Origin of the sequence: Pseudomonas fluorescens (assembly GCF_002837185.1) — a bacterium.
Lineage (GTDB): Bacteria > Pseudomonadota > Gammaproteobacteria > Pseudomonadales > Pseudomonadaceae > Aquipseudomonas > Aquipseudomonas fluorescens_AM.
Genome location: NZ_KZ477998.1, coordinates 1 through 112,264 on the forward strand (window position 1 = coordinate 1; position 112,264 = coordinate 112,264).

Annotated in this window: 103 protein-coding genes and 2 pseudogenes (1 of these 105 cut by a window edge); 57 read left to right on the forward strand and 48 right to left on the reverse strand. The window is 60.6% G+C overall.

The features are described 5' to 3' along the window. Window positions 1-302 precede the first annotated feature (302 nt). From CIB54_RS14700 to gcvH, 4 genes are all read left to right on the forward strand, one after another. Window positions 303-1,307: an extracellular solute-binding protein gene (locus CIB54_RS14700; RefSeq protein WP_101220155.1), complete on the forward strand. Its 1,005-nt coding sequence runs from the start codon at window positions 303-305 to the stop codon at window positions 1,305-1,307. A 224-nt stretch (window positions 1,308-1,531) separates the two neighbouring features. Then, window positions 1,532-3,148, forward strand: coding sequence for an ABC transporter permease (locus tag CIB54_RS14705; RefSeq protein WP_065950434.1), 1,617 nt, complete (start codon window positions 1,532-1,534; stop codon window positions 3,146-3,148). A gap of 156 nt (window positions 3,149-3,304) precedes the next feature. Further along, window positions 3,305-4,387 carry a glycine cleavage system aminomethyltransferase GcvT gene (gene gcvT, locus CIB54_RS14710; RefSeq protein WP_101220156.1) on the forward strand — a complete coding sequence of 361 codons (1,083 nt, stop codon included), beginning with the start codon at window positions 3,305-3,307 and terminating at the stop codon, window positions 4,385-4,387. 53 nt (window positions 4,388-4,440) lie between these two features. Further along, window positions 4,441-4,824 (forward strand): glycine cleavage system protein GcvH, encoded by a 384-nt coding sequence (gene gcvH, locus CIB54_RS14715; protein ID WP_065950432.1) that lies wholly within the window; start codon window positions 4,441-4,443, stop codon window positions 4,822-4,824. 144 nt (window positions 4,825-4,968) lie between these two features. On the opposite strand, the gene CIB54_RS14720 is transcribed toward gcvH, so the two are convergent. The 7 genes from CIB54_RS14720 to CIB54_RS14750 form a co-directional block, all read right to left on the reverse strand. Then, window positions 4,969-6,111: a DegT/DnrJ/EryC1/StrS family aminotransferase gene (locus tag CIB54_RS14720; protein WP_065950431.1), complete on the reverse strand. Its 1,143-nt coding sequence runs from the start codon at window positions 6,109-6,111 to the stop codon at window positions 4,969-4,971. A gap of 152 nt (window positions 6,112-6,263) precedes the next feature. Then, complete coding sequence (locus CIB54_RS14725) at window positions 6,264-6,929, reverse strand: outer membrane protein (protein ID WP_065950430.1); 666 nt, start codon at window positions 6,927-6,929, stop codon at window positions 6,264-6,266. A 182-nt stretch (window positions 6,930-7,111) separates the two neighbouring features. Then, window positions 7,112-7,426: a DUF2388 domain-containing protein gene (locus CIB54_RS14730; protein ID WP_057723397.1), complete on the reverse strand. Its 315-nt coding sequence runs from the start codon at window positions 7,424-7,426 to the stop codon at window positions 7,112-7,114. Between the two features lie 68 nt (window positions 7,427-7,494). Continuing rightward, on the reverse strand, window positions 7,495-7,941 hold the full coding sequence (locus tag CIB54_RS14735) for an NfeD family protein (protein WP_065950429.1): 447 nt from the start codon (window positions 7,939-7,941) through the stop codon (window positions 7,495-7,497). Window positions 7,942-7,951: 10 nt separating this feature from the next. Further along, a complete protein-coding gene (locus CIB54_RS14740) occupies window positions 7,952-8,872 on the reverse strand; it encodes an SPFH domain-containing protein (RefSeq protein WP_003176797.1) in 921 nt (306 codons plus the stop codon). A gap of 77 nt (window positions 8,873-8,949) precedes the next feature. Further along, window positions 8,950-10,632 (reverse strand): GspE/PulE family protein, encoded by a 1,683-nt coding sequence (locus CIB54_RS14745; protein ID WP_101220157.1) that lies wholly within the window; start codon window positions 10,630-10,632, stop codon window positions 8,950-8,952. Window positions 10,633-10,713: 81 nt separating this feature from the next. Further along, a complete protein-coding gene (locus tag CIB54_RS14750) occupies window positions 10,714-11,052 on the reverse strand; it encodes a hypothetical protein (protein ID WP_065950427.1) in 339 nt (112 codons plus the stop codon). 127 nt (window positions 11,053-11,179) lie between these two features. Here CIB54_RS14750 and CIB54_RS14755 point away from each other — a divergent pair, with 127 nt between their 5' ends. Then, window positions 11,180-11,650, forward strand: a complete 471-nt coding sequence (locus CIB54_RS14755; RefSeq protein ID WP_043046970.1) for an Lrp/AsnC family transcriptional regulator — start codon at window positions 11,180-11,182, stop codon at window positions 11,648-11,650. A 76-nt stretch (window positions 11,651-11,726) separates the two neighbouring features. Here the strand turns inward: CIB54_RS14755 and CIB54_RS14760 are convergent, their stop codons facing one another. Then, entirely contained in the window at window positions 11,727-13,094 is a 1,368-nt protein-coding gene (locus tag CIB54_RS14760; protein ID WP_065950426.1) for a CYTH domain-containing protein, read from the reverse strand. Window positions 13,095-13,251: 157 nt separating this feature from the next. Between CIB54_RS14760 and argE the strand changes: the two genes are divergently transcribed. The 10 genes from argE (at window position 13,252) to CIB54_RS14810 (ending at window position 23,834) form a co-directional block, all read left to right on the forward strand. Continuing rightward, window positions 13,252-14,400 (forward strand): acetylornithine deacetylase, encoded by a 1,149-nt coding sequence (argE, locus tag CIB54_RS14765; RefSeq protein WP_065950425.1) that lies wholly within the window; start codon window positions 13,252-13,254, stop codon window positions 14,398-14,400. A 136-nt stretch (window positions 14,401-14,536) separates the two neighbouring features. Continuing rightward, entirely contained in the window at window positions 14,537-15,835 is a 1,299-nt protein-coding gene (gene argA, locus CIB54_RS14770) for an amino-acid N-acetyltransferase (RefSeq protein WP_049711030.1), read from the forward strand. A 666-nt stretch (window positions 15,836-16,501) separates the two neighbouring features. Next, window positions 16,502-17,845, forward strand: coding sequence for an OprD family porin (locus tag CIB54_RS14775; protein WP_065950424.1), 1,344 nt, complete (start codon window positions 16,502-16,504; stop codon window positions 17,843-17,845). Between the two features lie 272 nt (window positions 17,846-18,117). After that, window positions 18,118-18,756, forward strand: coding sequence for a peroxiredoxin (locus CIB54_RS14780; protein ID WP_065950423.1), 639 nt, complete (start codon window positions 18,118-18,120; stop codon window positions 18,754-18,756). Between the two features lie 324 nt (window positions 18,757-19,080). Next, entirely contained in the window at window positions 19,081-19,674 is a 594-nt protein-coding gene (gene ssuE, locus CIB54_RS14785) for an NADPH-dependent FMN reductase (protein ID WP_057723407.1), read from the forward strand. Between the two features lie 96 nt (window positions 19,675-19,770). After that, window positions 19,771-20,739, forward strand: a complete 969-nt coding sequence (locus CIB54_RS14790) for a sulfonate ABC transporter substrate-binding protein (RefSeq protein ID WP_065950421.1) — start codon at window positions 19,771-19,773, stop codon at window positions 20,737-20,739. A gap of 25 nt (window positions 20,740-20,764) precedes the next feature. Beyond that, on the forward strand, window positions 20,765-21,913 hold the full coding sequence (ssuD, locus tag CIB54_RS14795) for an FMNH2-dependent alkanesulfonate monooxygenase (protein ID WP_057723409.1): 1,149 nt from the start codon (window positions 20,765-20,767) through the stop codon (window positions 21,911-21,913). A 9-nt stretch (window positions 21,914-21,922) separates the two neighbouring features. Further along, entirely contained in the window at window positions 21,923-22,708 is a 786-nt protein-coding gene (gene ssuC / locus CIB54_RS14800; protein ID WP_065950419.1) for an aliphatic sulfonate ABC transporter permease SsuC, read from the forward strand. Further along, window positions 22,705-23,511, forward strand: coding sequence for an aliphatic sulfonates ABC transporter ATP-binding protein (gene ssuB / locus CIB54_RS14805; protein ID WP_065950418.1), 807 nt, complete (start codon window positions 22,705-22,707; stop codon window positions 23,509-23,511). Before ssuC ends, ssuB begins: the two co-directional genes overlap by 4 nt. A 107-nt stretch (window positions 23,512-23,618) precedes the next feature. Continuing rightward, window positions 23,619-23,834: a TOBE domain-containing protein gene (locus CIB54_RS14810; protein WP_003176783.1), complete on the forward strand. Its 216-nt coding sequence runs from the start codon at window positions 23,619-23,621 to the stop codon at window positions 23,832-23,834. Between the two features lie 151 nt (window positions 23,835-23,985). On the opposite strand, the gene CIB54_RS14815 is transcribed toward CIB54_RS14810, so the two are convergent. Next, window positions 23,986-24,615 (reverse strand): TetR/AcrR family transcriptional regulator, encoded by a 630-nt coding sequence (locus tag CIB54_RS14815; RefSeq protein ID WP_101220158.1) that lies wholly within the window; start codon window positions 24,613-24,615, stop codon window positions 23,986-23,988. Between the two features lie 236 nt (window positions 24,616-24,851). After that, complete coding sequence (locus CIB54_RS14820; protein WP_003176781.1) at window positions 24,852-26,228, reverse strand: glutamine synthetase family protein; 1,377 nt, start codon at window positions 26,226-26,228, stop codon at window positions 24,852-24,854. Window positions 26,229-26,825: 597 nt separating this feature from the next. Here CIB54_RS14820 and CIB54_RS14830 point away from each other — a divergent pair. The 7 genes from CIB54_RS14830 to CIB54_RS14860 all read left to right on the forward strand — a co-directional run bounded on the left by CIB54_RS14830 (window position 26,826) and on the right by CIB54_RS14860 (window position 35,157). Beyond that, entirely contained in the window at window positions 26,826-28,184 is a 1,359-nt protein-coding gene (locus CIB54_RS14830) for a glutamine synthetase family protein (RefSeq protein WP_057723413.1), read from the forward strand. A 58-nt stretch (window positions 28,185-28,242) separates the two neighbouring features. Next, window positions 28,243-29,607 (forward strand): aspartate aminotransferase family protein, encoded by a 1,365-nt coding sequence (locus tag CIB54_RS14835; RefSeq protein ID WP_065950416.1) that lies wholly within the window; start codon window positions 28,243-28,245, stop codon window positions 29,605-29,607. 150 nt (window positions 29,608-29,757) lie between these two features. Beyond that, window positions 29,758-30,852 (forward strand): polyamine ABC transporter substrate-binding protein, encoded by a 1,095-nt coding sequence (locus CIB54_RS14840; RefSeq protein ID WP_065950468.1) that lies wholly within the window; start codon window positions 29,758-29,760, stop codon window positions 30,850-30,852. A 207-nt stretch (window positions 30,853-31,059) separates the two neighbouring features. Further along, a complete protein-coding gene (locus CIB54_RS14845) occupies window positions 31,060-32,154 on the forward strand; it encodes a polyamine ABC transporter substrate-binding protein (RefSeq protein WP_065950415.1) in 1,095 nt (364 codons plus the stop codon). Between the two features lie 62 nt (window positions 32,155-32,216). After that, window positions 32,217-33,359 (forward strand): ABC transporter ATP-binding protein, encoded by a 1,143-nt coding sequence (locus tag CIB54_RS14850; RefSeq protein WP_065950414.1) that lies wholly within the window; start codon window positions 32,217-32,219, stop codon window positions 33,357-33,359. Then, entirely contained in the window at window positions 33,356-34,276 is a 921-nt protein-coding gene (locus CIB54_RS14855; RefSeq protein ID WP_065887049.1) for an ABC transporter permease subunit, read from the forward strand. The genes CIB54_RS14850 and CIB54_RS14855 overlap by 4 nt, the downstream gene beginning before the upstream one ends. Then, window positions 34,273-35,157, forward strand: a complete 885-nt coding sequence (locus CIB54_RS14860; RefSeq protein ID WP_101220159.1) for an ABC transporter permease subunit — start codon at window positions 34,273-34,275, stop codon at window positions 35,155-35,157. Before CIB54_RS14855 ends, CIB54_RS14860 begins: the two co-directional genes overlap by 4 nt. Before the next feature lie 126 nt (window positions 35,158-35,283). On the opposite strand, the gene CIB54_RS14865 is transcribed toward CIB54_RS14860, so the two are convergent. Next, entirely contained in the window at window positions 35,284-35,925 is a 642-nt protein-coding gene (locus CIB54_RS14865; protein ID WP_101220160.1) for an HD domain-containing protein, read from the reverse strand. Between the two features lie 209 nt (window positions 35,926-36,134). Between CIB54_RS14865 and CIB54_RS14870 the strand changes: the two genes are divergently transcribed. Further along, complete coding sequence (locus CIB54_RS14870; RefSeq protein WP_101220202.1) at window positions 36,135-37,109, forward strand: GlxA family transcriptional regulator; 975 nt, start codon at window positions 36,135-36,137, stop codon at window positions 37,107-37,109. Between the two features lie 110 nt (window positions 37,110-37,219). Here CIB54_RS14870 and CIB54_RS14875 read toward each other — a convergent pair whose 3' ends face one another. Together CIB54_RS14875 and CIB54_RS14880 are read right to left on the reverse strand one after the other, a co-directional pair. Continuing rightward, entirely contained in the window at window positions 37,220-39,574 is a 2,355-nt protein-coding gene (locus CIB54_RS14875) for a penicillin acylase family protein (protein ID WP_101220161.1), read from the reverse strand. Window positions 39,575-39,601: 27 nt separating this feature from the next. Then, a complete protein-coding gene (locus tag CIB54_RS14880) occupies window positions 39,602-40,177 on the reverse strand; it encodes a DUF6436 domain-containing protein (protein ID WP_101220162.1) in 576 nt (191 codons plus the stop codon). A gap of 99 nt (window positions 40,178-40,276) precedes the next feature. On the opposite strand from CIB54_RS14880, the gene CIB54_RS14885 reads away from it, so the two are divergent. Continuing rightward, the gene (locus CIB54_RS14885) at window positions 40,277-41,212 is read left to right on the forward strand and encodes a phospholipase BipL (RefSeq protein WP_065950410.1); all 936 of its coding nucleotides are present in this window, start codon (window positions 40,277-40,279) and stop codon (window positions 41,210-41,212) included. 106 nt (window positions 41,213-41,318) lie between these two features. On the opposite strand, the gene CIB54_RS14890 is transcribed toward CIB54_RS14885, so the two are convergent. Next, window positions 41,319-42,071: a DUF2059 domain-containing protein gene (locus CIB54_RS14890; protein WP_101220163.1), complete on the reverse strand. Its 753-nt coding sequence runs from the start codon at window positions 42,069-42,071 to the stop codon at window positions 41,319-41,321. 131 nt (window positions 42,072-42,202) lie between these two features. On the opposite strand from CIB54_RS14890, the gene CIB54_RS14895 reads away from it, so the two are divergent. Further along, window positions 42,203-42,835, forward strand: coding sequence for a 2OG-Fe(II) oxygenase (locus tag CIB54_RS14895; protein ID WP_065949633.1), 633 nt, complete (start codon window positions 42,203-42,205; stop codon window positions 42,833-42,835). A 140-nt stretch (window positions 42,836-42,975) separates the two neighbouring features. Here CIB54_RS14895 and CIB54_RS14900 read toward each other — a convergent pair whose 3' ends face one another. After that, complete coding sequence (locus CIB54_RS14900; RefSeq protein WP_101220164.1) at window positions 42,976-43,455, reverse strand: transporter substrate-binding domain-containing protein; 480 nt, start codon at window positions 43,453-43,455, stop codon at window positions 42,976-42,978. Window positions 43,456-43,589: 134 nt separating this feature from the next. Here CIB54_RS14900 and CIB54_RS14905 point away from each other — a divergent pair, with 134 nt between their 5' ends. Beyond that, on the forward strand, window positions 43,590-44,030 hold the full coding sequence (locus tag CIB54_RS14905; protein WP_065949631.1) for a DUF4399 domain-containing protein: 441 nt from the start codon (window positions 43,590-43,592) through the stop codon (window positions 44,028-44,030). A 147-nt stretch (window positions 44,031-44,177) separates the two neighbouring features. Here CIB54_RS14905 and serA read toward each other — a convergent pair whose 3' ends face one another. After that, the gene (gene serA / locus CIB54_RS14910) at window positions 44,178-45,407 is read right to left on the reverse strand and encodes a phosphoglycerate dehydrogenase (protein ID WP_049711054.1); all 1,230 of its coding nucleotides are present in this window, start codon (window positions 45,405-45,407) and stop codon (window positions 44,178-44,180) included. Window positions 45,408-45,611: 204 nt separating this feature from the next. On the opposite strand from serA, the gene CIB54_RS14920 reads away from it, so the two are divergent. The 4 genes from CIB54_RS14920 (at window position 45,612) to CIB54_RS14935 (ending at window position 49,897) form a co-directional block, all read left to right on the forward strand. After that, complete coding sequence (locus CIB54_RS14920; protein ID WP_065949630.1) at window positions 45,612-47,006, forward strand: FAD-binding oxidoreductase; 1,395 nt, start codon at window positions 45,612-45,614, stop codon at window positions 47,004-47,006. 22 nt (window positions 47,007-47,028) lie between these two features. Continuing rightward, window positions 47,029-47,694 carry a fumarylacetoacetate hydrolase family protein gene (locus CIB54_RS14925; protein ID WP_057723429.1) on the forward strand — a complete coding sequence of 222 codons (666 nt, stop codon included), beginning with the start codon at window positions 47,029-47,031 and terminating at the stop codon, window positions 47,692-47,694. 247 nt (window positions 47,695-47,941) lie between these two features. Then, complete coding sequence (locus CIB54_RS14930; RefSeq protein WP_065949629.1) at window positions 47,942-48,868, forward strand: SdiA-regulated domain-containing protein; 927 nt, start codon at window positions 47,942-47,944, stop codon at window positions 48,866-48,868. Between the two features lie 120 nt (window positions 48,869-48,988). Continuing rightward, the gene (locus tag CIB54_RS14935) at window positions 48,989-49,897 is read left to right on the forward strand and encodes an SdiA-regulated domain-containing protein (protein WP_065949628.1); all 909 of its coding nucleotides are present in this window, start codon (window positions 48,989-48,991) and stop codon (window positions 49,895-49,897) included. Here the strand turns inward: CIB54_RS14935 and CIB54_RS14940 are convergent, their stop codons facing one another. After that, complete coding sequence (locus CIB54_RS14940) at window positions 49,898-51,844, reverse strand: autotransporter domain-containing protein (protein ID WP_101220165.1); 1,947 nt, start codon at window positions 51,842-51,844, stop codon at window positions 49,898-49,900. 351 nt (window positions 51,845-52,195) lie between these two features. Next, window positions 52,196-52,867, reverse strand: a complete 672-nt coding sequence (gene rpiA / locus CIB54_RS14945) for a ribose-5-phosphate isomerase RpiA (protein WP_065949626.1) — start codon at window positions 52,865-52,867, stop codon at window positions 52,196-52,198. Window positions 52,868-53,004: 137 nt separating this feature from the next. On the opposite strand from rpiA, the gene ilvA reads away from it, so the two are divergent. Together ilvA and CIB54_RS14955 are read left to right on the forward strand one after the other, a co-directional pair. Beyond that, window positions 53,005-54,519: a threonine ammonia-lyase, biosynthetic gene (gene ilvA, locus CIB54_RS14950; protein ID WP_065949625.1), complete on the forward strand. Its 1,515-nt coding sequence runs from the start codon at window positions 53,005-53,007 to the stop codon at window positions 54,517-54,519. A 40-nt stretch (window positions 54,520-54,559) separates the two neighbouring features. Next, window positions 54,560-54,973 (forward strand): DUF2269 family protein, encoded by a 414-nt coding sequence (locus CIB54_RS14955; protein ID WP_101220166.1) that lies wholly within the window; start codon window positions 54,560-54,562, stop codon window positions 54,971-54,973. Window positions 54,974-55,068: 95 nt separating this feature from the next. Here CIB54_RS14955 and CIB54_RS14960 read toward each other — a convergent pair whose 3' ends face one another. Further along, window positions 55,069-55,725: a histidinol-phosphatase gene (locus CIB54_RS14960; RefSeq protein ID WP_101220167.1), complete on the reverse strand. Its 657-nt coding sequence runs from the start codon at window positions 55,723-55,725 to the stop codon at window positions 55,069-55,071. A 143-nt stretch (window positions 55,726-55,868) separates the two neighbouring features. Between CIB54_RS14960 and CIB54_RS14965 the strand changes: the two genes are divergently transcribed. After that, complete coding sequence (locus CIB54_RS14965) at window positions 55,869-56,348, forward strand: RNA pyrophosphohydrolase (RefSeq protein WP_053128161.1); 480 nt, start codon at window positions 55,869-55,871, stop codon at window positions 56,346-56,348. A gap of 22 nt (window positions 56,349-56,370) precedes the next feature. Further along, the gene (ptsP, locus tag CIB54_RS14970) at window positions 56,371-58,650 is read left to right on the forward strand and encodes a phosphoenolpyruvate--protein phosphotransferase (RefSeq protein ID WP_065887067.1); all 2,280 of its coding nucleotides are present in this window, start codon (window positions 56,371-56,373) and stop codon (window positions 58,648-58,650) included. Window positions 58,651-58,775: 125 nt separating this feature from the next. On the opposite strand, the gene CIB54_RS14975 is transcribed toward ptsP, so the two are convergent. Then, the gene (locus CIB54_RS14975; RefSeq protein ID WP_101220168.1) at window positions 58,776-59,522 is read right to left on the reverse strand and encodes an NRDE family protein; all 747 of its coding nucleotides are present in this window, start codon (window positions 59,520-59,522) and stop codon (window positions 58,776-58,778) included. 216 nt (window positions 59,523-59,738) lie between these two features. Here CIB54_RS14975 and lgt point away from each other — a divergent pair, with 216 nt between their 5' ends. Together lgt and CIB54_RS14985 are read left to right on the forward strand one after the other, a co-directional pair. Next, a complete protein-coding gene (lgt, locus tag CIB54_RS14980) occupies window positions 59,739-60,551 on the forward strand; it encodes a prolipoprotein diacylglyceryl transferase (RefSeq protein WP_057723439.1) in 813 nt (270 codons plus the stop codon). 51 nt (window positions 60,552-60,602) lie between these two features. Continuing rightward, window positions 60,603-61,436 (forward strand): thymidylate synthase, encoded by an 834-nt coding sequence (locus CIB54_RS14985; protein WP_065949621.1) that lies wholly within the window; start codon window positions 60,603-60,605, stop codon window positions 61,434-61,436. A 125-nt stretch (window positions 61,437-61,561) separates the two neighbouring features. Here CIB54_RS14985 and cadR read toward each other — a convergent pair whose 3' ends face one another. Then, the gene (gene cadR, locus CIB54_RS14990; protein WP_065949620.1) at window positions 61,562-62,002 is read right to left on the reverse strand and encodes a Cd(II)/Pb(II)-responsive transcriptional regulator; all 441 of its coding nucleotides are present in this window, start codon (window positions 62,000-62,002) and stop codon (window positions 61,562-61,564) included. 85 nt (window positions 62,003-62,087) lie between these two features. Here cadR and CIB54_RS14995 point away from each other — a divergent pair, with 85 nt between their 5' ends. The 7 genes from CIB54_RS14995 (at window position 62,088) to CIB54_RS15025 (ending at window position 71,218) form a co-directional block, all read left to right on the forward strand. Then, complete coding sequence (locus tag CIB54_RS14995; protein ID WP_101220169.1) at window positions 62,088-64,334, forward strand: heavy metal translocating P-type ATPase; 2,247 nt, start codon at window positions 62,088-62,090, stop codon at window positions 64,332-64,334. Window positions 64,335-64,350: 16 nt separating this feature from the next. Then, the gene (locus tag CIB54_RS15000) at window positions 64,351-65,223 is read left to right on the forward strand and encodes a LysR family transcriptional regulator (protein WP_101220170.1); all 873 of its coding nucleotides are present in this window, start codon (window positions 64,351-64,353) and stop codon (window positions 65,221-65,223) included. Between the two features lie 220 nt (window positions 65,224-65,443). Then, window positions 65,444-66,508, forward strand: coding sequence for a putative 2-aminoethylphosphonate ABC transporter ATP-binding protein (locus tag CIB54_RS15005; RefSeq protein WP_101220171.1), 1,065 nt, complete (start codon window positions 65,444-65,446; stop codon window positions 66,506-66,508). A gap of 1 nt (window position 66,509) precedes the next feature. Beyond that, window positions 66,510-68,222, forward strand: a complete 1,713-nt coding sequence (locus CIB54_RS15010; protein ID WP_101220172.1) for a putative 2-aminoethylphosphonate ABC transporter permease subunit — start codon at window positions 66,510-66,512, stop codon at window positions 68,220-68,222. A 20-nt stretch (window positions 68,223-68,242) separates the two neighbouring features. After that, complete coding sequence (locus CIB54_RS15015; protein WP_101220173.1) at window positions 68,243-69,265, forward strand: putative 2-aminoethylphosphonate ABC transporter substrate-binding protein; 1,023 nt, start codon at window positions 68,243-68,245, stop codon at window positions 69,263-69,265. 125 nt (window positions 69,266-69,390) lie between these two features. Then, window positions 69,391-70,530, forward strand: coding sequence for a TIGR03364 family FAD-dependent oxidoreductase (locus CIB54_RS15020; RefSeq protein ID WP_101220174.1), 1,140 nt, complete (start codon window positions 69,391-69,393; stop codon window positions 70,528-70,530). Window positions 70,531-70,585: 55 nt separating this feature from the next. Then, entirely contained in the window at window positions 70,586-71,218 is a 633-nt protein-coding gene (locus CIB54_RS15025; protein WP_232790552.1) for a hypothetical protein, read from the forward strand. 30 nt (window positions 71,219-71,248) lie between these two features. On the opposite strand, the gene CIB54_RS15030 is transcribed toward CIB54_RS15025, so the two are convergent. Then, a complete protein-coding gene (locus CIB54_RS15030; protein WP_101220176.1) occupies window positions 71,249-72,628 on the reverse strand; it encodes a DUF3482 domain-containing protein in 1,380 nt (459 codons plus the stop codon). Then, on the reverse strand, window positions 72,621-74,000 hold the full coding sequence (locus CIB54_RS15035) for a DUF2868 domain-containing protein (RefSeq protein ID WP_101220177.1): 1,380 nt from the start codon (window positions 73,998-74,000) through the stop codon (window positions 72,621-72,623). The genes CIB54_RS15030 and CIB54_RS15035 overlap by 8 nt, the downstream gene beginning before the upstream one ends. A 90-nt stretch (window positions 74,001-74,090) precedes the next feature. Between CIB54_RS15035 and CIB54_RS15040 the strand changes: the two genes are divergently transcribed. Then, the gene (locus tag CIB54_RS15040; RefSeq protein WP_065949636.1) at window positions 74,091-74,603 is read left to right on the forward strand and encodes a dihydrofolate reductase; all 513 of its coding nucleotides are present in this window, start codon (window positions 74,091-74,093) and stop codon (window positions 74,601-74,603) included. An 85-nt stretch (window positions 74,604-74,688) separates the two neighbouring features. On the opposite strand, the gene CIB54_RS15045 is transcribed toward CIB54_RS15040, so the two are convergent. Continuing rightward, a complete protein-coding gene (locus CIB54_RS15045) occupies window positions 74,689-76,080 on the reverse strand; it encodes an L-cystine transporter (RefSeq protein WP_101220178.1) in 1,392 nt (463 codons plus the stop codon). Window positions 76,081-76,321: 241 nt separating this feature from the next. Between CIB54_RS15045 and CIB54_RS15050 the strand changes: the two genes are divergently transcribed. Then, on the forward strand, window positions 76,322-77,380 hold the full coding sequence (locus tag CIB54_RS15050; protein ID WP_101220179.1) for a phosphorylcholine phosphatase: 1,059 nt from the start codon (window positions 76,322-76,324) through the stop codon (window positions 77,378-77,380). Window positions 77,381-77,600: 220 nt separating this feature from the next. Here CIB54_RS15050 and CIB54_RS15055 read toward each other — a convergent pair whose 3' ends face one another. The 6 genes and pseudogenes from CIB54_RS15055 to CIB54_RS15080 form a co-directional block, all read right to left on the reverse strand. Further along, window positions 77,601-79,058, reverse strand: coding sequence for a hypothetical protein (locus CIB54_RS15055; RefSeq protein WP_101220180.1), 1,458 nt, complete (start codon window positions 79,056-79,058; stop codon window positions 77,601-77,603). A gap of 166 nt (window positions 79,059-79,224) precedes the next feature. Further along, window positions 79,225-81,066: a dihydroxy-acid dehydratase gene (gene ilvD, locus CIB54_RS15060; RefSeq protein ID WP_101220181.1), complete on the reverse strand. Its 1,842-nt coding sequence runs from the start codon at window positions 81,064-81,066 to the stop codon at window positions 79,225-79,227. Between the two features lie 226 nt (window positions 81,067-81,292). Beyond that, window positions 81,293-82,501 (reverse strand): multidrug effflux MFS transporter, encoded by a 1,209-nt coding sequence (locus tag CIB54_RS15065; RefSeq protein WP_101220182.1) that lies wholly within the window; start codon window positions 82,499-82,501, stop codon window positions 81,293-81,295. Then, on the reverse strand, window positions 82,494-83,459 hold the full coding sequence (locus tag CIB54_RS15070) for a diiron oxygenase (protein WP_065949635.1): 966 nt from the start codon (window positions 83,457-83,459) through the stop codon (window positions 82,494-82,496). The genes CIB54_RS15065 and CIB54_RS15070 overlap by 8 nt, the downstream gene beginning before the upstream one ends. 11 nt (window positions 83,460-83,470) lie before the next feature. Beyond that, a pseudogene (locus tag CIB54_RS15075) lies at window positions 83,471-84,541 on the reverse strand (SagB family peptide dehydrogenase). Between the two features lie 401 nt (window positions 84,542-84,942). Continuing rightward, window positions 84,943-86,139 (reverse strand): class I SAM-dependent rRNA methyltransferase, encoded by a 1,197-nt coding sequence (locus CIB54_RS15080; RefSeq protein ID WP_015886370.1) that lies wholly within the window; start codon window positions 86,137-86,139, stop codon window positions 84,943-84,945. A gap of 295 nt (window positions 86,140-86,434) precedes the next feature. On the opposite strand from CIB54_RS15080, the gene CIB54_RS15085 reads away from it, so the two are divergent. Beyond that, window positions 86,435-87,247: an HDOD domain-containing protein gene (locus CIB54_RS15085; protein ID WP_175413240.1), complete on the forward strand. Its 813-nt coding sequence runs from the start codon at window positions 86,435-86,437 to the stop codon at window positions 87,245-87,247. A gap of 21 nt (window positions 87,248-87,268) precedes the next feature. Next, entirely contained in the window at window positions 87,269-88,081 is an 813-nt protein-coding gene (mutM, locus tag CIB54_RS15090) for a bifunctional DNA-formamidopyrimidine glycosylase/DNA-(apurinic or apyrimidinic site) lyase (protein ID WP_065949605.1), read from the forward strand. A 138-nt stretch (window positions 88,082-88,219) separates the two neighbouring features. Here mutM and CIB54_RS15095 read toward each other — a convergent pair whose 3' ends face one another. From CIB54_RS15095 to CIB54_RS15115, 5 genes and pseudogenes are all read right to left on the reverse strand, one after another. After that, the gene (locus CIB54_RS15095; RefSeq protein ID WP_065949604.1) at window positions 88,220-88,471 is read right to left on the reverse strand and encodes a YfhL family 4Fe-4S dicluster ferredoxin; all 252 of its coding nucleotides are present in this window, start codon (window positions 88,469-88,471) and stop codon (window positions 88,220-88,222) included. A gap of 102 nt (window positions 88,472-88,573) precedes the next feature. After that, window positions 88,574-89,053 carry a pantetheine-phosphate adenylyltransferase gene (gene coaD / locus CIB54_RS15100; protein WP_003234650.1) on the reverse strand — a complete coding sequence of 160 codons (480 nt, stop codon included), beginning with the start codon at window positions 89,051-89,053 and terminating at the stop codon, window positions 88,574-88,576. Window positions 89,054-89,156: 103 nt separating this feature from the next. Next, entirely contained in the window at window positions 89,157-90,752 is a 1,596-nt protein-coding gene (locus tag CIB54_RS15105; protein ID WP_101220183.1) for a GMC family oxidoreductase, read from the reverse strand. Window positions 90,753-90,786: 34 nt separating this feature from the next. Continuing rightward, window positions 90,787-91,332: a twin-arginine translocation pathway signal protein gene (locus tag CIB54_RS15110; protein ID WP_101220184.1), complete on the reverse strand. Its 546-nt coding sequence runs from the start codon at window positions 91,330-91,332 to the stop codon at window positions 90,787-90,789. Window positions 91,333-91,361: 29 nt separating this feature from the next. Beyond that, window positions 91,362-92,801: pseudogene (locus CIB54_RS15115) on the reverse strand (coniferyl aldehyde dehydrogenase); the annotation flags it as partial. Between the two features lie 132 nt (window positions 92,802-92,933). Here CIB54_RS15115 and CIB54_RS15120 point away from each other — a divergent pair. Then, window positions 92,934-93,605 (forward strand): TetR/AcrR family transcriptional regulator, encoded by a 672-nt coding sequence (locus CIB54_RS15120; protein WP_065949600.1) that lies wholly within the window; start codon window positions 92,934-92,936, stop codon window positions 93,603-93,605. Window positions 93,606-93,638: 33 nt separating this feature from the next. Beyond that, entirely contained in the window at window positions 93,639-94,493 is an 855-nt protein-coding gene (locus tag CIB54_RS15125) for a sulfurtransferase (RefSeq protein WP_101220186.1), read from the forward strand. A 120-nt stretch (window positions 94,494-94,613) separates the two neighbouring features. On the opposite strand, the gene CIB54_RS15130 is transcribed toward CIB54_RS15125, so the two are convergent. The 4 genes from CIB54_RS15130 to CIB54_RS15145 all read right to left on the reverse strand — a co-directional run bounded on the left by CIB54_RS15130 (window position 94,614) and on the right by CIB54_RS15145 (window position 99,185). Continuing rightward, window positions 94,614-95,609 carry a hydrolase gene (locus CIB54_RS15130; RefSeq protein ID WP_101220187.1) on the reverse strand — a complete coding sequence of 332 codons (996 nt, stop codon included), beginning with the start codon at window positions 95,607-95,609 and terminating at the stop codon, window positions 94,614-94,616. 132 nt (window positions 95,610-95,741) lie between these two features. Then, window positions 95,742-96,347, reverse strand: coding sequence for a 16S rRNA (guanine(966)-N(2))-methyltransferase RsmD (gene rsmD / locus CIB54_RS15135; RefSeq protein ID WP_065949597.1), 606 nt, complete (start codon window positions 96,345-96,347; stop codon window positions 95,742-95,744). Continuing rightward, complete coding sequence (locus tag CIB54_RS15140) at window positions 96,347-97,837, reverse strand: M16 family metallopeptidase (RefSeq protein ID WP_101220188.1); 1,491 nt, start codon at window positions 97,835-97,837, stop codon at window positions 96,347-96,349. Before CIB54_RS15140 ends, rsmD begins: the two co-directional genes overlap by 1 nt. Continuing rightward, window positions 97,830-99,185, reverse strand: a complete 1,356-nt coding sequence (locus CIB54_RS15145; RefSeq protein WP_101220189.1) for a M16 family metallopeptidase — start codon at window positions 99,183-99,185, stop codon at window positions 97,830-97,832. The genes CIB54_RS15140 and CIB54_RS15145 overlap by 8 nt, the downstream gene beginning before the upstream one ends. Window positions 99,186-99,416: 231 nt before the next feature. On the opposite strand from CIB54_RS15145, the gene ftsY reads away from it, so the two are divergent. From ftsY to rpoH, 4 genes are all read left to right on the forward strand, one after another. After that, a complete protein-coding gene (ftsY, locus tag CIB54_RS15150; RefSeq protein ID WP_101220190.1) occupies window positions 99,417-100,823 on the forward strand; it encodes a signal recognition particle-docking protein FtsY in 1,407 nt (468 codons plus the stop codon). Then, window positions 100,820-101,491 (forward strand): cell division ATP-binding protein FtsE, encoded by a 672-nt coding sequence (ftsE, locus tag CIB54_RS15155; RefSeq protein ID WP_003213784.1) that lies wholly within the window; start codon window positions 100,820-100,822, stop codon window positions 101,489-101,491. The genes ftsY and ftsE overlap by 4 nt, the downstream gene beginning before the upstream one ends. Continuing rightward, window positions 101,488-102,510 carry a permease-like cell division protein FtsX gene (gene ftsX, locus CIB54_RS15160; protein ID WP_065949593.1) on the forward strand — a complete coding sequence of 341 codons (1,023 nt, stop codon included), beginning with the start codon at window positions 101,488-101,490 and terminating at the stop codon, window positions 102,508-102,510. The genes ftsE and ftsX overlap by 4 nt, the downstream gene beginning before the upstream one ends. 130 nt (window positions 102,511-102,640) lie before the next feature. After that, window positions 102,641-103,495, forward strand: a complete 855-nt coding sequence (gene rpoH / locus CIB54_RS15165) for an RNA polymerase sigma factor RpoH (RefSeq protein ID WP_003176698.1) — start codon at window positions 102,641-102,643, stop codon at window positions 103,493-103,495. A 130-nt stretch (window positions 103,496-103,625) separates the two neighbouring features. Here rpoH and mtgA read toward each other — a convergent pair whose 3' ends face one another. Next, on the reverse strand, window positions 103,626-104,348 hold the full coding sequence (gene mtgA, locus CIB54_RS15170) for a monofunctional biosynthetic peptidoglycan transglycosylase (RefSeq protein ID WP_065949592.1): 723 nt from the start codon (window positions 104,346-104,348) through the stop codon (window positions 103,626-103,628). A gap of 74 nt (window positions 104,349-104,422) precedes the next feature. Between mtgA and CIB54_RS15175 the strand changes: the two genes are divergently transcribed. From CIB54_RS15175 to trmB, 4 genes are all read left to right on the forward strand, one after another. Beyond that, the gene (locus CIB54_RS15175; protein ID WP_065949591.1) at window positions 104,423-104,797 is read left to right on the forward strand and encodes a DUF423 domain-containing protein; all 375 of its coding nucleotides are present in this window, start codon (window positions 104,423-104,425) and stop codon (window positions 104,795-104,797) included. 79 nt (window positions 104,798-104,876) lie between these two features. Beyond that, window positions 104,877-105,077, forward strand: coding sequence for a sulfur carrier protein ThiS (gene thiS / locus CIB54_RS15180; protein ID WP_162515414.1), 201 nt, complete (start codon window positions 104,877-104,879; stop codon window positions 105,075-105,077). Window positions 105,078-105,131: 54 nt separating this feature from the next. Beyond that, window positions 105,132-105,926, forward strand: a complete 795-nt coding sequence (locus tag CIB54_RS15185) for a thiazole synthase (protein ID WP_065949589.1) — start codon at window positions 105,132-105,134, stop codon at window positions 105,924-105,926. Between the two features lie 9 nt (window positions 105,927-105,935). Continuing rightward, on the forward strand, window positions 105,936-106,661 hold the full coding sequence (gene trmB / locus CIB54_RS15190; RefSeq protein ID WP_065949588.1) for a tRNA (guanosine(46)-N7)-methyltransferase TrmB: 726 nt from the start codon (window positions 105,936-105,938) through the stop codon (window positions 106,659-106,661). Window positions 106,662-106,806: 145 nt separating this feature from the next. On the opposite strand, the gene CIB54_RS15195 is transcribed toward trmB, so the two are convergent. From CIB54_RS15195 to proC, 8 genes are all read right to left on the reverse strand, one after another. After that, window positions 106,807-107,130, reverse strand: coding sequence for a DUF3392 domain-containing protein (locus CIB54_RS15195; protein ID WP_003176691.1), 324 nt, complete (start codon window positions 107,128-107,130; stop codon window positions 106,807-106,809). 19 nt (window positions 107,131-107,149) lie between these two features. Further along, entirely contained in the window at window positions 107,150-108,352 is a 1,203-nt protein-coding gene (hemW, locus tag CIB54_RS15200; protein WP_101220192.1) for a radical SAM family heme chaperone HemW, read from the reverse strand. Beyond that, on the reverse strand, window positions 108,349-108,945 hold the full coding sequence (gene rdgB / locus CIB54_RS15205) for an RdgB/HAM1 family non-canonical purine NTP pyrophosphatase (protein WP_101220193.1): 597 nt from the start codon (window positions 108,943-108,945) through the stop codon (window positions 108,349-108,351). The genes hemW and rdgB overlap by 4 nt, the downstream gene beginning before the upstream one ends. Further along, window positions 108,942-109,376, reverse strand: coding sequence for a DUF4426 domain-containing protein (locus CIB54_RS15210; RefSeq protein ID WP_065949585.1), 435 nt, complete (start codon window positions 109,374-109,376; stop codon window positions 108,942-108,944). Before CIB54_RS15210 ends, rdgB begins: the two co-directional genes overlap by 4 nt. A gap of 21 nt (window positions 109,377-109,397) precedes the next feature. Further along, window positions 109,398-110,018 (reverse strand): methionine biosynthesis protein MetW, encoded by a 621-nt coding sequence (gene metW / locus CIB54_RS15215; RefSeq protein ID WP_016972957.1) that lies wholly within the window; start codon window positions 110,016-110,018, stop codon window positions 109,398-109,400. A gap of 25 nt (window positions 110,019-110,043) precedes the next feature. Then, a complete protein-coding gene (gene metX, locus CIB54_RS15220; protein WP_065949584.1) occupies window positions 110,044-111,186 on the reverse strand; it encodes a homoserine O-succinyltransferase MetX in 1,143 nt (380 codons plus the stop codon). Between the two features lie 193 nt (window positions 111,187-111,379). Beyond that, on the reverse strand, window positions 111,380-111,967 hold the full coding sequence (locus CIB54_RS15225) for a YggT family protein (RefSeq protein WP_057723513.1): 588 nt from the start codon (window positions 111,965-111,967) through the stop codon (window positions 111,380-111,382). Window positions 111,968-111,992: 25 nt separating this feature from the next. After that, window positions 111,993-112,264: the final stretch of a pyrroline-5-carboxylate reductase gene (gene proC, locus CIB54_RS15230; protein WP_101220194.1), read on the reverse strand. 547 nt of this gene lie beyond the right edge of the window; 272 of the gene's 819 nt are visible here — the last part of the coding sequence; its start codon lies beyond the right edge, outside the window — the gene reads right to left on this strand; the stop codon is at window positions 111,993-111,995.

Here is a 112,264-nt window from a genome sequence, read left to right on the forward strand (position 1 = left end):
TGGCCCAGTGCGGCTAACCCGGCGTCCTGCCGGGTTACCCACGGATTCAAGCCTGCGTTCGGCCAGCGTGGTTTAACGGGGCGCCTGAGATCAAAAGCAGATCAAGATCAAGATCAAGAGCTACTCGCTGCGCATCGTGGTTAGCGTTGGGTGCTACAGCGTTGTGTAGAGATCTATGCCGCGAGGCCATCAGTCCTCACGCCTCTCTCCGACCGTGCAACATCTGGTAACGCCTCCACCGAGCGTTACCAAATGTGAGTCCTTATCATTTGCGCTCTTTTTGCAAATGAGAGACCGCACCCATGTTGGCATCCAAGCGCCTCCTGACTGCCCTGGCACTCACCCTGATCGGCAGCGCCACTGCGCAGGCCGCCGACGAAGTGGTGGTCTACTCCTCGCGCATCGACGAACTGATCAAACCGGTGTTCGACGCCTACACTCGCAAGACCGGCGTACAGGTGAAGTTCATCACCGACAAGGAAGCCCCGCTGATGCAGCGCATCAAGGCCGAGGGCGAAAATGCCACCGCCGACCTGCTGCTCACCGTCGACGCCGGCAACCTCTGGCAGGCCGAGCAGATGGGCATCCTGCAGCCGTTCACCTCCGAGGTGATCGACAAGAACATCCCGCTGCAATACCGCTCCTCGGCCCATGCCTGGACCGGTTTGAGCCTGCGCGCGCGCACCATCGCCTATTCCACCGATCGGGTAAAACCGGGCGACCTGACCACCTACGAGGCCCTGGCCGACAAGCAGTGGGAAGGCCGCCTGTGCCTGCGCACGGCGAAAAAGGTTTATAACCAGTCCCTGACCGCCACGCTGATCGAGACCCACGGCGCGGCCGAAACCGAAGAAATCGTCAAAGGCTGGGTGAATAACCTGTCCACCGATGTGTTCTCCGACGATATCGCAGTGCTGGAAGCGATCAACGCCGGGCAATGCGACGTTGGTATCGTCAACACGTACTACTACGGTCGCCTGCACAAGCAGAAGCCGGACCTGGCGGTGAAGCTGTTCTGGCCGAACCAGGGCGACCGTGGCGTGCATGTGAACCTGTCGGGTATTGGCTTGACCAAACATGCGCCACACCCGGCAGCGGCCAAGGCCCTGGTGGAATGGATGACCACGCCCGAGGCGCAGCAGATCTTCGCCGACGTGAACCAGGAGTTCCCAGCCAACCCTGCGGTACCGCCGTCCGCCGAAGTGGCGACCTGGGGCAAGTTCGTGGCCGATACCTTGCCGGTGGAAGTGGCGGGCAAGCGTCAGGCCGAGGCGATCCGCTTGATGGATCGCGCCGGTTGGAACTGAGTTTCTAAATCGCTGCCAATCAAAAGGTGGGAGGGGGCAAGTCCTAATTGTAGGAGCGAGCTTGCTCGCGAAAAACGTCAACGATAATGCGTGCTTTCTGAATGAACGCGGTGCCTGTGAGTTTTTCGCGAGCAAGCTCGCTCCTGCAGACGGCATTAGGGCTTGCCCCCTCCCACACAGTTTTGTGTCTGCCTTCAGATAGTCCATTCCCAGGGAATTTGCTTTTGGCCCACCCCGCCCAACGCCGCTGGTACCTGCCGGTCTTCGCCGTCGCTGCCCTGGTGCTGCTGCCGCTGAGCGTGCTGTTGCTGTCCTGGCAGAGCATCGATCAACAAATCTGGTCCCACCTGTGGGACACCCAGATGCCTCGTCTGCTCGCCAACACCTTGACCCTGGTGCTCGGCGTCGGTCTTGGCGTGACGTTGCTGGGGGTGAGCCTGGCCTGGCTCACCAGCCTCTGCGAGTTCCCGGGGCGGCGCTGGCTGGATTGGGCGTTGATGCTGCCCTTTGCGATTCCGGCCTATGTGCTGGCCTTCGTGTTTGTAGGGCTGCTGGACTTTGCAGGCCCGGTGCAGACCCTGCTGCGCGAAGGGTTCGGCGCGGGGCTGCGCCTGCCACGTGTGCGCTCCACCAGCGGCGTGATCATCGTATTGGTGCTGGTGTTCTACCCCTATGTCTATCTGCTGGCGCGTTCTGCATTCCTGGCCCAGGGCAAGGGCTTGATGGAAGCGGCACGGGTGCTGGGCCAGTCGCCGTGGCAAGCGTTCTGGCGCGTGGCGCTGCCCATGGCGCGGCCGGCGATTGGAGCCGGTGTCGCCTTGGCCCTGATGGAAACCCTGGCGGATTTTGGTGCGGTCTCGGTGTTCAATTTCGACACGTTCACCACCGCCATCTATAAAACCTGGTACGGCTTTTTCAGCCTGTCCAGTGCCGCGCAACTGGCCAGCCTGTTGTTGCTGGTGGTGATGCTGGTGCTGTATGGCGAGCGGCGCGCGCGTGGAGCGAGCCGGCCCGGCAACGAGCGCCCGCGCGGCAAGGCGCTGTATCACCTGCGCGGGCTCAAGGCGGCAGCGGCCAGCGGTTGGTGTGGCTTGGTGTTCGCTTGCGCGTTTGTTATCCCGATGCTGCAACTGGTGGCCTGGTTCTGGCAGCGCGGCCGCTTCGATCTGGATGAGCGCTACACCGGCCTGATCGTGCACACGCTGTACCTGGGCGCGATCGCGGCGCTGATGACGGTCAGCGTGGCGCTGATATTGGCGTTCGCCAACCGCCTGGCGCCGACGCGGGCGATCCGTTCCGGCATCAGCCTGGCGAATGTCGGTTATGCCTTGCCCGGGTCGGTGTTGGCGGTGTCGATCATGTTGGCCTTCAGCTATCTGGACCGCGAACTGGTGGTGCCGCTGTCGGGCTGGCTGGGCGGCGCGGGCAAGCCGTTACTGCTGGGCAGCCTGTCGGCGCTGGTGCTGGCGTATCTGGTGCGATTCCTGGCGGTCGCCTACGGGCCTCTTGAAAACAGCCTGGCGCGTATACGCCCGTCGTTGCCCGAGGCCGCACGAAGCCTGGGCGTGAGTGGGCCACAACTGTTTTGCAAGGTGTATCTGCCGCTGTTGCTGCCCGGCACCCTGAGCGCGGCGCTGCTGGTGTTTGTCGATGTGCTCAAGGAAATGCCCGCCACCTTGCTGATGCGCCCGTTTGGCTGGGACACCCTGGCGGTGCGCATCTTTGAAATGACCAGTGAAGGGGAATGGGCGCGGGCCTCGCTGCCGGCGTTGACCCTGGTACTGGTTGGGTTGCTGCCGGTCATCGGGTTGATCCGACGCTCCGCACGACAAATCGGCTAGGTGCCAGTCCTACAGCTTGCGGCTACAATGCGCCGCATTCGGTGTGCTCCGTTTTTCGGATCGACCTGCTGTATGTGGCTGCGGGCCTTGTCGTTCAAGGTGTTCGGCGCAAGTGGCAGCTCTGCGCACCTTCGCCAAGCCCGGAAGGAGAAACCCATGGGACAGCGTACGCCTCTGTATGACCTGCATCTCGCCCTCGGCGCGAAAATGGTCGATTTTGGCGGTTGGGATATGCCTTTGCATTACGGCTCGCAAGTCGAGGAGCACCATCAGGTGCGGCGCGACTGCGGGGTGTTCGATGTATCTCATATGACCGTGATCGATGTCACCGGCCCTCAGGCCAAGGAATGGCTCCAGTACCTGCTGGCCAATGATGTCGATCGATTGCACGGCTGCGGCCGCGCGTTGTACAGCGCCATGCTCAACGAGCAGGGCGGGGTGGTGGACGACATGATCGTCTACCGTACCGAAACCGGTTACCGACTGGTGGTCAACGCTGCCACCCGTGACCAGGATATGGCCTGGATGCAGGCGCAACTGGGCCGCTATCAGGTGCAACTGCAGGAGCGCTCCGAGCTGGCCATGCTCGCCATTCAAGGTCCCCACGCGCGGCAGAAGATCGCCGAACTGGTGACCCAGTCCCGTGGCACCCTGATCCATCAGCTCAAACCTTTCGAAGGCCAGGCCGACGGCGACTGGTTTATCGCTCGCACCGGTTATACCGGCGAAGACGGCCTGGAAATTGTCCTGCCTGCCGACCAGGCGCCGGGTTTTTTCAACGACCTGGTGGGCGCCGGTATTTCCCCCATCGGCCTCGGTGCGCGCGATACCTTGCGCCTGGAGGCCGGCATGAACCTGTATGGCCAGGATATCCACCAGCAGGTGTCGCCCCTGGCCGCCAACATGGCCTCGAGCATCGCCTGGGAACCGGCAGGGCGCAATTTCATTGGCCGCGCCGCGCTGGAAGCGGAAAAAGCAGCCGGTGTGCAGTTCAAATTGGTCGGGCTGGTCCTGGAAGAACGTGGAGTTCTACGTGCTCACCAGGTGGTTCGTATCGCCAATGTTGGCGAAGGGGAGATCACCAGTGGTAGTTTCTCACCTACGCTTAGCAAATCCATTGCCCTGGCGCGTGTACCGACGGCGACTGCCGACCGGGCCGAAGTGGAAATTCGCGGCAAGTGGTACCCGGTTCGAGTGGTCAAGCCGACCTTCGTCCGCCATGGCAAAACCTTGATCTAACTATTTTCCGGCAGGCCACTGGCCGCTGACATTTCTTCTTGAGGACACAGACTATGAGCAATATCCCTGCCGACCTGCGTTTTGCCGAAAGTCATGAGTGGGCCCGTCTGGAAGCCGACGGCACCGTGACCGTCGGAATCTCCGACCATGCACAGGAAGCGTTGGGTGATGTGGTGTTTGTTGAGTTGGCTGAGATTGGCGCCACATTTGAAGCCGAGGGCCAGGCGGGTGTGGTTGAGTCGGTGAAGGCTGCCTCGGACATCTACGCCCCGGTTGCAGGCGAAGTGATTGCGGTCAACGACGAGTTGAGTGGGAGTCCTGAGCTGTTGAACTCCGACCCTTATGGCGCCTGGATCTTCAAGCTCAAGCCAAGCAACCCGGCTGATCTGGAGAAACTGCTGGACGCTGCCGGCTACAAAGCCGCTATCGGCGAGTAAACACAGAACCCGATGTGGGAGGGGGCTTGCCCTAATGCTGGTCAGTTTGTGGGAGGGGGCTTGTCCCCGATGGCGGAGTGTCAGTCTGCTCATCAGTGGCTGACCCACCGTAATCGGGGGCAAGCGCCCTCCCACACTGGATAATCAGCCTGCTTTCAATACGGCTTTGACCGCCGCCACAGCCCGCTCCACATCCGCCTCTGTCATCGCCGTGAACATCGGCAACGACACGATCAATCGCCCAACACGCTCCGCCACGGGGAACATCCCTTCCTTGAAGCCCTGTGCCCGATACAGGCTCAGCAGGTGGATGGGCGGGTAGTGATAGCCAATGCCGACGCCGCGGGCCTGCATCTGCTCCATAAAAGTGGCGCGGGCGGGCAACCCATCCTGACGCTCCGGCAATACCAGTTGGAACAAGTGCCAGTTGCTGTTTTCGAAGTCCGCCGGCGGCAGTTGTGCGCCGTACTGTTCTTCGAAATCACTGCCGAAGCATTCGAAGTAGTGCCGTGCCAGGTTCTGACGATGGGCGGTGATCTTCTCGATGTGGGCAAATTGTCCCAGGCCGATGGCGGCGGCGATATCGGTCATGTTGAACTTGCCGCCCAGCACGTCCACATCCAGACCGTCGAAACCGTTGCGGGTGACGCCCTGCAGGCGGTACTTCTCGGCCAGACGGGCTTCTTCGGCGTTGTTCAGCACCAGGCAGCCACCTTCGGATGAGGTGATGTTCTTGTTCGCCTGAAAGCTGAACGAGACGAAGTCGCCGGTAGCGCCGATGCGTTCTGCGTCCCAGCTGGATCCCAGGGCCTGGGCAGCATCCTCGACGATGCGCAGGTTGTACTTGTTGGCCAGCGCGTAAAGCATCGGCATGTCCAAGGGCAAACCGGCCAGGTAAACCGGGATGATCGCCTTGGTGCGCGGGGTGATCGCCGCTTCAACCTGAGCCAGATCGATGTTGCGGGTCACCGGGTCGATATCGGCAAAGACCGGGGTGGCGCCCACTTCGAGGATGACATTGGCTGTGGCGACCCAAGAGATTGGTGTGGTGATGACCTCATCCCCAGGCCCGATACCAGCGATGCGCAGGGCAATTTCCATGGTGCAGGTGCCTGAGTTGAAGGTGCGCACCGGGCGGCCGCCAAAGAACTCCGACAACTGCGCTTCGAACGCCAGCACCTTCGGCCCGCTGGTGATCCAGCCGGAACGAAGGACATCGCCGACCGCCGAGATCGTGGCTTCGTCAATGGTAGGTTTGGAGAACGGCAGGAAAGGCTGTTGGCTCATGACGAAGAAGGCATCCGATAGGCGATGGGTGATGGACGTGCGAGTCCTGCATGGTTGCACGGTGCGACTGAATATAGCCTGTCGCCCGTGAACGATTCGTCATGTTGCGAGCAAAACAATGCCGCCTGGACGGCGGCATTTTTTTCAGGGAATCAAAAGCCGAAGCGGGCTTCAAGAAACAAATTCTGCTCCTTGAGTTTGCCTTTGAGCTGTTCATCACGGGCATTCACCCTGTTGGCAAACGTGTTGTAGCCAGTTTCAACATCGCCCATTGCGGTATAGCGATAACCAGTGCCCAGAGTGAGTCGCTCATTGAGCCTGGCTTGCAACCCGATGCCCACGCTGTAGGCAAAGTTGTGCTGGCGATTGCTGGCAAAACGCCGTGTATCGTTGGTTTGGTAGCCAGCAGCGTCAACCCGCGCGACACCCATGCCGGCCATCCCGTAGAACGACAGCCAGTCATTGATAGGTATGTCCTTGTAACCATTGAGCATCAGGCGCTGGCTCTGGGTGTGCAGGCTATTGACGTTGGCATTGAAGGGCGCCCAGTAGGACTTGAATGTCGAGGTATTGGGCATGGTGTATTCGCCCTCCAGGCGCCACCCGTCGGCAAAGGCATAACCCACTGCAAAGGAGCCAACCACCGATTTGCTGCTGTCCGGTGCGGCCACACGTTCTGTCACGCGGGGGCTGGTCAGCAGAGCGCTGGAGAGGTTCTGGCGTGTACTGTTGAGCTTAGTCGAACCATACCAGCTTTCTGCCTGGGCACAGGGGGCTGCGGCTGCCGACAGGAGGCAGGCGAATACAAGTTTTTGCATGGAGACTGATTCACTTTATTGAAAAAGGAATCGGTAGCTTGTTACCTGCTACCCACGGCCTCGACAGGACTGATCCGATGGTTGCCCAGAAAACTCGACTCTTGACGTAATCAATCGCAGGTTTTTTGTAGGGGAATGCAAAAATGCCGCTTGAGAAAGCGGCATTTTTTAGGTTGCAGTGGTTACTCGGTAACAGCGTTCTTCGCGAGGATGGCGTTGGCCAGCTCCATGTCCGTGGCCTGCAGGCCAGGGTTATCGGCGCGCACTTTCTGCATGGCCGCTTCCAGGTACGGGCCGCGGATGCCGCCGTCGCTGGCGACGAAGCTGCCGGCGTCGTCCTGGGCGGCGACGACCATTTTGTGGTCCTTGAAGGTCAGGTAGGTCGAGCCGGTGGTGGCGCCTGACGAGATGACATTACGCCAGAAGCTATCGGCCATGGCTGAGCCGACAGGGAGAGAGAGCACAGCAAGGGTTGCGACAGCATATTTAAGACGCATGATGGGTGACTCCGGTGGGTTATCTGTACGTTTTGATTGTAGTTAACCTGATCCAGTTCCATCACTGACTAAACAGTTTCAACCTTTAAAACTACCCCATCCTGCCCAACCACGCGGACTTGAGCGCCTACAGGTGCATCGGCACCGGTGACCATCCATACGCCATCGCCGACCTTGACCTTGCCCCTGCCGTCCACTATCGCCTGATGCACCACGAACGTGCGCCCGACCAGCTCTGAACCGCGCTCGTTCAAGCCGGGTTGATCGCTGGCCTTGGCGCTGCTGCGTTGGCGTCTCCACCAGTACACGGCCGTCAATATCGACAGCAGGGCGAACAGCAGCAGTTGCCACTCCAGTCCGAGGGGCGGGACGATGAACTTGATCACACCCACGGCCGCTGCGGCGATACCCATCCACAACAGGTAGCCTCCGGCACCGAACACCTCAAGAATCAACAAGACGGTGCCCAGCGCCAACCAATCCCAGAACGAAAGATGCTGCAGGAAATCCCACATGGTGGCGACCTCAGCCTTTCTTGTTGTCGAAAGTGGCTTTGACGATCTCGCCGATACCGCCCACGGCGCCAATGACCTGGCTGGCTTCCAGCGGCATCAGGATCACTTTGCTGTTGTTGGCCGATGCCAGCTTGCCCAGGGCATCGATGTATTTCTGCGCGACGAAGTAATTCACCGCCTGCACGTTGCCGGAGGCGATCGCTTCGGATACCACCTGGGTCGCGCGGGCCTCAGCCTCGGCCTGACGTTCACGCGCTTCGGATTCGAGGAAGGCGGCCTGGCGGCTACCCTCTGCCTCGAGGATCTGCGCCTGTTTCTTGCCCTCGGCGGTGAGGATCGCCGAGGCGCGCAGACCTTCGGCTTCGAGGATTTGTGCGCGCTTGATCCGCTCGGCTTTCATTTGTCCGGACATGGCCGCCATCAGGTCAGCGGGCGGGCTGATGTCCTTGATTTCGATACGGGTGATCTTGATGCCCCACGGCGCCGTAGCTTCGTCGACGGTGCGCAGCAGTTTTTCGTTGATGCCGTCGCGCTGGCTGAGCATGGCATCCAGCTCCATGGAGCCGAGCACCGTACGGATATTGGTTTGCAGCAAGTTGCGGATGGCATGTTCGAGGTTGTTCACCTCATACGCGGCCTGGGCAGTGTTGACCACCTGGAAGAAGCACACGGCGTCAATCTGCACGGTGGCGTTGTCGGCGGTAATCACTTCCTGGGGCGGGATATCCAGCACGCTTTCCATCACGTTGATCTTGCGGCCGATGCGGTCCATGACCGGGATGATGATGTTCAGGCCGGGCTTGAGGGTGTTGGTATAGCGGCCGAAACGTTCGACGGTCCACTGGTAGCCCTGGGGCACCACCTTGAAACCCATGAACAGGATGGCAATGGCCAATCCCACGAAAAGAAGCAGTACGGTTCCGATCTGCATTGCGATTCCCTATCTGATGATGTCAGTGACACGACGTTCGGTCGATTGTAACGGTGTCGTCACGGATAAGAACGGTTTCATTGGCCAGCGAACAAAGGATTTGTTTCTGAATCCCCAGGGGTAACCCTGAGGACTTCCGTCAGCGTCGTCAGTCCGGCCTTCACCTTTTGCATGCCGGCCATTCGCAGGCTGTGCATGCCTTGCCCGAGAGACGCATGGCGCAAGGCTTGAACGTCAGCGCCGGGGGTGATCAGCGCTTTGAGGGTTTCGTCCAGAATCATGATTTCGTAAAGCCCGGCCCTGCCTCGATAGCCACTGTCGCGGCACTCACCACACCCGACCGCCTCGTAGACTTCGGCGACGGCGCGTTTGCAATGGGGGCACAGCACGCGCACCAGGCGCTGTGCCATGACGCCTATCAGCGTCGCCTTGATCAAATAATGAGCGATACCCAGTTCCTGCAAACGGCTGATGGCGCTCGGCGCATCGTTGGTGTGCAGCGTTGACAGCACCAGGTGCCCGGTCAGCGCGGCCTGGATCGCCATTTCGGCGGTCTCCTGGTCGCGAATCTCGCCGATCATGATGATGTCCGGGTCTTGGCGCAGCAACGCGCGGATACCGCTGGCGAAGGACAGGTCGATGTTGTGCTGCACCTGCATTTGGTTGAATGCCGGCTCGACCATTTCGATGGGGTCCTCCACCGTGCACAGGTTGACCTCCCGGGTCGCCAGTTGCCTGAGGGTGCTGTAGAGCGTGCTGGTCTTGCCCGAGCCGGTGGGGCCGGTGACCAGAATGATGCCGCTGGTCTGTCGGGTCATGGCCTGCCAGCGCTGCTGATCGTCGACGGACAGCCCCAGTTGATCGAAATCCTTGAGCAGCACCTGGGGATCAAAAATGCGCATGACCAACTTTTCGCCGAAGGCGGTGGGCAAGGTCGACAGGCGCAGTTCCACTTCAATGCCTGCCGTTTTCGTTTTGATGCGCCCATCCTGGGGCTTGCGCTTCTCAGCCACATTCATACGCCCAAGGCTTTTCAGCCGGCTGACCACAGCGGTACTGACCTGGGGCGGAAATTGGTAGACGTCATGCAACAGCCCGTCAATGCGAAAGCGCACACGCCCCTGTTCAAGGCAGGGCTCGATATGGATATCGCTGGCCCGTTGATCAAAAGCGTACTGCAACAGCCAGTCGACGATATTGACGATATGCGCGTCATCGGCATGCGGCTCGCTATCGCTGGCGCCCAGGCTGAACCGTTCGACAGTACCGGGGGGTGCCATTTGCTGGTCGGCACCGCTGACAGATTTGGCCAAACGGTAAAATTCATTGATGCAGCGCTGGAGGGTTTGAGGGTTGGCCACCACGCGTCTTATCGAGCGTTTGAGTACCTGGGAAAGCCCGGCCTCCCAGCCGCTGACATGGGGCTGAGCGCTGGCAACGGTGACGCTGTGCGCATCCACGGCCACTGCAAGGATGGCGTGGCGCTGGGCGAAGGCGTGGGACATCAACGGCACCACCGTCGCCACGTCGATCTTCAGTGGGTCGATGCGTAGATAAGGCTGATCGACGTGCCGGGCCAGCCACCGGGTCAATGTTTCCAGGCACGGTCCTTGCGCGGCGATCATTTCCAGGGGATGCCGGGCGCTGGCGGGCACGGACGACACCTGCCGCGCCGTCTCTGGCGTAATCAGTTGCTGCTCGATCAATGCAGGCAGCAACTGTTGCAGTTCCAGAGGGCGATCTTGCAGGACGGCGGGCATGAGGGGTTCCAGATTGGCGTCGGGTGTAATCCCAGGCTAGCCAGCTTCTGAATATTCTCCCTGGGCGTGTATTGCAGGCTTTTACCGAGAGGTTGCCGCCACGGCTTGAGGCCGCGCGCTACCTGCCGGCCACGACTCAACGGAACACACGCTGATCAGGTTTCGAAACTTTTCACCAATCACCTGGGCGCGATGCCAGCTCAGGCCGTCCACCACGATGTCGATATGCAGCAGGTCGTCTTGCCTGTTCACGATCACCTGTCTGGGCGTGAGAAATTGCAGCGCGAAGTAATTCAGTACCCGGCACAGCACGTCCGGCTCCGCCTCTGCGGCAATCCGATAATGCGCCTCGCACTGAAGGCTATCGACAGCCCACGCATCGGCGCGGGTAACAGAGTGGACGGTTTCAACGGCGTGCATGCTGACTCTCCAGATTTGGCTGGAGGAATTTTTACATTCGCCATGGGAGATTTCTTATCTAAGATGAGCAAGATTCGCATAAATTAGAATCGTGCAATTCAAGATAAGCGCACCCGAAGGTATTTTTATGCACAGTGAATTGGACGTCTATGACCGCCGCATCCTGGCCCTGCTGCAAGAGGACGCCTCGCTCTCCAGCGCGCAGATCGCCGAACAGGTCGGCCTGTCCCAGTCGCCCTGCTGGCGGCGCATCCAGCGGTTGAAGGAAGAGGGCGTGATTCGTGGCCAGGTGACGCTGCTGGACCGCAAGAAAATCGGCCTCAACACGCAGATTTTCGCCGAGGTCAAACTCAACGCTCACGGCCGATCCAACTTCACCGAGTTCACCGAGGCGATTCGTGGCTTTCCGGAAGTGCTGGAGTGTTATGTACTGATGGGCGCGGTGGATTTCTTATTGCGCATTGTTGCGTCGGACATCGAGGCGTACGAGCGGTTTTTCTTTGACAAGTTGTCGATGGTGCCGGGGATTCAGGAGGTCAATTCGATTGTGGCTTTGTCCGAGATCAAGTCCACTACCAGTCTGCCAGTATTGCGCTGACAGGGAAGGCCTCATCGGGGGCAAGCCCCCTCCCACAGGTCAAAATGTGGGAGGGGGCTTGCCCCCGATAGCAATGTTACAGGCGCAGAAGCGTCTTCCACGCCCGATTCTGATACACCGCAATCGCCTGATGCATCCGCGCATCCAGCGACTCATCGGTAATCGGCTGGTTAGCCAGGTGCGCCAGCTTGTTCAGCTCGCCGTACAAGCGGTCCAGTTCCGGGATGTCCACCACGTGACGGGCATGGTGCAGCCAGGCCTGGATGCGTTCGATGCGCGGCAATTGCTCGGCCAGGTCTTCCGGCTGCTGCTGGTAACGCGACAGTTGCAGGGCAACGGCGTCATCGGCCAACAGGCGCGGTAGCCAGTTGGTGATCTGCGCGGCGCCCTGACGGTTGCCACGCACGTTGCGCGCTTCGGTCCAGGTGCGGGCCAGCAGCCAGCGCGAGGTGTTCAGGGAGAACAGGCCCCAGCGCACATCCTGCAACTCTTCAACGAACTGCTCCGGCGCGGCTTTGCGAATGTCTTCATCGTCGTCACCGGCCTGGACCAGCGGGCGCCAGTCTTCCAGCAACGCGTCCAGGGCGCTGCGCAGCTCGCTGGTGGATTGGCGCGGCGCGGCCTGGCCGAGGCTGCCGATCAGGGCGCGCAATTCGCCGAGGTTCTCGACCCAATCCTGCAGCAGACGCCAGTGGCCATTGAAGCGATATTGCTCGGCCAGACGCTGGCTGCTGCCCAGCAGGTGCCACATGATTGCGGCGAAGGCATCGTCCAACGGCATTTCGGCGTGAATCTGCGGCGCCGGCAGGCTCAGGGAGTAGCTGCTGGCGTCGTACAGGCGATAACCACGTTCGGCCTTGCTGATGTCACACGGCATCAGCGCCAGGGTCGCCGCCAGTTCGGCGGCCAGCTCCAGCAGGGCTGCCGGCTCACCTTCGCGCAGTTCCAATTCCAGCTCGCAGATTTCTTCCTTCTGCTTGCCGACGACCACATGGCCCAGGTCCAGGGCGGCTTCGATCACCACCTTGGCCTTGCCGCGACCCCAGGCGATTTCGGCGCGTTCACGCACGAAGTCGGTGGTAAAGATCGGCTTGAGGGTCTTTTTGTCCAGCTCGGCCAGTTGCTCGGGCCAGCACTCGCCGTCGAGCTTCTTCACGTCGAGCTTGGCTTTGGGCAGGTCCCAGTTGTATTCGTTGCGTTCCGACAAGCCGGCAACACTCTGGCCGCGGGTCTTGAGGGTCTGGATGATGTCGTCACCGTCCTTGCGCAGGCGCAGGGCCACCTTGGCCTGGGCCAGGTCGCGCTCGGGGGTGTCGAAGTACTGATTCATCAACTCACGGCGTTCCCAGCCACTTTTGTTGCGTTTTTTCAGTAGCGGGTGCTCACGCAGCGCGGCGAGTGTCTCGCGGCTGACGCGGAGCTTGATTTCGGTTTCTTTCTGCATGGCCGGAAAATCCAGGATCGGGAGCGCAGCCAGGGAAAAGTGTGGCTGCCAAGGTCGTGCAGTGTACAGGACTGAGCCCGGCAACGTGCCGCAACGGTTTATTGTGTCGTGCAGATGGCTCTATAGTGGGGCTCATCCGGGAAGTTGGAGACCGCGCATGCCGTTACCGTCCATGAAAGAGCAGTTCGCCGCGTTGATTGCCGCGCCGTCGGTCAGTTGCACTCAAGCGTCGCTGGACCAGACCAACCGCCCGGTGATCGATCTGCTCGCCACCTGGCTGGGCGACCTGGGCTTCGCCATCGACATCCAGCACGTCAGCCCCGGCAAATTCAACCTGCTGGCCAGCTTTGGCAGCGGCCCCGGCGGCCTGGTGCTGGCCGGTCACAGCGACACGGTGCCCTACGACGCGGCATTGTGGAAAACCGATCCGCTCAAGCTGACGGAAGTCGACGGGCGCTGGGTAGGATTGGGCAGTTGCGACATGAAGGGCTTCTTCGCCCTGGCCATCGAAGCCGTATTGCCGCTGCTGGATCAACCGTTCAAGCAACCGCTGCTGATTCTCGCCACGTGCGATGAAGAAAGCTCCATGTCCGGCGCCCGTGCCCTGGCCGACGCGGGGCGGCCGTTGGGTCGAGCGGCGGTGATCGGCGAGCCGACGGGCCTCAAGCCGATCCGCTTGCACAAAGGTGTGATGATGGAGCGCATCGACATTCTTGGCCAAAGCGGCCATTCATCGGACCCGAGTCTGGGCCACAGCGCCCTGGAAGCCATGCACGACGCCATCGGCGAATTGCGTGGCCTGCGCCTGGCCTGGCAACGTGAATACCGCAACCCGCAGTTCAGCGTGCCGCAGCCGACCATGAACTTCGGCTGCATTCACGGCGGCGACAACCCCAATCGCATCTGCGGGCAGTGCTCGCTGGAATTCGACCTGCGGCCGCTGCCGGGCATGGACCCGCAAGTCCTGCGCGCCGCCATCCGGCAGAAGCTGCAACCCTTGGCCGAGCGCCATCAGGTCAAGATCGACTACGCGCCGCTGTTCCCCGAAGTGCCACCGTTCGAGCAGCCGGAAGACGCCGAACTGGTACGGGTGGCAGAGCGTTTGACCGGCCATCGTGCCGAAGCAGTGGCGTTCGGCACCGAAGCGCCTTATCTTCAGCGCCTTGGTTGCGAAACCCTGGTGCTCGGCCCTGGCGATATCGCCTGTGCGCACCAGCCGGGCGAATACCTCGAAATGTCACGCTTGACGCCTACAGTGCGTCTATTGCGGGAACTGATTGAACATTACTGCCTGAAACCTGCATAAATTAACCCCCGCCTGTTCGTACATAGAAAGGAGAGTGAGCGTGTCGCCAAGCCTGTTCCGACGATAACCATCAGCCCGCTGTGCGCTTTCACGATTGATCCCTTTTCGGCTGCTTTTTATTACAGGCCCAGGTGTTATGCCCGACTACGTTAATTGGCTTCGTCACGCTTCGCCCTACATCAACGCTCACCGCGACTGCACCTTTGTGGTCATGCTGCCCGGCGATGGTGTGGAACATCCCAACTTCGGCAATATCGTCCACGACCTGGTGCTGCTGCACAGCCTGGGGGTGCGGCTGGTGCTGGTGCACGGTTCGCGCCCGCAGATCGAAGTGCGCCTTGAAGCGCGTGGCCTGACCCCTACTTACCACGAAGGCATGCGCATCACCGATGCGGCGACGCTGGAGTGTGTGATCGACGCGGTCGGCCATCTGCGTATCGCCATTGAAGCGCGCTTGTCCATGGACATGGCCTCATCGCCCATGCAGGGCTCGCGCCTGCGCGTGACCAGCGGCAACTTCGTGACCGCGCGCCCTATCGGCGTATTGGACGGCGTGGACTATCACCACACCGGCGAAGTGCGCCGGGTCGACCGCAAGGGGATCAACCGCCTGCTGGACGAGCGCTCCATCGTGCTGTTGTCGCCGCTGGGGTATTCGCCCACTGGTGAGATCTTCAACCTGGCCTGCGAAGACGTCGCCACGCGCGCCGCCATCGACCTGGGTGCCGACAAGCTGCTGCTGTTCGGCGCTGACCTGGGCCTGATCGATGAAAATGGTCGCCTGGTGCGCGAACTGCGTCCGCAACAAGTGCCGGCCCACCTGCAGCGCCTGGGCAGCAACTACCAGGCCGAGCTGCTCGATGCCGCCGCTGAAGCTTGCCGGGGTGGAGTAGGGCGCAGCCATATCGTCAGCTACGCCGAAGACGGCGCCTTGCTCACCGAGCTGTTTACCCGTGACGGCGGCGGTACGCTGGTGGCCCAGGAGCAATTCGAACTGGTGCGCGAAGCGGCGATCGAGGACGTCGGCGGCTTGCTCGACCTGATCAGCCCGCTGGAAGAGCAGGGCATCCTGGTGCGTCGTTCGCGGGAAGTGCTGGAGCGGGAGATCGAGCAGTTCAGCGTGGTCGAGCGCGAAGGGATGATCATCGCTTGCGCGGCGTTGTATCAGATCGCGGATTCGGATGCGGGTGAATTGGCGTGCCTGGCAGTGAATCCGGAATACCGCCATGGCGCGCGCGGCGACGTGCTGCTTGAGCGCATCCAGACCCGTGCCCGTGCCCAGGGCCTGAAGACCTTGTTCGTCCTCACCACCCGCACCGCCCACTGGTTCCGTGAGCGCGGCTTCGTGCCGAGCAGCGTGGACCGCCTGCCATCGGCGCGGGCGTCGCTGTACAACTATCAGCGCAACTCGAAAATTTTCGAGAAGGCTTTGTAAGCCCGGCCTGGCAACCAATACATATCTACCTGTGGGAGGGGGCTTGCCCCCGATAGCAGTGGGTCAGTCAATCTCTATGTGACTGACACACCGCCATCGGGAGCAAGCCCCCTCCCACATTGGGCCGCGTTTATCCCCAATGCGTGATGCCGCTGCCGTTACGCACTACCAGGCCTTCAGAAGCGTTGATTTTTGCCGATAGCGTGTTCGTGTAGCCGTCAGCCGTTGACATCAAAAGAAAGTAATACCGATACAAAAACTGTAACAAATTGACGGGAGGATGTGCCCTTGGCCATGATGGCGTCGCCTTTTTGATCGTGAGTGACGTATGCAACCGAACGTCAACACTAATCGATCTAAAAAAGCACAGGTAAATACCCTTTAGGAATTAGCTTATGGGCAGGTTGGTCTATCCTGACCAGTCCGTTTCGCGAACGCGCTTATTCCTGAATCGTATGAAAAAGAATGAAACAATTCTTTTTGGGTGTATGAAAAACTCATTACCCTGCAGGGACCAAATCAACTGCGATTAGACGAAGGTAGTAGACACACAAGGTTACGATTGACTTGGTGGTCACTATCTGGCGCTAATCGCGCATCTGTGGATCGAGGGCGTCAGACCCGAGACCAAAGAAATACAAAAATTAGAAATGAGAGGAGCGGTACATGAAGAAGTCCACCTTGGCTGTGGCTGTAGCGTTGGGCGCAATCGCCCAGCAAGCAGGCGCTGCCGGTTTCATCGAAGACAGCAAGGCCACACTGGGTCTGCGCAACTTCTATATCAACACCGATAACCGCGAAGGCACGGCCAACCCGAGCAAGAACGAAGAATGGGGCCAAGGCTTCGATCTGCGTTTCATCTCCGGTTATACCCAAGGCACCGTGGGCTTCGGTCTTGACGCTATCGGCCTGTTGGGTGTTCGCCTGGATTCCGGCGGCGGTACCAACGGCGCGACTGCCACGTCCTACGGCGGCACCATCTTCCCGAGCAAGTCCAATGGCGAAGCCGTTGATAACTACTCGAGCCTGGGCCTGACTGCCAAGGCCAAGATTTCCCAGACTGAATTGAAGCTGGGTACCTTGCAGCCCAAGCTGCCGGTCATCGTGACCAACGATGGTCGTATGCTGCCGCAGACCTTCCAGGGTGGCCAGATCAGCTCCAGCGACATCAAGGACCTGACCCTGGTCGCCGGCCAGATCGAAAAGGCCAAGGGCCGTAACTCCAGCAACAACGAAAGCCTGTCCATCTCCGGTGCCAACAGCCGTGGTGTGAACTGGCGTTCGAGCAACAAGTTCTACTACGCCGGCGGCGACTACAAGATCACCAAGGATCTGACCGCCCAGTACTACTACGGCAACCTGGAAGATTTCTACAAGCAGCACTTCCTGGGCCTGACCCACAACTGGGCCATCGGTCCGGGCGTGTTGAAGTCTGACCTGCGTTACTTCAACAGCTCCGACGACGGTAACAACGGCAACCAGTCCGCCTACTTCTCTACAGGCAACTACGGTGGCGTCAACTCCGGTCGTGGCAAAGTCGACAACAACCTGTACAGCGGCCTGTTCCTGTACTCGGTTGCCGGTCACACCTTCGGTGGTGGTTACCAGGTCAGCAACGGCAGCAGCGACTTCCCTTGGCTGAACCAGGGTGACGGCTCGTCGGCCTACATCACGACCGACATGCAGATCCAGAAGTTCGCCCGTGCCGGCGAGCGTACCTGGCAAGCTCGCTACTCCTACGACTTCGCCAAAGTCGGCGTACCTGGCCTGACCGCGGGTGTGGTTTACCTCAAAGGCGACCATATCGACACCGTCGCCAGCAACCGTGCCGAGTTCACCGGCCAGTCCGAGTGGGAACGTGACATCACTGTTGCCTACGTCGTACCGGAAGGTCCGCTGAAAAACGTCGGCGTGGCTTGGAAAAACGCTATGTGGCGCAGCGATATCGCCAACGCGCGTAACCAGGACGAAAACCGCTTGATCGTCAGCTACTCGATCCCGCTGTTGTAAGACTGTAAAACCTTGCCCGGCGCAATGCCGGGCAAGGTGTCTTGCTTTTCAAGTCGGGCTCAACCCCCGCAAGCCCTTCCTGAACCCTCTTTGTGCAGCGTCTCAAGGCCTTCTCGAACCTTGAAGAAGATGGTGCTCTTCAGTGCTGATCACGTCCAATGAACAGATCTTTAATATTCCTTTATCGTCTAGATAAATTGATATTTATTCTTTTTAAAATTTCTCCTATGCATGCACAGTGGGCTCCATAAGCACTCATCAGGAGCCCCACCATGAGCCTAAGACTGGGCGATATCGCCCCCGACTTCGAACAGGATTCCAGCGCCGGCAAGATTCGTTTCCACGAATGGCTGGGCGATAGCTGGGGTGTGCTGTTTTCCCATCCGGCGGACTTCACCCCGGTGTGCACCACCGAACTGGGCTTCACCGCCAAGCTCAAGGATGAGTTCGCCCAGCGCGGCGTCAAGGCCATCGCGCTGTCGGTTGACCCGGTGGACTCGCACCACAAGTGGATCGAAGACATCAACGAAACCCAGAACACGGTCGTCAACTTCCCGATCCTGGCCGATGCCGATCGCAAGGTTTCCGATCTCTACGACCTGATCCACCCCAACGCCAGCGACACCCTCACCGTGCGCTCCCTGTTCGTGATCGACCCGAACAAGAAGATCCGCCTGACCATCACCTACCCGGCCAGTACCGGCCGTAACTTCCACGAAATCCTGCGGGTGATCGACTCGCTGCAGTTGACCGACACCCATAAAGTCGCCACACCGGCCAACTGGCAGGACGGTGATGAAGTGGTGATCGTGCCGTCGCTCAAGGACGAGGAAGAGATCAAGAAACGCTTTCCGAAGGGCTATCGCGCGGTGAAGCCGTACCTGCGCCTGACGCCACAACCCAACCGTTAACACAGCTCAACCCTGGAGACAGGACCCGTGTGGGAGGGGGCTTGCCCCCGATTACGGTGCCTCAGTTACCAAATATTTAGCTGACCCACCGCTATCGGGGGCAAGCCCCCTCCCACACGTTGAGCGCATTTCAAGCAGGGGTTTTCAGGCCATTTCGATGGCCTTTTTTTTCGCGCGGCGATCTGTTTTCTGTATATGTTTTTATGGAATAAACAAATGAATAAATAAGATTTAAAGATATATAAATCTGCTGCTAAGGTCTGTTCCATCTTGGCGTCATCGCTACACAGCGAGCCGCCGACACTTGCTTGAGGAATTCCCTACATGCTGGTCGTAACACTTGGAGGCAGTCCCAGTCAGCGTTCCCGCTCCGGGGTCTTGCTGGAGAAAACCCGTCAATGGCTGCAGGACCAGGGCGTGGAGGTGGTGAGTTACCAGATCCGCGACTTCCCGGCTGAAGACCTGCTGCATGCGCGGTTCGACAGCCCCAAGGTCATCGACCTGTTGCAGCAGGTGGCGAATGCCGATGGCCTGGTGATCGCCACGCCGGTGTACAAGGCGTCGTTCTCCGGTGCACTGAAGACGGTACTCGACTTGCTGCCCGAGCGTGCCCTGGCCCACAAGGTGGTGTTGCCGATGGCCACCGGCGGCAGCATCGCGCACATGCTGGCGGTGGATTACGCCCTCAAGCCGGTGTTGTCGGCGCTGAAGGCGCAGGAATTGCTCCACGGGATTTTCGCCGAAGACAGCCAGATCGCCTACGGCGAAGGCAGTGCCCAGGCGCAGTTGGTGCCGGTGCTTGAACAGCGCCTGCAGGAAGCTCTGGAGCAGTTTTACAGCGCCATGGCCCGCCGCCCGAAACCGCTGGACCCGCATGTACTGAATGAACGCTTGTTGAGTGCTCGCTGGAGCATTTGAGCCTTACCCCGACATCTGGAAACACTCACCTTACTCAGCCGCCAACGGCCAAGCAGGTGCAGCCAACACCCCACTCGCATATTTGGAGAGAGCGCCATGCGCACTGTCATTTTGCGTCGCGGTCTGGTCGCACTGTTTGCTGCGGCTGTGTCCTTCGGCGCCATCGTTCAAGCCCACGCCGCAGACACCCTGCGGATCGGTTATCAGAAGTACGGCACGCTGGTGCTGCTCAAGGCCAAGGGCTCGCTGGAAAAGCGCCTGGCCGAGCAGGGCGTGCAGGTGCAATGGACCGAATTCCCCGGTGGCCCGCAACTGCTTGAGGGCCTGAATGTCGGCTCGATCGACTTTGGCGTCACCGGCGAAACCCCACCGGTGTTCGCCCAGGCCGCCGGTGCGGATCTGCTTTACGTGGCCTATGAGCCGCCGGCGCCGACCAGTGAAGCGATCCTGGTGCCGAAAGATTCGGCAATCAAATCGGTGGCTGAGCTCAAGGGCAAAACCGTCGTGCTGAACAAAGGCTCCAACGTGCATTATCTGCTGGTGCGTGCCCTGGAAGACGCCGGCCTCAAATACACCGACGTGAAAACCGTGTTCCTGCCGCCCGCCGATGCCCGTGCCGCCTTCGAGCGCGGCAGCGTGGACGCCTGGGTGATCTGGGACCCGTACCAGGCCGCCGCCGAGAAACAGCTGCAAGCGCGCACCCTGCGCGACGGTACCGGCATTGCCGACAACCACCAGTTCTACCTGGCCACCAAGCCTTACGCCGAACAGCACCCCGAGGTAATCAGGGCGCTGGTGGAAGAAGTGCGCGCGGTGGGCGAATGGTCCAAGGCCAACCCGCAGCAAGTGACTGACCAGGTCGCGCCGCTGCTCGGCCTGCCGGCTGATATCACCCTGACCTCGGTGAAACGCCAGGGCTACGGCGCGCTGTTCCTGACGCCCGAAGTGGTCGCGGCCCAGCAGAAAATCGCCGACACCTTCTACCAGCTCAAATTGATCCCCAAGCCCTTGAGCATCAAGGACGTGATCTGGACCCCACCCGCCGCTGTTGCCAAAGCGCCGTAATCCGATTTCTTCAGGAGACAACTCCATGAGCCTCAATATTTTCTGGTTCCTGCCTACCCACGGCGACGGTCATTACCTTGGCACCGCCGAAGGCGCTCGCGCCGTCGATCACGGTTACCTGCAACAAGTGGCACAGGCTGCCGACCGCCTGGGCTTCGGCGGGGTGTTGATCCCGACCGGGCGCTCCTGCGAAGACTCCTGGCTGGTGGCCGCCTCGCTGATCCCCGTGACCCAGCGGTTGAAATTTCTTGTCGCGCTGCGCCCCGGGATCATTTCCCCGACGGTGGCTGCGCGTCAGGCCGCGACCCTGGACCGCCTGTCCGGTGGCCGCGCACTGTTCAACCTGGTCACCGGCGGTGACCCGGAAGAGCTGGCCGGCGACGGCTTGTTCCTCAGTCACGAAGAGCGCTACCAGGCGTCGGTGGAATTCACCCGCATCTGGCGCCGCGTGCTCGAAGGCGAGACCGTGGATTACGACGGCGAGCACATCAGCGTCAAAGGTGCCAAATTGCTCTACCCGCCGGTCCAGCAGCCACGCCCGCCGTTGTACTTCGGCGGGTCGTCCGAGGCGGCCCAGGACCTGGCGGCCGAACAAGTGGAAATGGTGCTGACCTGGGGCGAACCACCGGCAGCGGTGGCGGAAAAGATCGCGCAGGTGCGGGCCAAGGCCGACAAGCTCGGACGTACCCTGCGCTTCGGCATTCGCTTGCACGTGATCGTGCGTGAAACCAATGAAGAGGCCTGGAAAGCCGCCGATAAACTGATCTCCCACCTGGACGACGACACCATCGCCCGCGCCCAGGCGTCCCTGGCGCGTTTCGACTCGGTGGGCCAGCAGCGCATGGCGGCCTTGCATGGCGGCAGCCGCGACAACCTGGAAGTCAGCCCCAACCTGTGGGCCGGGGTCGGGCTGGTGCGCGGCGGCGCGGGCACGGCGCTGGTGGGCGATGGCCCAACGGTTGCGGCGCGGGTCAAGGAATACGCAGACCTGGGCATCGACACCTTTATCTTTTCCGGTTATCCGCACCTGGAAGAATCGTATCGGGTCGCTGAGTTGCTGTTTCCGCATCTGGATATCGAACGTCCCGAACTGCCGAAAAGCGCCGGCTACGTCAGCCCGTTTGGCGAGATGGTGGCCAACGATATCCTTCCCAAAGCTGCATCACAGAGCTGAGGCGGCGCCATGAACGTTGAGAAACTCAGCCATCGCGTGGCGCCCTGGGTGCTGCCGATTCTATTGCTGGCGGTGTGGCAGTTGTCGGTGACGGCAGGGTGGTTGTCCACGCGTATTCTGCCGGCGCCCAGTGCGGTCATCGAGGCCGGCGTCAACCTGATCCGCAGCGGCGAAATCTGGACGCACTTGGCTATCAGCGGCTGGCGCGCGGGCCTGGGCTTCGTGATCGGTGGCAGCATCGGCCTGGCCCTGGGCTTTATCACCGGGCTGTCGAAGTGGGGCGAACGTTTGCTCGACAGCTCGGTGCAGATGATCCGCAACGTGCCGCACCTGGCGCTGATTCCATTGGTGATCCTGTGGTTCGGGATTGACGAAACCGCGAAGATTTTCCTGGTGGCCCTGGGCACGTTGTTTCCGATCTACCTGAACACTTACCACGGCATCCGCAACGTCGATCCGGCGCTGGTGGAAATGTCGCGCAGCTACGGTTTGTCCGGCTTCAGCCTGTTCTGGCAAGTGATCCTGCCGGGCGCGTTGCCGTCGATTCTGGTGGGCGTGCGCTTTGCCCTGGGCTTCATGTGGTTGACGTTGATCGTGGCGGAAACCATCTCGGCCAGTTCCGGCATCGGTTACCTGGCGATGAATGCCCGCGAATTCCTGCAAACCGACGTGGTGGTGCTGGCGATCGTGATGTACGCGATCCTCGGCAAGCTGGCCGACCTGGCGGCGCGTGGCCTGGAACGGGTATGGCTGCGCTGGCACCCGGCGTATCAAGTGAAAGGAGGTGCGGCATGACGGCTCAACAACCCCCGCGCCTGCTCAAGGGTATTCCCCTGGCGGTGCGCAAGTTGCGCAAGTCCTTTGGCACTCGCCAAGTGCTCAAGGAAATCGATCTGCATATCCCTGCCGGCCAGTTCGTGGCTGTGGTCGGCCGCAGCGGCTGTGGCAAAAGTACCTTGCTGCGCCTGCTGGCGGGCCTGGACAAAGCCAGTGGCGGCGAACTGCTGGCGGGTTCCGCGCCGCTGCACGAGGCGATCGAAGACACGCGGCTGATGTTCCAGGAAGCGCGCCTGCTGCCGTGGAAAAAGATCATCGACAACGTCGGCCTGGGCCTCCAGGGCAACTGGCGTCCCAGGGCGTTGGAGGCGCTGGAAGCCGTGGGCCTGGCCGAGCGCGCCAATGAATGGCCGGCGGCCTTGTCCGGTGGCCAGAAGCAACGTGTTGCCTTGGCGCGCGCCTTGATTCACCAGCCGCGCCTGCTGCTGCTCGACGAACCACTGGGCGCGCTGGATGCCCTGACCCGTATCGAGATGCAGCAACTGATCGAGAACCTCTGGCAAAAACACGGTTTTACCGTGCTGCTGGTCACCCATGACGTCAGTGAAGCCGTGGCGATTGCCGACCGGGTGATCCTGATCGAAGACGGCGAAATCGGCCTCGACTTGAGCGTCGATCTGCCTCGACCGCGCGCCCGTGGCTCACATCGCCTGGCCGCGCTGGAGGCCGAAGTGCTCAACCGCGTGCTGTCGCTGCCCGGCTCACCGCCGGAGCCCGAACCTGTTTCACCGCTGCCGACGCAATTGCGTTGGGCGCAATAGAAGCAGCGGCAAGTTTTTAGCTTCAAGCTGCAAGAAGGAGCCCGGTGCTTTTACTTGCAGCTTGTAGCTTGCAACTTGCAGCTAATTTCCACTCGAGGAGAAATCATATGACTATTAAAGCCATCAACGTGCGTAACCAGTTCAAAGGCACCATCAAGGAAATCGTGGTGGGCGACGTGCTATCGGAGATCGATGTGCAGACGGCGTCGGGCATTGTCACGTCTGTGATCACCACGCGCTCGGTGAAAGAGCTGGAGCTGGTGATTGGCAGTGAAGTGATTGCCTTTGTGAAATCGACTGAGGTGTCGATTGCCAAGCTGTAATGTACATCGCTCTTGAGGTCGTCATCGGGGGCAAGTCGAATCGTCGCACCGCCCCTCCCACATTTAGATCTGTGAATGCATTCAACGTGTGGGAGGGGCGGTGCGACGATTCGACTTGCCCCCGATGAGGCCGGCCCAGCCAACACAAGACTCAGCGCTTGGGCAGATAAGCCGGCAGATAAAGCCCCACATACGCATCAAACACCCGCATCCCTTCCTGCGCCATGCGCGGCGTAATCTGCCCGTGCTGATGCACCGAGCGCGCATACACGCGGTCGCTCAATTCAAGCGCCAGGGCGAACACATCCACATCGCTCGGTAGTGTCGGCACTTCAAAGTGGCGGTTGAATACCGCCAACATCAGATCGCCCAGTTCCAGGTCATGCTGACGATCCGCCTGGGTCACTTCAGTCAACCCATGCTGGGCCAGGATCAACTGGCGCGCGGCCGCGTCGTGGCTGTAGATGGCAAGCATGCGCTGCTCGACGATGCAGGACAGGTCGCGCCAGGTCTTGAGCGAGTCGTGTTCGATGGGCGCCTGGATGGCCGCGCGAAAGGCCGCGTGCACATCGGCCGTCAACGCCTCCAGCAGGGCCGGCACGCTGGCGAAAAAGTGGTACACCGACGATGGCGGGATCTGCGCCCGTTCGGCCACGCTGTAGATCGACAAGCCGGCCACGCCTTCGGCTGCCAGCAAGGCGCGGGCGGCGTCCAGGATCGCGTCGATCCGGGCCTGACTGCGGGCGCGGGGTTTGCGAGGGGCGGCGGGGCGGGTTGTCATGGAAGTCTCCTACAAGGCAGCGGGCATTGTAGGAGCAGGAATCTTCGTTGTCTGCCAGACCGCCATCGGGGGCAAGTCGAATCGTCGCACCGCCCCTCCCACACTTGAAGGTATTCACAGATCTAACTGTGGGAGGGGGCTTGCCCCCGATGAGGCCGACTCGGACTCCCTGGATAACCCCAAAAAAAACGCCACAGACCCTGAGGCCTGTGGCGTTTCTTCAATACTGCAACCGCTTACACGGTATGCAGATACCAGTTGTACTCAAGGTCGGAGATGGAGTGTTCGAACTCCTCCAGCTCGCTTTCCTTACAGGCGACGAAGATATCGATGTATTTAGGATCGATGTACTTGGCCATCACCTCGCTGTCGTCCAACTCGCGCAGGGCATCGCGCAGGTTGTTCGGCAGGCTCTGTTCGTTCTGCTCGTAGCTGTTGCCTTCCACGGGAGCGCCGGGTTCGATCTTGTTGGTCAGACCGTGGTGCACACCGGCCAATACCGAAGCCATCAGCAGGTAAGGGTTGGCGTCGGCGCCGGCCACACGGTGTTCGATGCGCACCGCATCGGACGAGCCGGTCGGTACGCGAATCGCCACGGTGCGGTTGTCCAGGCCCCAGCACGGCGAGTTCGGCACGTAGAACTGTGCGCCGAAACGGCGGTAGGAGTTGACGTTGGGGCACAGGAACGCCATCTGGGCGGGCAGGGTCTCGAGCACACCGCCGATCGCGTGACGCAATGCGGCGTTCTGCTCGGGATCCTCGCTGGCAAAAATGTTCTTGCCGTCCTTGTCCAGAATGGAGATGTGCACGTGCAAACCGTTGCCTGCCTGGCCTGGGTAAGGCTTGGCCATGAAGGTGGTGTCCATCTCATGGTCGTAGGCGATGTTCTTGATCAGGCGCTTGAGCAGGACCGCGTAGTCGCAGGCCTTGATCGGGTCGGCGACGTGGTGCAGGTTCACTTCGAACTGCGCCGGGGCACTTTCCTTGACGATGGCGTCGGCCGGGATGCCTTGCTCCTTGGCACCTTCCAGAATGTCCTGGAGGCAGTCGACGTATTCGTCGAGGTCGTCGATCAGGTAGACCTGTGTCGAATGCGGGCGTTTGCCGGAGATCGGCGAGCGCGGCGGTTGAGGGCGGCCGTTCACGTTCTCCTGGTCGATCAGGTAGAACTCAAGCTCGAAGGCGGCGCAGATGGTCAGGCCCATGTCGTCGAACTTGCTCACGACTTGGCGCAGGACTTCGCGTGGATCGGCGAAGAAGGGTTCACCTTCCAGTTCGTGCATGGTCATCAGCAGTTGCGCAGTAGGGCGCTTTTGCCAGGGTTCATTGCACAGGGTGTCGGGGATTGGATAACAGATTCGGTCAGCATCGCCGATGTCCAGGCCCAGGCCGGTGCTTTCCACCGTCGAGCCATTGATATCCAGGGCAAATAAAGAGGCAGGCAGGTTAATGCCTTTCTCGTAAACCTTGTGGAGGCTGGTGCGTTCGATGCGCTTACCGCGCACCACACCATTCATATCCGCAATTAGAAGGTCTACGTACAGAACCTCAGGATGATCCTTAAGGAACGCGTTCGCTTCGTTAAGCTGAACGGCACGCGGGGGTACCGACATGATGCAACACCTTTGTTGTTAAAAATATCAATCATTGATCTTTTCTGGTTTCAGTCAACCCGAACGGCATGCCGAAGTCAAGCGAGGCCTTTTTTGCCCTAAAAAAGCGCCACGGCGCCTTTTTTGGGGCTTTTCGGGGCGGTTTTTTGGGTTTCGGGGGCTTGGGATCGGCAGGCTTGAGCGGGCCGTGTTGTATTTTTTACGGGGGTGTTGTGTAAAAAAATGAACAAGGCTAAGCTCGATTCAAACCCATAACAGCAATAATACCGGGGTGCTTCATGTTTCACCTGCCGCCAATCGGCGTCTGCGCCTGCATCAGCCAGGCGTTGTCCGCAGTCCGTTCGTCCCGCGTGAATGCTCACGCAGCGGCCAATATTCTTGACGGCCCGTCCGATCTCTTCTTTGCCCACTCCTGCACCGCTGACCGGCCCTCATTCGCCGTGCCGATCATAATTGTGCACAAGTTTGGCGTGAGGAATGCAACCCTTGGGCAAATGGCAGGTAAGCTCCTACCCTGAGTGAACAAACGACGCGGATGCTGCGTCAACCAACGCCTGGCCTTTAACGGATGCCAGGAAACCCAGCCCAGAGGCATTTATGAGTAACAACCTCGACCAGCTCACCGATTGGTTGAAAGACCACAAGATCACAGAAGTCGAATGCATGATTGGCGACCTCACCGGCATCACCCGGGGCAAGATCTCGCCGACCAACAAGTTCATCGCCGAAAAAGGCATGCGCCTGCCCGAAAGCGTTCTGTTGCAGACCGTGACCGGCGACTATGTCGAAGATGACATCTATTACGAATTGCTCGACCCGGCCGACATCGACATGATCTGCCGCCCCGACCAGAACGCGGTATTCCTGGTGCCCTGGGCCATCGAGCCGACCGCCCAGGTGATCCACGACACCTACGACAAGCAAGGCAACCCGATCGAGCTGTCGCCGCGCAACGTACTCAAGAAAGTCCTCAAGCTCTACGCCGACCGCGGCTGGCAGCCCATCGTGGCACCGGAGATGGAGTTCTACCTGACCAAGCGCTGCGAAGACCCGGACTTCCCGCTGCAACCGCCGATTGGCCGTTCCGGTCGCCCCGAGACGGGGCGCCAGTCCTTCTCTATAGAAGCCGCCAACGAATTCGACCCACTGTTCGAAGACGTCTACGACTGGTGTGAATTGCAGGAGCTGGACCTCGACACGTTGATCCACGAAGACGGCACCGCACAGATGGAAATCAACTTCCGTCACGGCGACGCGCTGTCCCTGGCCGACCAGATCCTGGTGTTCAAGCGCACCATGCGTGAAGCGGCGCTCAAGCACAACGTGGCCGCCACCTTCATGGCCAAGCCCATGACCGGTGAGCCCGGCAGCGCGATGCACCTGCACCAGAGCATCATCGACATCGCCACCGGCAAGAACGTCTTCTCCAACGAAGACGGGAGCATGAGCCAGCTGTTCCTCAACCATATTGGCGGCCTGCAGAAATTCATCCCCGAATTGCTGCCTTTATTCGCCCCCAACGTGAATTCATTCCGCCGCTTCCTGCCCGACACCTCGGCGCCGGTAAACGTGGAATGGGGTGAAGAAAACCGCACCGTGGGCCTGCGCGTGCCGGATGCCGGGCCGCAGAACCGCCGTGTGGAAAACCGCTTGCCGGGCGCCGACGCCAACCCGTACCTGGCCATTGCCGCCAGTTTGCTGTGTGGCTACATCGGCATGGTCGAAGGCCATAACCCGAGCGCACCTGTGGTGGGCCGTGGTTACGAGCGGCGCAACCTGCGCCTGCCGTTGACCATCGAGGACGCGCTGGAACGCATGGAAAACAGCAAGACCATCGAGAAATACCTGGGGCAGAAATTCATCACAGGCTACGTCGCAGTCAAGCGGGCCGAGCATGAAAACTTCAAGCGCGTGATCAGTTCGTGGGAGCGGGAATTCCTGCTCTTTGCCGTCTGATGCGCCGGGCGCGTCGTGCACACGGCGCGCCCTTCACCGAAAAGTCTAGGAGATCGGTATGTCCAGCAACAACCCGCAAACCCGTGAATGGCAAGCTTTGAGCAATGATCACCACCTCGCGCCGTTCAGCGACTTCAAGCAATTGAAAGAGAAAGGCCCAAGGATCATCACCAAAGCCCACGGCGTTTACCTGTGGGACAGCGAAGGCAACAAGATCCTCGACGGTATGGCCGGCCTGTGGTGCGTGGCGATCGGCTACGGTCGCGATGAACTGGCTGACGCCGCCGCCAAACAGATGAAAGAACTGCCGTACTACAACCTGTTCTTCCAGACCGCTCACCCGCCGGTACTCGAACTGGCCAAAGTCATTTCCGAAGTCGCACCGGCCGGCATGAACCACGTGTTCTTCACCGGTTCCGGCTCCGAAGGCAACGACACCATGTTGCGCATGGTCCGCCACTACTGGGCGATCAAAGGCCAACCGAACAAGAAAACCATCATCAGCCGCAAGAATGGCTACCACGGCTCCACCGTGGCCGGCGCCAGCCTGGGCGGCATGACCTATATGCATGAACAGGGCGACCTGCCGATCCCGGGCATCACCCACATCGCCCAGCCGTACTGGTTTGGCGAAGGCGGCGACATGAGCCCTGAGGAATTCGGGATCTGGGCCGCCAACCAGTTGGAAGAGAAGATTCTGGAACTGGGCGTGGACAACGTCGGTGCCTTTATTGCCGAGCCGATTCAGGGCGCCGGTGGCGTGATCGTGCCGCCTGACAGCTACTGGCCGCGCATCAAGGACATCCTCGCCAAGTACGACATTCTGTTTGTCGCCGACGAAGTGATCTGCGGCTTTGGCCGTACCGGCCAGTGGTTCGGCAGCGATTTCTACGACCTCAAGCCACACATGATGACCATCGCCAAGGGCCTGACTTCCGGCTACGTGCCGATGGGTGGCCTGATCGTGCGCGACGACGTGGTGGACGTGCTCAACCAAGGCGGCGATTTCAACCACGGTTTCACCTACTCCGGGCACCCGGTGGCGGCGGCGGTGGCCCTGGAAAACATCCGCATCCTGCGCGATGAAAAAATCGTCAGCCGCGTACATGAGGAAACGGCACCGTATTTGCAGAAACGTCTGCGGGAGCTGGCGGACCATCCACTGGTGGGTGAAGTGCGCGGCGTGGGCATGCTCGGTGCAATCGAGCTGGTGCAGGACAAGGCCACGCGCAAGCGTCATGAAGGGAAGGGCGCCGGCATGATTTGCCGAACCTTCTGCTTCGAGAACGGCCTGATCATGCGCGCCGTGGGCGATACCATGATCATTTCGCCGCCGTTGGTGATCAGCAAGGCTGAAATCGACGAGCTGGTGACCAAGGCCCGCCAGTGCCTGGACCTGACATTGGCAGCATTGCAGGACTGAGTAGATAAATGTGGGGGCCGGTTGAAAGCTGGCCCCCGAACTTGCCAGACTGTCGTCCTGTTTTGTTGCCCTTTGGCTGGGCCCGAAACATTTACAACGTGCGGCCCAAAAAAGAAAAAATCGGAGCATCACCCAATGAAGGCATTAGGTTTGAAAAACGCTGGCAAGACCCTCCTCGCCTTGTCCCTGATGGGCGCAATGGCGGGCGCGGCCCAGGCAGACAATAAAGTGCTGCACGTCTACAACTGGTCCGACTACATCGCACCGGACACCATCGCCAACTTCGAAAAAGAGTCGGGCATCAAGGTGGTGTACGACGTGTTCGACAGCAACGAGACCCTGGAAGCCAAGTTGCTGGCAGGCAAGTCCGGCTATGACATCGTCGTACCGTCGAACAACTTCCTCGCCAAGCAGATCAAGGCCGGTGTGTACCAGGAGCTGGACACGTCCAAGCTGCCTGAGTACAGCAACCTGAACAAATCCCTGCTCAAGGCCGTGTCGGTCAGCGACCCGGACAACAAGCACGCGTTCCCGTACATGTGGGGCTCGATCGGTATCGGCTACAACCCGGAGAAGGTCAAGGCCGCGCTGGGCGTGGACAAGATCGAGTCGTGGGATGTGCTGATGAAGCCGGAAAACATCGCCAAGCTGAAAAGCTGCGGTGTGAGCTTCCTTGATTCGCCGACCGAAATGCTGCCGATCGCGCTGCATTACCTGGGCCTGCCGACCGACACCCAGAAGAAAGCCGACCTCAAGCAAGCCGAAGACCTGTTCCTGAAAATCCGTCCTTCGATTGGCTACTTCCACTCGTCCAAGTACATCTCGGACCTGGCCAACGGCAACATCTGCGTGGCCGTGGGTTACTCGGGTGACATCCAGCAGGCCAAGTCCCGTGCGGCTGAAGCCGGTGGCAAGGTCAAGGTGGCCTACGACATTCCGAAAGAAGGTGCCGGCAGCTTCTTCGACATGGTCGCCATCCCGAAAGATGCTGAAAACGTCGAGGCCGCCTACGCCTTCATGAATTACCTGCTCAAGCCAGAAGTGATGGCTTCGATCACCAACAGCGTGCGTTTCCCGAACGGTAACGAGAAAGCCACCGCACTGGTCGACAAAGACATCACCAGCGACCCGGGCATCTACCCGTCGGCAGACGTGCAGGCCAAGCTCTACGCCATCGCCGACCTGCCGGCTGCAACCCAGCGTGAAATGACCCGCAGCTGGACCAAGATCAAATCCGGTAAATAAGCCTTAAAACCTGTGGGAGGGGGCTTGCCCCCGATGGCGCTGTATCAGAAACACATGCGCAGGCTGACACACCGCCATCGGGGGCAAGCCCCCTCCCACAAATAAATGACAGAAAGTTTTTGCCGGATCGGTTTATCGAGGGTAAGTTGCGCGCCGGTTTGTTGCCGGGCAACAACTTTGGGCCCAACTATTTAAGAGGACCTCCACTTGCCAATTTCTTTATTTCGCAAAGCCTTGCTGGTGGGTGCAGGTATCACGCTGGCTGTCAGCGTGCAGGCCGCACCGACGGTGCATGTTTATAACTGGTCGGACTACATCGGCCCCGACACCCTGGCCAATTTCGAAAAGGCCACCGGCATCAAGCCTGTGTATGACGTGTTCGATTCCAACGAAACCCTGGAAGGCAAGCTGCTCGCCGGGCGCACCGGCTACGACGTGGTGGTGCCGTCCAACCACTTCCTGGGCAAGCAGATCAAGGCCGGGGCGTTCCAGAAGCTCGACAAGTCATTGCTGACCCACTACGCCAACCTCGACCCGGCGCTGCTCAAGCGCCTTGAGAAAAACGATCCGGGCAATGCGTACGCCGTGCCGTACCTGTGGGGCACCAACGGCATCGGTTACAACGTCGACAAAGTGAAGGAGGTGCTGGGCGTCGACAAGATCGACTCCTGGGCCATGCTGTTCGAACCGGAAAACATGAAGAAGCTCGCCACCTGCGGTGTTTCATTCATGGATTCGGCGGATGAAATGCTGCCCGCAGTCCTCAACTACATGGGCCTGGACCCGAACAGCACCAACCCGGCCGACTACAAGAAGGCCGAAGAAAAACTGCTGAAAGTACGCCCCTACGTGACCTACTTCCATTCCTCCAAATACATCTCGGACCTGGCCAACGGCAATATCTGCGTGGCTGCCGGTTTTTCCGGCGATGTGTTCCAGGCCAAGGCCCGCGCGGCCGAGGCGGGCAAAGGCGTGAACATCGCCTACGCGATTCCCAAGGAAGGCGGCAACCTGTGGTTCGACGTGCTGGCGATTCCCAAGGACGCCGCCAACGTCAAGGAAGCCCACGCTTTCATCAACTATTTGCTGCAACCTGAGGTGATCGCCCAGGTCAGTGATTACGTGGGTTACGCCAACCCCAACCCCGGGGCGGACACGCTGATGGAGCAATCGATACGCACCGACGCAGCGGTTTATCCACCGCAGGCGGTTCTCGACCGGACATTCGTCAACGTCGAGCTGCCCCCGAAGGTGCAACGTTTAATGACCCGTAGCTGGACCAAGGTCAAGACGGGCAAGTAAGGCTCAAACTATCCAAGTTCGCTCACCTGGGGCGAACTGCAAATTTGTTGGGAGTTTCGTAAATGGCAGTTGCCTCCGGCGCCTACAAGAAAGCCCTCGAGGGCGACCAGACACCGAAAAAGGTGCTGGTCAAAATCGACCGGGTCACGAAGAAGTTCGACGAGACGATTGCCGTGGACGATGTGTCCCTGGAAATCAAGAAAGGCGAGATCTTCGCCTTGCTCGGCGGTTCGGGTTCGGGCAAGTCCACCCTGCTGCGCATGCTGGCAGGCTTCGAACGCCCGACTGAAGGCCGCATCTACCTCGACGGTGTGGACATCACCGACATGCCGCCCTACGAGCGGCCGATCAACATGATGTTCCAGTCCTACGCCTTGTTCCCGCACATGACCGTGGCGCAGAACATCGCCTTCGGCCTGCAACAGGACAAGATCCCCAAGGCCGAGGTTGACGCCCGCGTGGCCGAGATGCTCAAGCTGGTGCAGATGAGCCAGTACGCCAAGCGCAAGCCCCACCAGCTGTCCGGTGGCCAGCGCCAGCGTGTGGCGTTGGCCCGCTCCCTGGCCAAACGTCCGAAACTGCTGCTGCTTGATGAGCCGATGGGGGCGCTGGACAAGAAGCTGCGTTCGCAGATGCAGCTGGAGCTGGTGGAGATCATCGAACGCGTCGGCGTGACCTGCGTGATGGTGACCCACGACCAGGAAGAGGCCATGACCATGGCCGAGCGCATCGCGATCATGCACCTGGGCTGGATCGCCCAGATCGGCAGCCCGATCGACATCTACGAAACGCCTACCAGCCGCCTGGTGTGCGAGTTCATCGGCAACGTCAACATTTTCGACACCCAAGTGGTGGACGACGCCGAAGGCCACGCCGTGCTCAAGTGCCCGGACCTGGACCGCGACATTTACGTGGGCTACGGCATCGCCACCTCGGTGGAAGACAAGTCGGTGACCTACGCGATTCGCCCGGAAAAACTGCTGGTTACCACCGACATGCCGACCTGCGAGCACAACTGGTCCAGCGGCAAGGTGCACGACATCGCCTACCTGGGCGGCCACTCGGTGTTCTACGTGGAACTGCCGAGCGGCAAGCTGGTGCAGTCCTTCGTCGCCAACGCCGAACGCCGTGGCCAGCGCCCCACCTGGGGTGACCAGGTGTACGTGTGGTGGGAAGACGATAGCGGCGTGGTACTGCGCTCATGAACATGAAGAAATTCAAGCGGCGCTTGGATCGCATAATCCCCAATGGCAAGCAGGTGGTCATCGGGATTCCCTTCCTCTGGCTGTTCCTGTTTTTCGCACTGCCGTTTTTCATCGTGTTGAAAATCAGCTTCGCCGAAGCCGATGTGGCGATCCCGCCCTACACCGAGATCTACACCTACGTTGAGCAGAAGCTGCAAGTGGTGCTGAACCTGGCCAACTACAGCTTGCTGGCGGGCGACGAGCTCTACATCGCCGCGTACCTGGGCTCGCTGAAGATGGCGTTTTTCAGCACGCTGCTGTGCCTGCTGATCGGCTACCCGATGGCCTACGCCATCGCCACCGCGCGCAAGGAAATGCAAACCGTGCTGGTGTTGCTGATCATGATGCCGACCTGGACCGCGATCCTGATCCGCGTCTATGCGTGGATGGGCATCCTCAGCAACAACGGCTTGCTCAACGGCTTCCTGATGTCCATGGGGCTGATCAATGAACCGCTGCAGATCCTCAACACCAACATTGCGGTGTATATCGGCGTGGTCTATTCCTACCTGCCGTTCATGATCCTGCCGCTGTATGCCAACCTGGTCAAACACGACCAGAGCCTGCTGGAAGCGGCGTCGGACCTGGGCTCAAGCACCTTCAACAGTTTCTGGAAAATCACCGTGCCGCTGTCCAAGAACGGCATCATCGCCGGCTGCATGCTGGTGTTTATCCCGGTGGTGGGCGAGTTCGTGATCCCTGAACTGCTCGGCGGCCCGGAAACCCTGATGATCGGTAAAGTGCTGTGGCAGGAATTCTTCAACAACCGTGACTGGCCGGTGGCGTCCGCCCTGGCGGTGGTGATGCTGGCGATCCTGATCGTGCCGATCATCCTGTTCAATCGCAGCCAGGCCAAAGAGCTGGAGGGCAAGATATGAAGCGCTTTCGTTTCTCCAGCTTCATGCTGGTCGTGGGGTTGTTGTTCATCTACCTGCCGATGCTGATCCTGGTGATCTACTCGTTCAACGAGTCCAAGCTGGTGACGGTGTGGGGCGGCTGGTCGATCAAGTGGTATGTGGGCCTGCTGGATAACACCCAGTTGATGGGCTCGGTGGCGCGTTCCCTGGAAATCGCCTGCTACACGGCAGTGGCGGCAGTCGCGCTGGGTACGCTGGCGGCGTTCGTGCTGACGCGCATCAGCCAGTTCAAGGGCCGCACGCTGTTCGGCGGCCTGGTCACGGCGCCGTTGGTGATGCCGGAAGTGATTACCGGCCTGTCGCTGTTGCTGCTGTTCGTGGCCATGGCGCAGATGATCGGTTGGCCTCAGGAGCGTGGCATTGTCACCATCTGGATCGCCCACACGACGTTTTGCGCGGCGTATGTGGCGGTGGTGGTGTCGGCGCGCCTGCGTGAGCTGGACCTGTCGATCGAAGAGGCCGCGATGGACCTGGGTGCACGGCCGTGGAAGGTGTTCTTCCTGATCACCATCCCGATGATCGCGCCATCGCTGGCGGCGGGCGGCATGATGTCGTTTGCGCTGTCCCTGGACGACCTGGTACTGGCCAGCTTCGTGTCGGGCCCGGGTTCGACCACCTTGCCGATGGAAGTGTTTTCGGCGGTGCGCCTTGGGGTCAAGCCTGAGATCAACGCGGTGGCCAGCCTGATCCTGTTGGCGGTGTCGCTGGTGACCTTCCTGGTGTGGTTCTTCAGCCGCCGTGCCGAAGAACACCGCAAGAAGGCCATCCAGCAAGCCATCGAAGAAGCCGCAGCGGATGGCTGGCAGCAGCCGGACAAGCGCCGCGCCCCGGCACCGATCTAAAGCTGATAGGGGACAATGTGGGAGGGGGCTTGCCCCCGATGGCGGAGTGTCAGGCAAAGATTAGCTGACTGATCCACCGCTATCGGGGGCAAGCCCCCTCCCACATTTGATTGCATTTCAGGCTGGTTAAGCTGACCACGGCGACTTGCGAATCACCTCGACAAAGTTCATCGGCTTGAACCCCGGCTCCTGATCCACCAGCACATCGGTCTTCACGTTGCCAAACGTGGTCTGCGGGCGATGGCGCAAGCCGTCGGCGAACGCGCAGATGATGCATTCCTTGAACCCCTCACCGCGTGGATGCGCATGCACCACCGCTTCGCGCTGCACGGTGCTGAATGCGGCGTAGTCCATGCCCAGCACGTCCATCTCCACCCCGGCAGTCACCAGCGCCACGGTGGGGCGCAAATGCTGGGGCACGCCCGGCGTGGTGTGCAGGGCGATGGACAACCACACCTGTTCGATATCGTCGTCGCTCAGCCCATACGGCTTGAGAAACGCGGCCGCCGCGTTGGCGCCGTCCACTTCGAAACGCTCATTGTCGCTGCGATGGCCCTCCACCAGGCCGAGGTCGTGGAACATCGCGCCGACGTACAGCAGCTCCGGGTTGTAGGCCAATTGCTTGCGCTCACCGCTCAAGGCGCCGAACAGGAACACCCGGCGCGAGTGGTGGTAGAGCAGGTCTGACTCAATGTCGCGGATGTACTCGGTGGTGGCCCTGGCCAGGGCGCTGTCGGGGATGCTGATACCGGCGATGGTGGTGCTCATGGTGGTGCTCCTCTGGAAAGTATCCAGTCTGGTTGCGCGAGCGCTATGGCGCTATCGCAACGAAGGAGCATTCTCGGCCAATGTGCTGCCACATCGTGCCAAGGCAAAATCGGCTAGGGTTAGGCCTGCGACAATTCAAATGTGGGAGGGGGCTTGCCCCCTCCCACAGGGTATCCGTGTTTATGCAGTTGGAAAAAGGTGTGTCGCTCATGAGCAAAACCGTCGCCATCCTGATCTTCCCCGGTGTCCAGTCACTGGATGTGACCGGGCCGATGGATGTGTTCTGCGAGGCCAACCGCTTCCTGGCGCCTGAAGAGCACTACCGCCTGGAAGTCATTGGCCTCGGCCACGGCACTATGGCGTGTTCGAACGGTTTGTCCTTGCAGGCGCACAAGCACTACAGCGAAGCCCTGCAGCCCTACGACCTGTTGCTGGTAGCTGGCGGCCCGCAACTGCCTTTCGAGGATTTCGGCCCCCGGTTTGATGACTGGCTGCGCGGTGCCGCTGCCAGGGCACAACGCTTCGGCTCGATCTGCAACGGCGCTTTCATGCTGGCCCGCGCCGGCCTGCTGGACGGTAAAACCGTCACCACCCATTGGGGCGACGCCGCCGACCTGGCCCGGTTGTGCCCCTCGGCCCAGGTCGAGGCTGATCGTTTGTATGTGCAGGACGGCAACCTCTACACCTCGGCCGGGGTCACGGCGGGGATCGACCTGTCGCTGTACCTGCTCGCCCAGGACCATGGCCCGGAAGTCGCATTGAGCGTGGCCAAGCGCCTGGTCGTGTTCACCCAGCGTTCGGGCGGCCAGTCGCAGTTCAGCCCGTTCCTCACGCCCCATGCCGAAGCCACCTCGGCGGTGGCGCTGGTGCAGTTGTACGTGCTGGCGAACCTGACCGGGGATTTGAGCATTGCCGACCTGGCCAGGGCGGCCAATATGAGCGCGCGCAATTTCTCCCGGGTGTTCGCCCGTGAAGCGCGGATCACGCCGGCGGAATTTGTCGAGAGGGCGCGCGTGGACGCGGCGCGGGTGATGCTCGAAAGCACCCACGCGCCGCTGAAGACCGTGGCCTATCAATGCGGGTTTCGCGATGCCCAGCACATGCGTAGCGTGTTCAACCGCCGGCTGGGCGTGACGCCGCAACAGTTCAGGCTCAACTTTGCCGTAAATGTGGGAGGGGGCTAGCCCCCGATGAGGGAGTGTCAGTCAGCACAGGTGTGACTGACCCACCGCCATCGGGGGCAAGCCCCCTCCCACATTTTGACCCAGTGACCCAGTGACCCAGTGATACTCGGCTATCTGGCAGGCAACAGTTTCAAGGTGCCACGGGTATTCGCCGTGATCTCCTCCTCACTGAAATGCGCCTGCTCGTACCCGCCTTCGATATAGGTTGGTGCCTGGTCGCTGTAGTGCGCATCAAACGGTACGCCGCTTTGCCCCACCGGGTTGATGGTCAGGGCATGGGCCGGGTCGGCGAAGTCGATCAGGCGGCGGGTCGACGGGCCATAGGTCACCGGCCAGGGGGCCGGGCCGATCATGGCGGTCTGGTTGTTCGGCACTTCGTGGCTGCCCGGTGCGGCGAAGGGACCAACGTTGAAGAGTTTGTCCAATGGCCTTTGCATGCCCAGTGGATGGCCATGGGTCAGGGTGTGCGCTTTGCCCCACTGCCACTGGGACGGGTCATCGCCGAAGGTGGCTTTCAGATGCGCGAGGCTGTTGTCCCAGGCCAGCTTGACGGTCTCGGCCCGCGTGCCATTCCACCAGGGCGAATCCGGCATGGCGGCCAGCCGTGGCAGGGCCGCGTCGATCACGCGGGTGCCGAGCAGCGTCTTGAACAGGGCGTCGCCCAGTTTCGGGTGGAAGGTCGCATCGGCAAGGTTGAACAGCAACTGGTTGAACAGGGTGGCGCTGGTGGAGTCCAGCGGGTAATCGCCTTTCCAGCTCGCCAGTTGTTCCACCAGCTTCACCTGCGCCGGGTCTGTGACTACCTCGCGCAACACCGGCAACAGCGGCGCCAGCAGTCGCGGGCCAAAGGCGGTGGTGGTGCCCAGTTGCAGGGCCTGGCTATTGTTCACATCCCATTTCACGCGGTTGTCGCTCAACTGCGCATTCAACTGCTGGCCACGGTCGGCCAGGTTGTAATAGCCGGGGATTTCCATGCCGGTGGGTGATGCCGGCTGGGCATTGGCGGAGACCACATAGCCGCGCGCCGGGTTCTCTTCCTGGGGGTTGGCGCTGAACGGGTAGAAGCCCAATTTATCGGCCTGGGCGGTACTGCCGTCGAGGATGAACCCCGGGTTGACGCCGGCCGGGCGTATCGGCAACTGCGCCGCCGCCCACCAGCCGATATCGCCCCTGGCATTGGCCCAGACGATGTTCAGGCCCGGCGCCGCTACCTTGGCCGCCGCCGCGCGTGCCTTGGCCAGGGTATCGGCGCGGTTGAGCTGGTAGAAGCCTTCGAGGATCGGGTTCTCTGTGTCGAGGAACGCCCACCACATCGCAATCGGCGTGGCGCCGGCGTGTTCACCGAGTACGTCATTGACGATCGGGCCGTGGGGCGAACGGCGCAGGACGAGCGTGACCGGGGCCTGGCCCTTGACCTGGATTTGCTGTTCGCTGCTGCTCATGTCGACCCACTGGCCGTGGTACCAGACCTGATTGGGGTTGACCGGGTTGACCTTCTCGGCGATCAGGTCGAGGTCATCGTTCTGGAACATAGTCAGGCTCCAGCCGAAATCCAGGTTGTGTCCCAGGAATGCCACCGGCACCAGCGCGTTGTGATAGCCATACAACTCAAAGCCGGGCGCCGACAGCTGCGCCTCGTACCACACCGACGGCACCGAAAAGCGAATATGCGGATCGCCGGCCAATAACGGTTTGCCGCTTTTGGTACGGTTGCCGCTGATGGCCCAGGCGTTACTGCCTTCGAACTGCGGCAAGCCGTTGTCGGCCAGGGCCTGCTCGCTCAGGCGGGCGAGGGCGCCGAGGGTTTTCCAATCGCCGGCCGCCAGGTTGAGTGCGCCTTTGGGTTGCCAGTCCAGGTCGAACACCTTGAGGTAATCGCTGCCCAACTGGTCGCGCACGTAAGTCAGCACGGGTTCGGTACGAAAGGCTGCGGCGAAGCTGTAGGCCATATACCCGGCGACACTGATGGAGTCCTCGGCAGTGAAGGGCCGCTTGGGAATGCCCAGCACGTCGAACTCCATCGGGCTGGCGTGGCTGGCCTGGTATTGATTGATCCCGTCCAGATAGGCTTGCAGGGCCTTCCAGGCGGCCGAGTCAGGGTTCATGTGCTCGACGTAGCTCAGGGCGCGCTCGCGAATCCGCAGGCTGCGAAACAGCTTGTCGGTCTCCAGCAGCTTGGGCCCCAGCACTTCGGCCAGCTCGCCACGGGCCAGGCGGCGCATGATTTCCATCTGGAACAACCGGTCCTGGGCATGCACATAGCCCAGCGCGCGGTACAGGTCGGCCTCGTTCTCGGCGCGGATATGCGGCACGCCACGGTCGTCGTAGCGCACGGTGACCGAGCCTTGCAGGTGCGCCAGCGTGACCGTGCCCTGGCGGCTGGGTTGCTTGCTGTAGACGTACCCGCCGGCGCCGAGGGCAACCAGCACAACCAGCACCACGAGAGCCTGCAAGACACGCTTCATCGACTTTCCTTACCCAGAATGGACAGACTACGGTTGCTCAGGCCACGAACAATAGCAGCCCACCGCCAGGGTGTGCGTGGCGTTGATTTCGCGCCCGGCTTGCAGGGCCTTGAGGATCGGCTCGATAAAGCTGTTGCCGGCATTGCAGGTCAGCCCTTCGCTGTACGGCCCGAAATACGCCAGCTTGCCCGTACGGTCCCAAATGCCTACGGCCGGGCTGGCCGGTAGCTGATCGGCGCCGGGCAGGACGTCGAGGGTTTTCATCCGGCGCAGGTTGTCCGGCAGGGCGCCGTGGCTGCCGGCTTTCTGCAGGGCGTAGAACTCGACACCTTGCGGCGCGTAGTGCTCGATCAGCTCACCCAGATGTTGCTGGTTACCGACATTGCACGGGCAGGCCGGGTCCCAGAAGTGCACCAGGCGAATCGGCCCAGGGCCGCTGAGTGCGGCGGGCAGTTGCAGCGCATCCCCGGAAAACACCGCCGTATGCTCGCTGAAGGCGCGCAGATAACGGCCCTGGAACCAGTCATACGCGGCCCACAGCACGCTGGCGCAGATAATCAGCACCAGGCTGGTGAACAAGGCAGTGCGGTAGGGTTGTCGCATTCAGAGGTATCCTCGCGGGTCGCGTAGCTTGCCATGCTTGTCCTGACAGATGAATATCGCAGCTCGATATTCATCTTCACCGTCAGTCTGGAAGCCTTTATGCCCGTCACCTTTGACCCTGATCATCTGCGCGAAAGCTTGCGGCCCCTGATGGATGCGCAGCCGCTGTCAGCCGAGGCGCGGGTGTACCAGCGGTTCTACGGGTTGGACCTGCCGGCCCGCGAGGCCGTGAGCCGCCTGGGGCGTCTGGAGGTGGATGGGTTCGAGGTGGTTGCGCAGGTGTGGTGGCCTTCGGCGCCGGTGGCGACGATGTTCATGTTCCACGGCTTCTACGACCACATGGGGCTCTATCGCCATGCGGTGGACTGGGCACTGGAACAGGGTTTTGTGGTGATCGCCTGCGACCTGCCAGGTCATGGCTTGTCCAGCGGCATACGGGCCAGCATCGATGATTTTGCGGTGTACCAGCACGTGGTGCAGGCTTTGTTCGCCGAGGCCGGTGCGTTGCAACTGCCGCAGCCCTGGCACCTGTTCGGGCAGAGCACCGGTGGCGCAATCGTGGTTGACCACCTGCTCAACCATGGTGATCAAAGCCCGGCCCAGGGCAAGACGTTTCTACTTTCGCCCCTGGTACGCCCGCGAGCCTGGGGTTGGTCGCAGCTCAGCTATTACCTGCTGCGCCCGTTCGTCAAAGGCATCGCGCGACGCTTCAGCGATAATTCCAACGACCCGGCATTCAGACCTTTTCTCGAAGCCGACCCATTGCAGCCGCGCCAACTGCCCACCGCCTGGGTGGGGGCGCTGGCGTGCTGGATCAAACGCATCGAAGCCGCACCACGCAGCGCTCGGCGGCCAGTGATCGTGCAGGGTGAGGAGGATATGACGGTGGATTGGCAGCACAATCTGCGCGTACTGCAGGGCAAGTTCGATCGGCCTGAAGTGTTGATGCTCAAGCGCGGCAGGCATCATTTGATCAATGAGATTCCAGAAATTCGCGAAGAATACTTCCGATACTTGACGAACCATCTGACCTGACACAATCCAAATGTGGGAGGGGGCTTGCCCCCGATTGCATTGGGTCAGCTACACATAAGTTGACTGACACACCGCCATCGGGGGCAAGCCCCCTCCCACATGTTTATTACTGCGCCAGGCTCGAGGTGCTTTGGCCGACAGCCAGTCCCGCGCGAATGGCCGCCAGCGCCGCCTGGTAATACGCCTTGCCCTCCGGCGATTCGGCAAACGTGGCGAACTCTTCCAGCTCCGGATCAGACAACTCCCGATAGACGTACAGCAGCGTGTTATTCAGGTCCTTGTCGATCTGCTGCATCAAGCGCTCACGCTGCCCATTCAGCATGCCCTGGGCCTGACCGCCACCCAGCAGGCCGGGGATCATCTGGCTCAAGCTGTCCGCCGCCACGCCGGCAATCGCCAGGCTGACTTCGGCGCCCGCTTCACGCGCGGGCAGGGCCCGGGCCAGGTGGCCGATGATCAGGCTGCGGGTGGTGTCGGCCTGGATTTTCGGCAGGCCCTGAGCGTTTTTCGCCAATTGATCGCGACGCGTGGCGAGTAACTCGGCGGCGACAATCTTGCGGCCCAGGGGCGATTGGAAAAACGCAAGGGCCGGTTTCGGGTCCGACAGGTGCTTGCGCAATTGGGCTTCGGCACGCTCGTCCATGGCCTGGGCCGCGAAGCGTTTGCTGCTGTTGTCCACCAGCGCCTGGTACACCGCTGGCGGCAGGCTGTTGCGGTAGCGCTGCTGTGCGGCAGTGAGGGCGTCGTTGAAATGCGCACGTTGTTCGGCCCAGCCGGCGACTTTGTACAACTGGTCATGGCCGTCTGCCCAGGCGGGTAAAACGCAGAACATCAGCAAGGAAAAAAACAAACGACGCATAAGGACTCCTGTCAGTCGGCCACTATTGTCCGTGTCAGGCGTAGGATTTGTCGAGAAGTCCTATCAGTCACCTGACTAAAGTGTATTCGCACGCTCGACGGCGCTGTCGGATTCACAGGCGTATGGATACTATGCGCGCCATGCAAACACCCCTCGATCACCCACTGCTGCAACGCATTGTCGACGACCTGGCCGAAAAAGGCTGGTCGCAGCAGAATGCCTTCCTGCCCCAGGCTCTGACCCTGGAGCTGGCGGCTGAGTGCCGTAAACGTGCAGCCGAAGGTGAACTGGCCCCGGCGGCCGTGGGGCGCGGGCCGGCGCAGGAAATTCGCGAGGGGATTCGCGGCGATCATATCCAATGGCTGGAAGAGGGCGACGCGGCGGTCTGCGACACCTACATGGCCGTGATGGACAGCCTGCGTCTGGCGATGAACCGTGGCCTGTTCCTCGGCCTGGAAGACTTCGAAAGCCACTTCGCGATGTACCCGCCCGGGGCGTTCTACCTCAAGCACCTGGACCGTTTTCGCGACGATGACCGGCGCATGGTCTCGGCGGTGATCTATTTGAACGACGCCTGGTTGCCCGAACACGGCGGCCAGTTGCGCATGTACCTCAAGGACGGCATCGAACATGACGTGGTGCCCGCCGGCGGCAGCCTGGTGGTGTTCCTGTCGGGCGAGGTGCCCCACGAGGTGCTGCCTGCCACACGCGAACGCCTGTCCCTGACGGGCTGGTTTCGTCGGCGGGGCAACGAGCCGTTTTAAGCCGGCGTCCGATTCTGGCCGATCCTGAAATCTTACCTGGAACAAAATGTGGGAGGGGGCTTGCCCGCGATAGCAGTGGGTCAGTCAGGTGATTTGTGGCTGATACTCCGCCATCGGGGGCAAGCCCCCTCCCACATGGGTTATCGCGTATTCCCGTCGAGCCACTTCTGTTCCAGCGCCTTTAACCGGCCATCCGCCTTTACTCGCTCCAGCGCCCCGTCCAGGCTGCTCTTGAACGCAGGGTTGCCCTTCTGAAACGGAATCGCCAGTTCAGGTTTGTCGTTATACGCGGCGCTGAAATCGAAACGATCCTTCAGCTCGGCAGTCATAGCGATATGGTTGATTGCCACGTCGTATTTGCCGGTCGCCACGCCGTTCAGCAGGTCGGCATCATCGGTGGTGATAAACGAGGAGCGGACGTCCATTTCCTTGGCCAGTTGCTCGCCCAGCTCCACTTCAAAGCCGGTGAGTTTGTCGCCTTCCTTGAAATTGAAGGGCGGGGTGTTGGCTTCGAGGGCGATGCGCAGTTCACCGCGATCGTTGACGTCGTCGATCAGCTCGGCGTGAGCGCAAGGGCTGAGAAGGGGAAGCAACAGTAACAGGCCAGGCGAGAAGCGCATGGTCACTCCTAAGGAATTCGGATGTACGAGGCGCTGTTCAGCATCGTTTTGCTATGGTGTTGAGTGCCTTGGACAGCAGTTTGTCGCGAAGTTGTCATAACCCTACAGATTTCACAGAAAAACTGGAGAAGCGAATGAAAGCCCTTTTGTCCCGTGCAACCCTGGCCAGCCTGTTGCTGGGTGCTTCGATGTTGGCAACCGCCGCTGACGGTATCCCGCGTAGCGCTCCACCTGAAGGTGCCAAGGTGTTTATCGTTTCGCCAAAAGATGGCGCCACCGTCGATAAAACCTTTACCGTGAAATTCGGCATGGAAGGCCTGAAGCTGGCCCCTGCCACCGACCAGACGCCAGGCACCGGCCATCACCACCTTCTGATCGACCAGAAAGAACTGCCGGATGCAAAACTGCCGATCCCGGCCACCGACACCGTGATCCATTACGGCAAGGCCCAGACCGAGACCGAACTGACCCTGACCCCCGGCAAGCACACCTTGCAACTGGTGGCCGGCGACAAGCTGCACATGCAGTTCAACCCGACGGTTGCTTCCAAAGTCATCACGGTTAATGTGGAATAAAAAAACGGGAGCCCCTGGCGGGGCTCCCGTTTTTTTTGGAAAGTTTCTAGCTACAAGCTACAAGCTACAAGCTACAAGCTACAAGCTACAAGCTACAAGCTACAGCTCAGAGCTTTTACTTGCCGCTAATAGCTTGCAGCTTGCAGCTCAAAAAAGCACCCTACTACGAATCGTGCCGTTGATGTGCTGCAGCTTCTCTTGCGCCAGGTCCGAATACTCGGCATCGACGTCGATCACCACGTAGCCGACCTTCTCGTTGGTCTGCAGGAACTGACCGGAGATGTTGATGCCGTTTTCCGCGAAGACCTTGTTGATCTCCATCATCACGCCAGGAATGTTCTGGTGGATGTGCAGCAGACGGTGCTTGCCAGGGTGAGCCGGCAGGGCCACTTCCGGGAAGTTCACGGACGATACCGAGGTACCGTTGTCGCTGTACTTGACCAGCTTTTCCGAAACTTCCAGGCCGATGTTGGCCTGGGCTTCAGCGGTGGAACCGCCGATGTGCGGGGTCAGGATCACGTTGTCCAGGCCGCGCAGCGGGCTTTCGAAAATGTCGTCGTTGGAGCGTGGCTCCACCGGGAACACATCGATGGCGGCGCCGATCAGGTGCTTGTCCTTGATTGCGTCGGCCAGGGCGTCCAGCTCGACCACAGTCCCGCGTGCAGCGTTGATCAGGATGCCGCCTTTCTTGATCGCACGGATTTCCTTCTCGCCGATCATCCACTGGGTCTCAGTGGTTTCCGGAACGTGCAGGGTGACGATGTCGGACATACCCAGCAGCTCGGTCAGGCTCGACACTTGCGTGGCGTTGCCCAGCGGCAGCTTGGTCAGGGTGTCGTAAAAGAACACCTGCATGCCCAAGCCTTCGGCAAGGACTGAAAGCTGCGTGCCGATCGAGCCGTAACCGACGATACCCAGCTTCTTGCCGCGAATTTCGAAGGAATTGGCCGCGCTCTTGATCCAGCCGCCACGGTGGCAGGAAGCGTTCTTCTCGGGGATACCGCGCAGCAGCAGGATGGCCTCGGCCAGCACCAGCTCCGCGACGGAACGGGTGTTGGAGTACGGTGCGTTGAACACCGCAATACCGCGCTCGCGCGCCGCGTTGAGGTCGACCTGGTTGGTGCCGATGCAGAAACAGCCGACGGCCACGAGTTTCTTGGCGTGGTCGAAGATCTCTTCGGTCAGCTGAGTGCGGGAGCGAATGCCGATAAAGTGCGCGTCGGCGATCTTTTCCTTGAGCTGGGCTTCCGGCAGAGAACTGGTGATGTACTCAATGCTGGTGTACCCGGCGGCTTTCAGAACGTCGACAGCCGATGGGTGGACGCCTTCCAGAAGAAGGAACTTGATCTTGCTCTTATCGAGAGAAGTCTTGCTCATCTGCGTAAACCTGTATCCCGGAGAAAAATGGCAGGGAATCGAGCAGCGCAAGCTGACCCGGACGGCAGGAAAGCCGTCACCGCAGAACGCCCTTGGGCTCTGTCCTGCGGGGGCGGTATGCTAGCATACGCGCCCCGCTAAACACCTATTCCTGCGACGTGAAGCGTTCTCAGGATGACCATGAATTGTTCGAGAGTTCTGTCGATGACCCATCCTGCCCTGATTGATGAGCTGAAGACCCTGGTTGAGCCCGGCAAAGTGCTGACCGACGCCGACTCCCTGGAGGCTTACGGCAAGGATTGGACCAAGCACTTCGCGCCCGCGCCGTGCGCCATCGTCTTCCCCAAGACCACCGAGCAGGTGCAGGCCATTGTCCGTTGGGCCAATAGCCACAAGGTGGCGTTGGTGCCGTCCGGCGGGCGCACCGGCCTGTCGGCGGCGGCTGTTGCGGCCAATGGCGAAGTGGTGGTGTCGTTCGACTACATGAACCAGATCCTCGACGTGAACCTCACCGACCGTACCGCCGTGTGCCAGCCGGGCGTGGTCACCAAGCAATTGCAGAACGTCGCTGAAGAAAACGGCCTGTATTACCCGGTGGATTTTGCCTCGTCCGGTTCCAGCCAGATTGGCGGCAATATCGGCACCAATGCCGGCGGGATCAAGGTGATTCGCTACGGCATGACCCGCAACTGGGTGGCCGGGATGAAAGTGGTCACCGGCAAGGGCGATGTGCTGGAACTGAACCGCGACCTGATCAAGAACGCCACCGGCTACGACATGCGCCAGCTGTTCATCGGCGCCGAAGGCACCCTGGGCTTTGTGGTGGAAGCCACCATGCGCCTGGACCGTGCGCCGAAAAACCTCACGGCCATGGTGCTTGGCACCACCGACTTCGACTCGATCATGCCGGTGCTGCACGCCTTCCAGGGCAAGCTCGACCTGACTGCGTTCGAATTCTTCTCCGACAAGGCCCTGGCCAAGGTCCTCGGCCGTGGCGATGTGCCGGCGCCGTTCGAAACCGAATGCCCGTTCTACGCACTGCTGGAATTCGAAGCCACCACCGAAGAAGTCGCCAACCACGCCCTGGAAACCTTTGAGCACTGCGTCGAGCAGGGCTGGGTGCTGGACGGCGTGATGAGCCAGAGCGAAACCCAACTGCACAACCTGTGGAAACTGCGCGAGTACATCTCCGAGACAATTTCCCACTGGACCCCGTACAAAAACGATATTTCGGTCACCGTGTCCAAGGTGCCGGCGTTCCTCAGCGAAATTGACGCAATCGTCGGCGAACATTACCCGGATTTCGAAATCGTCTGGTTCGGTCACATTGGCGACGGTAACCTGCACCTGAACATCCTCAAGCCGGAAAACCTGAGCAAGGACGAGTTCTTCGCCAAGTGCGCCACCGTCAACAAGTGGGTGTTCGAGACCGTCGCCAAGTACAACGGCTCGATCTCCGCCGAACACGGCGTGGGCATGACCAAACGCGATTACCTGACCTACAGCCGCTCGCCGGTTGAAATCGAATACATGAAGGCCGTGAAAGCGGTGTTCGACCCGAACGGGATCATGAACCCTGGCAAGATCTTCGCTGTTTAACCGCCCCTGAAGGAGTCGTTTCATGAGCTACCAGCACAAGTATATCGACGGCACCAACATCCACTTCCCTGTGGGTAAAGTGGTGTGTATCGGGCGTAACTATGCCGAACATGCCAAGGAACTGGACAACCCGGTACCCACCGAGCCGTTGCTGTTCATCAAGCCGGGCAGTTGCGTGGTGCCGCTGGAAGGCGGTTTCGCCATTCCCACCGAGCGCGGTTCGGTGCATTACGAAGCGGAGATCGCCGTGCTGATCGGCAAGCCGTTGTCGAACAAGCCAAGCCGCGAAGAAGTGCTGGACGCTATCTCCGGCTTCGCCCCGGCCCTGGACCTGACCCTGCGCGACAAACAGGCTGAGCTCAAGGCCAAGGGCCTGCCATGGGAGATCGCCAAGTCGTTCGACGGCGCTGCGGTGATCGCGCCTTTCGTGGTCGGGAGCACGTTCGCCGACGTCACCGATATCGGCATTCGCCTGACCATCAATGGCGAAGTGCGTCAGAACGGCAACAGTGCGCAGATGCTCAACCCGATCGTACCGATGATCCAACACATGGCCGGCTGCTTCTCGCTGCAGGCCGGTGATGTGATCCTGACCGGCACACCGGCGGGCGTCGGGCCGTTGAATGTGGGTGACAAGCTGGTGCTGGAATTGTCGGGCGTCAACCGCTTCGAAAGCGTGGTGCGCTGACTATCCGCACACATGCTGTAAAAAATGTGGGAGGGGGCTTGCCCCCGATTGCAGTGTGTCAGCCAGCTAACCTGTGCCTGACACTCCGCTATCGGGGGCAAGCCCCCTCCCACATTGGTTTTGTGTGTGTTCACTACTATCGCTTTTGCATTTTTTTCACACGCCACCCGGATAATCCCGAACTTCTCGCGCAGGCCTCTGGATCCTGTGCTATCCCCTACAGCCGACTTTCCGGAAAAAGCGCCCCATGGCCGTGCCTCTGCCCACCTCCAAACCTACGCTTCGCTCGCGCCTGACCATGCGCTGGTATTCCTGGGTGTTTCTGGCCGGTGCGATCCTGTATGGCATCGCCTGGGCCATGCACTGGGACGATCGTGGCGTGCTGTGGGTGCTGGAGGGTTTTGAAAGCCCGGCCGAACGCCGGGAGAGTGTGTGGCTGCCGGACTATCACGTGGTCATAGACGCCAAGCTGCTGCCGGGTATGGAGAAGGATGAGGCTTCGGACCTGTCCTACAACCCCCAGACCAAAACCCTGTTTTCCGTGATGGGCAAGAACCCGTTCCTGGTGGAGCTGAGCCTGCAAGGCGATGTGCTGCGCAAGATGCCGCTCAATGGCTGGAACAACCCGGAAGGCGTGACGGTGATGGAGAATGGCCTGATGGCCGTGGTCGATGAGCGCCAGCACAGCCTGACCCTCATCAAGGTCGACGCGGGCACCACGGCGTTGAACAAGGCCGATTTCCCCAGTTATGACCTTGGCCCGTCCGCGGACCAGAACAAAGCCTTTGAAGCCATTACCTGGGACAAGCGCAACCAGCAGCTCGTGTTGGGCGAAGAGCGCCCACCGGCGCTGTTCACCTGGAAAAGCAGCGGCAGCCAGACCCTGGTTGGCGACAAGCAAAAACTGGCCAGCACCGAGCTTGATATGCGCAACCTCTCGGCGCTGGCCGTGGACCCGCGTACCGGGCATCTGCTGGTACTGTCGGCCGACTCCCACCTGTTGCTGGAGCTGGACGAGAAGGGTGAGCAAGTCAGCTTCATGACCTTGCTGGGTGGCTTCAATGGTCTGAAGGACACCATCCCGCGTGCCGAAGGCGTGACCATGGACGAGAGCGGTACGCTGTATATCGTCAGCGAGCCGAATCTGTTTTATCGTTTTGAGAAACAGAAATAACGCACGTTTACGTCAGGGAATTCTCCATGAGCGGCATTTACCGCGCAGTCCGGTGCGTTTAAGTTTAAATTCAGGCGACCTTGATATCTATTCGCCAGTTTTTTCACCGAGCCCGCCCCGATGCGTCGACTTGCCCGCCCCAAACCCGCTTTAGTCATCTTGATTCTGATTGCCCTGGTTGCCGCCGGGGTCGTTGCGCAGCAGTTCCGTCTGTTCGAACGTGCCTGGTTCAACTGGCAAGTGTGGCATCAGCCAGCCGGTGAACGCAGCATAGGCCTGGCCGATTACCGCGTGTCCCTGGAGGGCCAGGTGATCGAAGGACTCGACGACGATGTGTCGGCTCTCACCTACGACCCGGTGCGCAAAAGCCTGTTTACCGTCACCAATAAAAACGCCGAGCTGGTCGAGCTGTCCCTGCAGGGCAAGATCCTGCGGCGTATTCCCCTGGTGGGGTTTGGCGATGCCGAGGCGGTGGAGTTCATCAGTGACAACATCTATGTGATCAGCGACGAGCGTCAGCAGCGGCTGATCAAAGTGCATGTGGATGACGACACCCAGTTTCTCGATGCCGCCGATGCGGAGCAAATGACCCTGGGCGTGCACATTGGCAGCAACAAGGGATTTGAGGGCCTGGCCTATGACTCGGTGGGCAAGCGCCTGTTCGTCGCCAAGGAGCGCGACCCGATGGTGATTTATGAGGTCCACGGTTTTCCCCACGTCAAGGCGGAAAAAACCTACTCGGTGCACGTGATCAACAACCCCAAGCGCGATGCAGGGTTGTTTGTGCGCGACCTGTCGAGCCTGCAATACGACGAGCGCAGCGGCCATTTGCTGGCGCTGTCGGATGAGTCGTTTCTGGTGCTGGAGCTGGACATCGACGGTCGCCCGCTGAGCAGTCTGTCGCTGCTCAACGGGCGCCATGGCCTGAAAAAACGTGTGCCTCAGGCCGAAGGAGTCGCCATGGACGACGAGGGCACGCTGTATCTGGTCAGTGAGCCGAACCTGTTTTACGTGTTCAAAAAGCCCTGATCAGAACATCCACTGTACGCCCAGAGAGTAGCCGGTCTGGCTGCCCTCGGCATGGCCGAGCCGACCGTTCACTTCGGCGTACACCCCCAGTTGTGGGGTAATCGCCAATTGGCTGCCGATCTGCGCGCGACCGAAGCTTTTGTCGACTGAGCCCAGTTTGGCCGTGCGCGCCTGGCCATCGGCGCGGGCGGTCAGTTGCAGCTCGTCGAGACGCCCGTCGGCCAGTTCCTTGACCCACGCGAGATTGCCGTAAGGCATCAGGCTCATGCTGTAAGGCAGGGCGACGGCTCCGCGCACGCGCCAACCCAGGCTGGCTTCCAGGGAGTCGAATGTCTGTTCTTCGTACTCAAGGGACGTGCGCAGGTTCTGCTTCTCGTGGAACTGATCGATGCGGTAATGGCTGTAATCGAGCCCGGCGAAAGGGCCGCTTTTGATTGCGCCGAAATCGAAGTCATAGCCGCCCAGCACCCGTGCGCCCAGGGACAGAGCGTCGGTGTTGCCGGTCAGTTGCTGGTTGAGCAGGATCGGCCCGCCATTGGCCTGAATCAGCAGGTTGCGCTTGGAATCAAAGCGCGTATGGCCGACGCTCAGGTCACCGGCCAGCCAGCTCGGCCCGCCGTCGTTGAGCAGGGCGTAGACCGATGCTTGCCAGGTGTCGCTGTCCAGTTTGCCGCGATGCTCCAGTTTATCGCGCCCGTTGAGGTAGCTCAGGCTGGCGCCGATGTTCAGGCTTGAACTGAGTTGATAGTCGCCCAACGCGTGCACACCCAAGCGGCGGGCCTCAGGGTTGAGCGGGGTGTCGAAGCCATTGTCCGGGTTGTATTCCCCGTCCACGCCGACCTCGCCATCAAAGCTGCCGACCTCGCGACTGGCGGCCTGCAGGGTCAGCCAGCGGCGATCATGCAGGCGCACCAGCGCCTGATGCTGGCGCTGCAGGTTGTCCTGCATATTGCGGGCGACGGCGCCGCCCGAGGCGGTCGAGGCCATCAAATCGGCGTTGGTCAGCTCCAGCACCAGGCGGCTGAGCAGGCGCGAATAGTCGCGCAGGCGCTGGTCGATGCGCGCCTGGCCGAAGGCGTCGGTGAGCACGGCTTTGTTGTCTTCGCTCGGGTCGTGCCAGGTCGAGCCGCCGGGGATTTTCGGGTTGTCGGTCTGGGTGTAGCCGTCCAGGTCGCCCAGCTCCCAGTTGGTGGCCTCGATATACAGGATCGGGATATTCAGCGGTTCGAACGGTTCGCCATCGCTGCAGCAGCCGGTGCCCTTGGGGTATTGCGGGTCCAGGCCGGGGTTGGTGAACAAGGGGATATTCAATTCCCTGGCGATCTGGAAGGTGTGTTCGCGCAACGCCGCCAGGCCCGGGTTGGCCGTACTGTTCTGACCGGCGTGGGCGTACATCATGTCGCCGGTGATCAGGCTGTCGAGGTTGATCATCGCGAGCATATTGGCGCGCTGGCTTGCGCTCAGTGAGTCGACGAAGGCCCTGGAGCCGCGCAGGCCTTCTTCTTCCGCGCCGAAGCCGACCACCTGTAAACCATTTTCCAGTTGCAGCCCGCCCAGGTTCTTCGCCACCTCGGTCAGCACGCTGGCGCCGGAGCCGTTGTCATCCAGGCCTTGCAGGGTGGGGCGGCCGAAGTAGGTGTCGAAGTGCGCGCCAATCACTACGTACTGCGCCTTGGTGCCGGCGGCGTAGGCCACGACATTTTGCGAGGCGCGACTGCCGTTGTTCCAGGTGAAGTTTTGCCGACTGAGGTTGTAGGCCGTGCCCATCTGGCTCTGCATCCAATCGGCGGCGCCGGCGAAATTGGCGGTGCCGCGATAACGGCCGGGGTAGTCGTTGATCAGCTTTTCCAGGGTGGTGTTGGCGTGCTGGCCGTAGTCATAGGCCTGCAAGTGTGTCGACAGCAGGGCGCCGGCAACGCTGACAGCGAGGGCTAGGGGCTTTATCACAGGGTCTTCCTTGAGGTGATGGGAGGTTCAAGCCCAGACGCTTTGCACAATGCGCGCCTCATTCCGTGGGCGGCTGCGAATTGGCGCATTGGTAAACGCGTGGGTCGCCTGGTTGTAATTTGTAACGGATTGGATACCAGGCGGGCCGTGACAGAGCGCACGGTTTTGGAAAGGAGTGCTGCGAAAAGTAGCGTTTGTGTTACATAAATCCAGAGTGGAGCACATATCAAATGTGGGAGGGGGCTTGCTCCCGATTGCAGTGTGTCAGTCAGCCTATCGGGTACTGATATACCGCTATCGGGGGCAAGCCCCCTCCCACATTAGAACTGCCACATTGGAGTTGTGGTGTTTTTAGGCTTTGAGGGTTTTTACGCCTTCCGGGGTGCCCAACAGCAGCACGTCCGCCGGGCGTGCGGCGAACAGGCCGTTGGTAACCACGCCGACAATGGCGTTGATCCGGGTTTCCAGTTCAACCGGGTGGGTGATCTGCATGTTGAACACATCGAGGATGATGTTGCCGTTATCGGTCAACACGCCTTCGCGGTACACCGGGTCGCCGCCCAGTTTCACCAGCTCGCGGGCCACGTGGCTGCGGGCCATCGGGATGACTTCCACCGGCAGCGGGAAAGCACCGAGTACCGGCACCAGCTTGCTGGCGTCGGCGATGCAAATGAAGGTCTTGGCCACCGCCGCGACGATCTTCTCGCGGGTCAGGGCTGCGCCGCCGCCCTTGATCAGGTTCAGGTGTTCATCGCTTTCGTCCGCGCCGTCGATGTAGAACTCCAGGTCGCTTACGGTGTTGAGCTCGTACACCGGAATGCCATGGCCTTTGAGGCGTGCGGCGGTCGCTTCGGAGCTGGCCACTGCGCCATCGAACGCGCCTTTGTGCTGGGCCAGCGCATCGATAAAGCAGTTGGCAGTGGAGCCGGTGCCGACACCGACGACGCTCTTGTCGTCGAGTTTGGGAAGGATTAAATCGACGGCGGCCTGGGCCACTGCCTGTTTGAGTTGATCCTGGGTCATGCGGGCTCCGGAGCGGGCGGGGAGTTATCGAGGGCGGCGAGTATACCCCAACAAACCTTGGGATTCGTGTGGTCTCCCGGCCAAAACCCGGGTTAGACTCCGTGGTCCTGCCCAACCCCCGAAGTAGATGCCTGCCGATGCTTGAACACTACGTCAAAAAGATCCTCACCTCGCGCGTTTACGACGTTGCCGTAGAAACACCCTTGCAGACTGCCCGCCAGCTTTCCGAGCGGCTGGGCAATCAGATCTGGCTCAAGCGTGAAGACTTGCAGCCGGTGTTCTCGTTCAAGATTCGCGGCGCCTACAACAAACTCACCCAGCTCAGTGCCGAAGAGCGCGCACGTGGCGTGGTCACCGCCTCGGCGGGCAACCATGCCCAGGGCCTGGCCCTGGCGGCCAAGGTGCTGGGGGTCAAGGCGACTATCGTGATGCCCAAGACCACGCCGGAAATCAAGGTCGAAGGCGTGCGCTCCCGTGGCGGCAAAGTGGTATTGCACGGTGACTCCTTCCCGGAAGCGCTGGCCTACTCGCTCAAGCTGGTCGATGAAAAAGGCTACGTCTACATTCACCCCTACGATGATCCGCACACCATTGCCGGGCAGGGCACCGTGGCGATGGAAATCCTGCGCCAGCACCCCGGGCCGCTGGATGCGATCTTCGTGCCGGTGGGCGGCGGCGGGCTGATCGCCGGTATTGCGGCGTACGTGAAATACCTGCGCCCGGAGATCAGGATCATCGGCGTCGAGCCGGACGACTCCAACTGCCTGCAAGCGGCGATGGCAGCCGGTGAGCGCGTGGTGTTGCCGACCGTCGGCATTTTCGCCGATGGCGTGGCGGTGGCGCAGATCGGCCAGCACACCTTCGACATCTGCAAAGACTATGTGGATGAAGTGATTACCGTCAGCACCGATGAAATCTGTGCAGCGATCAAGGACATCTACGACGACACCCGCTCCATCACCGAACCGGCAGGTGCATTGGGCGTGGCCGGGATCAAGAAGTACGTCGAGACCCGGGGCGTCAGCGGCCAGACCTTCGTCGCCATCGATTCGGGCGCCAACGTCAACTTCGACCGCCTGCGCCATGTGGCCGAACGTGCCGAGCTGGGTGAAGGCCGCGAAGCCATCATCGCCGTGACCATCCCCGAGAAACCGGGCAGCTTCAAGGCGTTCTGCGAGGCGGTGGGCAAGCGCCAGATTACCGAGTTCAACTACCGCTATCACACCGGCAGCGAGGCGCACATCTTCGTCGGCGTGCAGACCCACCCGGAAAACGATCCGCGCAGGGCGTTGATCGCAAGCCTCACCGACCAGGGTTTCCCGGTGCTGGACCTGACCGAAAACGAATTGGCCAAGTTACACATTCGCCATATGGTGGGTGGGCATGCAGCCAAGGTCAGCGACGAGCTGGTGTTTCGCTTTGAGTTCCCGGAACGGCCGGGGGCGTTGTTCAACTTTCTTAACAAACTGGGCGGGCGCTGGAACATCTCGATGTTCCACTATCGCAACCACGGCGCGGCCGATGGCCGTGTGGTCGCCGGGCTGCAAGTGCCGGCGGCCGAGCGCCACCTGGTGCCGGCGGCCCTGGCGCAAATCGGCTACCCGTACTGGGATGAAAGCGAAAACCCGGCCTACCAGTTGTTCCTCGGTTGAGCGACTAAGCTGACTGAGCGGCCTTCAAGGAATCGAGACTATGGAAACGCTGACCACCCTCAAGGTTATCCACATCGCCGCCACGGTGTTGCTGCTGCTCAGCGGCATCGGCCTGGCGGTACTGGCCTGGCGCAAGCGCAGCGCCGGCCCGACGGTGACGGTACAACGCCCGTGGGCGTTCGTGTGGCTGCTGATGGGCATTTGCCTGGTCAGCATGCCGTTCACCGGTTGGTGGCTGGTGCACCTGACCGGCTGGCCGCTGGGGCAAACCTGGATTCTGGGCTCCAGCATTCTCTACACCGTGGCGGCGCTGGCGTGGTTCTGGCTGGTGGCGCGGCTCAATCGGCTGCGTAAGGGCGAGGGTGGTAGCCTGAATTTCACCCTGGTGCTGGCGGTGGTCAGCCTGGTGGGGTTTGTGGCGATTGCAGGGTTGATGGGGGCCAAGCCGGTTTAAGGCTTGAGACCGCGTCGCCTGCATCGGGGGCAAGCCCCCTCCCACCTTTGAAATGCGTTCCAAGTGTGGGAGAGGGCTTGCCCCCGATAGCTTTATCAGCTGCGCAGCGTGATGACCGGCCAACCACGCCGTTCAGCCTCAGCGCGAAGATTGGGATCCGGGTCCACCGCCACCGGGTGCGTCACCTGCTCCAGCAGCGGCAGGTCATTCATCGAGTCGCTATAGAAGTAGCTGTCCTCCAGGCTATACCCGGTCTCCTCCAGCCAACGATTCAAACGCGTCACCTTGCCCTCGCGAAAGCACGGCACATCGGTGCTGCGTCCGGTGTAGCGGCCATTTTCCATCTCGCATTCGGTGGCGATCAGGGTGTCAACGCCCAGGCGTGCGGCAATCGGCGCGGTGACGAAACGGTTGGTGGCGGTGATGATCACCAGCTTGTCGCCGGCGGCGCGGTGTTTGGCCAGCAGTTCCATGGCCTTGGGCAACATGATCGGCTCGATGCAGTCGCGCATATAGTCGCTGTGCCATTCGTCCAACTGAGCCATCTCGGTGCGGCCGAGGATTTCCAGGCAGAAGTTCAGGTAAGCAGCGTTGTCCAGCCTGCCGGCCAGGTAGTCCTGGTAGAACGCGTCGTTGCGGGCCTTGTAGGCCACCGGGTCGAGGATCTTGCGTTCACACAGATAATCGCCCCAGGCGTGGTCGCTGTCACCGCCGATCAGGGTGTTGTCCAAGTCGAATAAAGCCAGGCGCATTGCAGTTACTCGCTGAAAAGTCTGTAAAAAGGCGTCCAGAATACGGTCTTTTCACAAGAGTGCACATAAGGTAAGAAGCCTCGTTGCCGCTGGAGGAAGCTTTGTGGAACAATGCGGTGATATGCGTTTGCGAGGTTGTTGCCGTGATCGACCCCGATGGTTTCCGTCCTAATGTCGGGATTATTCTCACGAATGATGCCGGACAGGTGCTATGGGCTCGCCGAATCAACCAAGATGCCTGGCAGTTTCCTCAAGGTGGGATCAACCCCGACGAAACCCCTGAAGACGCCTTGTACCGTGAGTTGAACGAAGAAGTCGGCCTTGAGCGCGAAGATGTGCAAATTCTGGCCTGTACCCGCGGCTGGTTGCGCTATCGTTTGCCGCAACGCCTGGTGCGTACCCACAGCCAACCGCTGTGTATCGGCCAGAAGCAGAAATGGTTTCTCCTGCGCCTGATCTCCAATGAGCAGCGGGTGCGGATGGATTTGACCGGTAAACCGGAGTTCGATGGCTGGCGCTGGGTCAGTTATTGGTACCCGCTGGGCCAGGTGGTGACATTCAAGCGCGAGGTTTATCGTCGCGCTCTCAAAGAGCTTGCCCCGCGCCTTTTATCGCGCGACTGACGACGGAGTTCGACCCCGAGCCATGCTCAATACGCTGCGCAAGATCGTCCAGGAAGTTAACTCCGCCAAGGATCTCAAGGCGGCGTTGGGGATTATTGTGTTGCGCGTCAAGGAAGCCATGGGCAGCCAGGTCTGCTCGGTTTACCTGCTGGACCCCGAGACCAACCGTTTTGTGCTGATGGCCACGGAGGGCTTGAACAAGCGCTCCATCGGCAAAGTCAGCATGGCGCCCAATGAAGGTCTGGTGGGCCTGGTAGGGACGCGTGAAGAACCCCTGAACCTTGAAAATGCGGCCGATCACCCGCGTTATCGCTACTTTGCCGAAACCGGCGAAGAACGCTACGCCTCGTTCCTCGGCGCACCGATCATTCACCACCGCCGCGTCGTCGGCGTGCTGGTCATCCAACAGAAAGAACGCCGTCAGTTCGACGAAGGTGAAGAAGCCTTCCTGGTGACCATGAGCGCGCAGCTCGCCGGGGTTATCGCCCACGCCGAAGCCACCGGCTCGATTCGCGGCCTGGGGCGCCAGGGCAAGGGCATCCAGGAAGCCAAGTTCGTCGGCGTGCCGGGTTCGCCGGGGGCCGCCGTGGGTACCGCCGTGGTCATGCTGCCACCGGCCGACCTCGACGTGGTGCCGGACAAGACCGTCGATGACATCGACGCTGAAATCAAACTGTTCAAGACCGCCCTGGAAGGCGTGCGCGCCGACATGCGCAACCTGTCGACCAAGCTGGCGACCCAGTTGCGCCCCGAAGAGCGTGCGCTGTTCGATGTCTACCAGATGATGCTGGACGACGCGTCCCTGGGTAATGAAGTCAAGACCGTGATCAAGACCGGCCAGTGGGCCCAGGGCGCACTGCGCCAGGTGGTCACCGATCACGTCAACCGTTTCGAAATGATGGACGACGCCTACCTGCGCGAACGGGCCTCGGATGTCCGTGACCTGGGTCGCCGTCTGCTCGCCTACCTGCAGGAAGACCGCACCACCAACCTGGTCTACCCCGACAACACCATCCTGATCAGCGAAGAACTGACCGCCACCATGCTCGGCGAAGTGCCTGAGGGCAAACTGGTGGGCCTGGTCTCGGTATTGGGTTCGGGTAACTCCCACGTGGCCATCCTGGCCCGTGCCATGGGCATCCCGACGGTGATGGGCCTGGTGGACCTGCCGTATTCCAAGGTGGATGGTATCGACATGATCGTCGATGGCCATCGCGGCGAAGTCTTCACCAACCCCAGCGAATTGCTGCGCAAGCAATACGCCGAAGTGGTCGAGGAAGAGAAACAACTGGCGCTGGGCCTGGACTCATTGCGCGAACTGCCGTGCGTGACCATCGACGGCCACCGCGTGCCGCTGCTGGTCAATACCGGCCTGCTGGCCGATGTGGCCCGTGCGCAACAGCGCGGCGCGGAGGGGGTCGGGCTGTACCGCACCGAAGTGCCGTTCATGATCAACCAGCGTTTCCCGAGTGAGAAGGAGCAGCTGGCGATTTATCGCGAGCAACTGCAAGCCTTCCACCCGTTGCCGGTGACCATGCGCAGCCTGGATATCGGCGGCGACAAGTCACTGTCGTATTTCCCGATCAAGGAAGACAACCCCTTCCTCGGCTGGCGCGGTATTCGCGTCACCCTCGACCACCCTGAAATCTTTTTGGTGCAGACCCGCGCCATGCTCAAGGCCAGCGAAGGCCTGAACAACCTGCGTATCCTGCTGCCGATGATCTCCGGCACCCACGAGCTGGAAGAAGCCCTGCACCTGATCCACCGCGCCTGGGGTGAAGTGCGCGACGAAGGCGCCGACGTGCCGATGCCGCCGATTGGCGTGATGATCGAAATTCCGGCGGCGGTGTACCAGGCCAAGGAACTGGCGCGGCAGGTGGACTTCCTGTCCGTCGGCTCCAACGACCTGACCCAGTACCTGCTGGCCGTGGACCGCAACAACCCACGGGTCGCCGATCTTTACGACTACCTGCACCCGGCCGTGCTGCAAGCGCTGCAACACGTCGTGCGCGACGCCCATGCCGAAGGCAAGCCGGTGAGTATCTGCGGGGAAATGGCCGGCGACCCGGCGGCGGCGGTGCTGTTGATGGCGATGGGCTTTGACAGCCTGTCGATGAACGCCACCAACTTGCCGAAAGTGAAGTGGATGCTGCGCCAGGTTGAATTGAGCATGGCCAAGGATTTGCTGGCCGAGCTGATGACCATCGACAACCCGCAGGTTATCCACAGCTCGCTGCAATTGGCGCTGAAGAATCTGGGGCTGACGCGGATGATCAATCCGGCTTCTGCGAAAACCCTCTAAAGCCTGGCGCAAAGCAAAATGTGCGAGGGGACTTGCCCCCGATAGCAGTGTGTCAGTCAGAGTATCTGGTACTGGTACACCGCAATCGGGGGCAAGCCCCCTCCCACATTTGATTTTCAGTGTGTTCAGACATTGAGTTCGACCTCGCCCAAGCGGCCTCCCTGCGGCCCGAAACTGCGCTCCACCATCCGCCGCGTGCCGTCGGCATTCACAATCAGCGCCGTGCTCGCCCGTGTTCCGTAGCTGGGGCTGGCGATAAACACACTCGACAACAGGCTCTCCGTCGCCAGGCCGACGCCGGTATCCGGCAGCTCGGCGAACGGTGCGGTCTGCGGGTCGCTCAAAATCCCCAGTAACGCCTGCGGCTGCGGATTGTCGAGGATGTCTGCGAGTGCCGCCCTGGCCTTGAGCAACTTCGGCCAGGGCGTATCCAGCCCGGCATTGGACAAGCCGTACACGCCGGCCTTCAACCGCGTCGGCTCGGTCTCGTTGGCGTTGTAATGCCACAACTCATCCGGCGTTCCCACCAGCAGGTTGAACCCGGCGTATTCGATCGAACGTCCGTTAACATCCGCCAGATAATCGTCAATCGGCAGCGAACCGCTGAGAAAGCGGGCCGCCAGCTCGCCGCGGGACTTGCGCGACGGTGGCTGGTGCGGGTCGCGGATATTGGTCAGCGCGGCAAAGCGCCCATCGGCGTTAACCCCCAGCCAGGTGCCGCCCGCTTCCTGGTCGCGGCCGGCGTAGACCCGGGGCTCATCCGGCCATTGCGCCAGCGGCAGGCTGGGCCGGGCGTAGAACTCATCGCGGTTGGCCGCAACGATCAGCGGCTGGGCGTGGCCCGGCCGCCAGGCAAAGACAATCAGGCACATCGGGCGATCCCTTGTGTGTTTTTTCTCACTCTACCCACACAACGGCCAGCGTTCCATCGCAACGAAGTTGGGCCGCGCACCTTCCATCCGTTAACATGCCGGGCCGTTGGGTGTGTATGTGAACTTCTTAATTTGATCTCGCAGCTGTAACGCAGGCTTAATCGCGCATCGGCATGGTCCGATGCGTCATGACTAAATGTTTAACGAGGAGTCGCAATGCTGCCTTACCCGCAGATCGATCCGGTGGCCCTGGCCATCGGTCCGCTGAAAATCCACTGGTACGGGTTGATGTACCTGATCGGCATCGGCGGTGCCTGGTTGCTGGCTTCCCGGCGCTTGAACCGTTTCGACCCGACCTGGACCAAGGAGAAACTCTCCGACATGGTGTTCTGGATGTCGATGGGGGTGATCGTCGGCGGACGCCTGGGGTATGTGCTGTTTTACGATTTATCGGCGTATATCGCCAACCCGACGCTGATCTTCGAAGTGTGGAAGGGCGGCATGGCGTTCCATGGCGGCTTTGTCGGCGTGATGATCGCCGCCTGGTGGTTCGGCCGGCGCAATGGCAAGTCGTTCTTCCAGTTGATGGACTTCGTCGCACCGTTCGTCCCCATCGGCCTGGGCGCCGGGCGCATCGGTAACTTCATCAACGCCGAGCTGTGGGGCAAGCCCACCGACGTGCCGTGGGCCATGGTGTTCCCGCCGTTCAGCGACCCGGCGCAACTGCCGCGCCATCCGTCGCAGCTGTACCAATTCGCCCTGGAAGGTGTGGCATTGTTCCTCATCCTCTACCTGTTCTCGCGCAAACCACGCCCAACCATGGCGGTGTCCGGGATGTTCGCGCTGTTCTACGGGATCTTCCGCTTCATCGTCGAGTTCGTGCGGGTCCCGGACGCGCAGTTGGGCTACCTGGCGTGGGGCTGGCTGACCATGGGCCAGGTCCTCAGTATTCCGATGATCCTGGCGGGCCTGGGCCTGTTGTGGTGGGCGTACAACCGTCCGCAACCGCTGAAGAACGCCGCGCTTTAAATTCGAATGCCAGGACCAGGAGGTCCTGGCTTCAACGATACGGGTAATTACATGAAGCAATACCTCGAACTCCTGCACGACGTCGTGACCAATGGCCTGACCAAGGGCGATCGTACCGGCACCGGCACCCGGGCCGTGTTCGCCCGCCAGTATCGGCACAACCTGGCCGACGGCTTCCCGCTGCTGACCACCAAGAAACTGCACTTCAAAAGCATCGCCAACGAGCTGATCTGGATGTTGAGCGGCAACACCAATATCAAGTGGCTTAACGAAAACGGCGTGCGCATCTGGGATGAATGGGCCACCGAAGACGGCGACCTGGGCCCGGTGTACGGCGAGCAGTGGACCGCCTGGCCCACCAAGGACGGCGGCACGATCAACCAGATCGACTACATGGTTCACACGCTCAAGACCAACCCCAACAGCCGCCGCATCCTGTTCCATGGCTGGAACGTCGAATACCTGCCGGACGAAACCAAGAGCCCCCAGGAAAACGCGCGCAACGGCAAGCAAGCGCTGCCGCCGTGTCACCTGCTGTACCAGGCGTTCGTGCACGACGGCCATCTGTCGATGCAGTTGTACATCCGCAGCTCCGATGTGTTTCTCGGCCTGCCCTACAACACCGCCGCGCTGGCGTTGCTCACCCATATGCTGGCGCAGCAGTGCGACCTGATCCCCCACGAGATCATCGTCACCACTGGCGATACCCACGCCTACAGCAACCACATGGAACAGATCCGGACCCAGCTGGCGCGCACGCCGAAAAAGCTGCCGGAACTGGTGATCAAGCGTAAGCCTGAGTCGATTTACGACTACCGGTTCGAAGACTTCGAAATCGTCGGCTATGACGCCGACCCGAGCATCAAGGCTGAAGTCGCGATCTGAAGCCTGTCTCGGTCAAAAATGTGGGAGGGGGCTTGCCCCCGATTACGGTGTGTCAGTACCCAATATTCTGACTGGCACACTGCTATCGGGGGCAAGCCCCCTCCCACAGTTGATTTGTGTTCACTCTAATGGCCGTGGCTTCTGCCCACGTGCGAGGGCTCGGCCTCGCTGGCGGCAATCGCGCCGCTGACTTCCAACTGCTGCAGGATTCCACACGGCTCCCCACCCCCGCAGCGCTGGCGCAAGTCCAGCAATTGCTCCTGCAACGCCAGCAGCCCATCGATCCGCGCTTTCACATGGTGGATGTGCTCATCAATCAACGCGTTCACGCTTTCACATTGGTCCTGAGGGCTGTCGCGCAGGCTGAGCAGGCTGCGGATTTCTTCCAGTGTCATGTCCAGGCTGCGGCAGTTGCGGATAAAGATCAGCCGCTCGGTATGCGCCTGGGTGTACACGCGGTAGTTGCCGTCCGTGCGCGCGGGGGGTGGCAGCAGGCCTTCCTTCTCGTAATAACGGATGGTTTCCACCGGGCAGTCGGTCAGTTTGGCCAGTTCACCGATCTTCATCGCAGCAATCTCCAAATGGGTGCTTGACCCTATAGTGGCTACAGGGTCTTTACTTGGCAACAGGCACCTTTCCGGACGCGACACCATGAGCGATTCCCTCCACACCCCGCACAAGCACGACCACGATCACGATCACGGCGAGCACACGCTCAAGCCGGTGCATGACCACGGCGGCGCCTGCTGTTCCGGCGCTCCGGCGCCTGCGCGGGTGCAACTGAGCGACGCCCCCACCGCCGGCTCGCGCCTGAGTACCTTTCGCATCGAAGCGATGGACTGCCCTACCGAACAGACGCTGATCCAGAACAAACTGGGCAAGCTTGCCGGCGTGCAGCAGTTGGAATTCAACCTGATCAACCGCATCCTCGGCGTCACCCACGATCTGCCGAGCACTGCGCCGATCATCGACGCCATCAAATCCATCGGCATGCAGGCCGACCCGATTGAAGAAGGCACGCCTGCCGCCGCCCCGCCTGCCAAGAAACACTGGTGGCCGCTGGCTGTGTCGGGCATGGGCGCGTTGGGCGCCGAGGTCCTGCATTTCAGCGGCATTGCACCGACCTGGGTGATCGCCCTGGTGGCGCTGGTATCGATCCTCAGCGGCGGCCTCACCACCTACAAAAAGGGCTGGATTGCCCTGAAAAACCTCAACCTGAACATCAACGCACTGATGAGCATCGCCGTGACCGGTGCGGTGCTGATTGGCCAGTGGCCGGAAGCGGCGATGGTGATGTTCCTGTTTACGGTGGCCGAGCTGATCGAAGCCAAGTCCCTGGACCGTGCGCGCAATGCCATCAGCGGCTTGATGCAGATGACCCCGGAACAGGCCACCGTGCGGCAGGCTGATGGTTCCTGGATGGAACAGGACGTCAAAAGCATCGATCTTGGCGCCATTGTGCGGGTTAAGCCTGGCGAGCGCATTGGCCTCGACGGTGAGGTGAGCGCTGGTCAATCCACCATCGACCAGGCTCCGATCACCGGTGAAAGCCTGCCGATTGAAAAGACTGTGGGCGATAAAGTCTTCGCCGGTACGATCAACCAGGCCGGTTCCCTGGAATACAAAGTGACCGCGGCGGCCAACAACTCCACCCTGGCACGAATCATCCACGCGGTGGAGCAGGCCCAGGGCGCGCGCGCACCGACCCAGCGTTTTGTCGACAGCTTCTCGAAAATCTACACCCCGGCGGTGTTCCTGTTTGCCCTGGGCGTGGCCGTCATCCCGCCGCTGTTCATGGCAGGCGTCTGGTTCGACTGGATCTACCGCGCCCTGGTGTTGCTGGTGGTCGCGTGCCCGTGCGCCCTGGTGATTTCCACCCCGGTGACCATCGTCAGCGGCCTTGCGGCGGCGGCGCGCAAAGGCATCCTGATCAAGGGCGGCGTGTACCTGGAGGGCGGTTACAAGCTCGACTACCTGGCCCTGGACAAGACCGGCACCCTCACCCACGGCAAGCCGGTGCAAACCGACTATGTGCCGCTGTTCGACAGCGTGCAGGACAGCGCGCCGGCCCTGGCCGCGAGTCTGGCAGGACGCTCCGACCACCCGGTGTCCCTGGCCATCGCCAACGCGGCGGTGGATAAAAATCTGCCGTCCCACGTTGTGGATAACTTCGAGGCATTGCCCGGCCGTGGTGTGCGCGGTGACATAAACGGCGAAACCTACCATCTGGGCAACCACCGTCTGGTGGAAGATCTCGGGCTGTGCTCGCCGGCGCTGGAGGAGAAACTCTTCGCCCTGGAAAAACAGGGCAAATCCGTGGTGTTGCTGCTCGACAAGTCCGGCCCGCTGGCATTGTTCGCGGTGGCCGACACCGTCAAGGACAGCAGCCGCGAAGCCATCCGGCAACTGCACGACCTGGGCGTCAAGACGTTGATGCTGACCGGTGATAACACCCACACCGCCCAGGCGATTGCGGCTCAGGTTGGTATCGATCAGGCCCGGGGCGACTTGTTGCCCACCGATAAACTGCAGGCGATTGAAACGCTCTACGGCCAGGGCTACCGCGTCGGCATGGTCGGCGACGGCATCAACGACGCTCCGGCCCTGGCCCGTGCCGAAATCGGCTTTGCCATGGCCGCGGCGGGCACCGACACCGCTATCGAGACCGCCGACGTGGCATTGATGGACGATGACCTGCGCAAGATTCCCGCATTCATCCGGCTCTCCAGGCAAACGTCGAGTATCCTCAAGCAGAACATCGCCCTGGCGCTGGTGATCAAGGCGATTTTCCTGGCGGTCACGTTCCTGGGCATGGCGACCATGTGGATGGCGGTGTTCGCCGACATGGGCGTCAGCCTGCTGGTGGTGTTCAATGGCCTGCGCCTGTTGCGCAAATAGACGATGAGAGGGCGGTGTGCTGAGTGCTGAGCTGAAGGCGTTTTACAAGGTCGCCCGCCTGGGCAGCATCACCCAGGCGGCGAAAAAACTCGGCCTGAGCCAGCCCACGGTCACCACCCAGATTCGCAACCTGGAAAGCCAATACGGCGTTGAACTGTTCTACCGTGGCGGTCGCCGTCTGACGGTGAGCGATGAAGGCGCGCGGCTGTTGCCGATGGTCAAGGCGCTGTTGCAACAGGAAGCGGATATCGAGTTTTTCCTGCGTAACAACGGCCAGGTTCAAGGTGCCTTGCGCATTGCTGCGACGGCGCCGTACTACATTCTCGATCTGGTCAAAGCCTTTCGCGAACGCCTGCCGCAAGTGCAAGTGTCGGTGGAAATCGGCAACTCCCAGCAGGTGCTCGAAGCGCTGGACGACTACCGCGTTGACGTTGCCGCCTCGTCGCAATTGCTGGAAGACTCCCGTCTGGTGCGCCGCGTGCTGGGCACTGATCCTCTGGTATTGGCGGTGCATCGCAACCATCCGTTGGCCAGGCTTGATCATGTGCCGTTGACTGCGCTGGCCGGGCATACGCTGCTGATGCGTGAAGCGGGGTCCACCACCCGCAGGCTGACGGAAGACATGCTCCAGGGGGCTGGCGTCAGCTACGGGCCGCTGCTGGAAATCGGCAGTCGTGAGTCGATCCGCGAGGCGGTGCTGCGCAATATCGGCATCAGCATCATTGCGCGACAGGAAGTGCCGCATGATCCACAGCTGAAGGTGCTGACCCTTGAGAATGCGCCGCAGATTCCGGAGTATCTGTACTGCCTCAAGGAGCGCAAAGGTGCGCGACTGCCGGCGGCTTTCCTTGGCCTGGCTCAGGAAATGTCGCCACTTCAGGTGTTGTGACTGGCTTGAGGGCCTATCGGGGGCAAGCCCCCTCCCACAGTTGGCCGAGTTCCAACATGAGAATGTGGTCAAAATGTGGGAGGGGGCTTGCCCCCGATAGCGGTAGATCAGGCACAACCCAAATCCACCAATACCGCTATCACGCCCTTTTGCCCTTCTGCCACATCAGCGAAGTATTCCGCCCCTAGCATGGCCTTCATCCGATCGATGAGGCGCCACCATGCACACAGCCCTGACCCACCCCGGCGCACCGATGAAGGTGCGCGGCATCCAGAAACGCTTCGGCGCCTTTACCGCGCTGGACAACGTGTCGCTGGATGTCGCCGCCGGCGAGCTGGTGTGCCTGCTGGGCCCGTCCGGCTGCGGCAAGACCACCATGCTGCGCTGCATCGCCGGCCTTGAGCGCCAGGACGGCGGCGAAATTTACCTGGGTGACCGCAATGTTTCCCGGCTGCCGCCCCAGGCGCGGGACTACGGCATCTTGTTCCAGTCCTACGCGCTGTTTCCCAATCTGACCGTAGAAGCGAACATCGGCTACGGCCTTACCGGCAGCGGTCGCGATGAGGTGCGCAAGCGTGTCGGGCAGATGCTTGAACTGGTCGGCCTGCTCGGCAGCGAAAAGAAATACCCCGGCCAATTGTCCGGCGGGCAACAGCAGCGAGTAGCCCTGGCGCGTGCCCTGGCACCGGCACCTTCGTTATTGCTGCTGGATGAACCGATGTCCGCCCTCGATGCCCAGGTTCGCGAGCATCTGTGCACCGAACTGCGCCAACTGCAACGACGCCTGGGCATCACCACGCTGATGGTCACCCACAATCAGGACGAAGCCATGCTGATGGCCGACCGTATCGCCGTGATGAACAACGGCAAGGTCGAGCAATACGCGACGCCCCAGGATATCTACAACCGCCCGGCCACGCCGTTCGTGGCGGAGTTTGTCGGCCAGGGCAATTGGTTGCCGTTCAGCCGCAACAGCGCCAGCCACGCCCAGGTCGGTGGGCTGAATATGCGTCTGGCCGACGACGCCGGCATGGCCACATCCGGGCGCCTGTTCTGCCGACCGGAAGCCATCAGCGTGAATCCGCCGGTGCATGAAGAAAACCTGTTTGCGGCCAAGGTCCGCGAGATCACTTTTCTGGGCAACCGCTGCCGCATGAGCTTCGAACTGGCGCAGCTACCGGGCCACGCATTGCTGGCCGAACTTGCGCCACACGACATGCCGCGCCTGGGCAGCCAGGATATCTGGGTGGCGTTGCCGCCGCGCAGCCTGCAGGTGTTTGCCTGAGATGGCTGCGGTCATGAGCGTGCCGCTGTCGCGTCAGATGGCCCGCGCCGAGTGGGGCGACCGCCTCTTCGTGGTCGGCGGCAAATGGCTCTGGCTGGGCCTGTTGGTGGTGGCGGTGCTGCTGCCGCTGCTGGCGATCTTCTGGCGTGGCTTGAGCAGTGAAGCCGGGCAGGGCGGTGGTCTGATCGCCGCACGGGCATTGCTGACCAGCGCCAATTTCCACTGGTTGCTGGGCAATAGCCTGAAAGTCTCCTTGAGCGTAGCGGCCATCGTCGTACCGCTGGCCTATCTGTTTGCCTACGCGCTGCAGCGCACCTTGATTCCCGGCAAAGTCATCTGGCGCGGCGTGTCGCTGCTGCCATTGATGGCGCCCTCGATGTTACCGGGCATCGCGTTGGTGTATCTGTTCGGCAACCAGGGGCTCTTGCGCGGGTTGCTCTCGGACAATATCTACGGCTTCTGGGGCATTGTTCTGGGCGAAGTGATTTACACCTTCCCACACGCCCTGATGATTCTGCTGTCCGCCTTGTCGCTGGCGGATGCGCGCTTGTTCGACGCCGCCTCCAGCATGGGCGCCAGCCCCGCTCGGGCGTTTCGCAGCATCACCTGGCCGGCCACGCGCCAGGCGGTGTTCGCGGCGTTCTGCCTGGTGTTTACCCTGACCATCACCGACTTCGGCGTGCCGGTGGTGGTAGGTGGGGACTACCAGGTGCTGGCGTTGGAAGCCTACAAGGCCGTGGTCGGTCAGCAACAATTCGGGCGTGGCGCGTTGATCGGCATGGTGCTGCTGTTGCCGGCGCTGTTCAGCTTTGGCGTGGATGCGTGGTTGCGCCGCCGTCACGGTGATGCCATGAGCGGCCGTGCCCAGGTCTTTCAACCGCTGCCGTCGCGTCCAAGGGATGGCTGCTACCTGGCAATCGTGCTGCTGATCTGCGCGGCGCTGCTGCTGGTGTTCGGCATGGCGGTGTATTCCTCGCTGGTCAAATTCTGGCCCTATAACCTGTCGCTGTCGCTCAACCACTATCAGTTCGAAGACACCGCCGGCGGCGGTTGGCTGGCCTATCGCAACAGCCTGACCATGGCGCTGTGCACGGCGCTGATCGGCAGTGTGCTGATCTTCACCGGCGCCTATTTGATGGAAAAGACCAAGGGCCAAACGGGCCTGAATCTGGCCCTGCGCCTGCTCAGCTTTGTGCCGATGGCCGTGCCGGGCCTGGTGCTCGGCCTGGGCTACGTATTCTTTTTCAACCTCGGCGGCAACCCGCTGCATGTGTTCTACGGCAGCATGGCGCTGCTGGTGGTGTGCACCATTGCTCACTACCTGACCACTGCACAAATGACCGCCACCACCGCACTGCGCCAGCTGGACGCCGAGTTCGAAGCCGCCGCGTTGTCCCTCAAGGCGCCGCTCTACCGCCATTACCTGAAAGTGACGGTGCCGATCTGCCTGCCCGCGTTGCTGGATATTCTGCGTTACCTGTTCGTGTCGGCAATGACCACCGTCTCCGCTGCGATCTTTCTCTACAGCCCCGACACCCTCCTCGCCGCCGTCGCCGTATTGAACATGGACGACGCCGGCAATGTGGGCGGCGCGGCGGCCATGTCGACCCTGATTCTGTTCACCTCGGGCGGTGTCTCGCTGCTGCTGGCGTGGGCTTCACGTGGCGCCTTGCGCCGCTCCCAGGCCTGGCGCCAGACCGCGCCCGGACAATGATCCTTCAAAGGAGGTATTCCATGTTCAAACCCCTGGCGCTGGTCGCTGCCGTACTCACTGCATTGAGCCTGAATGCCTTTGCCAAGACTGAGCTGACCGTGTACACGGCGCTCGAAGCCGAACAGTTGAAGACCTACAAAAAGGCCTTCGAACAGGCCAACCCCGACGTCGAGATCAAGTGGGTGCGCGACTCCACCGGCATCATCACCGCCAAGCTGCTGGCCGAGAAAGACCGCCCACAGGCTGACGTGGTCTGGGGTTTGGCCGCCTCCAGCCTGGCGATACTCGACCAGCAAGGCCTGCTGGACAACTACGCGCCCAAGGATTTGGACAAGATCGGCAAAAACTACCGCGACACCGCCAACCCGCCGGCCTGGGTCGGTATGGATGTATGGGCTGCGACCATTTGCTTCAACACGGTGGAGGCCGAAAAGCAGGGCCTGAGCAAACCGGTGAGCTGGCAGGACCTGACCAAGCCTGAGTACAAGGGCAAGATCGTGATGCCCAACCCGGCCTCCTCCGGCACCGGCTTCCTGGACGTGAGCGCCTGGTTGCAGACCTTCGGTGAGAAGCAGGGCTGGCAGTACATGGACGACCTGCACCAGAACATCGGCCAGTACGTTCACTCCGGCTCCAAGCCGTGCAAGTTGGCGGCATCCGGTGAGTTCCCGATCGGGATTTCGTTTGAATACCCGGCCGTGCAGTTGAAGCGCCAGGGCGCACCGCTGGACATCATCCTGCCGAAAGAGGGCCTGGGCTGGGAGATCGAAGCGACGGCGGTGATCAAGGGCACGACCCATGCCGAGGCTGCGAAAAAACTCGCGGACTTCTCTGCAAGCCCGGCGGCGATGGCGCTGTACAAGGACAATTTCGCCGTGCTCGCCCAACCGGGGATCGCCAAGCCGCAGACCGAATTGCCGGCCGACTATGAGCAACGGTTGATCAAGAACGACTTTGTGTGGGCGTCGAAGAATCGCGACAGCATCCTGGCTGAGTGGCGCAAGCGTTATGACGGGAAGTCGGAGAAGGTGGCGGGTCAGTAATTTCTCGGTTTGGGCTGATGGCCTCATCGGGGGCAAGCCCCCTCCCACTCTTGATCTGCAAACACGGTTCAAATGTGGGAGGGGGCTTGCCCCCGATAGCGGTCTTGAAAACAGGACATCACTACATGACACACCACAGCGACCTGCTGATTGTCGGCGCCGGCATCCTCGGCCTCTCCCACGCCTATGCTGCCGCCAAACGCGGTCTCAAGGTCAAGGTCTTCGAACGCAGCGCCACACCATTGGGCGCTTCGGTGCGCAACTTCGGCCAGGCGCTGGTCACCGGCCAACCGCCGGGGCCGATGCTCGATCTTGCGCGGCAAAGCCGCGCTATCTGGGGGCATTGGGCGCAGGTGGCCGGGTTTGCGCTCAAGCGCAATGGCGCCTACCTGTTCGCCCGTACCGAAGCCGAAGCGCACCTGCTCGAAGCCTTTTGCCTCGGGCGTGCCCGCGAGCACGGCTACAACGTCGAGCTGCTGCAAGGCGCGGCCTTGAATGACCTGTACGGTGGCCAATTCCGCCATCACCGCGCCGCGCTGCATGGCAGGGACGACCAGCAACTCTATTCGCGCGAAGCGATCCCGGCGCTGATCAACTATTTGGCGCAAGCGCTGAACGTGGAGTTTCACTTTTCCACCCTGGTGCATGATGTCGAGCCGGGCCAGTTGCACAGCACGGCGGGGCGTTTTCGCGGCGAGCAGATCATTGTGTGTTCCGGTCACGACTACCAGACCCTGCTGGCCGAATCGATGGCCGCACTCAACCCGCAAGTCTGCCGCCTGCAAATGCTGCGGGCACGGCCGGCGTTGAATCTGGACCTGCAACATGCCTTGCTGACCGGCCTCAGTTGCGTGCATTACGGTGCGTTTGCCGACTTGCCCGAGGCCGCCGCGGTACAGGCGCAGATCCTGCGCGAAACGCCGCACCTGCAGGCGCACGGGATTCACCTGCTGATCAGCCCCACGCCCCATGGCGACTTGATCATCGGCGATTCCCACGATTACGGCAGCGATGCATCGCCCTTCAACGCCGAGCAGGTCGATGACTGGCTGATCGAGCTGGCCGAGCAGACCCTCGGCTGCAAAATCCAGGTGGTGGAGCGTTGGCAGGGCGTGTATGGCTCGCGTGGGCCGGCGCCGTTTTCGGTCTTGCAGGTGGCTGCGGGGCTCAATGTTGTGCTCATGCATACCGGCGTAGGCATGAGTGTGGGGCCGGCGCTGGCCGAGCGAAACATCGCAGCGTTGTGGGGAACGGTGTCACCATGAGGGCCAAGGCACTACGGTTTTTGGTTGCCTTCAAGAGATTGGCGCAATTCAGACGGTGGACGCGGACGCAGCGTCTGGAATCAACATTGCAGCGCTCAGTAAGGTGCTTGCTCTGATCAACGGAGCCGTACTGATGCGTTATTTAAAAGCCACCGCCCAGGATCGTGGTGGCAACGGCCTGGCTGACACCGTGATTCTGCATTTCTATGAAAGCTCCCCCAATGGCATCGATCAGTTATGCCATGAAGCGGTGGCTGTTGATATGAATGCCGATAAAGCGGTGGATTTCCAATTCGCCGGGGACATTAATTTCGACGGGCAAAGCAATGTCATTGATAGTTACCTGCTCAAGGCGTTCGCTAATACCTTTTTGCAATTGCACTGGTTCAACAGGGGGGAAAGTCGGCAGCGTACGCTGGTCATTGCCGCGATCCAGGACGATCAGGAGAGTCCGCCCAGCGGCGTTCAACTGAACTTCCTGGACCGCCGCAGCCCGGTGCGCAAAGCCACGCTGGCTTACCAGGCTGCTGGCTATGATGCCGACGGTAATGGGGTGCTGGAGTCTTTCAGCCGTACCGATATGGATAGAAACGGCGTGATCGACAGGGCTGACAAGGCATTGGTCAGCTCGATGTGCCGTAACTTCCTGGCGTTCAAATGGTACGACCAACGCGTCAGCGGGACTTGATGTGGCCATTGCGCCGCGAGACGCCAGGCCTCAAGGCGTCAGCACGGGGTCTTCAAGCAGGGCGGACAATGCTTCGACCTGCTCCTGACGTTCCGTCTGGCTCAGTTTGGCGTGGGCGTTGAGCGACGACCACTGCGGATAGGCTCGGGCCTTGTTCAGCGGTTCCGGCATTTTACCTTCGCGCCACGTCTTGTCCTGGGGGGTATCGACCTTGATGCTATGCATCGCCGCATGCCCGCGCAGGTTCAAGGCCTTGAGCAACTGGCGCTGGCGCAGGGCGAGCAGGCGCAGCACGCTGTCATCCACAGTCAGCTCGCGCTGGCCTTTGATCTTGCCCAGCAGGCGGCTGCCATAACTGCGCGCCGTTTGCAGCGCGCCGCCGGCAATTGCACCGGCCAGGGCGGCAGCGCCCAGGGTCAGGCCTCCGACCAGCAGGTCGACACCGGCACCGGCCGCTGCGCCTGCGGCAATCCCGCCCCCGACCCGCACACCGAGCTGCTTGAGGGTTTCGGGGTTGAACAAATCATCGCCCCAGCGGCCATCCAGCAGCGGCAGGTCGCTGGCGGCGGCATCCTGCGGGCGGAAGCCGAACAGCTTGAGCAGAGCCTCAACACACTTTTGCTCGCGCTGGCGCACGGCCTTGCGTAAATCGCTGATGGCTTGGGGTTCATCTTCGGTCACCACACTGCGGCGGCAGGCGGCACAGTCAATCAGCAATTCGGCGATCAAGCGCGCGGCGCTTTGCTGGCGGGCCTGGCGCTGGGCCTCCTGATCAAGGATCAGCCGTTGCAACTGCGGTCGTGCGCTTTCCAGCAGCAGGGCCAGGCTTTCGTACAATCGGCGCTCGCCATCTTCCGGCGGCGCCACGCTGTCGAAACGCACCAGCGCATGCAGGCCGAGGCGGGCCAGGGCTTCGCGCCAGTCCGGTTCGCGGTGGTCGGCGCTGCTGACGAAATTGAGCACCGGCAGCAATGGTTTGCCGCAACTGGCCAGCACTTGCAGCTCGTCGCGGTACTTGGCCAGCACGGGCTCGCGGGCATCGATCACATACAGGCCCGCGTCCGAGGCCAGCAGTTGGCGCAGCACCTTGGCTTCCTGTTCGAAACGTTGGCGCGCCTCGCTGCCCTCCAGAAACCGCGCCAGGCGTGCCGGACCATCGAGGCGTTCACCGGGGCGGTCCAGACGTTCCAGGTAGTCGAGCAGGGCGATGGCATCTTCCAGGCCGGGGGTGTCATACAGCTCCAGCAAGGCTTCGCCGTCCACCGACAAGCGTGCGCCTTCCACATGCCGCGTGGTGCTGGGGCGATGGGAGACTTCGCCAAACCCGACATCGCGGGTCAGGGTGCGCAGCAGCGAGGTCTTGCCCACATTGGTATGGCCGACCACGGCGAGCTTCAGCGGTTTAGTCATGACCTGTCTCCAGCCAGTTCAGCGGCGCGCAGTCAGCGAAGGGCAGTTCCAGTTGCTGCAGCGCGCTGTGCCAGTCGCCCAGGCGCTCGGCGTCCAGCGCCTGGCCGGGCGACGCTTGCAGCAGCCACACGCGGGTGGCGGTGGCGCTGCGCGCCAGTTCGGCGATCAACGCCAGGCTGCCGCGGTCGGGCGAGCGGCGTGGGTCGCAGGCGATGGCCAGGCGCGCGGGTGGGAAGCGCGTGATCTGCTCCAGCAGTTTGTTGCGCGATTCGCGGCTGTCGAGGATGCCGGCGTTCTTCACATTGCCAGGCATTTTGGGTGGCCAGGGACGCTGGTCGTCCAGTTCGATGGCGACCAGCAGCGCGCCATCGCTTTGCAGCTCGCTGACGCCTCCGGTCACGTGGTGCAGGTGTTCCGGCGCCGCATCATTGACGCCCAGCCGCTCGCTGCTGGGCATCAGGCGTTCGCGCAGTTGGGCGTAGCCGGGCAGGTTGAGGTCCAGACGCAACGCCGCACGCCCGATCTTCCAGCGCCACAGGCAGAGCAGGGCGAGGATCAGCCGGGGCAGCAGGCCGTAGACCAGCAATACGCCTACCAACCAGGCGGCCCAGGCTTGGCGGGCGCTTTCGATATTCAGGGCGGAATCGCCGCTGGCGCGGATCATTTCAACTGTCGGTACAGTGAAGCCGAGCAGGGCGGGCAGGGTGCCGAGGGCCTGGGTGACGGCGATGAAGGTGTCGGCACCGAGTATGGTGGTTTCCCACACAAAGCCGTAACGCCGGGTGGCGAGCAGCATCAGCAAAATCACCATCGCGCTGAGCAGCGCCAGCAACCACAGGCTATTGACCAGCACACCGACCGCCCAGCGGTTGAGTTTCTGGCGTTGCAGCAACAGCAGCAGCGCCGGCGCCAGTTGCGCGGCCTTGGCGTCGCGGGCGAGTTTTTCACTGAGCCACAGCCACAGGCGACCGAGGCTGGCACTGTGTTCGCCGGCAAACACCAGGCCCAGGGCCCAACTGAGCAGCACAATCAGGTTCAGGCCGAGCAGGCTGCCCAGGGCCCAGAACACATTCACCGGCGCCAGGCCGTTGCCCAGCGCGGCAAACGCCAGGCCGGCGCCGCTGATAACCGCGACTATCGCCAGCAGTACCAGGGCCAGGCGCGCGCCTTGCAACCAGCGAGTGAGCGCGCCCGTCAGGCCATCGCGTTCGGCCAGGTGCAGCGCGCGATGCACGATGCGCGTCGGCAAATCACCGCCGCCCGTGCGGGCCAGCCGGTTGGCTTCGAGGTCCTCCAGGGGCCCGGCGTGTTCTTCGCGCAGGCGCACGGCTTCGGTCAGCCAGAGTGTGTGCAGCGGGTTCAGTGCAGTCACGCGCCATCCTGTTGTGTTCGTGAGGTTGGAGCATAACCGCTGTGCGCCCTGTTGGGGAAAGCTGCGCGGGGCTCTGGTATGCTCGTGGCCATGAAAAAAACTCTCCCTTTAAGCCTGATCGCAGCCCTCGGTGAAAACCGCGTGATCGGCGTCGACAACAGCATGCCCTGGCATTTGCCGGGGGATTTCAAATATTTCAAGGCCACCACCCTGGGCAAGCCGATCATCATGGGGCGCAAGACCTGGGATTCCCTGGGCCGACCATTGCCGGGGCGGCTGAATATTGTGGTCAGCCGTCAGACCGACCTGGCGCTCGAAGGTGCGGAAGTTTTTCCGTCGTTGGAGGCGGCGATAGCGCGCGCTGAGGAATGGGCCAAGGCCCAAGGCGTGGACGAGCTGATGTTGATCGGCGGCGCGCAGTTGTATGCGCAGGGGCTGGCGCAGGCGGATCGTCTGTACCTGACGCGGGTGGCGTTGAGCCCGGAGGGGGATGCGTGGTTTCCGGCGTTTGATGCGAACCAATGGACGTTGGTGTCGAATCTGCAGAACCCAGCCGACGGTGATAAGCCGGCTTACAACTTCGAAGTCTGGGAAAAAGGTTAAAAGCATCGGGGGCAAGCCCCCTCCCACACTTGAATGTATTCACAAATCAAAATGTGGGAGGGGGCTTGCCCCCGATAGCGGTCTATCAGACCTGCGCTAATTCAGCATGCTCATCGGCATCGAGCAGCGCCTTATCCGTCTGCCCCATGATCTGGCTGGTAATCGCCCCTGCCGTCATCGAGCCATTCACGTTCAGCGCCGTACGGCCCATGTCGATCAGCGGCTCCACGGAAATCAGCAGCGCCACCAGTGACACCGGCAAACCCATGGCCGGCAGTACGATCAAGGCCGCGAAGGTCGCACCACCGCCCACGCCCGCCACACCCACCGAACTCAGGGTCACAATCGCTACCAGCGTGGCGATCCACAGCGGGTCCAGCGGATTGATGCCGACGGTCGGCGCGACCATCACCGCCAACATCGCGGGATAGAGGCCTGCGCAGCCGTTCTGGCCGATGGTCGCACCAAACGACGCGGCGAAACCGGCAACGGACTGCGGGATACCCAGGCGGCGGGTCTGCGCTTCAATACTCAAGGGGATCGAGGCGGCGCTGGAGCGGCTGGTAAAGGCAAAGGTCAGTACCGGCCAGACCTTGCGCAAGAAGCGCAGCGGATTGACCCCGGCCAGCGACAGTAACAGGCCATGCACCACAAACATCATGCCCAGGGCCAGGTACGACACTACGACAAAGCTGCCGAGCTTGATGATGTCCTGCAGGTTGGAGCTGGCGACCACCTTGGTCATCAGCGCCAGCACACCATACGGGGTCAGCTTCATGACCAGGCGCACCAGGCGCATCACCCAGGCTTGCAGGGTGTCGATGGCGTTGAGCACCTTCTGGCCTTTTTCCACGTCATCCTTGAGCAGTTGCAGCGCGGCAACCCCCAGGAACGCGGCGAAAATCACCACGCTGATGATCGACGTCGGCTTGGCCCGGGCCAGGTCGGCGAACGGGTTGGCCGGCACGAACGACAGCAGCAATTGCGGGATATTCAGGTCGGCGACCTTGCCCGCGTAATCGTTCTGGATCACTTGCAGGCGCGCCATTTCCTGGGTGCCGGCGACCAGCCCTTCGGCGGTCAGGCCGAACAGGTTGGTCAGGCCGATACCGATCAGCGCTGCGATCGCGGTGGTGAACAGCAGGGTGCCGATGGTCAGGAAGCTGATCTTGCCCAGGGACGAGGCGTTGTGCAGGCGCGCCACGGCGCTGAGGATCGAGGCGAACACCAGCGGGATCACGATCATTTGCAGCAATTGCACATAGCCATTGCCGACCAGGTCGAACCAGCCGATGGAGGCCTTGAGCACCGGGTGACCGGCCCCATAGATGGCGTGCAGCACCACGCCGAACACCACGCCAAGTACCAGGGCGAACAGGACCTTCTTGGCGAGGCTCCAGTTCGTACGGCCGGTTTGTGCCAGGCCCAGCAACAGGGCCACGAACACCAGTAAGTTGAGAATCAGGGGAAGATTCATTGAAGCTCCGTTGAGAAGGCAGCCAATCGCGTGAGCCTGCGATTGCGAACCGGGAAGCCTAACAGCTTGAAATATATTGATTTAATACCGATATGGAATGGCCACTGTCGTTTTTGGAATAAGCGTTTGACGCTCTGACATACGACTGTGGCGGAATCAGGACGCACAGGGTCGGGCTCGACACGGGAACTGTCACAGGGATTTGTTAGCGTCGATGTCTCTCATTCAGGAAGAAACGCTTATGAAGCTCGCGCCGAAATTGCTTGCCGCCGCTCTTTGCCTCGGGCTTGCCAGCCAGGCGTTCGCCGCCACCGAGTTGAAACACTGGCCGGCGCCTGCCGCCAAACAGTTGAACGAGATGATCGCCGCCAATGCCAACAAGGGTAACTTCGCGGTGTTCGACATGGACAACACCAGCTACCGCTACGACCTTGAAGAGTCCCTGCTGCCGTACATGGAAAACAAGGGCCTGATCACCCGCGACAGCCTCGATCCGTCGCTCAAGCTGATGCCGTTCAAAGACACCGCCGACCATAAGGAAAGCCTGTTCAGTTACTACTATCGCCTCTGCGAAGTGGACGACATGGTGTGCTACCCGTGGGTGGCCCAGGTGTTTTCCGGGTTTACTCTCAAGGAACTCAAGGTCCAGGTTGACGAGTTGATGGCCTCCGGCAAACCCGTGCCCGTCAGCTATTTTGAAGGCGACACGGTGAAGACGTCCGAGGTGCCGCCACCGAAAGTTTTCACCGGCCAGGCCGAGCTGTACAACAAGCTGATGGAGAACGGCATCGAGGTGTACGTGATGACCGCCGCCTCCGAGGAGCTGGTGCGCATGGTCGCCGCCGACCCGAAGTACGGCTACAACGTCAAACCCGAGAATGTGATCGGTGTGACCACCCTGCTCAAGGACCGCACCACAGGCGAACTGACCACCGCGCGCAAACAGATTGCCGCCGGCAAGTATGACGAGAAGGCCAACCTCGGCCTGGAACTGACGCCTTACCTATGGACCCCGGCGACCTGGATGGCCGGCAAGCACGCGGCGATCCTCACCTATATCGACGAATGGAAGAAACCGGTGATTGTTGGCGGCGACACGCCGACCAGCGATGGCTACATGCTTTTCCACGACGTGGATGTGGCCAAGGGCGGCATTCACCTATGGATCAACCGCAAGGACAAATACATGACCCAACTTAACGGCATGATCGCCAAGCACGCGGCAGCGCAGGCCAAGGAAGGGTTGCCGGTAACGGCGGACAAGAACTGGGTGATCGTCAAACCGCAAGACATCCAGTAGCCGGCAGGGCGCAATACAATGTGGGAGGGGGGGCGACGATTCGACTTGCCCCCGATGGCGGTCGACCAGTCAGTTCATCCTTGGCTGACACGCCCCTATCAAGGGCAGGCCCCCACCCACCGTTGATCGTGTTTGTCAGTGTGATTTTTCAGGCAAAAAAATTGCCGCAGCCCAGTGCGGGGCATTGATGTTAAGCGTTAAAACAGCACCTGTAACCTTACTACCCAGAGCGCGACGTGTTTAATAATTTGCAGGCTTCAAGTACGTTCTGATACGCGTGATTCACGGCGTCGGCATTATAGTGGTCCGCACTTGCCAGCTGATTGAAACATAGGGGTGTGAAGTCTTTCTTATCGTCATACGAAAACACCGTATAGGCTTCGTTAAGGGAGTGGCCTCCACTGAAGGTGAGATAGGCGGCTGTCAGGGCTTTCGCATGTTCCATGGAGAATACCTGGCCGTCCTCGGCCAGTTTTTTAAATAAATGGTTCAACAGGTTAGTGCTGCCGGACATGCCGATGCCGATTGAGCGCTCGGCGTGCAGCGCGGCTCGATTGTGTGAGGTTATGCCCAGTGTGGCAGGTTGATAACGGTCGATAGGCCTGATGCCCAGGGTACCCGGCAGATGGGTCTGTTGGTGGGGCGCTGATTGATGAGGTAGCAACAGCCCATATTGGTCGCTGCGAAAGTTTCTATTTTTCAGAGATTTAATCAGCTGCCGCTGGTCGTTGATGACATTCTCATAGTGCTGTGTCGCCACGTTGGTCAGGGGGTTTAAGTTGGGGGCCGCCAGCATATATTTCACCGCCAGCGACAAGGTCAGCGCAATGGCATGCGGGTCGCTGCTATGCAGCATGGCGGCAAAGTTCTGCGGCTCGGGATTCTGAAGGAACTTTTGAGATTCGCTGATCTGCTCGCGCCAGCCGGGTGGGTCAGCCCGCATCCGCCGATGGATGTCCTCGCACAGAACGTGTTGCGTGGTGGGGTGGTAACTATTGAAGTCCTTTAGCAGTGTGCGCGTCAGTATCTCATTGATAGTGTGCGATTCCGGCGAGGGATGATGAATAACGTATTCCGAAAAGGCCGTATCGAACAGGCGTCCATAGTAATTGTCATTGCGCTTGGTGATATAAAACTCCTTTTCCAAGGTAGTCGATATCGTCTCTATCTGCGCGATCAATGCCTGGTTTTTTTCCGGTTCGGATGACAGTTCGAGCTGAAGCTGCTCAATAAGAGCGTGCGTAATTTCTTTTGAACTCTCGTTACCCAGCCAGCTTGATTTCAGGTTCTCGATGATAGGTGTTTTGACAGCGGCATCCAGTGCCGACTCTGCCACCGCCAGCGTCAACGCCAGCAGTACTTCCTTGGGTGTCCTTATCAGCTCATCGGCAGGCTGTGGTCGATGAGTCAGGGGAGAGGTGATTGCACCGGCGATGTCTGTAAAGTTTCTGCTCGACAAGTGCTTGGCGTGAACCTTGGTGATCATGCCTCGACTGTCCACCGTGACCATCTCCCTCATCCGAAATGCAGTTTCAGGGCTGATGGTTTTGCCGAGCAAGGTGGCGGCCTTCTCGTCAGGGCATAACCGCCTGATGCCGTTTTGAGAACGCTGAAGTGGAGAGGGGGGGAGTTCTTGGGGCCACACTTCAGCTGAAGAAACGCCGTCCAGTATTTTCATTGTTCCACCTTTTAGCCAAGTCGATCGTCTCGGTTGGTGGGCTATTCGGTGAAAGCGTTCCTGATGTCAGTGCAAGAGACGAGATACGTCAGGCGACTGTATAAAAATGCCCCGCGTGTGCGGGGCATTCTGTCGTGACAACGATTGGGCGAAGGCAGATTAAAACTTACAACCCATCCAGCATTGCCTTGTTGCGCACTGCGCCTTTGTCTGCGCTGGTAGCCAGCAGCGCATAAGCCTTCAGCGCAGTGGTCACTTTACGTGGACGCTTCTCCACCGGCTTCCAGCCTTTCTTATCCTGCTCGACCCGACGCGCCGCCAGTTCTTCATCGCTGATCAACAAGTTGATCGAACGGTTCGGGATGTCGATCAACACCTTGTCGCCATCCTGCACCAGGCCAATCGCGCCACCGGCAGCGGCTTCCGGCGAAGCGTGGCCGATGGACAGGCCCGAAGTGCCGCCGGAGAAGCGGCCGTCGGTGAGCAGGGCGCAGGCCTTGCCCAGGCCTTTGGATTTGAGGTACGACGTGGGGTAGAGCATTTCCTGCATACCCGGGCCGCCTTTCGGGCCTTCGTAGCGGATGATCACGATGTCGCCTTCTTTCACTTCGTCGGCGAGGATGCCGCGCACCGAGCTGTCCTGGCTTTCGTAGATCTTGGCGCGCCCTTCGAAGACGTGGATGGACTCATCCACACCCGCGGTCTTCACCACGCAACCGTCGAGGGCGATGTTGCCATACAGCACGGCCAGGCCGCCTTCTTGCGAGTAGGCGTGCTCGACGCTGCGGATGCAGCCATTTTCACGGTCGTCGTCCAGGGTGTCCCAACGGGTCGACTGGCTGAACGCGGTCTGGGTCGGGATGCCTGCAGGGCCTGCCTTGAAGAAGGTGTGCACGGCTTCGTCGTCGGTCTGGGTGATGTCCCACTTGGCGATGCCGTCGGCGATGGACTTGCTGTGCACAGTCGGCAGGTCAGTGTGCAGCAGGCCGCCACGGGCCAGGGAGCCCAGGATCGAGAAGATCCCGCCGGCGCGGTGCACGTCTTCCATGTGGTACTTCTGGATGTTCGGCGCGACCTTGCACAGTTGCGGCACGTGGCGTGACAGGCGGTCGATGTCGCGCAGGTCGAAGTCGATTTCGGCTTCCTGGGCGGCGGCCAGCAAATGCAGGATGGTGTTGGTGGAACCGCCCATCGCGATGTCCAGGGTCATGGCGTTTTCGAAGGCCTTGAAGTTGGCGATGTTGCGCGGCAGCACCGACTCGTCGTTCTCGGTGTAGTAACGCTTGCACAGCTCGACGATGGTGCGGCCGGCCTGCAGGAACAGTTGCTCGCGGTCGCTGTGGGTGGCCAGTGTGGAACCGTTACCCGGCAAGGCCAGGCCCAGGGCTTCCACCAGGCAGTTCATCGAGTTGGCGGTGAACATGCCGGAGCACGAACCGCAGGTCGGGCAGGCGCTGCGCTCGTATTCCGCGACCTTCTCGTCAGACGCGCTGGAATCGGCCGCGATGACCATGGCGTCGACCAGGTCCAGGCCATGGGAGGCAAGCTTGGTCTTGCCGGCTTCCATCGGGCCGCCGGAGACGAAGATCACCGGAATGTTCAGGCGCAGGGCGGCCATCAACATGCCGGGGGTGATCTTGTCGCAGTTGGAGATGCACACAATGGCGTCGGCGCAGTGGGCGTTGACCATGTACTCCACGGAGTCGGCGATGATCTCGCGGCTCGGCAGCGAATACAGCATGCCGTCATGGCCCATGGCGATGCCGTCGTCCACGGCGATGGTGTTGAATTCTTTTGCCACGCCACCGGCGCGTTCGATCTCGCGGGCGACCAGTTGGCCCAGGTCCTTGAGGTGGACGTGGCCGGGTACGAACTGGGTAAACGAGTTGGCAATCGCGATGATCGGCTTCTTGAAGTCGTCATCCTTCATCCCCGTGGCACGCCACAATGCGCGGGCGCCGGCCATGTTGCGGCCATGGGTGGATGTTTTCGAGCGGTAATCAGGCATTGGAGCACTCCGGGCGGCTAATCGGTATCAAAAGGGAGTGAGCTTCTATTGACGTCTGGAACACTCAGAAAATGGCCGTGTGTCCGGAAGTTGCCACTCGCGTCGCGGGATCGCCGCGTGCTTGGGCCTCGAGCTCATAAACCCGCCGGGGGATGACTGGCGATGAATAGGGCCGATTCTACACCGCTGGCGGCTGGAGGGAATGGCCGCATGTGTATTGGCGGGTTCAACCGACGTTCAGCAATTCCAGGCGACGTGAAATCAATGAATTCAACACGAGGGCCGCTGTACTCAGCAGCAAAAAAGCTAATGCAAGGGTCATCTGCGGGTTATTTGTACTCATGTTGATCAATGCGCTAATCAATCCACCCAGTATAAAAATTAAAGTGTTCCCTGCCGACGCCGCGGTGCCTGCATTTTCCGGAAACACGTCCATAGCTTTAGAGGTAGCGATGGGCCGACAAATGGTAGTTCCGGTGGTGCAGACGATCATTGGGATTAATACTGTCATCGTTGAAAGCTCAAAAGTGCTGGAAAAAAAGAGCATCAATAGCCCAGAACAAAAAATCAGGGCCAAACCGAGCACGATTTGAACCTTGGGCGCCAGCCTATTAGCGAGTATGCGAGCTACGATGCCGCCAGCAATATAGGCCGCGCCGTAAAGTAGCAAGGTTAGTGAGAATTCATAAGTGGATAGCTGCAACTGATCCATGAAGATGAGCGGTGATATGACGATGAATGAAAAGTGGCAGGCGAAAGCAATTGCTGCAATTAGCCAGTAACCGACGAAACTGCGGTTGCTGAGTACCCGTTGATAAGTGCGGAAAATCTCTCCATTCGGGTGATGAGTTACGTGATAATCATCCAATAAAAAAAACGATTTTGACAAAACACCAAGGGCCAATGCGATAAAAAGAAAAAAGCTCCCAGGCCAGTCAAGAAACTGTTGCAGTACACTACCAAGTAGAGGGGATACTGAGATAAAAACTCCGCTTGCCGTGATCATCAGGATCCTCAGTTGGTCTCTTTCTTTACCTTCAAACATATCCTGAACCAACGCCTGTGACAGTACGAAGGAGCCGCAACCGATGGCTTGGACCATTCGAAATATCAGAAACCACCCATATTCGGTCGAGAATACGCAACCGGTGGCACCTACAATGGCTACAACCATCCCTCCAATCAATAACCCCTTGCGGCCTATGATATCTGAGAGTGGCCCGATTAAAAGTTGTGATAGGGAGATGCCGATAGCAAAAAGGCTGATAGAGAACGCAATGTCCGAAGGCTTATTATGAAAGTGTTCAGCTAGTGCGGGAAAAGAAGGGAGTAAGACATCCAGAGGAAAAACACCAAGTAACACCATAGTCATTAATAGAATGATCGCCGATCTTTGTCTTTTTTTGTCACCGACAGCGGTACGTGTCTTATTCATCTATAAGCGCCATGTTTGAGAACAGTTGACGAATCTTAGGTTGTTTAAAAAAACCTGCTTTTTTCAAAGCTTGAAATGTGGGGCTAGCACCTTCGCGAGCGCGAAGAATATGGGCCTGCGGGTCAGCCATCATGGTCAGGATTTGCTTGACAGCGGTCTCACTTAATTGCACGCTTCGTAAACTCCATTCGAGCCATTTTTGATCCGTTTCAAAGAAGATCAGGATAATATCTAAGAGCTGTCTGCCAGATGAGATGCGTTGCTCGTCACTCATTTGAAGCCACAGATAATGAAAAACCTCGCTAAAATAGCGACTGTGCCGGGCCTCGTCAGCTAGGTGCTCTTTGAGCATCTCCTGAACGCAGCAGACTAAAGTTTTTTGATAAACGTCACGTAGGTCCTTTGCAATAATCGTTTCCGATACGAAACCAACTAGAAGCCATGTGATCGATTTCTGCTCATCCGGGGTGGTGTCGATTAATTGATTGAGTTTTATTATTCGTCTGTGCATAGTCGATGGAGTAGTTGTGCCATAAAACTCACTAATTTGTTCGGCAAGCTGGTAGGAAAATAGCGCGTGATAACCTTCATCAGTGTAAAGTTGCAGTGCTGCCGTTTTCATACGAGAAGGTATCGCAAATTCGAGCTCGTCATGAACTATTATCTCTACGGAGCGATTAACAATCCGGTGTTCAAGTAGTGTTGTGTAGTTCAGGAAATTTACTAAGTGATTAGCGCAAAGACGTTTAGTGATGGCTTTATCGGCTAATCTGACTTCAGGATGCCTAAGATAGGGAAGTAGAGCGGGAGGGAACCAATCTCTTGACTCCAGTTGTTTTTCTAGATCTGGAGGCAACTTGTATTGGTAATCACTGGCTCGTACTGATGCGCGGGTGTTCCAGTCCCCAAGAGTGAAGCTGTTTTTCCACAGGCCAGAATCGATGAGCGGCTCAACCATAATTTCTCCCCTCAGCTGTTTAGCAGCGATTTTAGTTCCTTGCACATCACTTGTCCGTCGCTTTTACCGCACCCGACAAAAAATAAAACTTGTTCAGGATTGTTTTCTTCAACTCTTAATAAGGATTCAACTTGATTGTCCGTAAGTGCGCCCGTTAACCAAGTGTTCAATCCCATTGCTATCGCGACGAGTTGATAGGTTTGTGAAATATGGCCAGCTTCGACATAAGCCATTCGATAAGCTCGTGAGTGCTCGTATTTCCACCAGAGTTTGTCAAATCGGCAGGTAATGAAAAGACCTGTCGGGAGGTCGTTAATAAAGTGCTGTCCTGAAAGCACTTGTCCCAATGCTGTATTCAGTTGCGTATTAACGGTGCTTAGAGTGTGGTCGGGTGCGTTGTAAGCGTAAATGCCGGGTTTCAATCCATCTATGTTTTTAGCATAAAGAAAACCTTCACACGCGTTCAGTCCTCCACCGGAAGGGCTACTCCTTCGCGCTTCAAGTCCTTTCGCAACACTTTCATCAATATTATAGGCTCTTTCTTTTAAGTGCCCTAAGCATAAATAAAGTATTGTACTTATGGTTTGCAAGTCCACGGACTCGCCTGTGAATGTACGACAGGTTTTTCGAGTGAATAATGCACTTTGAAGTGATTTTTCTGACAGATTAACAGGTGTTGGTAAACGAATTCATAGAGTGTCAGCTTTGTGTGTGTGAATTCGGGCTGGAGGGGGAGACGTTGATAATGTTTTTTTACAATGGTCTAGGTAGATGTTCGCCCATTCATCAGCGTTTTCGGGCACTTGATCACAAGGTATGTTTTTGGTGCCAATATGGAAAATTTTTGATAACTCATCCCAGCCCCAATTAATTGGCGTAGAAGGTGTGTCTGTCAAAATTTCGGCTTCTAATAGCTGAGTGTCTATTGGGTTTGAATTATCGAAGATTTTTGGATCGTTTATCAGTTTGGTGAGTCGTGCTGAGTATTCTAGATTAAGCTCGTATTGTTTGTGATTTTTATAGTTCCAAACTATCACTGTAGGTGTTTTGGGGAGTATAAATATATAAGGGTTTATATGCATTGCACTGCCTCCGTGCGGAGCGGAAAAAAACGCTGGGTAGCCGGCACTCCCCAGCGTTTTAGTTGCTTAGCGGGCTTTCAATGCTACCAAGAAAGCCAAGTTGGCGATGTGGGAAGTTTCCAGTTTGATATTTTTCATTTTGGATCTCCTTATTTTCAATTTTATATTTAATTAAAGTGTCGCCGTCATCGGTGACAATTGGATAATAGGATTTAATGATGAAATTTCAAGAAAAAAACGCGTAGGAGTATTCGAGTTTTTTTGTCGGATTGGTACTACGAAGTGGCGTGGGATAGTTGTTCTATGTTTAATAGGCAGTCGGTAAAATACGGTCGGGCTGAATGGCTTAGATGTAATGAAATCATAGGAGATCCATTTTGGATCCCCCATTCAGATGTTAATCAGCTATTGGGCAGCAACCGACACGTAATGCTCTTGATATACCGCGTCTCGACAATCGCCGGGTGCACCGGATGATCCGGGCCCTGGCCGCCGCGTTCGAGCATCTGGATGTTGCGATCCAAATGACGGGCGCTGGTGAGCAGGATGTTTTGCAGGTCGTCTTCGGGCAGGTGCATGGAGCACGAGGCGCTGACGAGGATGCCGTCCTTGCTGAGCAGGCGCATGGCTTGCTCGTTCAGGCGGCGGTAGGCGCCTTCGCCGTTTTTCATGTCTTTTTTGCGTTTGATGAAGGCCGGTGGGTCGGCGACGATCACGTCGAAGCGTTCTTCGCTGGCTTTGAGTTCTTTCAAGGCTTCGAAGACGTCGCCTTCGATGCAGGTCATCTTCTCGGCCACGCCGTTCAGCGCGGCGTTGCGCTCCACGCCATCGAGGGCGAAGGCCGACGCGTCGACGCAGAACACTTCACTGGCGCCGAAAGCGGCGGCTTGCACGCCCCAGCCGCCGATGTAGCTGTACAGGTCGAGAACGCGCTTGCCTTTGGCATACGGCGCCAGGCGGGCGCGGTTCATGCGGTGGTCGTAGAACCAGCCGGTTTTCTGGCCCTGGATCACCGGGGCTTCGAATTTCACGCCGTTTTCTTCCAGTGCCACCCACTCCGGCACCAGGCCGAAGACGGTTTCGACATAGCGGTTGAGGCCTTCGGCGTCGCGCGCGGCGGAGTCGTTCTTGAACAGGATGCCGCTGGGCTTGAGCACCTGGGTCAGTGCGGCGATCACGTCTTCCTTATGGGCTTCCATGGTTGCCGAGGCGATCTGTACCACCAGAATGTCGCCGAAACGGTCGACCACCAGGCCCGGCAGCAGGTCGGAGTCGCCATAGACCAGGCGGTAGAACGGCTTGTCGAACAGGCGGTCACGCAGGGACAGCGCGACGTTCAGGCGGTGCACCAGCAGCGACTTGTCCAGCGGCAATTTGATGTCGCGCGACAGCAGGCGGGCGCAGATCAGGTTGTTCGGGCTCATGGCCACGATGCCCAGGGTCTTGCCACCGGCCGCTTCCAGGATAGCCTGGTCGCCCGCCTGAAAGCCGTGAAGTGGGGTGGCGGCCACGTCGATTTCGTTGCTGTAGACCCACAGGTGGCCGTTGCGCAAACGACGATCGGCGTTGGCTTTGAGACGCAGGCTTGGCAGGGACATGACGTCGCTCCGGAAAAAAGAGCGGGAGTATACCCTGTTGTGTCGTTACTGACCGCGCCGCCGGACATGTGGGAGGGGGCTTGCTCCCGATAGCGGTGGATCAGTCAGTTCATCTTTCACTGAGATACCGCAATCGGGGGCAAGCCCCCTCCCACATTTAGTCCGGTTTCAATCGGGCAATTGGGTGTCGGCCCGGTCTGCTTAAAGGGTAGAATCCACACCTAGCCCAGAGTGTGTACTTATGTCCCAAGAGCTTTCCGCCGAACAGATCCAGCAGGTCCTGCAAGGCATCAGCGTGCCGCCCCAGCCGCAAATCATGGTGGATTTGCAGATGGAGCAGTACATGCCCGACCCGGACCTGGAAGTGATCGCCCGGTTGATCGCCCAGGACCCGGGCCTGTCCGGCGCGTTACTGAAGATCGTCAACTCGCCGTATTACGGCCTGAGCAACAAGATCGCCTCGATTCAGCGCGCAGTGAACCTGCTGGGCAGCCGCTCGGTCATCAATCTGATCAATGCGCTGTCGATCAAGGGCGAGATGAGCGACGACACCATCGTCACGCTCAACCGCTTCTGGGACACCGCCCAGGATGTGGCAATGACGTGCCTGAGCCTGGCCAAGCGCACCGGCTCCCAGGCGGTTGACGAAGCCTATGCCCTGGGCCTGTTCCACGACTGCGGCGTGCCGCTGATGCTCAAGCGGTTCCCGAACTACATGACGGTGCTGGAGCAGGCCTACGCCAATGCCGGCCCGGATTGCCGCGTGGTCGACACCGAGAACAACGCGTTCAACACCAACCATGCGGTGGTGGGTTACTACACCGCCAAGTCCTGGCGCCTGCCGGAGCATGTGACCGACGCCATCGCCAATCACCACAATGCCCTGGCGATTTTCAGCGATGAGTCGTCGCGTAACCCTGTGCTTAAAAACCTGCTGGCGATCCTGAAAATGGCCGAGCACATCTGTTCGTCCTGTCGCGTGCTGGGCAATCAGGCCGTTGACCATGAGTGGGATGCGATCAGCCACCTGGTGCTCGATTACGTGGGCCTGTCGGACTACGACTTCGAAAGCATGAAGTTGTCGATCCGCGAACTGGGCGCGCACTGAGCCTTTCTTCCCGAGGTACACATGCCTGAGTTACCAGAAGTCGAAACCACCCGGCGCGGGATTGCCCCGCACCTGGAGGGCCAGCGCGTCAGCCGTGTGGTGGTGCGTGAGCGTCGCCTGCGCTGGCCGATCCCCGAGGACCTCGATGTGCGCCTGTCCGGCCAGCGCATCGTGCTGGTGGAGCGGCGAGCCAAGTACCTGTTGATCAACGCCGAAGTGGGCACCTTGATCAGCCACCTGGGCATGTCGGGCAACCTGCGCCTGGTGGAAGTCGGCATGCCTGCGGCCAAGCATGAACATGTGGACATCGAGCTGGAGTCCGGCCTGGCCCTGCGCTACACCGACCCCCGGCGTTTTGGCGCAATGCTCTGGAGCCAGGACCCGCACAATCACGAGCTGCTGGTCCGCCTGGGGCCCGAGCCGTTGACCGCGCTGTTTGATGGCGAACGCTTGTTCCAGCAGTCCCGTGGACGGTCGATGGCGGTGAAGCCGTTCATCATGGATAACGCAGTGGTGGTGGGCGTGGGCAATATCTATGCGACCGAAGCGCTGTTTGCGGCGGGCATCGATCCGCGTCGCGCAGCGGGCGGTATCTCGCGGGCGCGCTACCTGAGGCTGGCGATCGAAATCAAGCGCGTACTGGCTGCGGCGATCGAGCGGGGCGGTACCACCTTGCGCGACTTTATTGGCGGCGACGGGCAGCCGGGCTATTTCCAGCAGGAACTGTTCGTGTATGGCCGGGGCGGCGAGGCGTGCAAGGTCTGCGGGACCGAATTGCGCAATGTGCTGCTGGGGCAGCGGGCGAGTGTGTTTTGCCCCAAGTGTCAGAGCTAATTACTGTGTAAGGGCTGCTATAGCCATCGTGGGCAAGCCCCTCCCACACTTTGATTTGTGAATACATTCAAAATGTGGGAGGGGCGGTGCGACGATTCGACTTGCCCCCGATAAGGCCTTTACAGGCGCTAAAGAACCTCAAGCCTTGCCGGTAATCTTGCGGTACTTCTCCAGCAACTGCTCTTCAGTCTCGGGATGTGCCTCATCCAGCGGAATGCAATCCACCGGGCACACCTGCTGGCACTGGGGTTCATCGTAGTGGCCGACACACTGGGTGCACAGGTTGGGGTCGATCACGTAGATCTCTTCACCCTGGGAAATCGCAGCGTTCGGGCACTCGGGTTCGCAGACGTCGCAATTGATGCAATCGTCGGTGATGATCAGGGACATGAGAACTCCTGCCAGGGCTGTCAGCCAAGGCATCTGAAAACGAATGCGCGCAATTGTGCCGCATTGGCGCCCGCAGTGCGAGCGGGCGCCGAGTGAGCGGTCTTACTTCTTGAAGCGCAGCGTCAGCGCGTCTGCGACGGCCGGGTGCACGAATTTGGTGATATCTCCGCCCAAAGCGGCGATTTCGCGAACCAACGTCGAGGAAATGAACGAATAACGTTCCGACGGGGTGAGGAACAGGCTTTCCACGTCCGGCGCCAGTTGTCGGTTCATGTTGGCCAGCTGGAATTCATATTCGAAATCCGACACCGCGCGCAGGCCACGCAGGAACACATTGGCGTTCTGCTCCTTGGCAAAGTGTGCCAGCAGTGTCGAAAAGCCCACCACTTCTACATTAGGCAGGTGCCGGGTGACCTCACGTGCCAGCTCCACGCGTTGCTCCAGGGGAAACAACGGGTTTTTCTTGGGGCTGGCGGCTACCGCGATGATCACATGGTCGAACAGGCGAGAGGCGCGTTCGACCAGATCGCCATGGCCTTTGGTAATCGGGTCGAAGGTACCTGGGTACAACACTCGGTTCATCGCGTCGTCCTGGCGGAGTCCGTTGGGGAATCGGATGGTATCGCAGCCATCCCGGTCGGCCAAGTCGACTTATGTAGATAAATGCCGTGAATCGAACGGTTTTTCACGCTGTTTTCAGACGTTCGGACAAGGCTGACGCCAGTTGGGCGCTCAATCCATACACCGACAACTGGGGGTTTGCCCCAATGCTGGTGGGAAACAGCGAACCGTCGTGAATCGACAGGTTACGCAGTTGGTGGTGGCGCCCGAGGCTATCGGCTACCGCGTTTTTCGGGTCTTCGCCCATGGCGCAGCCGCCCATCACATGGGCGCTGCCCAGGGCGGTCCGGTGCAACTCGAGGTTCAAACCGTCAATCACGTTACGCGCCTCGGCCAAAGTGTTCACGTAGCGGGCGTCGTGATGCAGGGGCTTGACCGATGTGGCGCCCGCCGCGAACTGAATCTCGGCCATGCTGTGAAAGGCTCTGCGCAGGCCGTCCCAGGCATAGGGCGAGACCTGATAGTCGAGCACCGGCGTACCGTCACCGCGCAGTTCCACTGTGCCGCCAGGGCTGTCGGGATGAAACCCGTCGCGCAACAGCGCGAGCATGGCGTGGGTATGGGGCAATCGGCTCATGTCCAGGGCGTTCTGTGCCCCGTAGCCGCCAAACAAGGTGCTTGCCAGCCCTGGATGTAAGGGTGGCGCTTCTAGCTTGTAGGACATTTTACCGGTAGTGCCGTCCTGCCACTGGAAGTGGTCGGAATAGATCGACTGCGGCGCGCCGTAGAACGGATTGATCACTTCGTCGAACAACCCGGCGGAGAAGTTCACCAGGTGCAGGAAGGTGCGCTTGCCCAGCCGCGAATGGGGGTCGGGCGCGTCGGAGCGCATCAGCAATGCCGGGCTGTTGATGCCGCCGCCCGAGAGTACGTAATGTCTGGCCTTCACGCTGATCCTGCGCCCGGTAGGCGCCACGCAGCGTTCGTCCATGGCCACGCATTCCAGGCTGCTGATTGTGTCGCCGCTATAGGTGAGACGCTCGGCGCGCGCCAGGTAGAGCAGCTCGCCGCCGTTCTCCAGAGTGGCGGGGATGGTGGTCACCAGCATCGATTGCTTGGCGTTGACCGGGCAGCCCATGCCGCAATAACCCAGGTTGAAGCAGCCGCGCACATTGCGCGGGATCACGTGCCAGCTGTAGCCGAGCTTTTCGCAGCCTTTGCGGATCACGTCGTTGTTGGCATTCGGCGGCAGGGCCCACGGCGCAATGCCCAGGCGCTGTTCCATGGTCTCGAACCACGGGGCCATCTCGGCGCTGCTATGGCCCTTCACTGCGTATTCGCTGGCCCAATGGGCGAGGGTGGCATCGGGGGTGCGGAAGCTGGAGGTCCAGTTGATCAGCGTGGTGCCGCCCACCGCCCGGCCTTGCAGGATGGTAATCGCACCGTCCTTGCTCATGCGCCCGATTCCTTCCTGGTACAGGCTGGCATAGGCTTCGTCTTCCAGCAGCTTGAAGTCGCTGCTGGTCTTGAGTGGGCCTTCTTCGATCAACAGCACCTTGTAGCCGGCGGCGCTGAGAATTTGCGCCGTGGTGCCGCCACCGGCGCCGCTGCCGATGATGGCCACGTCGGCTTCCAGGGTCAGGTCATTGTCGAGGGCGGCGCCATTGTGGGTTTTCCAGCCACGGGCCAGGCCGTCGCGGAACAGATCGGGTACGGGCATCAGGGTCGTCTCTTTTTATTGTGAGGGATGCAGATCAGATCTTCGGCGGGCCGGGGTAGCCGCAATGGGCCCAGGACTCCGGCCGGAAGTACCAGGCCATGATCACCAGCTTGAGCAGCGAGCCCTGGCCCATGCGCAGCAGGTTCAGGTAGCTGTTTTCCCAGCGGTGCAGGAAGTTGCGGATCTGCTCGCTGCCGGCGTTTTCCCAACTGCCCCAGATGCCGGTCAACGGTCCTCGGGTAATGCCCATGCTCAACACGTCGAACAGCTGCTGGGTGAGCTTGAACATCTCCGGCGACAGGTGCTGAAGGCTGTAGTCGAGCTTTTTCAGGGTGTCTTCAATCCCCGCGCTGACGGCCTGGGCGCTGGCCGCGCCTTCCAGCAGCACCGGGATTACCGCGCGCAGGAACGGCAAGTCACTGGCGCGCAACATCGCAAAGCCGCTCGCCGGCGTGCTGCTCGAGCAACCGCTGAGGCTGGCACCCAGCCCGGCGGTGGCCAGGAAGGCGCTGGCGCACAGGCCGATTTTCAAGACGCCGCGCCGCGACAGTGCAGGTGAATCAGTCAGGCTGGGGTTCATTGTTTTTATTGTCCCGGTGGTGGCGGTTATCAGCGGATAAACAGCTTCTGGATCAGTTTCTGGATTGATTTCCCATAGGGCGGATAGATCAACTTCGCCGCGTTCAGACGCTGCTTGACCAGCACGCCCTTGGCCTTGCTGAAGGTCAGGAAACCTTCGTGACCGTGGTAATGGCCCATGCCAGAAGGGCCGATGCCACCAAACGGCAGGTCATCCTGGGCCACCTGCAGCAGGGTGTCATTCAGGCACACGCCGCCGGAGTGGGTCTCGTGGAGCACGCGGTTCTGTTCGCTCTTGTTGTAGCCGAAGTAATACAGGGCCAGTGGACGCGGGCGCTGGTTGATGTAGGCAAAGGCCTGATCAATGCCGCGATAGGGCACGATCGGCAACAGCGGACCAAAGATCTCATCCTGCATCACCGTCATCTCGTCACTCACATTCAGCAGCAGGCTGTGAGGCATGCGCCGTGCCTGGCCCTGGTCGTACAGCGCAATCAGCGTGGCGCCCTTGTCGGTGGCGTCCCTGGCGTAGGCATTGAGCCTGGCCAGTTGTCGCTCGTTGATGATGGCGGTGTAGTCCGGGTTGTCGGCCAGGGTCGGATAGAATTCACGAATCGCATGGGAGTAAGCCTCGACGAAGCCTTCCACACGATCCTCCGGCACCAGCACATAGTCCGGTGCTACGCAGGTTTGCCCGGCGTTCAACGCCTTGCCAAAGGCGATACGCTCGGCAGCATCCTTGAGCGGCACATCGGCGGAGACGATGGCTGGTGATTTGCCGCCCAGTTCCAGGGTGACCGGCGTGAGGTGTTCGGCGGCCGCACGCATCACATGCCTGCCGATGCTGGTGGCCCCGGTGAACAGCAAATGATCGAAACGCAACGTGGAAAACGCCATGCCGACTTCGGCTTCGCCGAGCACCACGCACACCAGATCCTCGGGGAAGATCCTGGCCAGCAATGCCTTGAGCAGTTCACCGGTGGCCGGCGTGGATTCGCTGAGCTTGAGCATGACCCGGTTGCCGGCGGCCAAGGCTCCGACCAGCGGGCCGATGGCCAGGTACAACGGGTAGTTCCACGGCACGATCACGCCGACCACACCCAGCGGCTGGTAGATGACTTTGGCCGACGCGGGCTGAAAGGCAATGCCTACAGCGCGGCGGGAAGGTTTCATCCAAGCTTTGAGGTGCTTGCTGGCGTAGTGAATACCATGCAGGCTGGGCATCAGCTCGGCAAACAGGGTTTCGTCCGCGCTGCGATGGCTGAAGTCCTGGCTGATCGCGTTGATCAGCGCCTGGCGTTCATCGCTGAGCAAATCGCGCAAGGCCTTGAGCCATTGCTGGCGTTGCGCGGCCGGCGGCATCGGGTTGGCGGCATAGGCGCGACGTTGCGCTTCGAACAGGTCCTGGAGATGATCCAGCGCCTGGGATTCTTGCAGGTAGGCAACGTTGGCAGACATGGCGCGATCCCGATTGTTATAGGTCTGCCTGGATTTTTAGAGTTATTGCTCTAAGTTGTCAAATAACATTGCAGTAACATCTGGATTTAACCTGACCGGCATAGGCCGTAAGATGCCCCATCCCGTGTTTGGAAGCTGATCCCTATGGCACCACGAGTAAAGACCAGCGAGCGCATCGTGCAAACCAGCCTGGAGCTTTTTAACCAGCAGGGCGAGCGCAGTGTCAGTACCAACCATATCGCTGCCCATATGGAAATTTCCCCGGGCAACCTGTACTACCACTTCCCCAATAAGCAGGCGATCATCGCCGTGCTGTTTCGCGAATACGAAGCGTTGGTGGACAGTTTCCTACGCCCGCCCCAGGGGCGCGCGATGGTGGTGGAAGACAAGCGTTTTTACCTGCAGGCCGTACTGGCGGGCATGTGGCGCTACCGCTTCCTGCACCGCGATCTCGAGCATTTATTGGAGAGCGACCCGGAGCTGGCCACTGGCTACCGACGGTTTTCCCAGCGCTGCCTGATTCAGGGCGGGGCGATCTACCAGGGCTTTGTCGACGCCGGCATTCTCACGATGGACCCGGTGCAAACCGAAGCCCTGACCCTTAATGCCTGGATTATCCTCACCTCCTGGGTGCGGTTTCTGTGCACCACCAATGAAAACTCCACTCATTTAAGCGCCGAAGCCATAAAGCGTGGGGTATACCAGGTGCTGGTGCTTGAGGCGGGTTTTGTCACGCCCCAGGCCAAAGCAGCGGTGGATGCGTTATTCAAAGAGTTTTACGTGCCGTTGAACCAGGCACTGGAAGAAGTGAAGTAGGATCTTTCCCCTTTGTATGCACAGGAGTCAGTCATGCCGCTTGCCCAATTGATCAGTCCCCAACAATTGGCCGAGCGCCAGAAGACGGCCGGGCTGGTGATCCTCGATTGCCGCTTTGCCCTGGAAGACCCGGATTACGGGCTGTGCAGCTATGCCGAAGGGCATATCGAAGGGGCGCAATATGCCGATCTCGAGCGCCACCTCAGCGGCCCGGTGATCAAGGGTGTGACCGGCCGTCACCCGCTGCCCGCGGCGGACGCATTTATCGAGCAATTGCAGGCGTGGGGTGTCAGCGCTGATACCGACCTGGTGTTGTATGACGATGGGTCAGGGGCCTACGCGGCTCGGGCATGGTGGTTGCTGGCCTGGCTCGGCAAGCGCGATGGCGTGTTTATCCTGGACGGCGGTCTCAAGGCCTGGCATGCGGCGGGCTTCCCATTGAGCCTGGATGCGCCGGTGGTCGAACCCGGCACTTTTTCCGCTACGCCGGATAATCGACTGTTCCTGGATGCCGATGAGTTGAAAAAACGCCTGGGCGAACCGGGCATGACCTTGATCGATGCCCGCGCCCAGGCGCGTTTTCGCGGCGAAGTAGAACCCATCGACCCGATTGCCGGGCATATTCCCGGCGCGCAGTGCGCGGCATTCAATGAAAACCTGGGCAGCGATGGGTGCTTTTTACCGGCTGAACAGCTCAGGCAGCGTTTTGCTGCGCAGTTGCAGGGGCGTCCGGCGCAGGCGTTGGTGGCGTACTGCGGTTCCGGGGTGACGGCGTGCCATAACCTGTTTGCGCTGAGTTTGGCGGGGTACCCGCTGGGCAAGTTGTATGCGGGGTCGTGGAGTGAGTGGATTACGGATCCTGCTCGTGACATTGCGACAGGCGACTAAAGGCCAGATCTGCAAACCCAATCAAAATGTGGGAGGGGGCTTGCCCCCGATAGCGGTGTGTCAGTCAGTACATCTGTTACTGATCCACCGCCATCGGGGGCAAGCCCCCTCTCACATTTTTTATCCGTGTTGTGCCAGTAGCCATTGGGGGATGCGGCGTTCCAGATAGTAGCCGGGGCGTTTCAGCGAACCCTCTACGAATCCCACATGTCCACCCTGGGCCAACAGCTCAAACTCCGTACAGTATGATAGCTCACTGGCTTCGGGCAGGCTGTGGGCAAACACAAACGGATCATCAGCTGCCTGGATAATCAGGGTTGGCGTGCGTATAGCGCCCAGATAGTAGCGGCTCGACGCCTTGCGGTAATAATCCTCGGCGCTCTGGAAGCCGTGCAGCGGCGCAGTGACCCGCCCGTCGAAATCCCAGAACGTGCGCATTTTCTCCAGCGAACCCAAAGCTTCCAGGGCTTTCAATCCGTCTTGCCGACCGTCCTGCAGAAACTGGCGTTGCTTGACGCGGATATACGCCAGCATTTCGCGCATGAAGTGCTTCTGGTAGATCCGCGAAAACCCCAGCCCGATGCGATCCGCGCATTGGTCCAGGCGAAACGGCACCGATACCGCCGCCGCGCCTTGCAGCCCCGAAGCCGCACCGGTTTCGCCCAAATGCTTGAGCAACACGTTGCCGCCCAGGGAATAACCCACCGCATACAGGGGCGCCAAAGGTCGCTTGGCGCGCAAATGAGCAATCGCCGCTGCCAGGTCTTCGCTGGCACCGGAGTGATAGCTGCGAGCCAACAGGTTCGGCTCGCCCGAACAACCGCGCCAGTTCAACGCCACGCTGGCCCAGCCTTGGGCGGCGAGCACTTTTTGCAAACCGGCCACGTAAGGAGAATTGGACGAACCGGTCAGCCCGTGCAGCACCAGCACCAGCGGCGCCTGCACGTCGTGGGGGCCGTGCCAGTCGAGGTCGAGAAAGTCGCCGTCTTCCAGCCACAGGCGTTCGCGTTGGCGCTCGATGTGGGTGGTCGGGCGCCACAGCGGCCCCCACAGTGTCTGCAAGTGGGGGTTGCCGAGGCCGAAGGCGGGTTTGAAGCGGTCCACAGAGGGAGTCATGAAATACTCGCTGCCGGACGAGCTTGCCTGCACTCCTGTAGGAGCGAGCTTGCTCGCGAAAAACGTTAACGATGACGCAGCGCTATCAGGCAGCCCGTGTCGCCTGTTCGACCTTCGCGAGCAAGCTCGCTCTTACAGGGCGCGGTGCCACAGCGCGTAATACACCCGCCCGGATTTCTGCTCCCGGTGCAGGCGCCAGCTGCCCGGCAGGCCGAGCGTCGACGGCGCGGTTTCGCTTTCAGTGTAGATCCATGCATCCGGCGCCAGCCACTGTCGTTCTTCCAGCAGCGTGCACACGGTCGGCAGCAGGTTCTGGTTGAACGGTGGGTCGAGGAACACCACGTCGTATTCGCTGGCAGCCTGGGTTTCCAGGTAGCGCAAGGCGTCGGCGGTCTGGACCTGGCCATTGGTGCAGCGCAAGGTACCCAAGTGTTCCTTGAGGCTGGACACCGCCACATTGCTCGCATCCAGCGCTTGTGCCTGGGCTGCGCCACGGGACAGCGCCTCCAGGAACAACGCGCCACTGCCAGCGAACGGGTCAAGTACCTTGGCGCCGCCGATGTACGGCGCCAGCCAGTTGAACAGGGTTTCGCGCACGCGATCCGGCGTCGGGCGCAGGCCCACGACATCGGGGAAGCTCAGCTTGCGGCTGCCCCATTCACCGCCAATGATGCGCAGTTGGCCCACACCGTTATGCACGTTGTGGACGGGTTTTTTCGGGCGAGATGAACTGGCCATTAATGCTCCGGAACCCCGAGCGGCTGCTCGGCGGGTTTATCAGTGGGGGGCGGTAGTGGCTTTTGCGCAATCGTCGGGCCGGCGGTCACGATGACCATCTTGTCGGCGCTCAAGTGTTTGTTCATTGCCGCCTTGACCTGCTCTACGGTCAGGGCCTGGGATTGTTTCATGAAATCTTCCAGATAGCTCAGCGGCAGGTTGTAGAAACCCATGGCCCCCAACTGCCCGACGATATCGGCGTTGCTGGCGGTGGACAGCGGAAAGCTGCCGGCCAGTTCGCGCTTGGCATCATCGAGTTCTTTCTGGGTGGGGCCGTTTTTGAGGTAGTCGGCCACCACCTCTTCAACCAGGCGCAGGGTGCCGCCGCTCATTTCGGCGCGGGTCTGCAGGTTGATCATGAACGGGCCACGCACCTGCATCGGCGAGAAACCGGAGTACACGCCGTAGGTCAGGCCGCGTTTTTCGCGCACTTCGCTCATCAGACGGGTGCCGAAGCCACCGCCGCCGAGAATCTGGTTGCCCAGGGACAAGGCTGCGTAATCCGGGTCTGCACGGTCGATGCCCAACTGCGCGAACAGCAGGTGGGTTTGCTTGGACGGAAACTCGATACGGCTCAGGCCGGCCTTTGGCTCCGTCGGCTGGGCAATCTTCGCCAGGGCCGGGCCCTTGGGCAGCGCGGCAGAAACCTTGGCAGTCATGGCTTCGGCTTCGGCACGGGTGAGGTCGCCGACCACCGCGATCACGGCATTGCCCGCCGCGTAGGCCTTGGCATGGAATGCCTGCATTTGTTGCACGGTAATCGCCGGAACGCTTTCAGGCGTGCCTTCGCTTGGGTGGGCATACGGGTGGTCGCCGTACAGGCGCTTGAACAGCTCGATGCTTGCCAGCTTGGCGGGGTTCTGCTTCTGGTATTCGAAGCCGGCCAGGATCTGGTTCTTGATGCGGGCCAGTGAATCGGCGGGGAACGTCGGCTTGCCGATCACATCATCGAACAGCGCCAGTGCGGCATCGCGCTTGTCGCTGTCGCTCAAGCTGCGCAGGGACACCAGGGCCATATCGCGGTAGGCGCCATTGCCAAAATCGGCGCCCAGGCCTTCAAAGCCGCTGGCGATCTGGCTGACGTCCTTGCCCGGCACGCCTTCGTTGAGCATGGCGTTGGTCATCAAGGCCAGTCCCGGCACGTTGCCGTCCTGGCTGCTGCCGGCGGCGAACAGGATGCGCACGTCGAACATCGGCAATTCATGGGCTTCGACGAACAGCACCTTGGCGCCTTCGGCGGTGGTCCAGGTCTGTACGTCGAGCTTGCGGTTGGTCGGTGCTTTACCGTCCAGCTCAGCCAGCGATTGCAGCTTGCTGGCCGATTGAGCCTTGTCCAGCGCCGGGCTGGCAACGGACTCGCTCGGGCGCAGCAAATACACGGCACTGGCCGCGATCAGGGTAACGGCGATCAGGCCGGGCAGAATCAGGCGGCTGCTTTTGCGGTCACTCATGAGCGGTCTCCTCAGGCAAAACATGGGCGACGCTCAGACGTTCGCGGGTGAAATAAGTGCGCGCCGCCTTTTGGATATCCTCCGGGGTCACGCTTTGCAGGTCGGCAAGCTCAGTGTCCATCAGCTTCCACGACAGGCCGACGGTCTCCAGCGAACCGATGGCCGTGGCCTGGCTGGTGATGGAGTCGCGCTGGTAGACCACGCCTGCTATCACCTGGGCGCGGATGCGCTCGAGTTCTTCGGCGGTAGGCGGCTTGGCCTTGAGCTCTTCCAACAGGCGCCACAGGCCGGCTTCGGCTTGGGCGACGGTCTTTTTCTTCTGCTGGTTAGGCGTGGCGCTCAGCATGAACAGGGTATCGCCGCGGGTATAGGCGTCGTAATTGGTGGAGGCGGCGGAGACCAGTTCTTCACCGCGCTCCAACTGCTCGGAGATACGCGCGCTGTAGCCGCCGTCGAGCAGGGCCGAGATCAGGCGCAGGGCTTGGACCGAGCGCTTGTCTTCGGCCGTCGCAAGGCCGGGCACATTGAAACCGAGCATGACGCTCGGCAACTGGGTTTGCACGTGCAGGGTCAGCAGGCGCTCGCCGGGCTCGGCCAGCTCCATCGGAATCTTGGCGGGAGGGACGTCGCGCTTGGGGATCGGGCCGAAGTAGCGCTGGGCGAGGGTTTTCACCTCGTCCGGCGTGACATCGCCGACCACCACCAGGGTCGCGTTGTTCGGTACGTACCAGGCCTGGTACCAGTGGCGCAGTTCCTCGACCTTCATGCGTTCCAGGTCGGCCATCCAGCCGATGGTTGGCGTGTGATAGCCGCTGGCCGGGAAGGCCATGGCCTTGAAACGTTCAAAGGCCTTGGACATCGGGTTGTCGTCGGTGCGCAGGCGGCGCTCTTCCTTGATCACCTCGATTTCGCGGCTGAACTCATCGGCCGGCAGGCGCAGGCTGGCCATGCGGTCGGCTTCCAGCTCGAAGGCCACGCCCAGGCGGTCACGGGCCAGCACCTGATAGTACGCGGTGTAGTCGTCACTGGTGAACGCGTTTTCTTCGGCGCCCAGGTCGCGCAGGATCAGCGAGGCTTCGCCGGGGCCGACCTTGGCGCTGCCCTTGAACATCATGTGTTCCAGGGCGTGGGACAAACCGGTCTGGCCCGGGGTTTCGTAGCTCGAGCCCACCTTGTACCAGACTTGGGAAACCACCACCGGCGCACGATGATCTTCGCGCACGACGACCTTGAGGCCGTTGTCGAGGGTGAATTCGTGGGTGGGTTGTGGATCGGCAGCCAAAGCTGAAAGGGGCAGACAAACTGTGCTGAGCAGCAGGCCTGCGGCGCGGCGGGCTAGAGCATTCATTCGTTTTTTAACCTGTTGGACTGCCCGCTTGGTCTTAGCGTCGGCGGGCGAGGAGGTGCTAGGATACTGATCCGACTCAGGGACGGCCACTGTGGCTGTCCTGTTAAGGCTCTATTTAGGCCTTCAAAATGTTGCGCATGAACGAGCTGGCTAAAAAACAGTCTGTTACGCATCGAATTTTATTTACCGAAGCGCCGCTTGGCGCGTCGCTACCTTGAGATAGCCGTCTCCATGTTTGGTTCCAACGACGACAAGAAGACCCCAGCTGCGGCTGGCGAGAAAAAAGGCCTGTTCGGATGGCTGCGCAAAAAGCCGCAGGAAACCGTCGTCGAACAGCCGCAGGTTCAACCCGAACCTACCCCTGAGCCTAGAGTAGAAGCCGAGCCGGTTGCCGAAACACCGGCGCCGGTGGTGTTGCCGATTGCGGAGCCGGTGTTGCAGCCGGTGGTCGAGGCAGAACCTGCGCCTGAACCTGAACCCGAGCACAAACCGTGGCTGGAACTGCCGGTGGCCGAAGAGCCGGTGGCACTGGTTGAGGATGTGCAGGCTGAACACGTGACGCCGCCCATTCCTGTGGCGCCGCCGGTAGAGGTTGTCGTCACGGCACCCCCAGCAGTCGAAATGCCTGCTGAAATCCCTGCTGAAGTGCCAGCTGCAGTTGCCGTGCCTGCGGTCATCGAAGAGCCCGCCGCACCCGCCGAAACCAGTAAAACCGGCTTCTTCGCCCGCCTTAAACAGGGCCTGAGCAAAACCAGCGCCAGTATCGGCGAAGGCATGGCCAGCCTGTTCCTCGGCAAAAAGACCATCGATGACGAGCTGCTGGAAGACATCGAAACCCGCCTGCTCACCGCAGACGTGGGCGTAGAAGCCACCGCCGTCATCATCCAGAGCCTGACCCAGAAGGTCGCGCGCAAGCAGTTGACCGACGCCGACGCGTTGTACAAATCCTTGCAGGCCGAGCTGGCCGCCATGCTCAAACCCGTTGAAGCGCCGCTGGTGATTACGCCGAAGAAACCTTTCGTGATCCTGGTCGTGGGCGTCAACGGCGCCGGCAAGACCACCACCATCGGCAAGCTGGCCAAAAAGCTGCAAGGCGAGGGCAAGAAAGTCATGCTCGCCGCCGGCGACACCTTCCGTGCCGCTGCCGTCGAGCAGCTGCAAGTGTGGGGTGAGCGCAACAAGATCCCGGTGATCGCCCAGCACACGGGTGCCGACTCCGCTTCGGTGATCTTCGATGCCGTGCAGGCCGCCAAGGCCCGTAACATCGATGTGTTGATTGCCGACACCGCCGGTCGCCTGCACACCAAAGACAACTTGATGGAAGAGCTGAAGAAAGTCCGCCGTGTGATCGGCAAGCTCGACGCCGATGCCCCCCATGAAGTGCTGCTGGTGCTGGACGCCGGTACCGGCCAGAACGCCATCAGCCAGGCCAAGCAATTCAACCAGACGGTGCAACTGACCGGCCTGGCCTTGACTAAGCTCGACGGCACGGCCAAGGGCGGTGTGATTTTCGCCCTGGCCAAACAGTTCGGGTTGCCGATTCGTTACATCGGCGTCGGTGAAGGCATCGACGACCTGCGCACTTTTGAAGCCGAACCCTTTGTACAGGCACTGTTTGCCGAGCGGGAGCGTTCATGATTCGATTCGAACAGGTCGGTAAACGCTACGCCAACGGGCATGTGGGCTTGCATGAGCTGAGCTTTCGAGTACGGCGGGGCGAGTTTTTGTTTGTGACCGGTCACTCCGGCGCCGGTAAGAGCACGTTGCTGCGCCTGCTGCTGGCCATGGAGCGGCCGACCACCGGCAAGCTGTTGCTGGCGGGCCAGGACCTGGCCACCATCAGCAATGCGCAGATCCCGTTCCTGCGCCGTCAGATCGGCGTGGTGTTCCAGAACCACCAGTTGCTGTTTGATCGCACAGTGTTCAACAACATCGCCTTGCCCCTGCAGATTCTAGGGCTGTCCAAGGCCGAGATCGTCAAACGGGTGGATTCGGCGCTGGAGCGCGTGGCGTTGTCGGACAAGACCGACCTCTACCCCGGCGACCTGTCCACCGGCCAGCAACAGCGCGTGGGTATCGCCCGCGCCATCGTCCACCGCCCGGCCTTGCTGCTGGCGGACGAACCCACCGGTAACCTCGACCCGCGCCTGGCGGCCGAGATCATGGGGGTGTTCGAAGACATCAACCGCCTGGGCACCAGCGTATTGATCGCCAGCCACGACCTGGCCCTGATCGCCCGCATGCGCCACCGCATGCTGACCCTGCAACGCGGTCGCCTGATCGGTGACGGGGAGGCCGGCGTATGAGTGCAACACGCAGCCCTAAAGTATCCGAACGCGTGGCGCCGAAACCGGCCGACCCGCAACCGAAAAAGAAAAAGCGCGACGATGACGACGGCCCGGACTTTGGCACCCTGTTGCGTGCCTGGATCGAAAGCCACCGCGCCAGCCTGCTCGACAGTCTGCGCCGCCTGGGCAAGCAGCCGATCGGCAGCTTTTTCACCTGCCTGGTGATGGCCGTGGCCCTGAGCCTGCCGATGGGCTTGTCGTTGCTGCTTAATAATGTCGAGCGCCTGGGCGGTTCCTGGCAGCGCGCGGCGCAGATTTCGCTGTACCTGAACCTGGATGCCAGCACCCAGCAAGGCGAAGCGCTGCGCGACGATATCAAGAACATGCCGGGCGTGGCGGAAGCCGAATACATCAGCCGCGACCAGGCACTTGAGGAGTTCCAGCAACAATCCGGCCTCGGCGAGGCGCTCAAGGAGCTGCCGCAGAACCCGTTGCCGGGCGTGGTGCTGGTGACACCGAATGAGGTGGACAAGCCGGCTCTGGAAGCCCTGCGACAGAAACTTGCAGAGCTGCCCAAGGTGCAACAGGCCCAACTTGATCTAGTCTGGGTAGAGCGCCTGGCCGCGATCCTCAAGCTGGGCGACCGCTTCGTGTTCGGTTTGACGGTGTTGCTGGTGTCTGCATTACTTTTGGTGATAGGTAATACCATTCGTCTTCATATTGAAAACCGCCGCACCGAGATAGAAGTGATTAAACTGGTCGGCGGCACGGACAGCTATGTGCGTCGTCCTTTTCTGTACATGGGCGCGCTTTATGGCTTCGGTGCCGGGGTTTTGTCCTGGGGCTTGCTGGCTTTTGGCCTGGACTGGCTGAACGATGCGGTTATCGGGCTGGCCGGCTTGTACGGCAGCGATTTTGCCCTGGCGGGCGTGCCGGTAGCCGATGGCCTGAGCCTCTTGCTTGGCGCGGTGCTGTTGGGGTATATCGGTGCGTGGATTGCGGTCGCACGGCATTTACGTGAGCTGGCACCGAAATAGTTAATGTCAGGGTAATGTAGTTTCGTTTGTATTGACCTTGTCAGCAGTTTAGGGAACTTGTCCTACGGTTCCCCGGTCAATTTTCGCAGTGCTGAACTGCACGAGTTATGTGAGTCGGAGGTTTTTTCGTATGACCACTTCTTTGCAACCTGCTTATGCCTTGGTCCCGGGTGCGAACCTGGAAGCCTATGTGCACACGGTAAACAGCATTCCATTGCTGACGCCCGAGCAGGAGCGTGAACTGGCCGAGAGTCTCTACTATGAGCAGGATTTGGGGGCGGCTCGGCAGATGGTGCTCGCCCACCTGCGTTTTGTCGTACATATCGCCCGTAGCTATAGCGGCTACGGCCTGGCCCAGGCTGACCTGATCCAGGAAGGCAACGTCGGCCTGATGAAGGCTGTAAAGCGCTTCAACCCTGAGATGGGCGTGCGCCTGGTATCGTTTGCCGTGCACTGGATCAAGGCGGAAATCCACGAGTTCATCCTGCGCAACTGGCGCATCGTGAAAGTGGCGACTACCAAGGCCCAGCGCAAGCTGTTCTTCAACCTGCGCAGCCAGAAGAAACGCCTGGCGTGGCTGAACAATGAGGAAGTCCACCGTGTGGCCGAAAGCCTCGGCGTGGAGCCCCGTGAAGTGCGCGAGATGGAAAGCCGCCTGACCGGCCATGACATGGCCTTCGACCCGGCTGCCGAAGCAGACGACGACAGCGCCTTCCAATCGCCGGCCAATTACCTGGAAGACCACCGGTACGACCCGGCGCGTCAACTGGAAGATGCCGACTGGAGCGACAACTCCAATCACAACCTGCACGAAGCGCTGGAAGTGCTGGACGACCGCAGCCGTGACATTCTCTACCAGCGTTGGCTGGCGGAAGAAAAAGCCACGCTGCACGACCTGGCGCAGAAGTACAACGTGTCGGCCGAGCGGATCCGTCAGCTTGAGAAAAGCGCGATGAACAAGCTGAAGCTGTCGATCGCCGCCTAAACCTGCTGGCAGCACTGAGTCAAAATGTGGGAGGGGGCTTGCCCCCGATTGCAGTGGAACAGTCACTTAGATGTCGACTGATACTCTGCTATCGGGGGCAAGCCCCCTCCCACTTTTGTTTTGTGTTGTGTCAGTCGGACCAGGGGGCCTTGCGGGAGTTGTTCAGCTCAACCAGATAACCTTCGCCGCCCAGTTGACTCATCTGCTGGCGAATCCACGCCGCGCGCCGCGCCACATAGGCGGTCGGATGGCTGGCGCTCCAGACGCGCGGGTTCGGCAATACGGCCGCCAGATAGCTGGCCTGCTGCCGCGAGAGCCCCTTGGCGCTCACGCCAAAGTGATGCCGCGCCGCCGCTTCTGCGCCAAACACGCCCTCATCCCACTCCACGCTGTTGAGGTACACCTCAAGAATGCGCTGCTTGGGCCATAGCACTTCGATCAATCCGGTAAACCAGGCTTCCAGGCCCTTGCGCAGATAGCTGCGGCCGGTCCACAGGAACAGGTTCTTCGACACCTGCTGGCTCAACGTACTGGCTCCCCGGATCGAACCGCCGCGTTCGTTGTGCAGGATCGCTGCCTGGATCGCGCCAAAGTCAAAGCCCCAGTGCTGCGGGAAACGCTGGTCTTCACCGGCCATCACCGCCACTTTGAGGTCATCGGAAATCTCGTCCCACGGCACCCAGCTGCGCTGCAGGTCAATCGGCTCGCCGTCGATCCAGGATTCGACCTTGCGTTCCACCATCAACGCGGTGAACGGCGGCGGTACGACGCGAAACAGCAGCACCAGCAGCACACTGCCGATGGCGAACCATTTCAGGACGTTGAGAAAGCGTTTGAAGAGGACACGCAGCATAGAGATGGCTTGGCCGAACCCGTTGAGCGGGCCATTATACAGACCCTGCCCGATGAGTCTGACTGGAGTTCCTCATGCTGCGTAGCTTTCTGATGCTGGCTGCTTTTTTCGGTTTCACCGGTGTCGCCTTGGGCGCCTTCGCCGCCCACGGCCTGAAGAACCGCCTGAGCGCCGATTACCTGGCAATTTTCCATACCGGCGTGACCTATCAACTGGTGCACACCCTGGCTTTATTTGGGGTGGCCCTGCTGGCCGCGCATATTCCCGGGCGACTGGTCACCTGGGCGGGTGTTTCGTTTGTCGTCGGTATTTTGCTGTTCTCCGGCAGCCTGTATGTGTTGACGATGACCGGGATCAGCAAGCTGGGCATCATCACGCCGTTTGGCGGCCTGGCTTTCCTGCTCGGCTGGTTCTTCCTGGGCTTGGCGGCGTGGCGCTTGCAGCTTTGACCGCTTGACGCTTGGAGCTGACCTTCAGGTCCCAATCGCGTTAGAATGCCGGCCCCTAAAAACGATGGCGGCCCGTGGCATGCGCATTCAGTTGAACGGCGAACCCCTTGATCTGCCCGACGGTGAAACCGTTGCGGCCCTGCTGGCCCGCCTGGATTTGACCGGGCGTCGCGTCGCAGTGGAGCTCAACCTGGATATCGTCCCGCGCAGCCAGCACGAAGGCACCGCGCTCAGCGAGGGTGACCAGGTCGAAGTGGTCCACGCCATCGGCGGCGGCTAGTCGCCCCGGCTGTAACGCATTCTGCAGAACCTCACCCCATTACGAGGATTTCCCATGAGCATCGTTCGTAGCGACAAGCCCTTCGTCCTGGCCGGTCGTACCTACCCGTCCCGTCTGCTGGTCGGCACCGGCAAATACCGCGACATGGAAGAAACCCGTCTGGCCATCGAAGCCTCGGGCGCCGACATCGTTACCTTCGCCGTGCGTCGCACCAACCTTGGCCAGATCGCGGGCGAGCCGAACCTGCTCGAAGTGCTGTCGCCGCAGCGCTACACCTTTTTGCCGAACACCGCCGGCTGCTATGACGCCATCGAAGCCGTGCGCACCTGCCGCCTGGCCCGTGAGTTGCTCGACGGCCACAATCTGGTGAAGCTGGAAGTGCTGGCCGACCAGAAAACCCTGTTCCCCAACGTGATCGAAACCCTCAAGGCCGCCGAAACCCTGGTCAAGGAAGGCTTTGACGTGATGGTCTACACCAGCGATGACCCGATCATCGCGCGCCAGCTGGCAGAAATCGGCTGCATTGCGGTAATGCCGCTGGCCGGCTTGATCGGCTCCGGCCTGGGTATCTGCAATCCGTACAACCTGCAGATCATCCTTGAAGAAGCCAAAATCCCGGTGCTGGTGGACGCGGGCGTGGGCACGGCCTCCGACGCCACCATCGCCATGGAGCTGGGCTGCGACGCGGTGCTGATGAACTCGGCCATCGCCCATGCCCAGCAACCGATCATGATGGCCCAGGCCATGCAACACGCAATCGTCGCGGGCCGCCTGGCCTACCTCGCCGGTCGCATGCCGAAAAAACTCTATGCCAGCGCCTCTTCGCCGCTGGATGGTCTGATCAAGTAAGAGCTATTGATGACTGAATCAAACGAAACGCCGAACACCCTGGAAGCGGGCGACGAGTCCAAGCACCGCCGCATCAAGAGCTTTGTGATGCGCGCCGGTCGCATGACCGAAGGCCAGCAAAAGGGCCTGGAGCAAGGCACGCCTCTGTTCGTATTGCCGCTGGCCGACGCGCCGGTGGACTACGACCAGGTATTCGGCCGTTCGGCCCCGCGCTCCCTGGAAATCGGTTTCGGCATGGGGCATTCCTTGCTGGAAATGGCTGCGGCCGCGCCGGAGCAGGATTTCATCGGTGTGGAAGTGCACCGCCCAGGCGTCGGTGCGTTGCTTAACGGCGTGCTGACTCAGGGCCTGACCAATCTGCGGGTCTATGATTGCGACGCGATTGAAGTGCTCAACCGCTGCATCGCCGACAACAGTCTCGACCGGCTGATGCTGTTCTTCCCCGACCCCTGGCACAAGGCCCGTCACCACAAGCGTCGCATCGTCCAGGCTTCATTCGCGGAACTGGTGCGCAGCAAGCTGAAAGTGGGTGGCATCCTGCACATGGCCACCGACTGGGAACCGTATGCCGACTACATGCTGGAAGTGATGAACGTCGCCCCCGGCTACCGCAACCTGGCCGAAGACGGCAAATGCGTACCGCGCCCGGCGGAGCGCCCGATCACCAAGTTCGAACGCCGTGGCGAGCGGTTGGGGCATGGGGTGTGGGATTTGAAGTTCGAGAAGCTGGCCTGAGACCCGCTTCCGAATTTGAAATGCAGTAAAAATGTGGGAGGGGGCTTGCCCCCGATAGCGGTGTATCAGTCAAAGATTGGGTGACTGATCCACTGCAATCGGGGGCAAGCCCCCTCCCACAGTTGGTTTTGTGTTGGGCTTGAGATCAGCGGCGGTCGGCGACTACGCCGATCAACACCAGCACCACCACCAACACCGGGGCCAGGCTGTAGTTATTGAACTGGCTCAGCCCTCGCACAATCCACGGTGTGGCGTAGATCAACGCCGCGCCGCTGCCGATCATGCACAGCAGGGCCATCAAGGGCACGCGCAACGCACCGGCAATGCTGCCCAGGCGGGCTTCGACCCAGCCCTTGATGTCGGCGCCGAACAGCACCAGCAGACAGCCGACCAGGGCCAGGGAGATTTCCGACAGGTTGCTACGGCTCCAGCGGGATACGGTGGCGAGCAGGTCGAGTACCAGGTCCATTTGATTTCCTTAAAAAGCGTCAGCTCAAAAACGTCTGCAACAGGTCATTGAGAAAGAGTTGCCCGCGGTCGGTCGCCGCCAGGCGTGACGGTTCGACCTGCATTAAGCCACTTTGTTCTGCCTCGCGGCGCCCTTCGTCGAGGCTCGCCAGGTCAAGCCCGGTGCGCTCGGCATAGAGCCTGGCGTCGACCCCTTCAGTGAGGCGCAGGGCGTTCATCAGGAACTCGAACGGCAGCTCTTCGTTGGTCAGCTCTTTCGCCCCGGCCTGGAAGCTTTTGGCCGGGTTGAGGTAGTCCTTAGGTGCGCGGGTTTTCCAGGTGCGTACGATGCGCCCGTCGGGGTGGCTGAGCTTGCCATGGGCGCCGGCGCCGATACCGATGAAGTCGCCAAAGCTCCAGTAATTGAGGTTATGCCGCGCCGGCCGTCCCGGTTGGGCGTAGGCCGACACTTCATATTGCTGGTAGCCGTGCTCGGCGAGCAGCGCCTGGCCGGCTTCCTGGATATCCCACAGCGTATCGTCTTCGGGCAGCGCGGGCGGCTGGTTCCAGAAGACGGTATTGGGTTCCAGGGTCAGTTGGTACCAGGACAAGTGCGTCGGTTTGAGCGCAATCGCCTGGCGCAGGTCGCCCAGGGCGTCGTCAAGGGACTGGTTGGGCAGGCCGTGCATCAAGTCCAGGTTGAAGTTATCGAACCCGGCCTGGCGCGCCATACCAGCGGCGCGCACCGCTTCGTCGCCATTGTGGATACGGCCCAGGGCTTCAAGCTTCTCTTGCTGAAAGCTCTGGATCCCGATGGACAGGCGATTGATCCCCAGCTTGCGGTACGCCACGAACTTCTCTTGTTCGAAGGTGCCTGGGTTGGCTTCCAGGGTGATTTCGATATCGCCGGCAAACGGGATGCGCGCTTGCACGCCTTTGAGCAGGCGCCCCAGCGCGTCAGCGCTGAACAGGCTGGGCGTGCCGCCGCCGAAGAAGATCGAGCTCAGCTTGCGGCCATGGACCGCGTGCAGGTCTTGATCGAGATCGGCGAGCAACGCGTCCACGTACTCTTCTTCCGGCAATACTTTGCTTGCGGTATGGGAGTTGAAGTCGCAATACGGGCATTTGCGCACACACCACGGAATGTGGATGTACAACGCCAGGGGCGGCAGCACAGGCAAGGCCGCCCGGGGTGTTTGCGCGCCACCGTGGATCAGCGGCTGCGCAGAGGTGTTCTGGGTCATTTCAAGCCCAAGCGCTGGCGCAGTAACGCCATGGCGCGGGCGCGGTGGCTGATCTGGTTCTTGTCGGCCGGGCTCAATTCGGCGCTGGAGACATTGCGCTCCGGCACCCAGAACAGTGGGTCGTAGCCAAAGCCATGCTCACCGCTGGCGGCATGCAGGATACGCCCGTGCCACAAGCCTTCGCACAGGATCGGCAGCGGGTCATCGGCGTGTCGCACCAGGGCCAGCACGCAGACAAACTGTGCGCCACGCTCGGCGTCGGGCACGTCCTTGAGGGCGTCCAGCAGCTTGGCATTATTGGCCGCGTCGCCCTTGCCATCGGCATAGCGTGCCGAATAAATACCCGGCGCGCCGCCAAGGAAATCCACCGCCAGGCCCGAGTCATCCGCCAGGGCCGGCAGGCCGGAGATACGTGCGGCGTTGCGCGCCTTGAGGATGGCGTTCTCGACGAACGACAAGCCGGTTTCTTCCGGTTCTACCTGGCTGAACTCGCCAATCGAACGCAGTTGCACGGATTCACCGAGCATGGCCTGCAGTTCCTTGAGTTTGCCGGCGTTATGGCTGGCCAGTACGAGTTGGGTAAGCTTCATCATTCGGCCGGGAACAGTTCTTGGTTGAATTGGAAGCCGTGGGCTTTGCCACCGGTTTCAACGTTGATGGTAAACGTCTTGTATTCCCGCTGGGTCACCGAATAGGGCGCGAGGTAGCTGATCCCGCCTTTCTCTTCGATTTGCTTGAAGGTCAGGATCTCGCTTTTGCCGCCCAGGTCCTTGATGGTACCGGTGACCTGGGCTGCGACCGGTGTGACGCCCTTGATCACCGTCACATTGATCAAACCCTTCTCTTTGCTGCGCACTATGCCGACGTCTTGAGCGGTCTCGGGTGGCAGAAAACTGGAGGTAAAGGTGTTGTAGTGAACCGTGATATCGCCGAAATCTTTCTTGCGGTTAGCGTCGATAGCGTCCGCAGCCACGGCGTTGGCGCCCAGGCAGGCGGTCAGTAGAAAAACAGCCAGACGATTCATGAGCGTCCCTCTTGATAATGATTAGACGGCAATCTTGTGGTCGGTCAGGCCAGGACTGCTGACCCGGTAGATACCGATTTCGCCCAACAGGTTGGGCCATAGCTTACTCGCCCAGCCGTGGCGGTGCTGTTGATCGACGGCAAGGCGGTTGATCACCTTGGCTTCACGCTCGCCACACAGGGCTTCGAAGTCTTCGAAAGTGCAAAAGTGGATGTTCGGCGTGTTGTACCAGGTGTACGGCAGGAAGTCCGACACCGGCATGCGACCCTTGGTGGCCAGGTACCAGCGGCAGCGCCAGTGACCGAAGTTGGGGAAAGTGATGATGCATTGGCGGCCGACGCGCAGCATTTCGTCAAGGATACGGTCCGGGTAGTGCACCGCTTGCAACGCCTGGGTCATCACCACGATGTCGAAGCTGTTGCTGGCAAAGTTGCCGAGGCCCTTGTCCAGGTCCTGCTCGATCACGTTGATGCCCTTGGCCACGCACTGGGCGATGTTGTCCGGGTCGTTTTCCAGGCCGTAGCCGGTGACTTGCTTGTTGTCGCGCAGCCAGCTCAGCAACTCGCCATCGCCGCAGCCCAGGTCGAGCACGCGACTGCCGGCGGGGATCCAGTCTTGGATGATTTCCAGGTCGGCTCTCATGGCGTTCTCCCAAAGCGTAAGCAATTCATATAAGCGCTATTCGGTTCATGTAATTGCTGAACGCCTGCAAGTAACGGGGGATCGGAATCAGGAAGGCGTCGTGGCCCTGCGGTGCATCGATCTCCAGATAGCAGACGTCTTTCTTCGCAGCCATCAGGGCGTCCACCAGTTCGCGCGAGCGCGCCGGCGAGAAGCGCCAGTCGGTGGTGAACGACATGACGCAGAACTTGGCCGTGGCGTGCTCGAAGGTTTTCGCCAGGTCGTCGTCATGGTTCGCGGCCGGGTCGAAGTAGTCCAGCGCCTTGGTCATCAGCAGGTAGGTATTGGCGTCGAAACGCCCGGAGAACTCCTCGCCCTGATAACGCAGGTAGCTTTCCACCTGGAACTCGACGCTGTGGAAGTCGTAATTGAGCTTTTCGCTCTTGAGCCCACGGCCGAATTTTTCGCCCATGGAATCATCGGACAGGTAGGTGATGTGCCCGACCATCCGCGCCAGCATCAGGCCGCGCTTGGGGATCACGCCGGCTTCCTGGAACGAACCACCGTGGAACTCGGGGTCGGTGAGGATGGCCTGGCGCGCCACTTCGTTGAAGGCAATATTCTGCGCCGACAACTTGGGGGCCGAGGCGATTGCGAGGCAATGACGCACGCGATCCGGGTAGGTGATGGTCCATTGCAGGGCCTGCATGCCGCCCAGGCTGCCGCCGATCACGGCGGCCCATTGGTCGATGCCCAGCAGGTCGGCGAGGCGTGCCTGGCTGTGCACCCAGTCCTCCACGGTCAGCACCGGGAAGTCGGCGCCGAAGGGCTTGCCGGTTTCCGGGTTGAGGCTGCTGGGACCGGTGGAACCGTTGCAGCCGCCGAGGTTGTTCAGGCTGACCACGAAGAACTTAGTGGTGTCGATGGGCTTGCCGGGGCCGATGCAGCTGTCCCACCAGCCGGGCTTGCGCTCGTCGACGCTGTGGAAGCCCGCGGCGTGATGGTGGCCGGACAAGGCGTGGCAGATCAGCACGGCGTTGCTCGCCGTGGCATTCAGTTGGCCGTAGGTTTCGTAGATCAGGTCGTAGGCTGGCAGCGAACGGCCACAGGCCAGGGCCAGCGGTTCGCTGAAGTGCGCCACTTGAGGCACGACCAGTCCAACGGAATCGGGGGGGAAGGCAGTTGGCATCGACCCTGCTCTCGTTTAAATGAGGCGTAAGTCTAAAGAGCGGGGGACCCAGCGGCAAGCAATGGCCTGCATCAGTAGACGGATACAAAATGTGGGAGGGGGCTTGCCCCCGATAGCAGTGGATCAGTCAGCTTATTTGTAACTGACCCACCGCAATCGGGGGCAAGCCCCCTCCCACATTTTTTAGCGCATTTCAGATAAGGCCGAACAGCTCTTTAGGCATGAACGCATAGAACGCCAAACGCGGAATCACCCAGCTCTGAATCAGTTGGATCGCGATGAACGCGAAGATCGGCGAAATATCCAGCCCGCCCAGGTTCGGGATCAGGCGACGGAATGGCGCCAATACGGGCTCGGTGATCTGATACACCAGCTCGGCACCCGGACTGCGGCTGCCCGGTGCGACCCAGGAAAGGATCACGCTGATGATCATCGACCAGAAGATGATCTTCAAAAACAGCGAGAAAATGCCAATCAGCGCCCATGGCAGCAGCAGCACCGTGAAGGCCTGGTAGCCGTTGAGCATCAGGATCACCACAAACAGCAGGATCTGCAACAGCAGTGCCAGTACCAGCGACGACATGTCCAGCCCGAACAGGCTCGGGATCACCCGGCGCAGCGGCTTGAGCAGGGGTTGGGTGGCCTTGACCACGAACTGGCACAGCGGGTTGTAGAAGTTCGCCCGCACCAGTTGCAGGATAAAGCGCATCAGCACGATCAGCAGGTACAGGCTGCCCAGGGTCTGGATGATGAAGACGGCAGCGTCATTGATTCCGAGCATGTTTGATTACCTTGGTAAGGGACGACTATTTGCCCAGTTGTTCGGCCATTTCGGCTGAACGATGTGCCGCGGCACCCAGTGCTTTTTCCACCAGGGCTTCAAAGCCCCCGGCCTGGAACGATTCGATGGCGGCGTGTGTGGTGCCGCCCGGGGACGTTACCCGACGGCGCAGTTCAGCCGCATCCACGTCGCTGGACACCGCCATCTTCGCGGCGCCCAGGGCGGTCTGCTCGGCCAGTTGCTCGGCAACGTCGGCGGGCAGGCCCAGTTTCACGCCGGCGGCGGTCATGGCTTCGA

What these genes read in the sequence shown, in the direction of transcription:
- argE (WP_065950425.1), top strand. Translation starts at nt 13,252, where the DNA reads ATGCCGTTACCGTCCATGAAAGAGCAGTTCGCCGCGTTGATTGCCGCG.
- CIB54_RS15095 (WP_065949604.1), bottom strand. Translation starts at nt 88,471, where the DNA reads ATGTCCCTGATCATCACCGACGATTGCATCAATTGCGACGTCTGCGAA.
- CIB54_RS14700 (WP_101220155.1), top strand. Translation starts at nt 303, where the DNA reads ATGTTGGCATCCAAGCGCCTCCTGACTGCCCTGGCACTCACCCTGATC.
- ssuD (WP_057723409.1), top strand. Translation starts at nt 20,765, where the DNA reads ATGAGCCTCAATATTTTCTGGTTCCTGCCTACCCACGGCGACGGTCAT.
- ssuC (WP_065950419.1), top strand. Translation starts at nt 21,923, where the DNA reads ATGAACGTTGAGAAACTCAGCCATCGCGTGGCGCCCTGGGTGCTGCCG.
- ilvA (WP_065949625.1), top strand. Translation starts at nt 53,005, where the DNA reads ATGCTTGAACACTACGTCAAAAAGATCCTCACCTCGCGCGTTTACGAC.
- CIB54_RS14930 (WP_065949629.1), top strand. Translation starts at nt 47,942, where the DNA reads ATGGCCGTGCCTCTGCCCACCTCCAAACCTACGCTTCGCTCGCGCCTG.
- CIB54_RS14780 (WP_065950423.1), top strand. Translation starts at nt 18,118, where the DNA reads ATGAGCCTAAGACTGGGCGATATCGCCCCCGACTTCGAACAGGATTCC.
- CIB54_RS14760 (WP_065950426.1), bottom strand. Translation starts at nt 13,094, where the DNA reads ATGCAGAAAGAAACCGAAATCAAGCTCCGCGTCAGCCGCGAGACACTC.
- cadR (WP_065949620.1), bottom strand. Translation starts at nt 62,002, where the DNA reads ATGAAGATCGGTGAACTGGCCAAACTGACCGACTGCCCGGTGGAAACC.
- CIB54_RS14955 (WP_101220166.1), top strand. Translation starts at nt 54,560, where the DNA reads ATGGAAACGCTGACCACCCTCAAGGTTATCCACATCGCCGCCACGGTG.
- CIB54_RS14790 (WP_065950421.1), top strand. Translation starts at nt 19,771, where the DNA reads ATGCGCACTGTCATTTTGCGTCGCGGTCTGGTCGCACTGTTTGCTGCG.
- CIB54_RS15070 (WP_065949635.1), bottom strand. Translation starts at nt 83,459, where the DNA reads ATGGTTGAGCCGCTCATCGATTCTGGCCTGTGGAAAAACAGCTTCACT.
- rdgB (WP_101220193.1), bottom strand. Translation starts at nt 108,945, where the DNA reads ATGATGAAGCTTACCCAACTCGTACTGGCCAGCCATAACGCCGGCAAA.
- CIB54_RS15175 (WP_065949591.1), top strand. Translation starts at nt 104,423, where the DNA reads ATGCTGCGTAGCTTTCTGATGCTGGCTGCTTTTTTCGGTTTCACCGGT.
- CIB54_RS14830 (WP_057723413.1), top strand. Translation starts at nt 26,826, where the DNA reads ATGAGTAACAACCTCGACCAGCTCACCGATTGGTTGAAAGACCACAAG.
- mutM (WP_065949605.1), top strand. Translation starts at nt 87,269, where the DNA reads ATGCCTGAGTTACCAGAAGTCGAAACCACCCGGCGCGGGATTGCCCCG.
- hemW (WP_101220192.1), bottom strand. Translation starts at nt 108,352, where the DNA reads ATGACCCAGAACACCTCTGCGCAGCCGCTGATCCACGGTGGCGCGCAA.
- CIB54_RS15110 (WP_101220184.1), bottom strand. Translation starts at nt 91,332, where the DNA reads ATGAACCCCAGCCTGACTGATTCACCTGCACTGTCGCGGCGCGGCGTC.
- CIB54_RS14735 (WP_065950429.1), bottom strand. Translation starts at nt 7,941, where the DNA reads ATGTGGGATTTCCTGCAGCATCTTTCGTTCTGGGATTGGTTGGCGCTG.
- CIB54_RS15185 (WP_065949589.1), top strand. Translation starts at nt 105,132, where the DNA reads ATGAGCATCGTTCGTAGCGACAAGCCCTTCGTCCTGGCCGGTCGTACC.
- CIB54_RS14850 (WP_065950414.1), top strand. Translation starts at nt 32,217, where the DNA reads ATGGCAGTTGCCTCCGGCGCCTACAAGAAAGCCCTCGAGGGCGACCAG.
- CIB54_RS15145 (WP_101220189.1), bottom strand. Translation starts at nt 99,185, where the DNA reads ATGAATGCTCTAGCCCGCCGCGCCGCAGGCCTGCTGCTCAGCACAGTT.
- ssuB (WP_065950418.1), top strand. Translation starts at nt 22,705, where the DNA reads ATGACGGCTCAACAACCCCCGCGCCTGCTCAAGGGTATTCCCCTGGCG.
- CIB54_RS14720 (WP_065950431.1), bottom strand. Translation starts at nt 6,111, where the DNA reads ATGAGCCAACAGCCTTTCCTGCCGTTCTCCAAACCTACCATTGACGAA.
- CIB54_RS15120 (WP_065949600.1), top strand. Translation starts at nt 92,934, where the DNA reads ATGGCACCACGAGTAAAGACCAGCGAGCGCATCGTGCAAACCAGCCTG.
- rpoH (WP_003176698.1), top strand. Translation starts at nt 102,641, where the DNA reads ATGACCACTTCTTTGCAACCTGCTTATGCCTTGGTCCCGGGTGCGAAC.
- CIB54_RS15210 (WP_065949585.1), bottom strand. Translation starts at nt 109,376, where the DNA reads ATGAATCGTCTGGCTGTTTTTCTACTGACCGCCTGCCTGGGCGCCAAC.
- ilvD (WP_101220181.1), bottom strand. Translation starts at nt 81,066, where the DNA reads ATGCCTGATTACCGCTCGAAAACATCCACCCATGGCCGCAACATGGCC.
- CIB54_RS14960 (WP_101220167.1), bottom strand. Translation starts at nt 55,725, where the DNA reads ATGCGCCTGGCTTTATTCGACTTGGACAACACCCTGATCGGCGGTGAC.
- CIB54_RS15225 (WP_057723513.1), bottom strand. Translation starts at nt 111,967, where the DNA reads ATGCTCGGAATCAATGACGCTGCCGTCTTCATCATCCAGACCCTGGGC.
- CIB54_RS14865 (WP_101220160.1), bottom strand. Translation starts at nt 35,925, where the DNA reads ATGAGCACCACCATCGCCGGTATCAGCATCCCCGACAGCGCCCTGGCC.
- CIB54_RS15130 (WP_101220187.1), bottom strand. Translation starts at nt 95,609, where the DNA reads ATGACTCCCTCTGTGGACCGCTTCAAACCCGCCTTCGGCCTCGGCAAC.
- CIB54_RS15045 (WP_101220178.1), bottom strand. Translation starts at nt 76,080, where the DNA reads ATGAATCTTCCCCTGATTCTCAACTTACTGGTGTTCGTGGCCCTGTTG.
- CIB54_RS14925 (WP_057723429.1), top strand. Translation starts at nt 47,029, where the DNA reads ATGAGCTACCAGCACAAGTATATCGACGGCACCAACATCCACTTCCCT.
- CIB54_RS14755 (WP_043046970.1), top strand. Translation starts at nt 11,180, where the DNA reads ATGCACAGTGAATTGGACGTCTATGACCGCCGCATCCTGGCCCTGCTG.
- CIB54_RS14815 (WP_101220158.1), bottom strand. Translation starts at nt 24,615, where the DNA reads ATGACAACCCGCCCCGCCGCCCCTCGCAAACCCCGCGCCCGCAGTCAG.
- CIB54_RS14890 (WP_101220163.1), bottom strand. Translation starts at nt 42,071, where the DNA reads ATGCGTCGTTTGTTTTTTTCCTTGCTGATGTTCTGCGTTTTACCCGCC.
- gcvH (WP_065950432.1), top strand. Translation starts at nt 4,441, where the DNA reads ATGAGCAATATCCCTGCCGACCTGCGTTTTGCCGAAAGTCATGAGTGG.
- CIB54_RS14895 (WP_065949633.1), top strand. Translation starts at nt 42,203, where the DNA reads ATGCGCGCCATGCAAACACCCCTCGATCACCCACTGCTGCAACGCATT.
- CIB54_RS15195 (WP_003176691.1), bottom strand. Translation starts at nt 107,130, where the DNA reads ATGGACCTGGTACTCGACCTGCTCGCCACCGTATCCCGCTGGAGCCGT.
- CIB54_RS15055 (WP_101220180.1), bottom strand. Translation starts at nt 79,058, where the DNA reads ATGAAAATACTGGACGGCGTTTCTTCAGCTGAAGTGTGGCCCCAAGAA.
- metW (WP_016972957.1), bottom strand. Translation starts at nt 110,018, where the DNA reads ATGAGAGCCGACCTGGAAATCATCCAAGACTGGATCCCCGCCGGCAGT.
- CIB54_RS15065 (WP_101220182.1), bottom strand. Translation starts at nt 82,501, where the DNA reads ATGAATAAGACACGTACCGCTGTCGGTGACAAAAAAAGACAAAGATCG.
- rpiA (WP_065949626.1), bottom strand. Translation starts at nt 52,867, where the DNA reads ATGACCCAGGATCAACTCAAACAGGCAGTGGCCCAGGCCGCCGTCGAT.
- ssuE (WP_057723407.1), top strand. Translation starts at nt 19,081, where the DNA reads ATGCTGGTCGTAACACTTGGAGGCAGTCCCAGTCAGCGTTCCCGCTCC.
- mtgA (WP_065949592.1), bottom strand. Translation starts at nt 104,348, where the DNA reads ATGCTGCGTGTCCTCTTCAAACGCTTTCTCAACGTCCTGAAATGGTTC.
- CIB54_RS14870 (WP_101220202.1), top strand. Translation starts at nt 36,135, where the DNA reads ATGAGCAAAACCGTCGCCATCCTGATCTTCCCCGGTGTCCAGTCACTG.
- CIB54_RS14820 (WP_003176781.1), bottom strand. Translation starts at nt 26,228, where the DNA reads ATGTCGGTACCCCCGCGTGCCGTTCAGCTTAACGAAGCGAACGCGTTC.
- CIB54_RS14920 (WP_065949630.1), top strand. Translation starts at nt 45,612, where the DNA reads ATGACCCATCCTGCCCTGATTGATGAGCTGAAGACCCTGGTTGAGCCC.
- serA (WP_049711054.1), bottom strand. Translation starts at nt 45,407, where the DNA reads ATGAGCAAGACTTCTCTCGATAAGAGCAAGATCAAGTTCCTTCTTCTG.
- CIB54_RS15020 (WP_101220174.1), top strand. Translation starts at nt 69,391, where the DNA reads ATGACACACCACAGCGACCTGCTGATTGTCGGCGCCGGCATCCTCGGC.
- CIB54_RS14900 (WP_101220164.1), bottom strand. Translation starts at nt 43,455, where the DNA reads ATGCGCTTCTCGCCTGGCCTGTTACTGTTGCTTCCCCTTCTCAGCCCT.
- CIB54_RS14775 (WP_065950424.1), top strand. Translation starts at nt 16,502, where the DNA reads ATGAAGAAGTCCACCTTGGCTGTGGCTGTAGCGTTGGGCGCAATCGCC.
- CIB54_RS15105 (WP_101220183.1), bottom strand. Translation starts at nt 90,752, where the DNA reads ATGCCCGTACCCGATCTGTTCCGCGACGGCCTGGCCCGTGGCTGGAAA.
- rsmD (WP_065949597.1), bottom strand. Translation starts at nt 96,347, where the DNA reads ATGGCCAGTTCATCTCGCCCGAAAAAACCCGTCCACAACGTGCATAAC.
- CIB54_RS14935 (WP_065949628.1), top strand. Translation starts at nt 48,989, where the DNA reads ATGCGTCGACTTGCCCGCCCCAAACCCGCTTTAGTCATCTTGATTCTG.
- gcvT (WP_101220156.1), top strand. Translation starts at nt 3,305, where the DNA reads ATGGGACAGCGTACGCCTCTGTATGACCTGCATCTCGCCCTCGGCGCG.
- CIB54_RS14745 (WP_101220157.1), bottom strand. Translation starts at nt 10,632, where the DNA reads ATGCCCGCCGTCCTGCAAGATCGCCCTCTGGAACTGCAACAGTTGCTG.
- CIB54_RS14875 (WP_101220161.1), bottom strand. Translation starts at nt 39,574, where the DNA reads ATGAAGCGTGTCTTGCAGGCTCTCGTGGTGCTGGTTGTGCTGGTTGCC.
- CIB54_RS15050 (WP_101220179.1), top strand. Translation starts at nt 76,322, where the DNA reads ATGAAGCTCGCGCCGAAATTGCTTGCCGCCGCTCTTTGCCTCGGGCTT.
- CIB54_RS14975 (WP_101220168.1), bottom strand. Translation starts at nt 59,522, where the DNA reads ATGTGCCTGATTGTCTTTGCCTGGCGGCCGGGCCACGCCCAGCCGCTG.
- CIB54_RS15125 (WP_101220186.1), top strand. Translation starts at nt 93,639, where the DNA reads ATGCCGCTTGCCCAATTGATCAGTCCCCAACAATTGGCCGAGCGCCAG.
- CIB54_RS14880 (WP_101220162.1), bottom strand. Translation starts at nt 40,177, where the DNA reads ATGCGACAACCCTACCGCACTGCCTTGTTCACCAGCCTGGTGCTGATT.
- CIB54_RS15005 (WP_101220171.1), top strand. Translation starts at nt 65,444, where the DNA reads ATGCACACAGCCCTGACCCACCCCGGCGCACCGATGAAGGTGCGCGGC.
- ftsE (WP_003213784.1), top strand. Translation starts at nt 100,820, where the DNA reads ATGATTCGATTCGAACAGGTCGGTAAACGCTACGCCAACGGGCATGTG.
- CIB54_RS15080 (WP_015886370.1), bottom strand. Translation starts at nt 86,139, where the DNA reads ATGTCCCTGCCAAGCCTGCGTCTCAAAGCCAACGCCGATCGTCGTTTG.
- CIB54_RS14740 (WP_003176797.1), bottom strand. Translation starts at nt 8,872, where the DNA reads ATGCAGATCGGAACCGTACTGCTTCTTTTCGTGGGATTGGCCATTGCC.
- CIB54_RS15030 (WP_101220176.1), bottom strand. Translation starts at nt 72,628, where the DNA reads ATGACTAAACCGCTGAAGCTCGCCGTGGTCGGCCATACCAATGTGGGC.
- CIB54_RS15040 (WP_065949636.1), top strand. Translation starts at nt 74,091, where the DNA reads ATGAAAAAAACTCTCCCTTTAAGCCTGATCGCAGCCCTCGGTGAAAAC.
- ftsX (WP_065949593.1), top strand. Translation starts at nt 101,488, where the DNA reads ATGAGTGCAACACGCAGCCCTAAAGTATCCGAACGCGTGGCGCCGAAA.
- trmB (WP_065949588.1), top strand. Translation starts at nt 105,936, where the DNA reads ATGACTGAATCAAACGAAACGCCGAACACCCTGGAAGCGGGCGACGAG.
- metX (WP_065949584.1), bottom strand. Translation starts at nt 111,186, where the DNA reads ATGCCAACTGCCTTCCCCCCCGATTCCGTTGGACTGGTCGTGCCTCAA.
- CIB54_RS15015 (WP_101220173.1), top strand. Translation starts at nt 68,243, where the DNA reads ATGTTCAAACCCCTGGCGCTGGTCGCTGCCGTACTCACTGCATTGAGC.
- CIB54_RS14995 (WP_101220169.1), top strand. Translation starts at nt 62,088, where the DNA reads ATGAGCGATTCCCTCCACACCCCGCACAAGCACGACCACGATCACGAT.
- thiS (WP_162515414.1), top strand. Translation starts at nt 104,877, where the DNA reads ATGCGCATTCAGTTGAACGGCGAACCCCTTGATCTGCCCGACGGTGAA.
- CIB54_RS15140 (WP_101220188.1), bottom strand. Translation starts at nt 97,837, where the DNA reads ATGAGTGACCGCAAAAGCAGCCGCCTGATTCTGCCCGGCCTGATCGCC.
- CIB54_RS14725 (WP_065950430.1), bottom strand. Translation starts at nt 6,929, where the DNA reads ATGCAAAAACTTGTATTCGCCTGCCTCCTGTCGGCAGCCGCAGCCCCC.
- CIB54_RS15010 (WP_101220172.1), top strand. Translation starts at nt 66,510, where the DNA reads ATGGCTGCGGTCATGAGCGTGCCGCTGTCGCGTCAGATGGCCCGCGCC.
- CIB54_RS14855 (WP_065887049.1), top strand. Translation starts at nt 33,356, where the DNA reads ATGAACATGAAGAAATTCAAGCGGCGCTTGGATCGCATAATCCCCAAT.
- coaD (WP_003234650.1), bottom strand. Translation starts at nt 89,053, where the DNA reads ATGAACCGAGTGTTGTACCCAGGTACCTTCGACCCGATTACCAAAGGC.
- CIB54_RS14905 (WP_065949631.1), top strand. Translation starts at nt 43,590, where the DNA reads ATGAAAGCCCTTTTGTCCCGTGCAACCCTGGCCAGCCTGTTGCTGGGT.
- CIB54_RS14885 (WP_065950410.1), top strand. Translation starts at nt 40,277, where the DNA reads ATGCCCGTCACCTTTGACCCTGATCATCTGCGCGAAAGCTTGCGGCCC.
- CIB54_RS14835 (WP_065950416.1), top strand. Translation starts at nt 28,243, where the DNA reads ATGTCCAGCAACAACCCGCAAACCCGTGAATGGCAAGCTTTGAGCAAT.
- ptsP (WP_065887067.1), top strand. Translation starts at nt 56,371, where the DNA reads ATGCTCAATACGCTGCGCAAGATCGTCCAGGAAGTTAACTCCGCCAAG.
- CIB54_RS14860 (WP_101220159.1), top strand. Translation starts at nt 34,273, where the DNA reads ATGAAGCGCTTTCGTTTCTCCAGCTTCATGCTGGTCGTGGGGTTGTTG.
- ftsY (WP_101220190.1), top strand. Translation starts at nt 99,417, where the DNA reads ATGTTTGGTTCCAACGACGACAAGAAGACCCCAGCTGCGGCTGGCGAG.
- lgt (WP_057723439.1), top strand. Translation starts at nt 59,739, where the DNA reads ATGCTGCCTTACCCGCAGATCGATCCGGTGGCCCTGGCCATCGGTCCG.
- CIB54_RS14810 (WP_003176783.1), top strand. Translation starts at nt 23,619, where the DNA reads ATGACTATTAAAGCCATCAACGTGCGTAACCAGTTCAAAGGCACCATC.
- CIB54_RS14730 (WP_057723397.1), bottom strand. Translation starts at nt 7,426, where the DNA reads ATGCGTCTTAAATATGCTGTCGCAACCCTTGCTGTGCTCTCTCTCCCT.
- CIB54_RS14985 (WP_065949621.1), top strand. Translation starts at nt 60,603, where the DNA reads ATGAAGCAATACCTCGAACTCCTGCACGACGTCGTGACCAATGGCCTG.
- CIB54_RS14750 (WP_065950427.1), bottom strand. Translation starts at nt 11,052, where the DNA reads ATGCACGCCGTTGAAACCGTCCACTCTGTTACCCGCGCCGATGCGTGG.
- argA (WP_049711030.1), top strand. Translation starts at nt 14,537, where the DNA reads ATGCCCGACTACGTTAATTGGCTTCGTCACGCTTCGCCCTACATCAAC.